The following is a 115343-nucleotide window of genomic DNA, read 5'->3' on the forward strand; positions in this document are numbered from 1 at the left end:
TTTTTCTAATGTGTCAGCGACAGCTATGCGGTCAAGAATGTGCTTGATGTAGGCTTGTGGATCGAGGTGATTTGCTTTGGCGGTTTCTATCAGTGAGTAACAAGCGGCGCTGGCTTCTGCGCCTTTACGAGTGTCGGCAAACAACCAGTTTTTACGGCCAATGGCGAAGGGTCGGATGGCATTTTCGGCCAAGGCGTTACTGATCTTAAGGTCGCCGCGCTCACAATAGCCCACCAAGTATTAATGGATTGGTTTGCACAACAGCCTATATTGGTTTTATTCAACCCAAAAAAGATGCTATTAATTTTGAACAACCAAATCTAAATAATGCACTAACCACAGATAAGCAAGAAATTAGGGCAATATTTTACAAGCCTGCTTTCTGGTTGTTAATGGTTGCACTAACGGCTTACGCTGGTGTCTTTACCGCTTTCACCTTTCACATGTATCCACTAATGCTTGAAAGTGACTTATCTACCAATAATGTGGTTTGGGCCATAGCAACCATAGGATCAGCTCAAGTAGCGGGTCGAATTTTAATCAGCCTCTTGGGTTCAGGAGTGTCTATGCACCGCATAGGAAGCTTAGTGGTTGCCGTATTTACCTTGGTATTTATTGTGTTAGCACTAGAGCCTAAAAGCATGTGGGTTATCGCGATGGTATGTATAGTTTATGGTGCAAGTAATGGCATTTTTACTATTGTACGAGGCTTGGTGGTACCAGAAATGCTTAGTCGCCGTGCCTATGGTGCAATTAATGGTTTATTAATCTTTCCTGTATTAAACCAAGCCAGCTTTTCATGCAGTGCCACCACTTCGCCGACAATAATAATCGCTGGTGCGGGTAATTGTGCAGTCGCTTGTTTAGCGACTATGTTATCTAAAGTGCCGGTTAAAACCCTTTGTTGGGGTGTGCTGCCTTGTGAAACCAAAGCGATAGGCGTACTGGCAGGTTTGCCCTTTTCTACTAGGCCAGCGACCAGAAGTTCTAAGGTGTGTAGCCCCATGTAAAACACCAAGGTTTGGTTAGGCGCTATCATTTCAGCAAAGTTTAAATCGCTGGTACGGTTTTTTAATTGTCCAGTAATAAGCTTGACCGATTGGGCATAATCTCGGTGCGTTAAGGGAATACCCGCATAGGCAGAACAGGCATTGGCGGCGGTAATTCCAGGAACGACTTGAAAAGGTACGCCAGCGGCTTTAAGTTCTTCTAGCTCTTCACCACCCCGACCGAACACAAAAGGATCACCGCCTTTTAAGCGCACCACTCGCTGCCCTGCTAAAGCTTTTTCAACTAATAAGCGGTTAATATCGGGCTGAGGCACGGCATGGTTATCACGCTTTTTACCGACATAAATCAGCTCGGCATCTCGGCGGCATAAATCTAACACTTCAGCCGACACCAGCCGATCGTAAAGCACCACATCGGCCTGCTGCATTAAGCGTAAAGCTTTAAAGGTTAATAGTTCTGGGTCGCCTGGCCCAGCGCCTACTAAATACACTTCGCCTACGGGCTGACTAGTATCACTGTTTTCCAACTGTTGCTGTAATAGCTTTTCTGCTTCTGGCATTTGGCCGTTAAAAACCCTTTCAGCAACGCTGCCTTGAAAAGCCGTTTCCCAAAATTTGCGCCTTTGGTTGATATCGCTAAAACGTGCTTTTACAGCATCACGAAAACGCGCCGCTAGCTGGCCTAAATCGCTGTAACGGGTGGGAATAATACTTTCTAACTTAGCTCTTAATAAACGTGCTAAAACCGGTGCTTTACCGCTGGAAGAAATACCAATCACTACGGGTGAACGGTCAACGATGGCAGGCACAATAAAGCTGCACAAAGCAGGGTTATCCACCACGTTAACGGGTAAATTTCTTGCTACACAATCAGCATGAACTTGCTGGTTAACAGCTTCATCATCGGTAGCCGCCACCACCAATACCACACCCTCCAGCTGGTCTTTATAGTAATCATTTGCTACTAACTTGCCTTGGCTAGCAGCTAATAATTCTTCTAGCTCTGGGTGCAATTCATGGCTTACCAGCTGTAACCTGGCGCCAGCTCTAATTAACAGCCGTGCTTTACGCAAGCCAACTTCGCCGCCACCAATCAATAATACTGGGCGGTTTTTTAAGTTAAAAAATAAGGGTAGGTATTCCATAGCTAGCTTTTTGCCGCCTGTAATTCTACAGCCGAATGCAAACCGCATTCACGGGTTTCAGGGTTTTCCCACCACCAGCGACCTGAACGTGGATCAGCATTGGGCTGAACAGCACGGGTGCAAGGCGCACAGCCAATGCTGGGGTAGTTGTTATCGTGCAGACTGTTGTAGGGCAGTTTTAATGCCTGAATAACCGCCCAAACTTCGGCTTCGCTCCAATCAAATAAAGGGCTAAGTTTTTGCAAGCCATTGCCAGCATCCCACTGGCTGTAATCTAGGGCTTCACGGGTTACCGACTGCTCTCGCCTTAAACCCGTAATCCAAGCCGTCTTACCTTTTAACGCACGGCGCAAAGGTTCTAATTTACGCACTTGGCAGCAGCTTTTACGCAGTTCTTGCGAGCGGTAAAAAGCATTCACGCCTTGTTCTGTTACCCAACCTTGCAACTGCACTGCTTCTGGGTAAAAAACTTTAATGTCTAACTGCGGCCATTTTTGCTGAACTTGGGCTAACAAGGTTAAGGTTTCTTCTGGCAAGCGCCCAGTATCCAACACAAACTGCTGAATAGCTGGCTGATTATCGGTGGTTAAATAATTACCAATTAAGCCAGTGAGCAAAGCATCTTCCGCTCCCAAGCTGTTAGCAAAAGTTAAGCCTTCACCATAGTCAGCAAGGGCTGTTTTTAAGCGTTCCAGCGTAGTCGCTAGCTTTTTTTCTAACTCAGGCGTTAAAGGTTGGCTAGGCTGTTCTTTTGGTGAAGTTAAAAAGTCTTCAAGCGATGCCATCTTCAGCCTCCAGTTTTTCTTTTTGCTGCTGAAGACTGGGCTGCTGATAGCTCACGCCTACTTCACTAAAAGCAGCTAAATCTTCTGCTTTAAAGCGCTCTTCTGGAATAACAAAAGCATCAAAACCACAGCTTTCTAAATGCGCTAAGCGGTCACGCGCCACTTCCCCCACCGCTCTTAATTCACCTTTAAAACCGGCACGGCGTAACAAGCGTGCTTGGCTAAAACCCCGACCATCACGAAAAACCAAAAACTCTATCGCAATTAAAGCTAGCTTATCTAAGTAAGGCAGCAATAATTCATGGTCTTGTTCCGTGGTTAAAGAAGCACCAAGTTTTTTAGCTTCACTTAATTGAAGCAAAGTTTTTGGTGCAACTTCGGCTAGCTTTTCTGCGGGTAAAACTAAGGCTTGGTTGTTTGCAGCTGTAACCTGTTCTGGCTGAAAATCTTCTGCGTCAATAAACTGCCAAGCATCTTCATTTTGAATTTGACGATTAATAATTAATGGCATTTTTTTCACTCCTAAAGCCTAATGATAAACAGCTTCTTTAAAGGGTTGAATACCCAGCCTATCCACCGCTTGAATAAAGCTTTCATCGGCTTGGCGCAGATCAAGGTAGGTTGCCAAAATAGTTTTAAGCGTGTCAGCAACAGCATCTGCTGGCACAGCTCTACCTAACACCTTACCTAAGCGGGCTTGTTCTGTAGCTGAGCCACCCAAAGTAATTTGGTACCAGTCTTCGCCTTTTTTATCGACCCCTAAAATACCAATATGACCAATATGGTGATGGGCGCAGGCATTAATACAGCCGGAGATATTCAGCTGAATATCACCTAAATCATAGAGGTAATCTAAATCATCAAAAGCTTGGTTAATCTGCTCATTAATATTCAGCGTTTTAGCATTCGCCAGCGCACAAAAGTCCCAGCCGGGGCAAACAATGCTATCGGTCAGGGTATTAATATTGGCTCTGGCTAAATTGGCAGCCACTAAGCCCTGCCAAACTGCTAATAAATCTTTTTCCTGCACATCGGTGAGTACTAGGTTTTGATCTTGCGTGGCACGAATTTCATTAAAACTATAGGCTTCGGCTAGGTCGGCTACCGCTTCCATTTGCTGATCGGTAATATCGCCAGGCGCACCCAATAAAGGTTTAAGCGAAATATGCACAATGCGATAACCCACCACTTTATGGGCTTGGGTATTGCGTTCATACCAAACTTTAAAGTCAGGGTGTTCAGCAAAAGCCGCTGCTAAATCTGCCGCCGTTTGCTTGGCTTGGGCAGGATTTTGTTCAACATAGGTAAAAGGCTTAAAATGGGTTTCAACTTGGCTAATTTTTTCAGGCGTTAAACGCAGCTCACCGCCTTTAAGGTGCTGCCATTCTTCTTCAACCAAATTCCGAAACTCATCAATGCCTAAAGCCGCCACTAAAATTTTAATCCGTGCTTTGTACTTATTATCACGGCGACCTTTTAGGTTATAAATACGCAGAATGGCTTCTAAATAAGAAAACAATTCATCTGCTTCTAGGTAGTCACGCACCACCTTACCAATAATCGGCGTACGACCTAAACCACCGCCCACCAAGACTTTAAAGCCCACTTCGCCAGCAGCGTTTTTTACCAGCTCTAAACCAATATCATGCACACGGCTAGCAGCCCTATCATTAGGACCGCCACTAACCGCAATTTTAAATTTACGGGGAAGGTAAGCAAATTCAGGATGCAAAGTTGACCACTGACGAATCAGTTCACACCAAGGGCGTGGGTCAGCCACTTCATCATCGGTAACACCTGCTAAAGGGTCAGTCGTGGTATTACGAATGCAGTTGCCAGAAGTTTGAATAGCGTGCATTTGCACCTTAGCCAGTTCCGCCAAAATATCCGGCACATCTTCTAACTTAGGCCAGTTAAATTGTATGTTGGTGCGGGTGGTAAAGTGACCATAACCTTTATCCCAAGTGCGGGCGATATACGCCAAAGCACGCAACTGGGGCGCAGAAAAAGTACCATAAGGAATCGCCACACGCAGCATAGGCGCTTGGCGTTGGATATAAAGACCGTTCATCAAACGCAGTGCCAAAAACTCTTCTTCAGGCAATTCACCGGCTAAATAACGGCGCGTCTGATCACGAAACTGCTCTACCCGCTCATCAACCAACTGCTGGTCAACCTGATTGTAGCTATACATCGCTTTCTCACACCTCAACAATTTTATTCATTAAGAACTTATTGCAAGCTAGAGTAGCGAGAATTTCTTATAACTTAAAATACTGAATAGTTGTTTGCTTATAACTTAACTAAGCTAGTAGTTTATTTAAGTTAACTTCTAGATCTTCTATTGGAAAGGGTCGGCCATAGAGGTAACCCTGATAAAAATTACAGCCATAATGTTGTAAAATTTGCTGCTGCTCCCATGTTTCAACTCCCTCAGCAATAACTTCCAACTCTAAAGCTTGGCCCATAGCAATAACAGTTTGCACTATGGCGGCGTCATTTTTATCAAAGGTAATATCACGAGTAAACGATTGATCGATTTTAAGTTGGTCTAAGGGAAGGCGCTTAAGATACTGTAAAGAAGAATAGCCCGTACCAAAGTCATCAATGGAAAAACGTATACCTAGCTGACGCAATTCCTCCATTTTTAAGATAGTGCTTTCAACTTCGTCTAACACCATGCTTTCTGTTAGCTCTAGCTTTAATAACTTAGGATTTGCTTGGGTTCTTTGCAAAGCATTTTTTACCTGCTCAACAAAGTCAGCTTGGCGAAATTGCCGCACGCTGACATTAACCGCCATGCTGAATTCAGGGTAAGTTGTTTTCCAAGCCTGCAGCTGATCACAAGCTGTTTCTAATACCCATTGACCTATTGATAAAATCAAATCTGAAGACTCAGCTAAGGGAATAAACTCTCCTGGAGAAACCATTCCGCGCTCTGGATGCTTCCAGCGTAATAAAACCTCTACACCTAAAGGTTGTTCATTGGCATTCATTTGTAACTGATAATAAAGCTGAAATTCTTGATTGTTTAATGCTTTGCGTAGATCGTTTTCTAACTGAAGTTTTTCTTGTTGCAAAGCTTGCACTTGGGCATCGTAATAACGCAGTAAACCACGTCCTGCTTTTTTGGCACGATACATGGCTGCTTCAGCTTCTTTAAGGGGTTCGTTTACGTTTTCTAAGCTGCTATCAAAAAAAGTAACCCCCATACTTGCGGTAAGAAAAAAAGTTTGTTCATCCTTTAATATAAATTCAACAAAGCTATTTTTAATTGCTTCACTTAGCTGCTGAACTTTTCTGGCTGCTTCATTTGTACTGCTCATACCTAGCAACAAAATAGCAAAAGCATTACTACCAATACGGCCAACAGTGTCGGCATCGGTGACTAAATTAGTTAAATGCGCACTGGTAGCTAGTAAAACTTGATCACCCACTTCGTAGCTTCTTACTTCATTAATCACTTTAAAATCATCAATATCTAAAACTATAAGGGCTGCTTGCTGCTCATTCCGCTTGCATTCCCCTAAGGCTTGGTGAATCCGCTCATTCACCAACCGACGATTAGGAAGCTGAGTTAATGCATCATAAAATGCCAGCTGAAATGCTTCTTCTTCCGCCACGCGCTGACGTTCAAGGGAGTGACGAAAATCTAACAACTTAGCTGCAATTCGCTTCATCTCACCACGGCCTGATTGCTGCAGGGCTTCTATACGCGGCAAAGGAGTACGGCTTGTTTGGCTACGAGACAAAAGGGCAAGCCCTTCAGCAATATCAATTAACCCACAGCTAGCACGGTAGGATAAAAATTGAGAAAAACCAAAGAGCAATATCAAGGCGGTAAAGCTAAATAAAAACAAACGATTTACCAATTGACCAAAGGTGTTTGCCTGCTCTTTATTGCGAAGTTTGGTTTGTTCAGCCAGTAAAAATTCAACCTTGCTAATGAATATTGAAAAATCCAGGTAGTGACGCTGAGCTTTTTGTAAAAAGGTATTGGCAACCTGAGGATCAACTGCCAGTACATCGGTGGACATAATGACAAAGCGTTTATATTCAGAGAAAGCGTTTTGTAAGCCCTTAGCACTGCCATGATTAGCATCAAGCACCAGTTGCGAGGCTGAAAGCTCATCAATAGCCTTGGCAGCACTGGCTAAATCATTAACAATACCGCTGTGCATACGGTAAAGCTGAAGTTCGCTGAGCTCTCCTGCCAAAGCACCATCTAAGGCTAAATTCATACGTTTTTGAATATTGCCCAGCTTGCGCGAAAACTCAGCCGCATTAGAAATAATACTAAGGTTTTGCTGCTGCTCTTGGGCTGCTTGGTCGTGCTGCTGTTCTAGCCTTTCTAGACTGGTATAAACCAAAGCAACAGCTGCTATAACAACCATTATTAGTGGCAGTAATAGCAAAAATTTAAAACTTTTCAGTGCTTTCATTCAAAATTCAGCTCTTTTAATAACTTAGGCCAATGACTAGGCTCGATACTGGCAAAGTAAGAAAAGCCTTGATCACCTAAGGGTTTAAAAAAAACGAGGGTGTTTTCAGGTGGTAGATAATCCATTAGTTCAGCAATATTGGGGCCATGAGCAACAACAACGCGGTTGTAACCTGGGTCTGCAACGGGTTTTGAAATCCATTCCAAGGTTCGCACTACAGCCGGTTGTTTCTCTAAATCTGGCATTGCCGCGGTGTAACGCAAATCTACATCTACTTCAATAGGCTCACCAAAGACTCGAAATGCACTTTCTTGCGCACGAAAAAAAGGGCTACTTATTACAACTTTGTAAGGTAGCTTTAGCTTAGTAACGTGTTTACCCACTTGGTCTAATAACTTTATTCCAGCGTCTGATAAAGGGCGCTGACTTTCAACATCGTCTAAATCAATAGGAATTAAGTCAGGAAAACGTGCATCCGTAAGCCCATGACGCATATAAATGACATAGCCGCCTTGTTTAAGCTGCTGAATGTGCTCTGCTGTTGCGGGAATCACCTGGAATGTTGAAGGAGCTGGAATACTTAAGTCTTCAGCTAGTAACCAAGGCGAAAAGCTTAAGATAATAAATAAAAACACTTTAAATCGAGTCATATTAGCCACTCCATAGACATTTTTTTTATTGAGCAGATTCACTATACCACTTGGCTTAGCAAGGTGTAATAGAGTGATTTGTCTATAATTCTGTTATTCTTATACCACTCTTAACAGCTTAGAAATATAAATTTACAAAGGTCAAAGCCTATGGCTTCTTCTTTACCTAAGCCCAAAGTTTTAACTAATCCTTTAATTAGGCGTATGGTTTTTATTTTTGGCTGGGTTAGTTTTGTTATGGGGGTTGTGGGTATTTTTTTACCCTTGCTGCCTACTACACCTTTCATACTTTTAGCGGCGGCTTGTTTTGCTCGTAGTTCACCTAAGTTTTATAGCTGGATAACGAGTCACCCGCGTTTTGGGCCTTCTATAGCCAATTATTTAGCAGGCAAAGGCTTACCACTTAAGGCCAAATTAATGGCCGTAACTCTATTGTGGATAAGTGTAGGAGTGACTTTGGTAATTGTTAGCCTTTTATGGGCCAAGCTAGCCATGCTTATTACAGCCCTAGCAGTGAGTGCTTATATATTACGTTTACCTACACTAGAGCTAGAAAAATCATAATTTAAAACTCTAAAAGTGGCCTGATAAAATCCAAACACCCACGCCTATCAGGGTAAAACCACCAAAAACTTCAGCCCTATTACCCAGCAAAGAACTCACCGCACCGCCGATCATAACGCCTAGCGTCACCATCAGTGTTGTGGCTAAACCTATTAAACCTGCCGCTATCCAAATATTCACCTTAATAAATGCCAAGCCGACTCCCACTGCCATTGCATCAATACTGGTGCCTAAAGCAGTTAAAGAAACTTTAAGAAAAGAGTGTTTAGCAGGCTTTTCTGCTACTTCTGAACTGGGTTTTACCCCTTCATAAATCATGTGTAAACCCAAAGCTACTAATAAAAAGAAGGCAATCCAATGTGCCCAAGCCTGTACATAAACTGCTGCTGATTTGCCCATTAACCAGCCAATTAAAGGTGTGATTGCTTCAATACTGCCAAAAATCAGCCCCATTCTTAGGGCTTCTGAAAATTGAGGTTTTTTTAGACTGGCACCTTTACCAATAGCAGCGGCAAAGGCATCTGTGGACATGGCAAAAGCCAAGAGAAGAAGTGCAATAGGGTTCATGCTAAAAACTCCGGTCGGGCAGGTTGAGTCCACGATCTATCCACACGCCCGACTAAAGGCATGAATAGATCAATGGTCTCGCCAACCGAGTGGTGTCCGTACCATGGCGTAAGGCCAGGTATGTTGATACGAACGCTTCTAAACAAAAGAAGCAGGCTACTCCCCAAAGAGGCCGCTACTTTAGCAATAGCTTAGAGCGACTACAAGTTTACCTTAAATGCGCCAATCCTTTATCACTTAACACCCCACCACTCTTATTCTTTAAAAGCATTAGAGAATACCTATTTATTCTTTTTAGTTGGACTCAGCAAGCGGCATACTCTCCTGCATTCTTCTTTTAAACTTTGTTAACAGGAATAAAAAATGCCTGCGCTTGCCGAATCACGGCTTACTCATTTACAGCAGCTAGAAGCTGAAAGCATTCACATTATTCGTGAAGTGGCGGCTAGTTTTGCCAACCCAGTGATGATGTATTCCATAGGGAAAGACTCGTCCGTTATGTTGCACCTAGCTCGTAAAGCTTTTTACCCTGGCACACCACCCTTCCCTTTGCTGCATATTGATACCACTTGGAAGTTTCAGGAGATGATTCGCTTTCGTGACCAAGCGGCTAAAGATGCGGGTATGGAATTGTTGGTACATACCAACCAGGAAGGCGTGGATATGGACATTAACCCAGCTATTCACGGTTCGGCTTTGCATACCGATTTAATGAAAACAGCTGGCTTAAAACAAGCCTTAGACAAGTATGGTTTTGATGCGGCTTTTGGTGGTGCTAGGCGTGATGAAGAAAAATCGCGTGCTAAAGAAAGAGTCTTTTCGTTTCGGGATAAAAACCACCGTTGGGACCCTAAAAACCAACGGCCAGAGCTGTGGAACCTTTACAACACCGAAGTAAAAAAAGGTGAAAGCATTCGTGTTTTCCCTCTTTCTAACTGGACAGAATTAGATATTTGGCAGTACATCTGGCTGGAAAAAATTCCGCTAGTGCCGCTGTATTTTTCTGCGCTGCGCCCTGTGGTTAAGCGGGATGGCGCTTGGATAATGGTTGACGATAAACGCCTACCCTTAGCAGAGGGCGAAGAACCACAACTTAAACAAGTACGCTTTAGAACTTTGGGTTGTTACCCACTAACAGGGGCGATTGAATCCACCGCTGCTACCCTGCCAGAAATTATTCAAGAAATGCTCTTAACCAGTACGTCTGAACGCCAGGGACGCATGATTGATAAAGATGCGCGTGGTTCGATGGAACAGAAAAAAATGGAGGGTTATTTCTAATGACTGCCAGTTATATTCAAGAACAAGGCGATTTAATTAGCGCCGACATTGAAGGTTATTTGTTACAGCAAGAAAATAAACAGCTCTTGCGTTTGCTAACCTGCGGCAATGTTGATGATGGTAAATCGACCCTGATTGGGCGCTTGCTTCACGACAGTAAAATGATTTATGAAGACCAGCTAGAAGCCATTCAAAAAGACAGTAAAACCCAAGGTACTACGGGTGATACGGTGGATTTAGCCTTATTGGTGGATGGCTTGCAGGCTGAGCGTGAACAAGGCATCACTATAGATGTTGCCTACCGTTATTTTTCAACCGCCAAGCGTAAATTTATAATTGCCGACACGCCAGGTCACGAACAATACACCCGTAATATGGTGACGGGCGCTTCTAATTCCGATGTTGCCTTGGTGTTGATCGATGCACGTAAAGGCATGCAGGTACAGACCTTTCGCCACAGTTTTTTAGTGTCACTTTTGGGGCTAAACCACTTAATAGTAGTAGTGAACAAGATGGATTTGGTCGATTTTAGCCAAGCAAGATTTAATCAAATTCGTGAAGATTACCTAGCCTTTGCCCAATCTTTAACAGCCAGCACGCAACTAAAATTGCCTGAGCTGCATTTTATTCCCTTGTCGGCTTTGCAAGGTGACAATGTGGTCAATGCCAGCCCCTCTTTAGCTTGGTATCAGGGTTTGCCTTTAATGGCGCTATTAGAAAGCCTTGATGTACAACCGCCTATTGCAGCACAAATGCTGCGTTTTCCCGTGCAATATGTGAACCGTCCTAACCTTAATTTTCGGGGTTATTGCGGTACATTAGCCGCCGGTAAGCTTAGCGTTGGTGATGCCATTAAAGCCTTGCCATCGGGCGCAACCAGTCGGGTTAAATCGCTAATAACCGCCAATAAAACGCTAACCGCTGAAAATGAACTGCAACACGCCTACCCGCAAATGGCGATTACCGTTACTTTAGAAGATGAAATTGATATTTCGCGTGGTGATATTTTAGTCGCTGCGGATGATACTTCGGTTGTAACTGACAGAATTAGCGCAGAAATAGTGTGGATGGCAGAACAGCCTTCAATACAGGGCAAAACCTATCGGCTTAAAACCGCCAGTCGCTTGGTGAATGCGCGGATGGTTGCCATTCACTACACCACGCAAGTAAACACCTTAGAACGCCAACCCGCAGCAGAACTTAAACTGAATGAAATTGCCCGTGTTGAATTGCAGTTAGAGCAACCCATTTTAGCTGATGATTATTTAACTAATCGCACTACCGGCAGTTTTATTCTGATTGACCGGCATGAACAAGGCACAGTCGCCGCCGGTATGATTCAAGCCAGTCATCAGGAAGCGCCGTCAGAAACAGCAAAAACAATAGAACTCACCCCTGTTACTTCCAGTGAAAGAGCCGCAAGGTTAGGGCAAATTCCTGCAAAAATAACACTGCAAGGTGGAAGTAAAGCCCAGCGCCAGCAATTAGCTGTTCAGCTAGAACGCTTAGTGTTTAACGCCGGACGTTTAAGCCTAGTAATCGATGAAGACGAACTAGCAGACGGATTGGCAGCAGAACAAGCTCAGTTAGAAGCTTGGCTACTGACTAAAGGTTTGTTGCTGATTACATCACAGGCAAGCCAACAGCAAAATTCATTTGATAACAAAACAATGAGTGCCGTAATTCAAAGCACCGAACTTAGTAAACCAAATCAAGACCAAGAGATTGCCCTACTGGAAAATGAAAACACACCAGCAGAGCAATTATTGGCAAAACTAAGGGAGTTAAAAATTATTTAAACCAACACATCCACGTAATAGCCTTCTACGCCATCGACTTCCTCATGCGTTAAACCATGCACATCGGTTTCAAAGCCGGGGAAGCGTTGGTTAAAGTCCCGCACAAACTTTAAGTAGCCAACAATGGTGGCATTAAAGCGTTCGCCGGGGATCAGTAATGGAATACCTGGAGGATAAGGCGTTACCAGCATGGCGGTTATACGCCCTTCTAATTCATCAATCGGGCAGCGCTCCACTTGGCGGTGCGCCATTTTTGCCCAAGCATCGGCAGGTAACATGGCGGGTTCAATTTTGGATAAATACATATCGGTAGTAATGCGTGCCAGATTATATTCCTTATAAACCGCATGAATGGCATTACATAAATCACGTAAACCTGTACGCTCATACCTTGGGAAGCGCTTAGCAAATTCTGGCATAACACGCCATAAAGGTTGGTTACGATCATAATCATCTTTAAACTGCTGCAACTCCGTTACCATAGAGTTCCAACGGCCTTTGGTAATGCCGATGGTAAACATAATAAAGAAGGAATAGAGCCCTGTTTTTTCAATAATAATGCCGTGTTCCGCTAAGTATTTACTAACAATAGAAGCCGGAATGCCTTGCTCATCAAAATTACCATCAACGTCTAATCCAGGGGTAATAATGGTCGCTTTAATGGGGTCGAGCATATTAAAGCCGGTTTCTATCTCACCAAAGCCATGCCAAGTATCACCTGAATGAATCACCCAAGTATCACGCTCACCAATGCCTTCTTCTTCAGTAAGCTTGTCTGGGCCCCAAACTTTAAACCACCAATCATCATCACCAAACTCATCATCAACCTTACGCATCGCACGACGAAAGTTAATGGCTTCAAGAATGGATTCTTCTACCAAAGCATGACCACCCGGTTCTTCCATCATCGCAGCAGCAACGTCACAAGAGGCAATAATGGCGTATTGCGGGCTAGTTGAAGAGTGCATTAGGTAGGATTCATTAAAACGGTAGCGGTCTAACTTACGGTTTTTACTGTCTTGCACCAAAATTTGTGAAGCCTGTGACAGGCCCGCTAGTAGCTTATGCGTAGATTGCGTTGAAAACACTAGCGTTTCTTCTGACCGTTCACGCTCACCACCACCAATAGCGTGCATATCTTTATAGAATTCGTGGAAAGCCGCATGAGGCAACCAAGCTTCATCAAAGTGCAAGGTATCAATGGTATTACCTAAAATTTGCTTAATTTCTTCCACGTTATACACAATACCGTCATAAGTTGACTGGGTAATGGTTAAAATACGTGGCTTTTTATTCACTGCATTACGCGCAAAAGGGTTGTCGGCAATTTTTTGCTGAATGGTTTCAGGCAAAAATTCACTTTTAGGAATCGGGCCAATAATGCCATAGTGGTTACGGGTCGGCATTAAAAAGACGGGAATTGCGCCCGTCATAATAATCGAGTGCAAAATCGACTTATGGCAGTTACGGTCAACCACAACTATATCGCCGGGGGCAACGGTGGAATGCCAAACTACTTTATTAGAAGTTGATGTACCGTTAGTTACGAAGAACAAATGATCGGCACCAAAAATACGCGCCGCATTTTGTTCACTAGCCGCCACTGGGCCAGTATGATCTAACAGCTGACCTAGCTCATCGACCGAATTACACACATCGGCACGTAGCATATTCTCACCAAAAAATTGGTGGAACATTTGCCCTACAGGGCTTTTTAAGAAGGCAACGCCGCCTGAATGACCGGGGCAGTGCCAAGAATAGGAAGAATCGCTGGCGTAATCCATTAAGGCAGAAAAAAACGGCGGTGCTAAAGCATCTAAATATTTTTTAGCTTCACGAATAATATGGCGAGCAACAAACTCGGGTGTATCTTCAAACATATGAATAAAGCCGTGCAACTCACGCAAAATAGCATTAGGAATGTGGCGTGATGTACGCGTTTCACCATAAAGGAAGATAGGAATATCACTGTTACGTTTCCGCACTTCTGTTATAAAACTGCTGATTACTTCTAAAGCTCGGTTAGCACCTTCTTCTGTGCCTTCACCTATTTCTTCATCGTCTAAAGAAACAATAAAACAAGATGCACGGCTAGCTTGTTGGGCAAAAGCAGTTAAATCGCCATAGCTGGTGTAGCCTACAACTTCCATACCTTCTTTGCCAATGGCTTCAGCAAGGTCACGAATACCAGAACCAGAGATATTTTCAGAACGAAAATCTTCATCAACAACAACAACAGGAAAGCGAAATTTCATCAGTTTTTGACCCACCACAAGTGAATAAAATACAAAGGAGTCTAGCTTACCCCTAATTTCAGGTAAAGAAATAGCCTGTGACCTTAAAAAGCCAAAAACAAGCTTGTAGTATTACTACTTAATGCTTTATACTTTCGTATAGTTAGCAAGTGCAGCATTTGGAGAAAGTTATGATTATGTTAGATGCAAAACAGTTAGAAAACCTTTTGGTTAGCAAACAACACTTAGAACAGCGTTTAGCGCTTAGTATGTCGGCTCGACCAGAAACGTGGCATTACATCTATAATAATAATCCAACACTGGCTTTTACGCTTGCTCAAAACCCTAATTTACCACAAGAACTTGCGGATGAATTGGCAGGTCATCCAGATCCACGGGTCAGGTTAATGGTTGCGCGTCACGGTCAGCCAAGCTTTTATGCATTAAAGCAGCTGAGTGAAGATAGCGAAGCCGCCATTAGACTGGCTATTGCCAAACGCCAAGATTTAGATGGACAACTGCAAGACTGTTTATATGAAGACAGTGATGCAGGTGTGCAATTAGCCGCTTACCTTTATCAGCAACCGCAGCAACACTTTGCCAAAGCCAGCGGCTGGTAAAACAGCGTAAACGGTAAAAACTTTAACGAACTCAACGTCGATTGATTAGGTGCGACTTTTTGCACCGAAGGGTAGCTTCTTAGCTACCCTTTTTTTATGCTTTTTTTATATTTTATGATTTTATTAATGGATTAGTCTGTCAATACTTAATAAAACTAAAAGCCAGTAAGACTTGTGGTAAGCCTAGGTACAGCCTGCTATTCTGCGATCCATTATTTCATTAATAGGCTTTAAAAATGACCAGCACTTCAACAGCAGCAACCTTTATTCTAGGCAAAGATGCGCCACTTGAAAGCACCATTGCACGCCTTGAAGCTCAATTAAAAAAACTGGGCTTTAATGTAGCGCCAAAATCTTGGTTAAACCCCGTACCACACGTTTGGTCGGTTCATTTACAAGACCTCGATTGCCCACAATTATTTACCAATGGTAAAGGTGCAACTAAAGAAGCGGCACTGGCTTCGGCTTTAGGTGAGTTCTTTGAGCGTTTAAGCTGCAACTACTTCTGGGCAGATTTTTGGCTAGGTCCTAAAATTGCTCAGGGTGAGTTTGTCCACTACCCGCAAGAACGCTGGTTTGCTGCTGATACTGAAAAACTTCCTACAGATTTATTAGATGAACACTGCCTCGCTATTTATCAGCGTGAAGAAGCCCTAGAGCCTGCACGTATGGTAGATATTAATTCAGGCGCTATTAACCGTGGTATTTGTGCGCTGCCCTTTGTACGCCAAAGCGATCAAAATACCGTATGGTTTCCAATTAACCTTGTGGGCAATTTATTTGTTTCTAATGGTATGGCAGCCGGTAACAATGCTTATGAAGCTTACACTCAAGCTTTATCTGAAATTTTTGAACGTGCCATTAAAACCCGTATTCTTACCGAAGGTATGTGCCCTCCGCTTATTCCTAAAGAGGTTCTAGCCCGTTACCCTAAAGTAGTTACCGCGATAGAAGCCTTAGAAGCAGCCGGCTTTCATGTGCAAGCCAGAGATGCTTCTATGGGCGGACGCTTCCCAGTCATCAACGTTACCCTGCTTAATCCTAACGATGGCGGTTGTTTTGCTTCTTTTGGTGCTCACCCTTTATTTGAAGTGGCGCTTGAACGCACCGTTACTGAATTACTACAAGGCCGTGCCTTAGACCAGCTCGATGTATTCCCTGAACCCACCTTAGACTTGTATCAGGTAAGCGAGCCACACAACCTAGAAACTCACTTTACCGATTCCAGCGGTTTGGTGGGCTGGCATTTAATTGGCGACCGTTTTGACTTCCCCTTCACCGACTGGAATTTCCCTGGTACCAGTGAAGAGCAGTTTGAAGCGCTACTAGGTCAGTTACACGATGAAGGCCGCGAAGTTTATATTATGGATTACCAGCATCTTGGTGTAGATGTTTGCCGTATTCTAGTGCCAGGTTTTTCAGAAATTTACCCAGCCGATGACTTATTGTGGGATAACAACAACCAAGGTATTGAACTGCGCGATGCGCTTTTAGAATTGCCTGAACTGGATAGACCCGACCTAGATGAAGTTGCCGAACTCATTAACGAATCCGGCTTTAGTCAGCAGCACCCAGTAGCAGCTTTAATTGGTTTAGTCCCTGGTGGTTCAACCTTCTGGAAAGAACTCCGTGTGGGCGAATTACGTGCCATGCTTTGCTTAGCTTTGGGCGAACAAGAAGAAGCGTTAGACTTAATCGAAGGCCTACTTTTATTTGGTCACTTACATGAAAACCGCACAGCTCACTATCGCTGCATAAAAGCCTTATTAGAAATCACCTTAGCTGGCCATTTAATTGACCAATACCGCACCGCACTTAACCTTTATTTTGGTGCTGAACAAGTTGAAGCCGGTGAGCGTTTAATTAATGGTGAAGATACCTTCCAAGGTTTTGCACCTGCACCCGGGTTAGACGGACTAGAAGCCCACGAAAAGCTAATTGAAGCCTATTTAAAAGTACAAAAAGCTAAAAAAGAGCATTTATCTGAAGCTTAACTAAGAGCCTTAACCATGAATTCAACACACCAAGACTTGTTAACTAGCCACTATGCGGATGAACACCTAACCACCCGTTTAAGAGAAGCGATTATTGCCGAAGGCTTAGACCCAGAAAAACTAACCCTAGACGATATAGCGGCAATAGATCAGCTGCACGTTGGCGGCCGGCGCTCTAGTCGGCAGCTAGCCGAACAAGCTGGCTTTTTACCGGGTCAAAAGGTGTTGGATTTAGGTTGCGGAACAGGTGGCAGTAGCCGCCTGTTGGTCGATGAGCACGGCTTGCAAGTAATTGGTGTAGACATTACCCAACCTTTTGTCGATGTTGCCCAGTGGTTAACCCAAGCCACCGGCTTAACCGCTCGTACCCAGTTTGTATGCGGCGATGCTCAAAACCTACCTTTAGAAGATGCAAGCTTTGATGCCGTTTGGAGCCAACACACTCTAATGAACTTGCCTGATCTAGCCAAAGGCTTGGCAGAGGCTAATCGGGTACTGAAACCTAATGGCAGCTTACTGTTACATGAAGTTTTACAGGGCGACAACTTAGAACCTTTAGCCTTTCCGGTGCCTTGGGCCGATAACGCCAGCACCAGCCATTTACAAAGCCTTAGCCAGCTAGAAGAACAACTCACCGCAGCCGGTTTTGTGAAGATTAAGCAGCAAGAAGTCACTGAACAGGCGTTAAACTGGCGACAAAAACACACCGACAAAGAAGCCAGAGGCCAAACTGGCATTTTAACGCCTCAACTTATTTTTGGACCCCGCTTTTTACACATGGGTAAAAACCTTATGGCGAATTTAGCCGCTGGTAAAGTACGTTTAATAGAAGGAATTTGGCAGAAGGCTAGCAAATAATTTTTTGCTGGCCTATATTGCTGCTGCTAGTTTAAAATTCAGCTCATTTAATTAAAACTAGTCTTGTTAAAATATTGTTACATAGGGATATTGTGAAGCTTAACCGCAATCTGAATACTTGGCTGTTGTTACTTGCGCTAGCCGTTATGGTTAGCCGAGTGCTTACGCCTTTTTCAGTGCCGCCAATAGTGGTTCACGACAACGGTTTTATTGAAGTTTGCTCTACGCAAGGTGGCTTTGAAAGAATTCTACTGGATGCCGAGGGAAATCAGGTTGAATCTAAACAGCCGCTTTCCCATTGTCCACAGTGTGCTGCTGGTACTGTAATCGGTCTGCCAGAACGCCCCTTTATTGTTGAGCAACACCTAACCGTCCACCAACCCTCTTTAAGCACTATTACCCTGCTTACTCACTCCCCTTATACCGCTTTACCCCCACCGACTCGCGCTCCGCCCTTAGCTTAGTTTTTAGCCAGCTAACTTTTACTTTTTTATCGACTTAACGCAGAGCCTACTTTTGCACTGCAAACTTGTCACTTTTTTAAATGAGATAAACAACATGATTCGTCATTTAGTATTTGCTTGCCTGATTTTTATGGCAGGGCAAGCTTACGCGCATGATTTTCGTTTAGCCGATCTGCGCTTGGTACACCCTTTTGCTACACCAACACCACCGACAGCACAGGTTGGTATTGCCTATGTTGATATTTCCAACCAAGGCAACACAGCGGCTCGCTTAATCAGTGCGCGTTCACATATTGCAGAAGTTGTAGAGCTGCACACCATGACGATGAATGAAGGTGTGATGAAAATGCGCCAAGTACAACAGATTGAAATTGCCGCGAATGACACCTTAAAAATGCGCTCGGGTGGTGGTTATCACTTAATGCTGATCGGTCTGAAACAGCCATTAAAAGCCGGTGAACAATTTCCGCTTTGGCTAACGTTCGAGAAGCAAGGTGAAATTCGTATAGACGTTTGGGTCGAAACAGCCCAAGACGGTGGTGCCGCTGCTGATGCACATCACCATCATTAATTCATTTGTACTGATAAAAACTTTTTGTACTTAATAAAAATTCAAGGATTCTACAATGAAAAACTTCAAATCAATGGCTTCTTTTTCACTGACTTTATTGGCATCCGCTGTCTTTTTGACAGGTTGCTTAGACTCCAGCAGCGACTCAAATGCTGACACAGAGACCCGTAACTTAGACCTAAGTTTTTTAGCCGTTAATTCAACCAGTGGAAATGCCGATATCAGTGCCGATGTATGCGGCGCTAATTTCAGCAAAGTCGGTACTGCTGCGGTTAATTTAACCGTTGCTGATATGGCATTTTACCTTCATGACCTACAGCTAGTAACCAAAGATGGGCAAACGGTGCCAGTGGCGTTAAACACTACGCAATGGCAAGAAGAAGGCGTTGCACTGGTTGACTTCCAAAATAAAGATAATCGCTGTACTGGTAATGCCAAACCTACCAACACCCAAGTATTAGGTGAATTTGAACATAGCGAAGGAACCGCCTATGACTCAGTGCGCTTTACCGTTGGTTTACCTTCGACGTTAAACCACGCTTTACCACGTCCTACAACGGGTATTTTGGCACGAACAGACTTGCAATGGGGTTGGGCTTCAGGCTACAAGTTTTTGCGAATGGATACTTACCCAGCAGGCGGTATTGCAAATCACAATGGCACAACAGCCAATGCTTGGGCAGTGCACCTAGGTTCGACAAGTTGCAATACTGAAAAAGATGCGGCGGGTAACTGGGTAACGGGTACAACCAAGTGTGACAACCCCTACCTAATGCAAGTTGAGCTAAACGGTTTTGATATTGATCGTCCTGATATTTGGGTTGATTTGGCTGCAATACTTGCGGGTTCAGATATGACTCAAAATACAGGCGGCGCTGTTGGCTGTATGTCTTTTGATGGCTCGCCTGAATGTGGCCCTATTTTTTCTCGCTTAGGTTTAGCCTATAACGGAATTGAAGGGCATCAAGCTGAAGCGCAGCAATTGTTTCGTTTAGCGGAATAAATTAGCTCAAGGAGTCACCGATGTTTAGTAGTTTATCGAGACGCCTTGCCCTGCTGGCCGTAATGGCCAGCTTGGGATTGGTAGGATGCCTAGATTCAAGCGAGACAAAGATAGACGACCAAGGCACTAGCAATAGCCAATTTAACTGGGTATTACCCGCTTATGTACCTAGGCCTGTCGAGCCTGACTTTAACCCCATGACCGAAGATAAGTTTCAGCTAGGTCGCCACTTATTTTATGATGAACGTCTTTCTGCTGGTGGTAATATCAGTTGTGCTAGCTGTCACCATCAAGATAAAGCTTTTGCCGATGGGCGCGTGGTGCCGATAGGTACGCATGGTGAAAGCCATCGTCGTAACGCACAGGCTTTAGTTAATCCAGCTTGGTTTGCCACTTTAAACTGGGGAAACCCTGTTACGGATACTTTGGAGCGGCAAATAGAAGGTCCTTTGTTTGGCGATGATCCACATGAGCATGGGATTAATGATACAAATCGTGAAGCAATCCTTGCCGATCTACTGGCTGATCCTACCTACACTGCATTATTTTCCGCCGCTTTTCCTAATGAATCAGCTGAGTGGAATTACAACCATATTATTTTTGCTTTAGCCAGTTTTACACGCGGTATGGTTTCTTATTCTTCGCCCTACGATACTTATTTAGCAGAGAATAACATTCAAGCCATTTCCGTCTCAGCAAGGCGCGGTATGGATTTATTCAATAGTGAACGCTTGGAATGCTTCCATTGTCATGGCGGTTATAACTTTAGTAATTCAGTCATGGATAGGTCTCGTAATTTTCCAGAGCGAAACTTTCATAATACCGGCTTGTATAACTTGGCTGGCTCGGGTAACTACCCTGTCGGGAATACCGGCATCCATGATTTGACTGGCGATATCCGACACATGGGGCAGTTTCGCACCCCAACATTGCGTAATATTGCCTTAACCGCACCTTATTCCCACGATGGTAGCCATGCCACGTTAAAAGAAATAATTGCAACCTATGCTGCCGGCGGCAGACATATCACTTCAGGCGTTTATGTTGGCGACGGGCGACTTAACCCTAATAAAGACGGGTTTATTGCTGGCTTTAGTTTAAATGCCCAAGAAGAAAAAGACTTAATTGCTTTTCTGTGCAGCCTCACCGATGAAGCTTTTACCACCAATCCACGCTTGAGTAACCCCTGGCCTGATGAAAATGGTAATCCTCGTCCTGCACCCATTAATCCAGGAGTTCCCAAACAATGCCTGCAATAAAAAACAATCCAAAACTTTGGCTTTGGTTGCTAACCACTGCATTGCTATTAACCACATCAACCCATTTACTAGCCCATGCTCAACCCACCACTTTAGGGTTAAGTGCAGATTTAAGCCTTGCCGCTAGCTGGCGTAGCGATAACCAGCAATCCAATCAAGCCATTGCTGATGAAGAGGTTTGGCAAATACCAGGCGTTCTTATGGGTGGGCATGCTAGTAACTATGAAAAACACACCAGCCTAGATGAGCTTTCACTCGCTATGCATTATCTAACCGATAAGAATAGTTATGCTAGCCTTAAAATTGGTAGCCACGGCGGTACTGAAATCAGTTTAGAAAATGCGCTCTTTGGCCAAGCATTCAACGTCTCAAATCAGCCAGCTCGCATTGAAGCAGGCTTGATGACTGCTTTCTTTTCGCCCAGTAATCACGAGCATCCATCAACCACGCTGTTTAGTTTGCCTAGTCTTGGCTATACCGCATTATTGGGCGGTCACGTTCAAGATACCGGCATTCGTGCCGCTTTTGGTCAAGAAGCGCGAGGGTTTAGTTTAGGTATAGAAGCCAACAAGGGCAGCAGTTACCCTGCCAGTAATAGCGGTGGTCTTTATACCGCTTATTTACGCCATGCTTACCAAGGGTTTTATTTAGATTGGCAACTGCAAGGCTGGTATCTGGACGCTGAGGCAAAAAACCGTAAGGATGACCGCAGTGCTGGCGGCCACAGCCATAGTGTTAGCACTAATGCGACTGGATTTACGGGTTCTTATAAGGGTGATACTCAAGCAGCAGGCTTATTTAGTGAACTGCAATGGAACTTAGGACACCGCAAAGCGCTAAAACTTCGCAGCGAATACTTGCAGGTTAATGCCGAAGGTTTAGTAGAAGATGAATCGGGCAATCGACAGCTTAACTTAGACGGCGAATACCAAAGCTTGTCACTAGAACCCAGCCTGCTGCTAGGGTTGCATACCTTTGGCTTACGTTATGAACGCCTCTCGCTAAAAAACACCTTAACCGGTGCAGCAGCCAGCCAACTGGGTGCAGAAGCTAATTTAATTAACGATGGGCACGAGCCACAGCGCTTTAGTGCTGCATGGAAATGGCAATACACACCTAATTTAGCTTTACGGCTTGAATGGGTAAACGATCAGACCTTATCTGACCATCAGCCCAAAATAGTCACCCTAGGTGCTACTTGGAAGCAAGCCATTACATTAAATAACTAACAAGCCACTTCACGTTAAAGGCGAAAAAACCGTTACCATCGACCTGAGCCTTTTGCTTGAAAATTCCCCTGGTTATCCCTGCGCCAGCCTAGCATTTGCAGTGCTGGTTGCAGTTTAGCTTGCTCTTCTAATTGAGCTTGGGCGGTAAAATTCCAGCGGTGGGTTTTGGCTTTGGCTTGCCCTTCAAGGTTTATTTGATGCTCACCGGCTTGCTCAGCAGTTAATTTCCAGTCTAATGTTTGGCTGTCTGGGCAGCTGGGTTGTAGAAAAATCTGCCCTAAACTTAGCGGCATGGGTTGTAAAACGGCTAAATCGCCTTGCCAACTGCCGGTTAAAGCATGGCAGTTTAAGTTTTCTCTTTGCAGTTTTGCTTGTAAATTAAGCTCACCGGCTAATTCACCTTTTAAAGCCCAAGGAAAACCATTACTTTTTAATAAGGCTAAATCACCGGCTTTTAAATTAGCAGTTAAACTATCCCAAGGTAATAAACTGGCTTGCAAGCGCCAAGGTTGCTCTTCATCACTACCGACTTGTAAATAAATAACTGGGTTGGCAAGAGTTAACCGCCACATAGAAAGATCCCAGCTAACATCTTCTAGGCTAATAAAGGGCAAGTCTAAACGCTGGGCGCTGCCTTTCGATAAGTTGCCCTGAACATTTTGCCAAGTAACCTGTTGGGTACTTTGTGCAACCTGCTGCCCAAACAACCCTTGCTGCGCTTGAAATAACAACCATTCCACCGGCGTTTTAGCAATAAAAGTCACCAAAAATACCCAGCTAAATAGCAACAGCAAGAGTATCCCCAACAACAGTCGGCCTAGTTTATTCATTAAAAAACCACCATTATAAAGGGCGCAACACTAGGGTTAGTTGCAGCGGTTTGCCTTGCATAGTTAAGGTTTGCCAATGCCAACCTTTAGCTGCTGCGGTGTTTAAAAACTTTTCAACCATGGCTGGGTTAGCTGCTTTTGCAGTTATTCGCCACAAATCAACTTTTTGTTCTAAATCAACGGCTTGCACTAGTTCAACATCACGCAACCCCGCACTGGCTGCCAAACCTAACCATTGGCGTTCATCTAAAAAAACCACAGTTACTAGACGAGTCGTTAAAGCTTCTAACCGCTGTAAATCTTGCGTTTGTTGCTGTTGATTTATTGCATTGGTTTCACGCCAAGCTTGCACAGGTTGCCACACGGCTAAATATAGCAACATTAAAATCACTAAGGGCGCGGCAATTTTTAATAACCTTTGTTCGCTGGCTTCTAAGCCTGACCAACGCTGACCTAGCCAAGAACTAGCCATCATAATTTTAGCTCCCAAGTTGCCTGCTCATCAGCAAAGCGCCAACGTCCATCGAGGGTTTTTAAGGCCGTTTGATCGGCTGGTTTTATGCCAACCAACTCAGCTTTTATACCTTGCTCATCTAACTGCATGGCTGCCACTTGAATGTGCTGTTTGCTTTGCAGTTGGCTTAATAAATTTTGCCAAGCGTCTATTCGCTGCTGCTGATAATTTAAATGGTTAGTATAATTATCTAAACGTCTGTTTAGGTGTTCTAGCTGCTGCTTAATATCTGCTTTATTGGTTTCACTAGCTGGCTTAGCTAACCAAGTAAACGTTTGCTGACTCATTAAAACCACTACTAATAGCAACCAAGGTGTAGCCAGAAACCACTGTTTAGGGGTTAGCTGTAATGCTTGCTGCAAGTTTTTAGCAAGTAGATTTTTAATGGGCAACTTGTTTAACCAAGATTCAGGCCAAAGATTAACCTTGGCAGGAATACCCGTCGCTAACCAAGGTACTAAAGCTTGTTGGGGTAAATCTTTAACATTCATTTTTTGAGCATTAGCCGCTAATAAAGGTGCAGCTTGCTCTGCATTAAGCCAAGCTAAAGGCAATTTCAAAACGCTCTGCTGTTCTGTCTGCCATAACCAAGCTTGCTGTTCATCGACTAATAATAATGGTGCTGGCTGTTGCCATAACTCTGCTAAACATAAAGCCTCTGGAATCCAACGCGCCACGCGAATGTTATTATCGGCTAAACGCTGCTGCCATTTTGTTGCTAACTGGCTTGCTAAAGTGGCTAACTTGACTTGGCGGCCGGTTTTTTCTAGCACCAACACCAACACATCTTCAATGGACTGGCAAATTTGATCTTCTAATAATAAAGCAGCTTCAGTCACTTTTACGCCCAGTGGTAGCGTCACTTCATCTAAACGTATGGCAGCAGCATCTAACAACACTAAAGCAGGTGAGGTTTTACTGAAACTAGCCGCTTGTTCAACAGCTAAGTGAGTAGCCGGTGCATTAGGCTCCAACCACCAGTATTCATCTTGTGATGAATCAACAGCTAAACGAATCACCAAAAGCGGCTGCTTTAACTTCATTAATTCATACCTTCTTCAATTACACTAGCTGCTTGCACCCGCCCATCCACTGGCCCTAAGCGTCTGGCATAAACTTGGGTTTTGGCATCGGGGGCTAGGTAAATATCCGCTTCAAATACTAGCGTTACATCGTTCAACAACATACTAATCGTCACCTGATAAAAGTCGCTAACAAACATTAAATGACCACCCACGCGTTGCTTCCAAGCATCATTATTAGGCAGGTTAGTTTCACCCAAGTCTTCCCAGAAGTCGTCGAGGTTTTTATAGCCAACAGCGGGGCGACTAGTCCACCAGTTTTTAAGGCTGGTTAGCTGTACCTGCCCTTCAAATAGGCTCCATAATAGAACTAAATCTTGCTCAGCCAAGGTATTGATATTTAGCCTTAAACGCTTGTCTGGCAACACACAAATGCCTTCAGGTAATTGTCGAAAACGCTGACGATTTTCTGGCATTAACCCGTTTACTTCCGACACATCGGCAAAGGGTTGGTTGGCAGCAATGCTAGGTGGGTTGGCTAATAAATATTGGCCGGTTTCTGCACCTTGGGGTAAAGCTTCGTTGTCGGTATCTAGCCTGTCACGGGCTAGGTCTAAAAACGGGTTAATGTCTAAATCAGCAGGCCAGTAATTATTTTGTTGCAACTGATTAAGGTACAAGCGCCAAGGCAGTAACGCTGTTAACTGGGCGCTGGTTTCTTGGCTATTAACACTGGCGAGGTGATTTAAGTTAAAACAAGTGCGTAGGTCTTTTACTTGCAACCTTAACGCGCCTTCATCCACAGGATAAGTCACCGGCTCACCACGAATGGTTGACCACCAACGGGGTTGTTCACGAATCCGACCATCGGTTAAAACCTGCCGTGCTAGGGTTTCAGCACCCAACAAATAGCCCCAGCCTTGCTGCTGTAAATAACGCCCTTCTATGCGTTCTAAATCTTGCCGACTTGCACCCTGCATTTGCGTTAAAGCAACGGTCACGACCACTAAAATTAGCAGCACCATTATCAGCGCCACGCCTTTTTGTTTAATCCTCTTCACTGACTGCATCACCAGCACCTTTATTTGTTGCCGCAGCTTGGGGCGTAATAAACATAAGTTCTGGCAATAAAATCAAGCGCTGATAGTCTTCGTCCTGCCATGTAATGCTTAAACGCAAACCTTTAGGAAAAGAACCGGCCAAGGTATTTTGCCAAGCGCCATCTCGGTAAAAAGCCCAATTTAAAGCCGTTACTTTTTCTAATTCGTCAACCACTGTCCAAACTTGCTTATCAGCAGCATCTAACAAACCAGAAGAAGCGAGTAGTAGCGTTTTTTGTTCTTTATTCCAACTTAATCGCCATAAACGCAGGCGCGAAGCGTAATCTTGCAGCGGTAATACCCACTGGCCTGCGGCAACCCAATACAATTCTTGGTTATTATTTTGCAAGGTTAACGGACTAGGATTAACCGCTTGTCCACGTTCATGGGCTTGCCGAATCACTAATTGACTCAGTTGCCGATCGGTACGGGTTAAAAAATCAACCAACTGTTCAGGGCCTTTGGATCTTACTTCGCTTAACTGCTGCCGCGCATCTAATACTTGGCTAACCAGTAAAGCTAAAGCGGCTGATAAAGCCGCCATAATTGCCAAAGCAACCAGCACTTCTAACAGGGTAAAGCCGGTTTGTTTACAGGCAACTTGTTTACCAGCTTGCGAGTGTTTCATTGATTACCCACAAAACCCGACACTTGGGTCAGCAGCGTTTTACGTTGCGCTTCAGCATAAATTTGAATATCTAAACGGCGCATGGTCGGTAGGGGGGTGGCTTGAATAACCACACGCCAAAAGCATGGCATCGCGCCAGCCGCCGCTTCGCCTTCACGCTGCCCAACGTCTGGCCACTCTTTAGTTAGCATCCATTCCACTAATAAATTATCCGCACACAATTGGGATAAAGCTCTTTCTTCACTGGCTTGACGAATACTCGCAGCATTGCCCACCACCTGTACCGCCACTGCAGCCATCATAGCTAAAATAAACAAAGCCACTAACACTTCCACCAGCGTTAAGCCTTGCTGCTGTTTGTTAGCAGCTAATTTTTTTCGATGCAGCTTATTCATCGGCCAAGTCCACCCATTCAAACTTGCCAGCGTGTACACGAATGCTGCGTTTAGCTTCGCCTAGTTGCAGGGTTAAACTTAAAGCCGTGACTTCACCCGCAGGAAAAAACACTAAAGACGGTGCTAGTTGGTTACTAAATTTTTTATTCAGTTCTTTAACACCCTTTTGCAAACCTGCTAGCTTTACTTGAGCAGGCCAGTTACGCGCTTGTAAACCTCGGCTAGCATAGGCTTGCCATAAACCCCATTCATCACGCAACACAAAACGGTAGCCTTGCTCGGTTACTTGCCAACCCACCAAGCGGTGTCGGTTTAACGCTAAATCCCGTGCATAAGAAAAGTCTTCTAATAACTGGCGTGCTTGTTCATCCAGCAAATCTTGTTCACTGCGTTGCATAGTAACCACCGCTATTGAAGTGGTAATGCCAATAATAAACAGCACCACCAGCACCTCTAATAGGGTAAAGCCTCTTGATTTAAAGGCTTGAGGTGACTTATAAATCCCAGTTACCAATGTCTGCATTTAAGTCTTCGCCACCAATACGCCCATCGGCACCAAAAGAGAAAATATCAATCCGACTTTTTTCACCGGGTGAACGGTACTGGTAAGCATTGCCCCAAGGATCGCTGGGCAAACGGCGAATATAACCATCCCCACGGTAATTTTTAGGTTCAGGCGCAACACTGGGTTTTTTCACCAATGCATCTAAACCCTGCCCAGTAGTTGGGTAGGTAAAGTTATCGAGGCGGTACATTTCTAAGGCTTGTTCTAGGCTAGAAATATCTGCCCGTGCTTTTTGCACCATTGCCTTGTCTTGGTTATCCAGCACGTTAGGTGCAACAATGGCGACCAACAAACCAATAATCACCAAAACCACCATAACTTCTAACAAGGTAAAACCTTTTTGCTTTCTAGCTGCTGGTTTTTTAGCTGCTTTATTACTATCTAGTTGCATCGTTAATTTCCTTTATTTCTAAATCTTCAAAACATCGTTTAACTGCATAATCGGCAATAAAATAGCCAGAACGATGGTTAATACTACGCCACCCATCACTAAAATCATTATCGGTTCAAACAGCGCCAGCACCATGTCTACTTTTTGTTGAAATTCATTGTCTTGCAAGTCAGCAACACGCACTAACATTTGGTCTAGCTCACCGCTGGCTTCACCGCTGGCCACCATATAAGTCATCATCGGCGGAAAATGCCCACTTAATTCTAACGCACGGTTTAAGCTGATTCCTTCACGCACTTGGTCGATTAAGCCATCAACCACCTGCTGTAAAAAATCATTATTTAGGGTGTTTCTTGCCACCTGCAACGCATCTAATAAAGGAATACCACTGGCGGTTAAAATGGCGACCGTTCTGGCTAAACGTGCGGTATTTAACGCTTTAATCAACCGTCCCAACAGGGGTAATTTTAACTGTTGACCATGCCATTTTAAACGTATCGCAGGCTTGGTTAAGAAAAAGCGCACCGCTAAAACTGCCAACACCAAAACCACACCGGCCACAATGCCCCAATCACGAATCGCATCACTTAACCAAATTAATCCGCGCGTCACTGCAGGCAAGGTTTGTCCGGCGTGGTCAAACTGGCTAACAATACGCGGCACGACAAAACTCATTAAAGCAATGACAATTGCCAGCGAAACAAAGCTTAGCATTACCGGATAAACCAACGCCATTTGTGCTTTCTGGCGCTGTTTTTGGCTGGTTTCTAAATAATCTGCCAAACGTATTAAAACTTGATCTAACCGCCCTGCTTTTTCACCGGCGGCTACCAAGGCGCAATACAAGTTATCAAAGGTTTTTGGCCAGTGTTTTAGCGTTGCTGCAAGGTTATGCCCTTCTCTAACCTTGCTACGCACGCCTTGAATTAAACTACGCTGTTTTTGTGTTTCGGCTTGCTTGGCAAGGGTTTCTAAAGCGGTTTCTAAGGGTAAACCCGCCGCAACCAAGGTGGCTAGTTGGCGTGTGAAAAGCGTTTTCTGATCGTGGCTTAACAAACCAGCCGTATTCTTTTTAGGCTGGCTAACACCTTTAATTTCACTGTTTTTTTCAGCAGCAACGGCTTGTACTTTACGCGGAAACAGCGCTTCTTCACGCAATAACTGGCGAGCATGGCGCTCTGAATCGGCTTCAATTACGCCTTTAATGACACCGCCTTGTTTGTCTAATGCGTGGTATTTAAAACTGGCCATTGATTAAAAAACCTCCTAGCTCCGCGTCACTCGCAGCACGTCTTCTACGGAAGTTTCACCCCGCGCAATACGCTCTACACCAGCGGCTAGCAAATCGGGCCATTCACTAAATACTTCAGCGGCCATATCAGCTTCAGCGGCTTCGCGGTGAATTTTATCGGCAAGGCTAGGCGTAATCGGCACAAACTCATATAAACCCACTCGACCTTGATAACCTGTGTGTTGGCAAGCCTTGCAACCCACCGGCTCAAAAACTTCAGTTAAATGAATAGCACTGGCACCTAAATCACTTTTTTCTAAATCACTAATCGGGCGATTAACCGCACAAGCTTTGCATAAACGCCTAACTAACCGCTGCGCCATCACCCCTTTTAAACTGGAAGCCAATAAAAAAGGCTCAATGCCCATATCACGCAAGCGGGTAATTGCACCCAAGGCAGAATTGGTATGCAGCGTTGATAATACTAGGTGGCCAGTTAAACTGGCCTGCACCGCAATCGAAGCCGTTTCTACATCACGAATTTCACCGATCATCACTACATCAGGGTCTTGGCGAAGTATGGCTCTTAATCCCTTAGCAAAAGTCATATCGGCTTTGGTATTAACGGCGGTTTGCCCTATACCGGCTATAGCGTATTCCACTGGGTCTTCTACGGTTAAAATATTGCGGCTGGCATCATTAAGCTGGGTAAGGCTGGCATAAAGGGTGGTCGTTTTACCCGAACCCGTTGGGCCAGTTATAAGCAAAATGCCATTGGGTTGCTGTAATAATTCCCGAAAACGTGCTGCTACTTTTTCTGGCATACCTAGCTCGGTAATGCCCAACAAAGCGGCGGTTTTATCCAATAAGCGCATGACGACTCTTTCGCCATAAATCGCTGGCAGGGTAGAAACACGAATATCCACTTCTCGCCCAGCGGCACGAACGGTAATACGCCCATCTTGAGGGTGGCGTTTTTCAGCAATATCTAAACGCGCCATCACTTTAATACGAGAAACCAACATAGGCGCGAGTTTACGCGGCGGTTTTAAAACTTCTAACAACACCCCATCAACCCGAAAACGCACCACTAGCTGTTGTTCAAATGTCTCAATGTGAATATCAGACGCATGGAGTTTTAACGCTTCAGCAAACAAACCATTGATTAAACGAATAATCGGTGCTTCGCCTTCGCTTTCTAACAGATCCTCAATGGCTGGCAGCTCTTCAATTAAGCTGTCTAAATTAACTTGGTCAGAAATGCCTTCGATTAATTCAGAGGTACTGGCACGTCCGGCATCGTAGGCTTGGGCTAAACGCGCATCAAAAGTAGCAGCATCTAACCATTCTAATTGGGCGGGTTCACCTTGCACGCGCATCACTTCATGCAGTGCTTTATTTAATTCAGATAAATCAGCCGATTTTTTAGCAATCAGCCGGTATTGCGCTGTTTTTGAAGGTTGCCCCGTGGTTAAAGGCTCAACCAAAACACCGCAGCGACGGGCAAAACGGTAAGGCAGTAATTCAATTTCAACTGCCATTAGTTTGACTGCCTTGCTTTTATAGCAGCACGTTGCTCTCGACGTGATGGAAACAATGCATTTAATGATATATTTTGGCTGGTAGGCGATGCATCCCAAGATGCCATACGGGATTCGTTACCACTTTCCAACAAATGCGCGGCTCGCATATAACGGTATTTTTCAGAACTGAGTTTTGCCAACGAATCGCGATCATGCATAATTTGCGGCTTGATAAACACCATTAAATTACGCTTTTCAAGGCTAATGCTGGTAGAACGAAATAAAGCACCAATAAAAGGAATATCACCTAACAAGGGTACTTTACGCACCGTTTCTGTTTCGTCTTCACGAATTAAACCACCCAACACTATTATGTCGTTATTATCCGCCATTACCGTGGTTTTAATTTCACGTTTATTAGTGATGATATCGCTGGCTGTAATGGCTTTTTCTATATTAGAAACCTCTTGCAAAATTTCTAATCTAACCGAATTACCATCGTTAATTTGTGGGGTGATTTGTAGGCGTACACCCACTTCTTTACGCTGAATGGTGGTAAAAGGATTGGTATTATTATCGCCCGCTGTAGAGCCAGTGATAAACGGCACTTCTTGCCCTACCAAAATAGACGCTTCGGCATTATCGAGGGTTAAAATGCTGGGCGTAGAAAGGATATTAAAGTTGGTATTGCTTTGCAGTGCATTTAATAACACGCCAAAACTGATGCCCGAGCTGCTTAAACGCCCAACCCCCGCAGTAATGCCTTGTAAACCCGCTAACGCACCTAAAGCGCCTTCTGTACCGCCTGTTGCCGCACCCCCTGCAATCGACCCTAACCCCTTATTGCCAGTGAGGTTGCTTGATACCAAAGGAATAGAACCTGAGTTTTGATCGACCATTAACCACTGCACACCCATGTCTTTGGCTTGGGTATCGGATATCTCTACAATAATAGCTTCCACCAAAACTTGAGCACGGCGAATATCTAGCTGATCGACCAACAAGCGCATTTCACGCAGCTGGTCTGGGTTTCCTGCCACCACTAGCGCATTGGTGGATTCATGGGCTTGAATAACCACTTTACGGCTAGCGCCACCTTCCTTGCTGGTGGGTTTAGCATCAGCTGACTCAGCAACCATGGCTTGCAATAAAGTCGCCATTTCTGCGGCTTTGGCATGGCGCAAATAAAAAACTTGGGTAGTAGCCGAACGCTCAACGGGTTGGTCTAACTCGGTGACTAAACGCTGAATTTCTTTGCGGGTGGCTTTATCTGCCTTAACTAGCAGAATATTTAAACGGCTATCCGACATGATTTGCGGCGGCTGACCACCGCGTCCTTCACGCCTTAGTAGCTGGGTTAACAGCTGTTCCATTTCTGCTGCTGCTGCGTGTTTCAAACTGATAATAGAGAGATTTTCGCTGCTAACTTGGTCAATGCGCTGCACCAAATTCGCTAAGCGTTCTAGGTTGGTCCCCCAATCGGTTAAAATCAGTAGGTTAGTGGGCGCATAGTGCGTAATAACGCCAATACGCCTATCCATTAAAGGGGTGAGAATATTCACCAGCTGGGCGGCATCGGAATTTTGTAACGATAAAACACGTGTTGCCAGAAGATCTTTACCGTTAGAATTTGGCTGCTCATTCCCTTCTACAGGAATGGCTTCTAAACGTGCGGTTTGTTCAGGCACAATTTTTTGTGTGCCATCATTTAATGCCACAGCCGCAAAACCATTCACCCTAAGCTGCGATAAAAACACTTCATAAACTTCATTGGCAGTTAGCTTTTGCTGGCTGCGAATACTCACCTTGCCACGCACCCGTGGGTCAACTAAAAAAGTAGTCGCAGTAATTCGCCCGACACTGTCGATAAACTCGCTTAATTCAACATCTTGCAGGTTAACGCTAAAGCGTTCGTCATTGTTGCTTTCCAAAGCTAATGCTTGTAAAGGCAAAGCGAGCAGCAGCCATAAACCCATTAAAAACAACGAAAACAACCCATTTTTTAGTGTTAGCAGCTTCACTCACTACTCCATTTCTATACGAATTCTTAAACGCTCATCACCACGCATTAGGTCGATATCCAAACCTTCTGCTGTGGCTAAACGTGAATGTAAGTCCATCATTGCTGAAGTATCACTAACCAAATCACCATCGACAGCAACTAATAAATCACCGGCTTGTAAACCAAAGTGTTTAAAAAGCTCTGGCTTACTACCTGGCTGCAATACAAAACCTTGCAACTGGCCTTCTTTAGAAGAAGGCGAAATACTAATGTAGCTCATTAACTGCAAAGGGTCTTGCACCAAAGATTGACGAAATTCAGGGCCAAAGGTTTCTTCTAAAACGCGGCTACCCACCCGCTGTTCAGTGACTTGGCTGGGCAATTCATTGCTTTTTGCACTAGCAGGTTTGTTTAGTTTTTCTTCTAGTGGCTGGTCTAACTTAGCAGTTTTATCTAAGTCTAAAAGCACTTGCTCTAACTGGCCATTACGGTCAAACACCAAAGCATCTTGTTTTATTTTAACCAGCAAAATGCCTGTTTCTAATTCATCGCCAACCGAAAGCGTTAGGTCTTTATTGCGGTAACTCAGCATAACGACAGAACGCTCGGCTTGGTTAGAAAATAAAATACCCTGCACCTTAACGGCTAAACGACTTACTTGAATAGGCTCGTTGGTTTCCACCTTTTGCGTTGCTTTTTGTTCGCCAACTAACCAGTGTTTTTCTAATCCATTCAACCTAATGGCTTGGCTGCTTGTTTGGTTTGCTGGAGCATTTTTCTCTGCCACAGGCAAAGGATAGCGCCATAACAAAAATGACCAAACCAAACTAGCCAAGGCCATAGCTAAAAGTAACCAACCTAGCCAAAAGCCTAGCTTTTTTATTAATGCTAACGTCACAAAAGCGCCTCAGGATGCCAACCCGGATGACCGTCTACAAAGGCTAAACTGGGTTTTTCTATTTCAGGTAACTGCCAATTTTCTGGGCGTTGTCTTAGCCAGTTTTCCATCAGCTGCCACAAAGCCACCCCTTCACCTTGATAATGCGTTGACCAACCCGCCACTTTTACTTGCTCACTGGTGGAAGCAACCGGCCAGTTTAATTCAGAAACTCTTTGACCGGCTAAAGCTTGGTAACGCAATACAAAATGACTGCCAGTTAAACGGGGTAAATCCTCGCTGGTATGTAAAAACCAATCATTACTTAATAGCTGGTCTGCGCCCACTTCTAAACGTGATTGCAGTTCACTGCGATTGGCCGGCACATTAAATAAGGTGGCAGGGTAGCCAGCGGTTAAGCTAAGGAGATGGTCACGAGTAATCACTGCGCCAGGCGGCAAAGCCACACCATGACGCAAACCTGGCGCTAGGGTTAATTCTGCACCGGTCGATTTTAATGCTTCAGCAATAATTTGATCCCAACTGCCAGCCAATACATCACGCCGATACAACCAATCTGGCGCAGTGGCTAGGGGTTGGTCTAGCCAACTAGCATAGGCCGCACGTAACTGGGTAATTTGTTGGCTAACCGCAGATGAAGCAGGCTCGGCATCGCTAAATAAGGCGTGGTATTGCAGATTAAAATGCCAGTCATTGCCTTTAGCCGTTAAGTGCAATTCAACAAAACCCTGCCCTTGGCTACCCGCAAAACACACTGGAATGGCATTTTGATTAGTTTGCACCCTAACTAACTGTGGCCATAAATCTTGCCCACGAGAGGATAATATAAGGTCAACACCCTGTAACTGCGTAGACAACCACAAGTTAGGATTAGTACCTGCATCACTTAATAAGAGCACCAAACTAGCTGACTTAGCCGCCAAGTTAACTTGCTCTTGCAAACCTTTTAACCAAGTTTGCTCATCAAAACCTTGCGGAAATTGCTGCCAAGGATTAACACAACCCACCACCGCAATACGCACACCTGACTTAGTAAAATAACTAATCGGTTGTTCGGCAGTTAGCACAGGGCGTTTAAAATCTTTATATAACTGTTCTACCGTTTCAGGCCACAAAGCAGCTTCTTCACTGGCCACACGCACCTCTGCACCTAACCAATGGCTAGATAAAGGCCCGTAACGTCCTTGGGTTAAAGTAGCTAAACCACTGGCATTCCAGCACTGGCCGCTTTCTAAGGTAAGGCTTGCTTCTGCACCAAAAGCCTTACGCTTTTCAGCCAAAGCTTCGGCCAAAACAGCATAACCGCCCATTTGCTTAAAGGGTTGAACGCTAAACCTTGCCCCTTTGGCGGTTAACCAACTCGCCGCTAGGGAATTACTTTTAATGCCTAAACTCGCTAAACGTGTTTGCTCGGTAATGTAAGGTGCTTGCCCTAATAAAGACATAGGCCCTAAATGATTAGCCGCCGGATGCACATAAACAGGTTGCCACTGGGCATGGGTATCGGCATAAAAAAGTAGCTGTAATTCAGCCTGAGCCGGTGGTTTACGCCTAAGTGTATTCTTTATTCCTGTCGCGCAGCCAGACAAACTGCCAGCCGCTAAACCTGCAGCTGAAGCAGCCAAAAATTGCCGACGTGAAAAATTGAGCATTAAGTCATCCCCAAATAGAAATCATTCCCATAAAGCACAGTTTAACGGAAAAGCTTAGGTAAAAGAAACCGCTCAAAAGCTTTTCTAACCAATAGATATAAACTCTAGATTTTATTTATCGGCTCTAGTCCAACTACCATCCCAATCTTTAGCTGGCGGTTCTTTTTCTAATATTTGAATACGTTCTAAATAAAGGGTGTACTGGTAAATGTTTGGGTTGTCTTCTTGGAGCTGAGAAAATATTTTTTTGGATTGAACAAAATCTTGTGTGCGAAAGGCTAGGAGTGCTTTATCTAATGCCTGTAACTCTTCATTAAGTTCAGACGTTGCTTCATCTTTTAGACAAAGAGGCTGATAAACCTTTACAGGATAATCTTTACCTTTAACTTTAACTAGATCGAGTTCACGCCATAAAAAATAGTCTAACGCCAATTCACGTGTACGCTCACCAACCAATAAACTAACACCATAATATTTAGTTGAGCTTTCTAAGCGTGAAGCCAAGTTTACTGCATCACCTAACACTGTGTAGGCACGTCGATATTTCGATCCCATGTCACCTACATTCATTAAACCTGAGTTAATACCAATACCTACACTAATAGCTGGCAAACCTTCGGAAACAAAAGTGTCACTAATTTCATCTGTTGCCTTTAACATTTGCATAGCCGCTTGAATGGAATGCAAGGCATGGTCTGGATCATTAACGGGCGCACCCCAAAAAGCCATAACCAAGTCACCTATGTATTTATCAATGGTGCCACGATGATCAAAAATAACACCTGTTATTGGTGTAAAATAACGATTTAATAATACTTTCAATTCATCCGCCGCTAAAGATTCCGATAGCGTTGTAAAGCCTCGAATATCGGAAAAAAGCACGCTCAGTTCACGCGATTCTCCAGCAAAACTAAAGTTACCCGGGTGCCGACTCATTTCTTCTACCAATTGCGGTGGAACATACTGACCAAACATATCGGCTAATCGATGGCGAGTCATTGACTCGTAAAAGAAGCCCCAAACAAAGTTAAAAACGGTCAGTAAAAAAACTAACAGTAATGGCCCTGCTAGGGCTAAAACTATACCCTCTGCAACCCAAAGCCAGCTTGTTATACTAATAATTGCAACACTTACACCAAAGCTAATAAGTACTTGTAGTAGGGGTGCAAGCCAAGGCAAGGATAAAGCAAGTGTTAAACCTGCTAACAACGCAATGACTAAATTAGCGCCTGGCGCCCAAGAAGGTTGTTGTAAAAATTGCTTATCTAGCATGGCAGCTAAAAGGTTAGCGTGTACTTCAACACCCGGATAAACCGAAGCAACGGGTGTAGCACGTAAATCAAATAAACCGGGGGCACTGGTGCCAACGAGCACTAGCGCACCTTGTAAAAGCTCGGTATCAGCTTCACCTGCTAAAAGTTGCCAAGCTGGAATATAAGGAAAGGTTTCTGCGGGGCCTCGAAAAGGTATTAATAGCTGACCACTGCTATCGGTCGGTAGGGCTAAGTGTTGGTCTAGGTAAATTTTCTCTAGGTGTTGCTTACCGGCTATGGTAGAGGTTTTTAGTTGAATAGCTTCTAAAAACATAAACTGGCGTAGCATTTCTAAAGAAAGCGATGCATAAAGCTGATTATCATAACGCGCCAGCATAGGCGCACGTCTTACCACGCCGTCAGCATCGGGTGCTAGGCTAAAAAAACCACCCCCTCTGGCAGTTTTTGTTAATTCAGCTAGGGGGGCAGCATAGCCTGTCATTTTAGGTATAACTAATTGGCTGACTAGGTTTTCAGGTTGGTTATTTAGTTGCAAAGGCTCAGGTAGCAGACCACTGGTTAAGTCATACTGATAATGAAATAGGTACCCTAGCACTACTTCTGATTCTGCTAGCTGGTTTGCAAAAATCTGGTCGCGGTCATAATTTATTTGTAATTGGCTTAGTTGTTGATACAGCCCAGATTGCTGATTTAGCCCTGCCAATACCTCTTCTGCTGGGTTACGTTCTGCCTCACCAAACAGAATATCAAAGCCTATTACGGCTGCACCTGATTCATTTAGCCTTCCTACCAGATCAGCAATTTTTGCCCTAGACCAAGGCCAGCGTCCTTCATGCTGTAAAGAAGCTTCGTCGATATCAATAATAACAATAGGGACCGCTGCCTTAGCTTCATCGGGAAGGTGCAGACGCATTCGCTGATCATAAATAAGCAATTCTAAACGCTGATAAATACCACTAACAACGGGTAACGAACCAGACGAGACGACAACTAATAAAGCAACTAATAAAAGACCACCAAAAGTGGCTAAAATACGTGATAAAAAAGGACTCATAATAATCTTTTTTTAATCATTGCTTAACAAACTCTTAACGTTAAATTTTCAATTATCCATATTATTAATATAACAAAACTTGCACCACCTGCTGCAACGATCAACCACTGCACCCAACCAAGGTTTAAGTTAATACTAAAGCTTTTTTTAGACGCACCAATTTCTTTTTTATCCGTACGCAACAATCCCTCTTTTTCCATCTCAATTTGGGTTGCTGCTTCAACCAAAAGCTTTACGTCGGGTGCAGCACGCTCCATTAAAAATTCAGCGGCGGCCTTCCAATTAGGGTTTCTTTTACCTGTGCGGAGTGTACGCAGCGCAGAGCCTGAAGAAGTAAAAGTCGGTGTATAGCTATCTATATCATTGGCGCTCATGGCTTAACTCTTAATAATTATTGATCTTGTCAGCAAACTAGCTATTACTGGTTTTAGCAACAGGAATTAATAATGCCACGCAACAACCTTTACTTGGCTGGGTATTAATGGTTAAACCGGCGTTTAATTCGACGGCTCTATAATGTAAATTACTTAAACCACGCCCCGTAAAACCATCCTGCTGATCATCAAAACCACAACCGTTATCAGTCACTTGGATTTTTAAACAGTTAGGTGCTTTCATTTTAGCGACCAAACTAATCTTGCTTGCCTTAGCGTGCTTAATGGTGTTCACCAGTGTTTCCTGTACGATTCGCTGCAAGTTTAACGCATCTTGCGGTGTCATAGCTGGAAAATTAGGCAAATCATCAACTTTCCAAGTTAATTCTAAGCCCGCTTGCTGAATACGGCGTTCTAAACGGTAACGCAGTTGACCTAATAACGTTGCCACATCCCCATCAAAGGCTTGCATAGAGTCCATCATAATGCGTAAATCTTCAAGGGCTAACTGTAGATAATTAGCCACCTCATCAATGCTGGCTTGTTCGTTACGGGTAGCATAAAGCGCCGTGGTTAACTGAGCGCCTAAACCATCATGCATTTCTCTTAATAAACGGTTACGCTCTTTTTCTGTTGCTTCACGAGCTTTAATAAACTGTAGCTGAACATGGGCTTGGTGACGGCTTTTTTCATAAAAATACACTAAAATTGCTAGGGCGATAAAAGCAATAGAAATGTTATAAATAGAAACTAACTCGTAGGGCGCTGGCTGCCACACACCCAAATTAACAACAAGCATTACAAAAACAGGTAAAAACAACATTGCTACAGCAAGTGTGCCGCGCTTAGTGCCGTTAAGAAAATAAGCAAAGGGTGGAAAGGTTGCTAGCCAAAAAAGACTGTATTCATAATGTTTGGTTAAATATAAAAAAACTAGTAAAGCTAATCCAACAATAAATGTGGTTATAAAACTACTTCTTTCTACATCACGACTCGTACGAAAGTAAATCAAGGCAGTTGAAGAACAAATAAATGCTAGCAAATCAACCATTGCTACTTCAAAGTCATTGAATACTAGTAAATTCAGTAGCGTAAAAAGACCAAAAACGCCCATCGCTGCTAAGAGCATGACATTAATTAAAAAAGCTCTACGGTAATCACGACCTTCTGGACGAAATGCACCGCCACAACTGGTTAAATTTCGCCATAGCAGAATACCATTTTGTAAAAAAGAAGGTTTATTCATTACTAATCTAATGCTCGCATATCTAATAAACCTTGCCGAGTCGCTGCAAATACCGCTTCATTTTTGGTTTTAACCGACAGTTTACGGTAAAGGTTTTTAATGTGCGAGTTCACAGTATGACTGGATACGTTTAAGTCTTCTGCCACTTCACGGTAGGTATAACCCCGCGCTAATAATTTTAATAATTGCATTTCACGGCGCGTTAAAGAAGCCGCTTCACTAGAGTCATCTAAATTATTGCCTAAGTTCTTTTTAGAATAAGCTTCTGTGGCCTGCATCCGTTTTAAAAGGTGTCGCGCAATCATGGGGCTCATGGGGCTACCACCATCACACAACTGAATAATGTGTTCAGCCAAACTTAAATCATCGGTATCTTTTAAAATATAGCCGCTTGCACCCGCTTCAATGGCTTGCACTACATGACCTTCATCACCAAACATACTAACCACCATAATTTCAGTCGTTGGTTGTTTTTGATTTACCTCCTTAATAATCTCCATACCTGAACCATCGGGCAAACCTAAATCAACCAGCAATACCCGCGGACTGCTACTTAAAGCTAAGGCTTTACCGCTACGCACACAGCCTGCTTCTCCCAACCAAAACAGGTCAGGGTGTTTTTCTATAGACGCTTTAAAACGTTGGCGAACAGCAGGGTCATCGTCCACTAAAGCCACACTGATTTTTTCTCTAGTCATCGTATTACTCTTTATTAAATCCATTTATTCAATTTTGTACCTATTTGAGAATGAATAACATCCCTTAGTCTAGTGAGATAACTCAACAACTTAGATTACTTTAGCCTAAGAAAAACACTCAAAAGATTAGCATGAAGCACTGGCAATACAGCCGTTACTGAACTTTGGCGCAATTCGGCCAGTGTTTCTACAACCAAAGCCACTTTTGCAGGCTCATTACGCTGGCCTTGCAAGCCATTTAAAGGCATATCAGGGCTGTCGGTTTCTAATAAAAAAGCAGTTAAAGGCAGCTTCTGTGCAATTTGGCGTAGTTTATTGGCTCTTGGATAGGTAATCCCGCCCCCTAAACCTAACTTAAAACCTAACGCAACCAATTGTTCGGCTTGTTGCTGACTGCCAGAAAAAGCGTGTAATAAACCACCTTGCGGCAATTGAAAGCGTCTCAAGCGTTGAATAACCTGATCCATTGCTTGGCGAACATGAATCACTGCCGGCAAGTCTAATTCTTTAGCCAGTGTTAGCTGAGCATCAAAAAACTGCCATTGTTTAGCTTCTTGAGCTTTTAATTCTGGGCTGTGTAAATCAATACCGATTTCACCTAGGGCAATAATTTTAGGTGAAGTGAGTAGTAGTTCTTTAAGCTGAATTAAATCTTCTGGCTGATGCTGGTCGATAAAAAGCGGATGCAAACCTAAGCAGGCGTAAAGCTGAGGGCTGGATAAGCTAGCGCTTTCTACAAGGTTTAATAATCTTGGCCAAGTGGCTGCGGTAGTTGCCGCTAAAATAACAATAGTTACACCAGCCAACGTTGCCCGCTGCAACACTTCTTCTCGGTCAGTATCGAAGACCGGAAAATCTAAGTGGCAGTGGGCATCGTAGAGCATTCTCTTTACCTTAAAACCTCTTAATCATGCAGATCGCGCATTATCATGGCGTATTTTAGATTATCACCATCGAGCATTTCACCCGGTAGCTGGCAGCGCACAAAGTGGCCAGTGCCTGGAGCAACACTCATGGCTTTACCGTTTTTGCTATTTTCTAACGCATCCAGTTTAAAACGACGGTTGCCAGCAGGAGTCATCAACTCCAACGTATCGCCCACTTCAAACTTGTTTTTAACTTCAATGTCTATCCAACCGTTGTCTTTGGCTTCTAACACTTCGCCCACAAACTGCTGGTGTACACCCACCGAATTACCCGTTTCGTAGTTTTGGTATTCATCGTGCACGTGGCGGCGGTAAAAGCCTTCGGTATAACCACGGTTAGCTAGGTTTTCTAGCGCGTCCATTAAATCCATATCAAAGGGCTTGCCTGCTACGGCATCGTCTATGGCACGACGGTAAACTTGGGCGGTACGGGCAACGTAATAATGGCTTTTGGTGCGGCCTTCAATTTTTAAAGAATCAATGCCCATCTCTGCTAAGCGGTTGACGTGTTGCACCGCACGTAAATCACGCGAGTTCATTATATAAGTGCCATGCTCATCTTCAAAAATAGGCATAAACTCGCCAGGGCGTTTAGCTTCTTCTATTAAAGCAGAAAGCACTTCTTGGCCTTCAGTTCCACCAGCAGTTTTACTACTTTCAGCTTTTTGCCCGGGCGTCCAAATACCTTCAGGGCTTGCTTGCGCTAAGGGAATTAAATCACCCGAATCATCGGTGGTTGTTTCGTGGGTTTTGTAATTCCAACGGCAAGCATTGGTGCAAGAACCTTGGTTGGGGTCGCGGTGATTAAAATAACCCGACAATAAACAACGACCAGAATAAGCAATACACAAAGCACCGTGTACAAAGGTTTCTAATTCTATGGTGGGGCATTCTTGACGAATTTCAGCAATTTCATCGAGCGATAATTCACGCGATAAAATGATGCGCTGCACGCCTAGCTTTTCCCAAAAACGTACCGCTGCATAGTTAACGACGTTGGCTTGAACCGACAAGTGAATCACTTGATCGGGCCATTTTTCACGCACCATCATAATTAAGCCAGGATCAGACATAATTAAAGCATCTGGCTTCATTTCAATAACAGGTTGCATATCCTTCATGTAGCTGCGTATTTTGCTATTATGCGGCGCGATATTACTGGCAACAAAAAATAGCTTATTGCGTTGGTGGGCGTATTCTATGCCTTTGCCTAAGCCCTCTAAATTGAAGTCGTTATTACGCACACGCAAACTGTAGCGGGGTTGACCGGCATAAACTGCATCAGCACCGTAAGCGATGGCGTACTGCATATTGCGAAAAGTTCCCGCAGGGGATAGAAGTTCTGGAGATTTCATAAGAAGGCTATACCTGACCATTAAACTAGGATTAATGTTAGAATTTTAACACAGGCTGAAAGTAAATAAACACATGATCCCTTTGAAAAACTTAGATGCTTACTTAAATACCAGCGATAGCAGCAGCCACGCTTGCCGCTCCGGTTGCGCTGCCTGCTGCATTGCACCGTCTATAAGCTCAACAACGGCTGCCATGCCAAAAGGCAAACCGGCGGGTGTTGCTTGCGTGCATTTAAATGCACAGCTTTTGTGTAAGTTATTTGCTACAACCAAGCGCCCAAAAGTGTGCAGCGACTTTGGTTTTGACTTGGACGTTTGTGGCAAAAACCGCGAACAAGCTTTAAAAAACTTGAATTGGCTAGAAGAGCAAACCGCTAGCTAGTAACTTGCCTTTAGCTTATCTACAATCAACGCCAACAATACAATAACTAGGAGACGGCACTATGCACCAAGCCTTTATCATTGCTTCAGGCGGTATTCAGGATGGCGTGGGTAGCCTAGAAGCACTCAATTTAGCACGTGAACAAGTCACTGAAGCGGGTCTTAAACTAGAGCGCCTAGTGATTGATCCTTTAAGTACTGGCTGGGGTACGCCGGTTGCCAAAAATCATTTTCGTTCGGGTTGCGGCCCTTTAGAAGCCCTAGCTTATGCACAAACGCAATTGCGTGAAGGTGCTTTTGAAGCTGTTTTAATTGAAGGCACTGATGCAGTTAAAACGGGCTACGCTAAAAAAGAGCGCCTGCCACTAATGGAAATTTATGGCAAAGACTACCCTATTACTCAAGCCTATACCGACCTAGCCAAGCAATTTTGCCATGAACAAGGCATGACTTTCGATCAGTTTCGTGAACTAAGGGATGCCGTGTTTGAAAACTACCAATGCAGCGCACCTGACCAAGCGGTCAACCCTGCTTGGTTAGCCGATCAAACCGAACTATTTCGTGGTGTTGATTGCGCCAACCCTTATGCCGATTACAGCGGCGGTTTACTGCTAACCCGTGACGATTTACTGAGCAGTTTTGATTTACATCAACCAGCCATTGAAGTGGCAGGCGTAGGCATTGGCTATGCACAAGGCGATGGCATTGATTACCTAGAAGAATTGGCAACTTATTGGCATTTAGAAAAAGCCCTTTATTATGCCAATTTAGAAGCCGGCTTAAACTTTGCTGATAAATTTAATCAAGGCAAAGCGCTTTTAGAAGCTTACACCTGCTATCCTGTGGTGCCTTTAGCTTTACTGTTGCACGGTAAATTTGTGAATAGCTGGCAAGCACTGCCTGCTTGGTTGCAACAACACAGCTTAACGTTAAAAGGTGGTATGAACCTTAACCGCGCACCGTGGAACTTACCGGCTTTACGTGCCTTAATTGAAATGACGCAAGCGCTGCACAATAGTGAAAAGGCGTTGGGCGGCGTACAAGGCAATGGTGGGCTTGGCTATAAACAGGGTTTTGCCATTCTAAGACGGAACGCTTAATCTAAGCGCTGGTCATACAACAAGCAATTAACTTAAACAATCTTGCAGGAGAAAAACTATGCGTTACGACGCTCCGATTAGCCATTCAGCTTCCAATGCCATTAGTGTTGCAGCACAAAAAGTGCTACGCAACACCTATATGCTCTTGGGCATGACCTTAGCCTTTAGTGCGCTAACCGCTTATTTTTCTTTAGTTTCTGGTTTACGCCTTAATATTATTGTGTTTATTGTTGGCGTTTACGGCTTAATGTTCTTAACCAATAAACTAGCCGACTCTGCTTGGGGCTTACTCAGCGTATTTGCTTTTACGGGTTTTATGGGGTTATCACTAGGCCCTATTCTTGCTATGTACCTAGGCGCTGGCATGGGCGATGTAGTTGTTTCCGCACTTTCTATGACCGCTTTTGTGTTTTTTGGCTTGTCTGCTTTTGCACTCATCACCAAAAAAGATTTTGATTTTATGGGCAAGTTCTTAATGGTCGGTGGTTTAGTCTTAATGGCTGGCGTTATTGCTAACTTGTTTCTTGGTTTAACTGGCCTACACCTAGCCATTAGTGCAGGTTTTGTAATTTTCTCATCAGCCATGATTTTGTTCCAAACAGGGCAGATAGTAAACGGCGGCGAAACTAACTACATTCGTGCAACCGTTACCTTATTTGTTTCTATCTATAACTTGTTCCTAAGCCTGCTGTCGTTGCTAGGTATGGGCAGTAATGACTAGTGGTTTAAAACCAGACTAAAATGACAGATAAGACGTTTACTCTAAATATCTGTGGGGCACCTTACGCCAGTTCGGCGCCCCTTTCTGCTTTGCGTTTTGCTAAAGCCGCTTTAGCAGCTGGGCATACCATTCAGCGGGTATTTTTTTATCAAGAAGGCGTAATGCTAGCCAATGCTTTAAGCTGCCCACCGCAAGATGAAATTAACCTCACCAAAGCATGGCAAACTTTAGCAACAGCACATCAGTTAGAGCTAACCATTTGCGTTGCAGCAGCATTAAAACGGGGCATTGTGGATGCTAAAGAAGCGGCACGTTTTGGCTTAGCCCATCACAACTTGGCTGAAGGCTTTGTATTAACCGGCTTAGGTCAGTTAGTCGATGGCATGGCAAACGCCGATAGAACAGTGACATTTAGCTGATGAATGATTCGCTTAATACCGCTAAAAAAACTGCGGCTAACGAAACCAATTTCGACTTATTAGTAGTTTTCACCCAACCGCCTTTAACCGCTAGCTTTCCTAAAGAAGCTTTAGACCTTGCCTTAGTCAGCAGCACGTTTGAACAGCGCACTGGATTGGTTTTTTTAGGCGCAGGGGTTTTGCAGCTACATACCATGCAACAGCCCGATCTTCTAAATTTAAAAGGTACGCAAGCGATGCTAAAAGCCTTGGCGCTGTATGATATTGACCAAGTATTTGTAGAACAGCAGGCACTACTAGATTACAACTTAACCGCAGCAGAATTACTATTACCCGTTCAAATTTGTAATAGTGAACAGCTACAACAACACCTAGCAACTAGCCGTAACCTATTAACTTTTTAACACTTATTAAATAGCAAAATTATGGCAACGCTCCATCAACTAAACGCACCCCACAAACTCGCTAACTGCTTAAAGTTATTAGCTGCTACCGACTGTTTGCTATTAATTGAATCAGCGGTAGTATTGGCCGTTAATACTACTTTTTTGCAGCAGTTACCTAGCAGCGTTAAGGTTTTAGCCCTGAGTAGCGATTTACAAGCACGCGGGTTATTAGCCGCTTGCCCAACAACCATTAAAGTCATTAGCGATACACAATGGGTTGTTGCCACCTTGGAGGCAGACCGTGTTTGTAGCTGGTAAAATGGCAAAGGAAATAGCACTGCCTGCGTTAGACCCTGAAGGCTTTTTAGTCGATTTAAACCACTGGACACCCGCAGTGGCTAAACTGCTGGCAGCACAAGATGCAATACAGCTAACGTCTGAACATTTAGACATTATTTTATTATTACGTGATTTCTACCAAACCTACCAATTATCACCCGCTATGCGACCTTTAACTAACTACCTACGCCAACATTTAGCGGCTGAAAAAACCAGCAGTATTTATTTAATGCAGCTGTTTGGACAAAGTCCTGCCAAAGCAATGGCACGTTATGCAGGATTACCCAAGCCAGATAACTGTTTATAATGGCTTTAAATTGCTTATAGGCAGTGCAATAAAATACAATGGGGTCATTATTTTGCAAACTTTAAGGAAAATAGGAAGCTATCCATGTCCGACAATAAGCGAATACACAACCTTAACGTTGTTTCGCAAGAAGTGTTAATTACACCCGACCGTTTAAAAGAAAAAGTACCTTTAACTGCCAGTGCAGAACAAACGGTTTATGAAGGTCGCCAAGTTATTCAAAATATTTTAGACCGTGAAGATCCTCGCTTATTTGTGGTAATTGGGCCTTGCTCGATTCACGATGTCGATGCAGCCCTAGACTATGCTAAGCGCCTTAAAGCACTGTCTGAGAAGGTGGGTGATGCGCTGTATTTAGTGATGCGGGTGTACTTTGAAAAGCCACGTACTACGGTAGGTTGGAAAGGTTTGATTAATGATCCACACATGGATGACACCTTCCAAATTGAAGAAGGCTTGCATATTGGTCGTAAGCTTTTGGTTGATTTATCTGAACTTGGCCTGCCTTTGGCCACTGAAGCACTCGACCCTATTTCACCTCAGTATATGCAAGATTGTATTGCTTGGAGCGCCATAGGTGCGCGTACCACCGAATCACAAACGCATCGCGAAATGTCCAGTGGTTTGTCTTGCCCCGTTGGCTTTAAAAATGGTACCGACGGCGGCTTAGAAGTAGCGATTAATGCCCTTAAATCTATGGCACACTCACATAACTTTTTAGGCATTAATACCCAAGGTCAAGTCGCTATTATTCGCACCAAGGGTAATAAATACGGTCACGCTGTATTGCGCGGCGGTAATGGTAAGCCCAACTATGATTCAGTCAGTGTTAAGTTGTGCGAAAAAGATTTAGCTAAAGCCGGTCTTGCCAACAACATTATGATTGATTGCAGCCATGCCAACTCGAATAAAGATGCCAGTCTGCAAACACTAGTATTAGAAAATGTGACCCACCAAATTTTAGACGGCAACCAATCCATCCTAGGCTTGATGGTTGAATCTAATATTGGCTTTGGTAATCAGTCCATTCCAGCCGATAAAAGCCAGTTAAAATACGGCGTATCAGTTACCGATGCTTGCATTGATTGGGAAACTACTGAAAAATCGATGTTTGAAATGGCTGACAAGTTGCGCCCTATTTTGGAAGAGCGCCGCTTAAAAGCTAAGCAAGCTTAATTAAAACGTATTAATCAAAAAAAGTTAACAAAAAAGGTCGGGCACTTAAAGTGATCCGACCTTTTTATTAACAACTTATCTAGCACTCACTAAAGTGATTATTCACCAGCCACTTCAGGCTTAGCACTCGTATCCTCAAACAAAGGCTTATCTTCTGCTTGAGGTTTATCAATGTTCAGCATTTTTTCGCGGAAGGCTTCAAGTTTTTCGAATACAAGTTTTTGTGTTGTTTCAACAGTCTCTTTTACACCGCCTTCAAAAGCATTAAAACCTTTTAGGATATCAACGGCTTCACCCATACCTTTTTTTAAGGCTGGCGTAATTAAATTCATATACTTATCAACCACTTCTTCATTACTTAAACTGGCATTTTTTTCTTTAAATGTTTCAAAATAACTGGTTGCACCAGTAATAATACGATCCGATGTTTTTTCAGATGACCAGTAATCTTCTTGGCCTTTAATGCCCGACGTTTTATCAACCAGTTTTTGTAAGCTAAAACTGTCATCACCCAATTCCTTTTTTAGGATGTCTTCAATTGCAATGGTTGTTTCTTGAGCAAGAATACGCATCGCATTACTATCAGCTTTAGTATTCTTACCAAACATAGTATCTAACAAGCTTTTCTTATTCGCTAACGCAGTGGCTTCAGCCTGCTTAGTAAATTCAACTTTCTCTTCTTCAGTAAACTTAGTTTTAACATCAGTAGGCTTAGCTTCGACTTCAGCAGGCTTAGTATCGCCAATTGCTGAATTTTTATTATTAGACGTTTTAGGCGCAAGATTAGATGAAGCATTCGATAAAGAAATGTTTTGAGTCGACATAAATATAAACCCCTTAAAAAGTTTTAAAAACTTTAACTGCTTAAATCAAGTATCGGCACAAGGCAGTAAAACTTTAAATTAACCACCACTAACCGTTTCGCAGCCTTTAATAACAACACCCTCGCCATCACCCGTATCTTTAGCATTAGCGCACGTCCAAACACCGTCTGAAGTACGCGAAAGCGTAATGGCGTTTTTGGCTAAACTCGACGCAGGTGCAGTACCACCTAAAGTAATACCGCTATTAATAAAAGTATCGCCTAAACTTGTTTCTAAATTAGCATCACTCGTGCCACTAAAAATTTCGGCATCAATCACCGTTTGAAAAATTCGTACGGCAGCATAATCAGCCATAACTTGCGCCTTATCAATGTAGCTTTGATATTGAGGCACGGCTACTGCTGACAAAATACCAATAATGGCAATAACTACCAATAATTCAATTAACGTAAATCCTTGTTGTATCGTTTTCATTTTTGCATCTCCCTAAGATTAATCTAAGCTAAATACACCACCTGCTAACGCTTAACATTTAGTTCTTAACATAAGGATTTGTTGCCATGCCTAATTTACCTAACATTTCTAATTTACCTAATCCTACGGCTTTAAATGCCTTGGCTAGGCGATTAGTCAATGAAGGCTTACTAAATGAACAGCAAGCATTGGTTGCCCAGTCTGAAGCCCAGCAAAAAAACCAACTGTTTATTCATTATTTAAGTACTACCAAGCAGATCAACGGTGATTTACTCGCTTTTTTAGTAGCCGAAGAGTTTGGTTTGCCTTATTTAGATTTAGACACTTTTAACACGCGCTACCTACCAAAAAAAGTAGTTGACGAACAAGTGTTACGCAAGCATCAAGCACTGCCTTTATTGCTTAAAAACAACATTCTTAACTTAGCACTGGCAACACCAACCAACCTTGCAGCGCTGGATGAGATTCAATTTCAAACCGGATTAATAATTCATCCCATCATCGTTGCTAAAAACAAATTGCTTAAAATGCTAGAAACTTCGTTAGAAGCTGATACCAGTACGTTGGATGATTTAGAAAGTATTGAGCTAGAAGCGCAGCAATTGGATAGCGATTTCGTTAATAATGACGAGGACTTTGCTATAGGCGGAAAGCAAGATGATGCACCGATTATTAAGTTTGTTAACAAAATAATGCTCGATGCGGTGCAACGAGGCGCTTCTGATATTCACTTTGAGCCATTTGAACACAGCTACCGCATTCGTAGCCGTATTGATGGCATTTTACATGAAATCACACGCCCACCCTTGTCATTACATAGCAAATTAGCCGCACGCATTAAAGTAATGGCGCGACTTAACATTGCTGAACGTCGCCTACCACAAGATGGCAGTATTAAATTAAAACTGTCTATAACGCGCAGCTTAGATTTTCGTGTCAATACTTTGCCCACCTTATGGGGCGAAAAAATCGTATTACGCATTTTAGATGGCAATGCCGCCAAACTGGGCATAGAACAACTAGGCTTTGAACCTGAACAACAGCGCCTTTATGAAGCAGCTCTTGCTAATCCACACGGTTTAATTCTAGTCACTGGCCCAACTGGGAGCGGTAAAACTGTCAGTTTGTACACTGGCTTAAATATTTTAAATACACCGCAGCGCAATATAGCCAGTGTTGAAGACCCCATTGAAATCAATATGGAAGGCATTAACCAAGTCAATGTAAACCCTAAAGTAGGCCTAGATTTTGCTGCTGCTTTACGGGCTTTTTTACGCCAAGATCCCGACGTACTAATGGTGGGTGAAATACGTGACTTAGAAACCGCTGAAATTGCGATTAAGGCAGCACAAACCGGCCATTTAGTGCTATCAACGCTGCATACCAATTCTGCAGCGGCCACCATTAATCGCCTATTTAATATGGGTATTCCTGCTTATAACCTAGCCACGTCTTTACAATTAATTATTGCTCAACGCCTTGCTAGAAAACTTTGTAGAAAATGCAAAATAACCTGCGACACACCGCAATCAGCGTTACTTAAACTGGGGTTTAGCGAACAACAATTAATCAAAAATACCCGCTATAAGGCGCTGGGCTGTGACCAATGCACAGCGGGTTATCAAGGCCGTTTAGGTATTTATGAGGTGGTTAAAATCACGCCTGAATTGGCTGATTTAATGCTGCAAGGCGCTGATCCAAGGGCGATAGAAACTAAAGCACAGCAGCAAGGTTTTTTTGATTTACGCGCGGCTGGACGTAACAAAGTATTAGCCGGTCTAACCAGTGTTGATGAATTAATCCGTGTAACCATGAACTAATGAAAATAAAGAACAAAGGACTGACTAAAATGACTAAAAAACCGCATAAAACTCATGTATTTAACTTAACCTTGGGCAATAAAATTGTTACCCGCGATATAGCGATCTTTTCACGCCAACTCGCCACCATGATTAAAGCGGGTGTACCAATGGTACAAGCTTTTTCAATAGCCATTGAAGGGCAAACTAAACCCAGTATGCGCTCTTTATTAATGCATTTACGTGACCAAATTACAGCCGGTATGCCAGTCGCTCAAGCGCTGCGTAAACACCCTAAAGTATTTGATGCACTGTTTTGTAGCTTAGTTGAAGCGGGTGAAAATTCTGGCACACTAGACACCATGTTAGAACGCGTTGCACTTTATAAAGAACGCATGGAATCGTTAAAAAACAAAATTAAAAAAGCCCTGTATTACCCTGTTTTTGTGCTACTCATTGGCTTGGGTGTTTCGGCTTTACTGCTGATTAAGGTCGTTCCAGAATTTGAAAAAATGTTTGCTGGTTTTGGTGCCGATTTACCTGCTTTTACCCAGCTAGTCGTCAATATGTCGCGCTTTATGCAGGCATGGGGGCATCTAGTATTAGGCGGCATGATGGCTTTAATTTATAGTATTTCAATGCTAAAAAGGCGCTACCCTAGCGTTAACTTACGCTTAAACCGCTGGGCGCTGCGCTTACCGATTATGGGTCAACTGCTGCATAAATCCTCGGTAGCACGTTTTGCACGCACACTGGCAACGTCTTTTATGGCAGGTGTCACTTTAGTGGATGCTTTAGAAGCAGCAGGCAAATCAACCGGCAATGTTATTTATAATCGCCATGTACAACAAATACGCAAAGACGTTTCTATCGGTCAACCATTAAATTTTGCTATGCGTAATGGACAACTATTTCCAACTATGGTTAACCAAATGGTGGCTATTGGTGAAGAATCTGGCGCATTAGACACGATGCTATCTAAAGTGGCTGATTTTTATGAAGAAGAAGTGAATAATTTGGTGGAAAGCATGACCAGTCTATTAGAACCCTTGGTGATTGTGTTACTAGGAATCATTGTTGGCGGTTTGGTAATTGCCATGTACCTACCCATTTTTCAAATGGGTAGTATTTTATGAACCTAGATTCTATAAAGCAAAGCTTGAGCTTGTGGCCGACCGAGCTTTGGTTGCTGTTTATAACTCTGCTGGGCTTGGTGCTGGCAAGTTTTATTAACGTGGTTATTTACCGTTTACCCTTAATTTTACGCCGTGAATGGGGCGAAACAAATTTGCCAGAAATCTCACTTAGCTGGCCTTCGTCCCACTGCCCTAAGTGTAAAACCCCTTTAAGCTGGAGACACAACTTGCCTTTAGTTAGTTGGTTAATTCAGCAAGGCTGCTGTGTTAAGTGCAAACAGAAAATCTCGCTGCAATACCCACTGGTGGAACTGGCCGGTGGTAGTTTGGCTTTATTAATTGCTTGGCGCTTTGGCGCTAATTTAAGCAGTTTAGTTTATTTAGGTTTTGCTTTAAGCCTTTTAGCCTTAGCAGTGATAGACGCACAAACCCAATTATTACCCGATAAAATTACCCTTCCCTTAGTTTGGGCGGGACTAACTTGGCATTGGGTCTTTTCTTCTAGCCAAATGTTTGACCAAGCCTTTTTAGGCGCTTTGTTGGGTTATTTATCCTTATGGAGTTTGTTCTGGGTCTTTAAGCTATTAACTGGGCGTGAAGGCATGGGTTATGGCGATTTTAAACTGCTTGCCGCTATCGGTGCTTGGTTAGGCGCACCCGCTTTAGTACCCGTAGTTATGCTGGCTTCTATATCAGGTTTGTTAGTGGCGTTAGTTTTAAAGCTAAATGCTAAATGGCAAGGGCAGGCTTTACCCTTTGGCCCGCATCTAGTGATTGGCTGTTTAGTGTTGTTAATTGGTGGGCAAGAGTTAGCAGGCTGGTTAGGTTTGGGTGCTTGGTTAGAAATTACTAGCTGGGCGTTTTAGGTTAATTTTTGGCTTGGTCATCTAACTGCCTTAAATAACGCATTTTCTCTGCAATTTTTATTTCTAGCCCTCTTTCTACAGGCTGATAAAAGCTGCTGTCTTCTAGCTGCTGGGGCAAATAAACTTCACCAGCGGCATAGCCTTGCGGTTCATCGTGCGCATAACGGTACTCTTGACCATAGCCCAAGTCAGACATTAAATTAGTGGGTGCATTTCTTAGGTGTAAAGGCACTTCATAACTAGGCGTGCTTTTAACAGTTTTCATAGCGGCATTATAAGCCTTGTAAACGGCATTCGACTTGGGCGCTACCGCCAAATAAACCAGCGCATGGGCGATGGCTAATTCACCTTCTGGACTGCCTAAACGGGTTTGCACATCCCATGCATTTAAAGCCAATTGCACGCCTCTTGGGTCAGCATTGCCGATATCTTCACTGGCCATGCGAACCACACGGCGGGCGATATAGAGTGGGTCGCAACCGCCATCGAGCATACGGCAAAACCAATAAAGCGTCGCATCGGGTGATGAACCCCTAACCGATTTATGCAAGGCTGAAATTTGGTCGTAAAACTGCTCACCACCTTTATCAAAACGTCTCAGACTTTCTTGTACTACTTCGGCAACCGTAGCAGCGCTTATTACGCCTTCTTTGGCTAAGTCAGCGGCTATTTCTAAAAAATTCAGTGCTCGACGTGCATCCCCATCGGCAGCAGCGGCCAACAGCTGTAGGCTGTCTTCAGTAACGCTTAGCTGTTGTGCCCCTAGCCCATACTCAGAATCAGTTAGTGCCTTGCTTAACAAGCCTTCTAGCACTTCTGCAGAAATGGGCTTTAACACATAAACTCTGGCACGGGATAAAAGCGCTGAATTTAATTCAAACGAAGGGTTTTCAGTGGTAGCGCCTATAAAGATGAACGTACCGTCTTCTATAAAAGGTAAAAATGCATCTTGCTGCGACTTATTAAAGCGGTGTACTTCATCCACAAAAAGCAGTGTGGGCTTATTGCTAAAACGGCGTTTTTCTTGTGCTTCGTTTACTGCTTCTCGAATTTCTTTTACACCGCTCATGACTGCTGAAAGGCTAGTAAAACTTAAGCCAGCCAGTTCCGCCAACAAGCGAGCTAAGGTAGTTTTGCCAACCCCAGGTGGCCCCCATAAAATCATCGAATGCAACTGACCGGCTTCTAAGGCTTGGCGTAGTGATTTGTCTTTGCCTAACAGGTGCTCTTGACCTAGGTAGTCATCAAGTTTACGTGGGCGCATTCTTGCAGCTAGCGGTTGCCAAGCAAGATTAGGCTTATCTGCAAACAAATCGTCTAGCATGACTATTCCTGAATCACATCCACATGAGGCGGTACTTCAAATTCAAATATTTGGTTATCAAGCGGCTGGTTAAACTGCGTAATGGTTAAATCAACACGGGTTTTTTGACCTAGGCTATCGGTTAGCTGTAGGGCGCTAATACGTCCTTCGACAAAGTCTAAGCTAAGCTCTTCAAACAGGCTGTCTTGCTGTAGGGGTATTAAATCAAACACCACTCGCTTTCCTGTTTCAGTTGCATTAATAGAAAAATGCTTGGTTAAATCACTCGCTTCACCCGACAAAATAATGGCTGGGCTTTGAGTTGAACGTTCATCTAGGGTTTGAATGGTGACTTGCTCTAAATCAGGATCATAAACCCATAAAGTTGTGCCATTAGAAACTAAAACCTGTGGGAAGGGTTGTTCGGTGCTCCAATAAAAACGCCCTGGTTTTGCTAAGCGCATAGAGCCTTGTGCCTCTTGCAGGCGTTGCCCACGCGCATCAATCGTTAGCTGTTTAAAATGGCCTTCCAGCGTTTGCATTGCTTGTAGATAGCCTTGTAATTTTTCAGCAGCATCGGACTTTTCAGCAAAAAGATGCCCACTTAACATCATTAACAGCAGCAGCATTAACGCTAGACTTATTTTTTTAAACATTTTTTGAAGCATAAGAAAGCCCTTTTAGTGACTGGATGGTTTAGACGACAAAAAACTTAGCAATTGACGTTGCCCATTAGATTGAAGTGGCGAAATTAAACCTTTTTTTTCCATACGGTCAATTAAGCCAGCGGCTGTGTCGTAATCTAACTCAAAATGCCTTTGTAAAACAGAAACAGAAGCCCGACGGCTTTCAAAAATAAATGCCAAAGCAGCGGCATACAACTGATCCTCTGTTTGCTTGTTACTGATAAAGTCAACAGGTGAATAGTTGTCAGTTAATTCAGTGGTATTAGTTAAACTCGATTCTACTGGTGTTATTTCAGGCGGGTTAGATAAACTAAAATGCACCCAATAATCAGTTATTTTTTTTGATTGCTGTATTAAAAAGTAACCTACCTCATCCATTATTGTTAACCAAGACCAGCCGCTAATTAAAGACAGTCCTAATAAAACATGACCGAAAAAAAATAAAGCTACACCCAAAGGGCTAAATAAAGGTCTAACTAAAGCGGCTAAACTTTCACCCAAAATACCCCCCGCACCATAAGGAAGTTCTGGTGCAAAAGAATGACCAGAGGAAAGAGCGGTTGTGCCAACCATTAACAACACAAAACCTAAGCAACGAATGGAAGGAATAAAAGGATTCCAATTAGCTTTTTGCCAAGGCTTATAAAAAATTTGTACCGCAAGGTAAATAAGTATGATAACGAACAACCAAGCAGCAACACCTGCCAAGGAGAAAAGAAAATCAGCTAACCAAGAGCCCGCTAATCCCATTAGATTATTGGCAATCGGCAGACTTACACCATTCCAACCCGAATCAGCTGAATGAAAGCTAAACAGCACCAGCAACAGCAGTAAAGCCACCAAAAGTAACAATAGAACACTGACTTCGTGCAGCGCTTTTATTAATTTAATGAAAAGCTGGGGCATGATTAAAAAAACCTACGGCTTGTTGCTAAGTGAGATAAAGTCTTATGATCGTATTTTTCTTAATGGATTTTTTATTATATAACAACTAATAGGTAGCAGGATCATTCATGCTTGAAATTTGGCAACTTGATAAAACACTTTGGTTTCCTTCGCCTAACTTAGCCTTAAAAGAACCTAATGGACTACTGGCTTTTGGCGGTGACTTGTCACCTGAACGTCTATTACTGGCTTATGAGCAGGGAATTTTCCCTTGGTTTAATGAAGACGAACCACCCCTTTGGTGGTCACCTGCACCACGCATGGTACTTTATCCAACCGACATTAAAATAAGTCGCAGTTTAAATAAACGCTTAAAACGTGAAGAATTCCAAATAAGTTTTGATACCTGCTTTGCACAAGTCATTAACCAGTGTGCTATTTCACGCCAAGCCACAACAGGTACTTGGATTAGCGCCGACATTCAAACAGCCTACAACCAATTACACCAACAAGGCTACGCCCATTCGGTGGAAGTTTGGCAAGATAAACAGCTTGTTGGCGGACTGTATGGTTTAGCTTTGGGTGGTATTTTTTTTGGTGAATCCATGTTTAGTAAAGTAAGCGATGCCTCTAAAATCGCTTTAGTAAAGTTAAGCCAACATTTACAGCAGCAGGGTTTTAGCTTGATTGACTGCCAAGTTTATAGCGATCATTTAGCCAGCCTAGGCGCTGCACAAATTAGCCGTGAACTTTTTTTACACACTTTGGCTGAAGCAACCGCTGCTAACATTTATTTTTAAGGTCAACGTTTAAAGGGGTATTGGCAAATGAGCACACTTAACTCGCAAGCCGTTGCACTGCGGTTTTACCAGACGCAGCCTCATGCTTGCAGTTATTTGGATAACCAAGAAGCCGTTACGCTATTTTTAGATCCAGATCAAAAAGTAACGGCAGAAATTTATGATGTGCTAACACAGGCCGGTTTTCGGCGCAGCGGTCAGCATCTGTATCGTCCTCAATGCAACGCCTGTGATGCCTGTAAATCGGTTAGAGTTAAGGTGGCTGATTTTCAGCCTTCACGCCAACAACGTAGGACTTTTAAACGCAATCAAGATTTAAGTTCGACAGTAGTGTCTACGGATTTTAACGAAGAACACTATCAACTTTATGAACGTTATTTAAACAGCCGCCATGCCGATGGAGATATGCACCCAGCCACTAAAGAGCAGTTCTGTAGTTTCTTACTGGTGGATCAAAGTGGGTCTAACTTAGTTGAGTTTCGTGATGCTAGTGGTAAATTAGTGGCGGTTGCGGCCATTGATAAACTACAAGATGGCTTATCAGCCATTTATACTTTTTTTGATCCGCAAGAAAAAAACCGCAGCTTGGGTGTTTTTGCTATACTCTGGCAGCTAAAGCAAGCAGCTGAAATGCAATTACCCTATCTTTATCTAGGTTATTGGATTAAAGCTTGTCGAAAAATGAACTATAAGCAAGACTATCAGCCACTAGAAATACGTCATCAACAAATGTGGCAGCCCTTCAACGAAAACTAAATTAGTTACTATTATTCCACTTATCCGCTTTGTTTTTGCTCTTTTTGAAAAAATGAGGCAAAATGCACGCGGTTTTTTCAAATAAATAGAGGTTTATGCCGAATGGCAAAAGAAGATCATATTGAAATGGAAGGTGTTATTATCGACACTTTACCTAATACCATGTTCCGTGTAGAACTAGAAAACGGTCACGTTTTGACTGCCCACATTTCTGGCAAGATGCGTAAAAATTACATCCGTATTCTTACTGGCGATAAGGTTAAAGTTGAGCTATCACCTTACGACCTGACTAAAGGCCGTATTACTTACCGCGCTCGCTAATTTTTACTAACCGGCTCAAAAGCCGGTTTAAAAATAAGCAACAAGTCCGTTAGTAAATAAGCTTTTACTTAACAAGCAATTCCTTTTGCTGTTAAGTACATTAGACGCTTAAACAGCGTCTTTTTCTGTTGTTTCAATATTTGATTCTTCAGCAATCGCGGCTTCAAACGTCAACTGTAAGCCTTTTTTGTTAGCGGTAATATAAACCGTACCGCCTTGGTGCGATAACTCACCAAACAAAATCGCCTCAGCCATTGGCTTTTTAATCTGCTCTTGAATTAAACGCGCCATAGGTCTAGCGCCCATTGCTTCGTCATAACCTTCTTCTGCTAGCCAAGTACGCGCTTTTTTATCAACGTCTAGCACCACACGCTTATCGTCCAGCTGTGCTTGTAGCTCGACCAAAAACTTATCCACAACATTTTTAATCACTTCAATATCTAGTGACTTGAACTGAATAATCGTGTCTAAGCGGTTACGAAATTCTGGTGTAAACAACTTGCGAATGGCTTCCATACCATCGGTGGCATGGTCTTGGTTTTGGAAGCCAATCGAGCGGCGACTGGTAATTTCTGCACCAGCATTCGTCGTCATCACCAAAATCACATTACGAAAATCGGCTTTACGTCCGTTATTGTCGGTTAACGAGCCATGATCCATAACCTGTAACAGCAGATTAAAGACTTCTGGGTGCGCTTTTTCAATTTCATCCAGCAACAACACGCAATGTGGATTCTTAGTAATTGCCTCGGTTAACAAGCCACCCTGATCAAAACCAACATAACCTGGCGGCGCACCAATTAAGCGCGAAACCGTGTGCCTTTCCATGTATTCCGACATATCAAAACGTACTAGCTCGATTCCTAAAGTTCGCGCTAACTGCTTAGTCACTTCGGTTTTACCCACACCGGTAGGCCCTGCAAACAAGAAGCTACCAATGGGTTTTTCAGGTGATTTTAAACCTGCACGCGACAATTTAATGGCATTGGCTAAAGCGTCTATACTTTCATCTTGCCCAAACACCAGCATTTTTAAATCGCGTTCAACATTACGCAGCACTTCTTTATCGTTGCTAGAAACGGTTTTAGGCGGAATACGGGCAATTTTAGCAACGATGGCTTCAATTTCAGGTACACCAATGACTTTAACGCGTTTATCTTCTGGCAATAACTGCTGATAAGCACCCGCTTCATCAACCACATCAATGGCTTTATCAGGTAAAAAGCGATCATTAATGTAGCGCTCGGCTAAGCGTGCGGCTGTTTCTAGCGCGTGATCGTCATAGCGCAGTTTATGGTGATCTTCAAAACGGCTTTTCAAACCTTTTAAAATGGCAATGGTGTCCTCAACACTGGGTTCAAGCACATCAATTTTTTGGAAGCGACGTGCCAAAGCACGGTCTTTTTCAAAAATCCCACGAAATTCTTGGAAGGTCGTTGAACCAATGCAGCGTAGATCACCATTCGAGAGCATGGGTTTAAGCAGGTTAGAAGCATCCATCACCCCACCAGAAGCAGCGCCAGCACCAATAATGGTATGAATTTCATCAATAAATAAAATGGAACGAGGCTCTTTTTTCAACTCATTCAACAAAGCTTTTAAGCGCTTTTCAAAATCACCACGGTATTTAGTACCGGCCAACAAAGCACCTAAATCCAGTGAATAAACAATGGCATCAGCAATCACATCAGGCACTTCACCATCGACAATACGCTTGGCTAAACCTTCAGCAACAGCGGTTTTACCCACACCCGCTTCACCGACCAATAATGGGTTATTTTTGCGCCGTCTGGCTAAAACCTGCACCACCCGCTCAATTTCATATTCACGGCCAATCAGCGGATCAATTTTTCCAGCTTCAGCTTGAGCATTTAAGTTAGTCGCAAAACTGTGCAGCGGATGATTACTATTCATCGCCTCGGCTTCTGCTGACTCTTGACCAAAGCTACTTTCTAAAGTGCTTGAGTCATCTTCAACTTTAGAAACACCGTGGGAAATAAAGTTAACAACATCAACCCTAGCAATGTCTTGCTGCTTTAGAAAATAAACGGCTTGGCTTTCTTGCTCACTAAAAATAGCAACCAATACGTTAGCCCCCATTACTTCACTTTTACCTGATGACTGAACATGAAAAACGGCCCGTTGCAGCACGCGCTGAAAACCCAACGTTGGCTGAGTTTCTCGCTCTATAGTGTCATCAGGAATCACAGGTGTAGTGGCATCAATAAAATTATGCAATTCTTTACGTAGATCACCTAAATCAACACCGCACGCTTTTAATACCTCTGCCGCTGAACTGTTGTCTAATAAAGACAACAATAAATGTTCTACGGTCATAAATTCATGGCGCTGTCGCCTTGCTAGGGTGAACGCCTCATTCAGTGTCTGTTCAAGATCTTTGCTCAGCATGCGCCTACCCTCACTTACCTGACTAGAAATCCGTTATAACCTATTTCCGTTACAACCTGCTTTAGTTACCAGCTTCTTTAGTTACAACCTAATTATTAATAATACTTTATCCTGCTACCTCAACATTGCACATTAATGGATGTTCGTTTTCACGTGCACAATCCATCACTAATGCTGCTTTTGTTTCTGCTATGTCTCGGGTAAATATACCGCAAACGGCTTTACCTTTTAGGTGTACATCCATCATGATTTGCTCTGCTTTCTCAGTATCCATATAAAAGAAAACCATCAGCACTTCTACTACAAATTCCATTGGCGTAAAGTCATCATTAAGCATAACAACTGTATACTTGGGCGGTTGTTTAAGCTTAGGTTTTGCTGTTGCTGTTGCTAAATCGCCAGCCAATGCACCGTCTTGCCCATCATCATTCAAAATCTAACCCTCTTGCTTAATCCCCTAACTAAACTTGCTAACTAAATGCGCTTTTTATTAGAAATAGGGGTTATTGAGTAAAATCACAAGCTATCTAGGCAAATAAACTGCTTAGCATGACCAGTTGCTGCTACTACTTGTCTCGCCTAAAGGCTAAAATACAGCCATTAAAATACTGTAGTTAAACCTTTTACACTTGCATCGAGACCTTAATGAGTGACCTCTATCTGTTTTACAAACCTTGGCAGGTACTATCGCAGTTTACTGACGATAAAGGCCGTAATACCTTGGCTGACTTTATCAAAACCGAAAACATTTATCCTGCTGGGCGCTTAGATTATGACTCAGAAGGTCTTTTGCTGCTAACGGATGATGGCGAATTACAAGCGCGTATTACGCACCCTGAATTTAAACTCCCTAAAACCTACTGGGTACAAGTAGAAGGGCAAATTACTGAAGAAGCCTTAAAAGCATTAAGTGATGGTGTCGAATTAAACGATGGTAAAACGCGTCCAGCACGAGCAAGGTTAATGAAAGAACCTAAGCTATTACCGCGTGCAGAACCTGTTAATCCACGCGTTGGTTTAGGAACAAGCTGGGTCGAAATCACGCTATTAGAAGGCCGTAATCGCCAAGTACGCCGCATGACTGCTCATGTTGGCTTTCCAACCTTGCGCCTAGTACGCTGGTCGATTGGTAATTGGACATTAGAGCATATGCGCCCGACCCAAATTAAAAAAACCCAAGTTCATCTACCCACCAAACAACACAAAGTAGTGTTAAAGCCTCGTAAAAAAGGTGTAAAAAAGGAACACTAATGGAACGCTGGACACCACATTGCACCGTTGCAACACTGGTACATCAGGCGGGTAAATTTTTGTTGGTCGAAGAATACGATAAGCTTTCTGCCACCAAAACGCCTGTGCTTAATCAACCGGCTGGCCACCTTGAAGTGAATGAAAGCCTTATTGAAGCAGCGGTGCGCGAAACGCTTGAAGAAACCGGCTGGCTAGTTGAAATTGAAGCTTATCTGGGCTTATACATTAACCTTGCGCCCAATGGCGTGACTTACCATCGCCACTGTTTTATTGCCCGACCGATTAACGCTTTGCCCGATGCAACCTTAGATGACGGCATTATTACAGCCCATTGGTTAACGTTACAAGAACTGGATGCAGCCGAAGCCGCTGGGCGTTTTCGCAGCCCAATGGTAAGGCCTTGCATTGATGACTTTTTGGCAGGTAACGCTTACCCCTTAGCGTTAATTCAAGACTTCCGCTAGCCTAGCTTAGCAATTCACTTAAAAAAGACTGCGCTTGTCATGTATAATCATTTCCCACGATTATTTATTACAGCGGAGTCTTTAGTGGCATCTATTCGGGTTATTGTTGGTATGTCGGGTGGCGTTGATTCTTCAGTTTCAGCCCTGTTGCTATTGCAGCAAGGGTATCAGGTAGAAGGCCTGTTTATGAAAAATTGGGAAGAAGATGACAACACTGAGTATTGCACCGCTAAAGAAGATTATGCCGATGCTCAAGCCGTTTGTGACAAGCTGGGCATTCAACTACACGCCGCTAATTTTGCTGCTGAATATTGGGATAATGTTTTCGAGCACTTTCTAGCCGAATATAAAGCAGGTCGCACGCCTAATCCTGATATTTTATGTAACCGCGAAATTAAATTTAAAGCCTTTTTAGATTATGCCCGTGTATTGGGCGCGGATTATATTGCTACGGGGCATTATGTAAGGCGTGGTGAAGATAAACAGGGCAAAACACAATTATTACGCGGTTTAGATAACAATAAAGATCAAAGTTATTTCTTACACGCCGTTGGGCATAAAGAATTAGGCTTAACGCTATTTCCAGTTGGCGAACTAGAAAAACCTGAAGTGCGCCGCTTGGCCGAAGAACATGATTTAATTACCGCCAAAAAGAAAGATTCTACCGGTATTTGTTTTATTGGTGAACGTCGCTTTACCGACTTTTTAAAACAATACTTGCCTGCCCAACCCGGTGATTTAATCACTGATAAAGGTGAATTAATTGGGCAACACGCAGGCTTAATGTATTACACCCTAGGTCAGCGCCAAGGTTTAGGCATAGGTGGCGTTAAAGGTTATCCAGAAGCGCCTTGGTTTGTGGCGGCTAAAAACTTAACGAATAATAAATTAACCGTTGTGCAAGGTGAAGATCATCCACTTCTGTTTACGGATGGGCTTATTTGTTCGTTACCCGATTGGGTAGCCGGTGAGCCACCAGCGTCTGATTTTAAATGCACAGGTAAAGTGCGTTACCGCCAAGCTGACCAAGATTGCCAAGTAAAAGTTTTAGTGGACGGGCGCTGCCAAGTGGTTTTCGATAAGCCACAACGTGCCGTAACCCCAGGGCAGTCGATGGTTTTTTACTTGGGCGATGTTTGTTTAGGTGGTGGCGTGATTGAGTCTACATTTTTAAATGAGTCTTTGTATGAATAACTTAGATTACAGTCAACGCCAAACACTAGCCTTAGCAGGTGTTTTTCAAGCCGCCCACTTGGTGCATGACTTGGCAACGCGCGGTATGCTTGACCAGCACAATTTTGAAACTAGCATTGCGTCTATTTTAGTGACTGATCCTGAAACCACTGCCGATATTTATGGTGGTGATTTTTTTAACCTCCGCACTGGCGCAACAACACTGCGTAAAGTCTTACTAAAAGACGCTAGCGTTAATGCTAGCGTGCTGCGCTATGCGATGGGTATTTTAGTCTTAAATACCAAATTAGCTAAAAATCCTGCCATGTTAACCGCCATAGGGCAGCGCTTAGCGGCGGTTAAATTACAAGCCATGCACTTTAATGCAACGCATGAAAATGTATTAGCGGCTTTAGCCAGCATTTACCAAGATACACTTAGCACACTTTCATTTCGGATACAGGTACAAGGTAATCCCACTATTTTGCAGCAATCCGGTAATGCCGATAAAATTCGTGCTTTACTGCTCGCAGGTATACGTTCAGCCATGCTTTGGTCACAATCGGGTGGTAAGCGTTGGAAGTTGTTATTTTCGCGTAAAAAAGTGCTGCAAGACTTAGACTCACTCGGTTTTTAATCCTCACAACACCTTTTTCTTTTACCTTTACTTTAATTTTTGGAAATTATTATGTCGCTTGAACAACTTTCTACACTCTCTTCACTGACCGCACTTTCACCCGTTGATGGACGCTATGGTAGTAGAACAGCCCCTTTGCGTGAACATTTTTCTGAATTTGGTTTAATTCGTGCGCGTGTTGAAGTGGAAGTGCGCTGGTTGCAACGCTTAGCTGAACACGCAGAAATTAAAGAAGTACCCGCGTTTTCTGCACAAGCGAATCAATTACTAAATGACTTGGTCGCAAACTTTTCTGTTGCCGATGCAAAAGCCGTTAAAACGCACGAACGCGTGACTAACCACGATGTAAAAGCCGTGGAATACTTTATTAAAGACCGCATTGAGGTGTTGCCAGAATTAGCAGCCGTCAGTGAATTTGTACACTTTGCTTGCACCAGTGAAGACATTAATAACCTGTCGCACGGTTTAATGCTAAAAGGTGGTTTAAACAAAGTTTTATTGCCAGAAATGCAGCAGGTGGCCGATGCGATTCGTAACTTGGCTCATAAAAATGCGGAAGTGCCTTTGTTGTCGCGCACCCACGGTCAAACCGCCAGCCCCAGCACGGTTGGTAAAGAAATGGCTAACGTGGTCTACCGTTTAGAGCGCCAAATTAAGCAGGTAAAAGCGGTTGAACTACTAGGTAAAATTAATGGTGCAGTGGGCAATTACAACGCGCATTTAAGCGCTTACCCAACATTGGATTGGCAAGCCAATGCACAAGTTTTTGTTGAAAACTTAGGGTTAGTTTGGAATCCCTACACCACGCAAATTGAACCCCATGACTACATTGCCGAACTATTTGATGCCATTGCGCGTTTTAATACCATTTTGATCGACTTTGACCGCGATATTTGGGGTTATATTTCTTTGGGTTATTTCAAGCAAAAAACCGTCGAAGGCGAAATTGGTTCTTCGACCATGCCGCACAAGGTTAACCCTATCGACTTTGAAAATTCAGAAGGTAACTTGGGTCTTGCTAACGCAATTTTTAACCACCTAGCCGTTAAGTTGCCGATTTCTCGTTGGCAGCGTGATTTAACCGATTCCACCGTGCTTAGAAATTTAGGTGTAGGTATGGGGCACAGCCAAATTGCTTACCAAGCCAGTTTAAAAGGTATTTCTAAGCTAGAAACCAATCCTGAGCGTTTAGCGGCTGACTTAAATGCTGCATGGGAAGTATTAGCTGAACCCATTCAAACTGTGATGCGTCGCTACCAAATTGAGAAACCTTATGAAAAGCTAAAAGAATTAACGCGCGGCAAAACCATTACCCAACAAGGCATGGTTGCATTCATTGATAGCTTAGACATTCCTGAACAAGCCAAGCAAGAACTTAAAGCGCTGACACCGGCTAACTACATAGGCAATGCCATTGCCCAAGCAAAGGCCATTTAAGAATGACTGCGTCCATCACTTTGCCTGTTTCAATTTTAGGTTCCATTAGCCGTGAAGAATTTTTGCGTGACTATTGGCAGAAAAAACCACTATTAATTCGTCAAGCTTTGCCTGATTTCACACCGCCTTTAGATGTTGATGAGCTGGCCGGATTAGCGCTAGAAGAAGGCGTGGAATCACGAGTGGTTATGGCGCAAGGACCAGAAAGCCCTTGGCAATTATTTAATGGCCCGTTTAAAGAAAGTTTTTTACAAACATTGCCTGAAAAGAACTGGTCGCTGCTGGTACAAGCAGTTGACCACCTGCTTCCTGAAGTAGGCGAGCTATTAAAAGCCTTTGACTTTCTTCCCAGTTGGCGTGTTGACGACCTAATGATTAGCTATGCGCCTGAAGGTGGCAGCGTTGGGCCACATTTTGATTATTATGATGTTTTTCTACTACAAGCATCAGGAAAAAGACGCTGGCAGCTAGGGCAATATTGCGATGAATCCAGCCCTTTAAGAACCGATACTCAATTAAAAATCCTGACCGAATTTGAAGCCAATACTGAGCAAGACTGGGTATTAGAAGCCGGTGATTTACTTTATTTACCGCCACAACTCGCGCATTGGGGCACTTCGCTAAGTGAAGATTGCACCACTTGGTCAGTGGGTTTTCGCGCATTAAGCGCTGAAGAAATCTTGTGTGGTGTAGCTGATTTCATTGGTGAAACGCTTGCCGATGACCTGCGCTATACCGATGCGGATATAAAATTACCTGAACACCTTGCAGCTATAGATGATGCAGCGATGGATCGAGTAAAAAGCTTACTAAACAAAGTTATGGATAATCCAGCAGCGTTAAGTGAATGGTTTGGTCGCGCAATGACTCAAACCAAATACCCAGACCAGCTGTTTGCTCAAGAAGACCCTTGGACAACAGCAACGCTGCATGAGTTAATGAACGAAGACGAACCATTATTGGTTATTGCTGAAGGTAGCCGTTTGGCTTTTCGAGTCGCTAACGAAGGCAACTGGTTATTTGCTGACGGTGAAGCTTTAAAGTTTTCAGCTGAATTAAAAGACTGGGTAGCCGATTTAAGTGCCAAGGTTAACCTAGATGCAACATTTATTAAGCAAACATTAAACCTGCCCGAAGCCAGCGAACTATTGGTTAAATTAATTAATCAAGGCAGCGTGTATTTAATTGAAGAAGATGACAACAACTTGTTGCACTAGGTTGTTGTATCTAAGCTATAAATGGCTAATTGTTGTTACTTGCTAGTGTAGTCAAATTACAACCAAACACCCCCGACTAATGATGCCTTGCGCTTAATACTTAGGCTAAGGCATCATTCGCTCCATTGAAACACCGTTGAAAATTAAAACATCGCTAAAACTTACTTTACTCATTTGAAGGATTGATTATGTCAACTTATCAAAACGAAATTAAGGCAATTGCTGCACTTAAAGAAAAAGCTGGAAGTGGCTGGAGCGCAATTAACCCTGAATCGGCTGCACGTATGCGTATTCAAAACCGTTTCCAAACCGGTTTAGACATTGCTAAATACACGGCAGCAATTATGCGTAAAGATATGGCTGAATACGATGCTGACTCATCTGTTTATACTCAGTCTTTAGGTTGCTGGCACGGTTTTATCGGTCAACAAAAATTGATCGCTATTAAAAAACATTTAAAAACTACAAATAAGCGCTACCTCTACCTTTCAGGTTGGATGGTTGCTGCACTGCGTTCTGAGTTTGGTCCTTTACCTGACCAATCCATGCACGAAAAAACCTCAGTTGCTTCATTAATTGAAGAGCTATACACCTTTTTACGCCAAGCTGATACGCGTGAACTAGACTTGCTATTCACTGCATTAGACAAAGCACGTAAAGTAGGCGATGCTGCTGAAGAAAAATCTTTGCTAGATCAGATTGAAAACTTTGAAACCCACGTAGTACCTATCATTGCGGATATAGACGCAGGTTTTGGTAATGAAGAAGCCACTTACCTAATGGCTAAGCAGATGATTGAAGCCGGTGCTGCTGCTATTCAGATTGAAAACCAAGTTTCTGATGAAAAACAGTGTGGTCACCAAGACGGTAAAGTAACCGTTCCTCACGCTGACTTTTTAGCTAAAATCAATGCGGTACGTTATGCCTTCCTAGAGCTAGGCGTTGATGACGGTGTTATCGTGGCGCGTACTGACTCTTTAGGTGCAGGCTTAACTAAGCAGATCGCTGTTACTAACCAACCAGGCGATTTAGGCGACCAATACAACAGCTTCCTTGATGGTACTTTCATCAAAGATGCTAGCGAAATTGAAAACGGTGACGTGGTTGTTAAATCTGACGGTAAACTATTAAAGCCTGCACGTTTAGCCAGCGGCTTGTTCCAGTTCCGTCCTAACACCGGCATTCAGCGTGTAGTGTTGGACTGTATTACTTCACTACAAAACGGTGCTGACCTACTGTGGATCGAAACTGAAAAGCCACACGTTGGTCAAATTGCTGAAATGGTTAACGAAATTCGTAAGGTTGTTCCAGATGCCAAATTGGTTTACAATAACAGCCCATCGTTCAACTGGACACTAAACTTCCGTCAGCAAGTATTCGATACTTGGACAGAAGAAGGTAAAGACGTTTCTGCTTACGACCGTGACCGCCTAATGAGCGCTGATTACGATGGTACGCCCTTATGTGACGAAGCCGATGCACGCATCCAAAGCTTCCAGAAAGATGCAGCGCGTGAAGCAGGCATCTTCCACCACTTAATCACGCTACCGACTTACCACACAGCTGCGCTATCAACTGACAACCTAGCTAAAGGCTACTTTGGTGAACAAGGTATGCTGGCTTACGTTGAAGGTGTTCAGCGTAAAGAGATTCGTCAAGGTATTGCGTGTGTACGTCACCAAAACATGGCAGGTTCTGATATCGGCGATAGCCATAAAGAATACTTCTCTGGCGATGCTGCACTAAAAGCTAGCGGTGAAGATAACACCATGAGCCAGTTTGATAACGTTTAATCGACTGCTTCAATAGTTAAATTAAAGCCACCCTCTTTTGAAGGTGGCTTTTTTATTACCCAGTCTATTTTGTTTTGAATAAATTTATTTTGAACAAAAAAACCCTGAAAATTCAGGGTTTTTAAATCTAGCATCACTCTATCTAAGCAACCAAACGTATTATTCGCGCTCTTCAGTTACCCAGCCTTCAACCACATCAGAACCAAATTCAGCTTTCCACTCTTTTAGTTCTTTGTGATTACCACCACGCGTTTCGATAGTTTCTTGAGTATTAGGATTAACATAAACTTTAAGTTTACGAGTGCGACGATTACCACGACCCGATTTAACTGCTGCTACTGCAGATTGATTTAAACCAAAAATTGTAGCTAAGTCATTAACACTACGCTGATGCTTATCTAAAAGAACTTGTACTTCTTCTTTAAAACTTAGTTCTTTTTTTAGCTCAGGGTTTTCTTCCATACGGCTCATTTCTTCTGTGAGCTTACGCAGCATTTCTTCTTTTTCACGGTAACTTGCTAAAATAGACATTATTTACTCCAATTAAAGTTTCAACAGGCGATGTAAATTTTATACATAATCTAAGTTTTGGCAAGTGTATTGTTGTACAAAAGGTTTAATTAAACTAAATTCAAACTAAATCACATACAATTAAGTAGTTTTACACGCATCAAACTACCTAACAAACTACCTAAAAAGGTAAACAAGTGAAAAAAAGTCTATTTAATAATAAGCAACAACAACTAATTATTGGCTTAACCGGCGGTATTGGTTCAGGTAAAACAGCCGCCAGTAATCTTTTTTTGAAGCAAGGTGTTAATGTAGTTGATACTGATGTACTTGCTCGCCAAGCTTTACAAGTGGGCTCACCACTATTAATTGAAGTGTTTAATCATTTAGGTCAGCAGCTTAAACTTACTGACGGTAGTTTAGATAGAGCTGCATTAAGGGCTGTTATTTTTAATGATCCCAGTGCTAAAACTTGGCTAGAAAATCTTATTCATCCTTGGGTTAAAAAAGAAACACTTAAAGCCTTGGCTGAAGCTAACAGCCCTTATATTATTTTATCTTCACCCTTATTAATTGAAAGCGGTCAACTGGCTTTGATTGATCGCTTGTTAGTCGTTGATGTGCCTGAAGCAACTCAGGTTGAACGTACTTGTATAAGGGATGGTAATGCTACAGATTTAGTTAAAAAAATCATACAGCAGCAAATTAATCGCCAAGAACGCTTATCTTTGGCTGATGATATTATTGATAACTCAGGTAGCTTAAATGAATTAGAACAACAGGTAGACGCTTTACATAAACAATACCTAATACTTGCTTTAGCCAAAAATGACTTTAACAAAAAAAACCATACATTCCAATCCAATCCAATTGAAGCGTAATAAAAATGAAAGCGACTGTGACACGTATTTTCCCATGCCCCACTTGCAACAAACCCAGCATCCTAACTCAAGAGAATGCTTTTCGTCCTTTTTGTAGCGAACGCTGCAAACTGATTGATTTAGGTTACTGGGCTGCTGAAAACCATAAGATAGCAGGCGATGAAGTAAGACTTAATCCAGAAGATCAAGACCAATATTGAGTAATACCGGCTAAGCCTTGTCCACCCAAGCCAAAGACGCGATCACGCTGCTTTAAATCCATGCCACCTAAAGCATAAACAGGCAAACGGCTAGCATCAGTTAAGGCATTAAAGTCACACCAACCCAAGCACTTAGCAGCAGGATGAGAAGGCGTAGCAAGTACCGGCGAAAGGGTTATAAAGTCAGCATGAATGTTTTCTGCTTGAGTAATTGAAGCAACATCATGGCAAGAAGCCGCTAACCACTTATCCACCGGCACTGGACGCTGATCGTACTTAGCTAAACGCGCAGCAGTTAAGTGAATACCATCAGCGTCCACGTGTTTAAGCATCGTAGGATCGGCATTTAGCATTAAACGTGCGCCCGCTTTGTGGCAAGGCGCTAAAAATGCCTGAGCAAGGCTGCGGTAAGCGTCTGCATCCAAATGATGGGCGCGTAGCTGTACGAGCTTAATACCACGCTCTAAAGCACGGTTTAAACGCGCCAAAGCATCATCAGTATCGGTAAATTCACCTGTAATTAAGTAATCTTCTGGCAACTGCACGGCTTTAATAATTGACTGATTAGCCGCCGGAAAAGTGTAGTTAACAAGATCATCAACAGCCACCCAGCGAATAGGCTGTCCTTCCTTACCCCAAGCTTCACCAGTAAACACCAACACCTTCCAAACATCCAGTAAGACTGTTTTACCCGGATAGTTATGCTTAATACGAATTAAAGGTCTGGCTTTGATAACTTCAATGCCTAGTTCTTCGCGGATTTCACGTCTAAGGGCTTGAAAACCTGTTTCGTAAGGCGTTAATTTTCCACCAGGTAATTCCCATAATCCACCTTGGTCAATACCGGCAGGACGACGAGCAATTAATAGCTGCCCTTTTTCATTGAATATAGCCGCAGCGGCGACCAATGTGGGTTGTGGCATAGTTTAATCGTCCTTAACTGCGATAATCGGCATTAATAGAAACGTAGTCATGAGAAAAATCGCAAGTCCAAACGGTTTCTTTTACTTGTCCACGACCTAACTGAATACGCAAGGTAATTTCTTCTTTGTTCATTACTGCAGCACCAGCTGCTTCGGTATAACTTGCTGCACGTCCACCTTGTTCAACCAGCAACACATCACCTAAATAGACCGTCACACCGCCAACATCTAAATCGTCTAAACCCGGTGCACGACCTACCGCAGCTAAAATACGCCCCCAGTTAGCATCGCTGGCATAAAGTGCTGTTTTAACGAGTGGCGAATGAGCAACTGTAAAAGCAGCTTCTAAAGCTTCTTTAGTACTAGCCGCTTGCTCAACATGAATCGTCACAAACTTAGTCGCACCTTCACCATCACGTACAATGCTTAATGCTAGTTGTTGCATAACACTAATTAAACACTCACGAAAGCTTGCTACAGCAGCGGTATCATCAACGCTAACCATTGCCGCTTGCGCCGTGGCAACCAACATACAACTATCATTAGTCGAGGTATCACCATCAATAGTGATGCGATTAAAACTTAAATCGGTGGCTTCTTTTAAAAGCTGCTTTAACAAAGGCTGGGCAATCGCTGCATCGGTTGCAATAAAACCTAACATGGTCGCCATATTTGGCTTAATCATGCCAGCACCCTTGGCAATACCGCTAATAACCACGGATTTACCGTTAATTATGCAGCTTGCTGTGGCACCTTTAGGTAAAGTATCGGTAGTCATAATGCCAGTTGCAGCATCAGTCCAATGCGCTTCGTCTAAGTTTTTTAGCGCAGCAGGCAACGCAGCCAGCAAGCACTGCATGGGTAAAGGTTCGCCAATCACACCCGTTGAAAAAGGCAATACGGCTTGTTCACTCACTTGGGTTAATTCAGCCAAAGCAGCACAGGTTTTTTTAGCATCAGCCAAACCTAAAACACCCGTACCTGCATTGGCATTACCCGTGTTAATCAACAGGTAGCGCGGTGCAGCGGCTTGTAAATGCTCACGCGCAACCTGAACAGGCGCAGCACAAAAAGCATTCAAGGTAAATACACCAGCGGTGGTGCTACCTTCAGCCAATTCAAAAACAACCAAATCTTTACGACCGACTTTTTTAATGCCTGCACTGGCTGTGCCAATACGCAAACCTTTAATTAGGTTAAATTCTGGCAACACCAACTGTCCTACTGCCATGTTTACTTCTCCTCCCACTTAGGGACAAGTTTTTAATTTTAATTTAGTTTTTTATAGCGCTTAATTCAGCTTGCCGTGGCATTGCTTATATTTTTTACCTGATCCGCAAGGGCAAATATCATTACGCCCCACTTTAGGAAAATCACGCTTAAAAGGTTGAGTGCTGTCCATATCTGCTGGTGGTATTGACGGCTCGCTAACTGGCATTTCATGCCGTGTCGTTTGACGTTGCATTAAGGCTTCAGCTTCAGCACGGCGTTGATTTTCAATGGCTTCCACTTCTTCAGGGCTGCGAATTTTTACATGGCTTAAAATACGCACGACATCGCTACGAACATTCGATAAAAAGTGTTCAAACAGCGTAAAAGCTTCACGTTTATATTCTTGCTTAGGATTTTTTTGCGCGTAACCACGTAGGTGAATACCTTGACGCAACTGATCCATGCTTTGTAAATGTTCTTTCCAGCGCGTATCCAGCACTTGCAGCATAATTTGCTGTTCGAACTTTCTTAATAATTCTGCACCAGCAATGTCTTCTTTTTCTTTATACGTTGTCTTCAGTGTTGTTTGCAGTTTTTGACGCAAGCTTTCTTCATGCAAACTTTTATCTTCGTCCAACCATTGCTGCACTGCTGCTGGCAAGTTAAATTCAGTCGCTAAATAGTTTTCTAGCTCGGTAACACGCCATTGCTCAGGCATAGATTGAGGTGGAATAAACTGCGAAATAGCGCTATCTAAAACATCTTCACGCATTTCTTCCACTTCTTCAGCAATGTCCGTTGCTTCAAGAATTTCACGGCGCTGGTTATAAATAACGCTACGCTGGTCGTTATTCACATCGTCGTATTCTAATAGCTGCTTACGAATGTCGAAGTTACGGCCTTCTACTTTACGTTGTGCTTTTTCAACGGCATTAGTGACCATCTTATGTTCAATGGCTTCACCACGCTTCATACCTAGCATCGTCATCATGCTTTTAACACGGTCTGAAGCAAAGATACGCATTAGGCTATCTTCAAGTGACAAGAAAAAGCGCGTTGTACCTAGATCACCCTGACGACCCGAACGGCCACGTAACTGGTTGTCGATACGCCGTGATTCGTGGCGTTCGGTACCAATAACGTGCAAACCACCCGAAGCTAATACAGCATCGTGGCGCTCTTGCCAAGCCGCTTTAAGCGTTTCTAATTGGGCAGCCGTGGGGTTGTCTAGCTTTTCAGCTTCGACTTCCCAATTACCACCCAGTTTAATATCTGTACCACGACCAGCCATGTTAGTCGCTAAAGTAACCGCGCCAGGACGACCCGCTTGAGCAATAATTTCAGCTTCACTTTCATGCTGTTTTGCATTCAAAACTTTGTGAGTAATGCCCGCTTTTTTAAGCAAGCCACTCACATACTCTGACGTTTCGATAGAAGCCGTACCGACTAAGACTGGCTGACCTTTTTCTACCGTGTATTGCACATCTTTAATAATGGCCTCAAATTTTTCTTCAGCACTCATAAAAACTAAATCGTTTAAATCTTTACGTTGCACTGCGCGATTAGTGGGAATAACCACCACGTTCAGCCCATAAATATGATTAAATTCATAAGCTTCAGTGTCCGCTGTACCTGTCATGCCAGAAAGCTTGGCATAAAGACGGAAATAGTTTTGAAAGGTTGTAGAAGCCAAAGTTTGGCTTTCTGCTTGAATATTTAAGCCTTCTTTAGCTTCTATTGCTTGGTGCAAACCTTCGCCCCAACGACGACCCGGCATGGTACGACCCGTATGTTCGTCAACAATAACCACCAAGCCTTCACTCACAATGTAATCAACGTCTTTATTGAACATATGATGAGCACGTAATGCTGACTGAATATGGTGTAAAAGATTTAAATTAGCAGAAGAGTAAAGGCTAGCACCTTCTTTTAGAACACCTTCTTTAGCTAATAAATCTTCAACGATTTGATGGCCTTGTTCCGTTAATTCTAAACTGCGTTGTTTTTCATCAATAATAAAATCGCCAAGATCGGTTGCTTCATCCCAAGGGGTTAAAGCCGGCACTAGACGATTAATTAAACGGTACATGGCTGAACTGTCTTCAGCAGCGCCTGAAATAATTAAAGGGGTTCGTGCTTCATCAATAAGGATCGAGTCAACTTCATCAATAACCGCATAGTTAAGCTCACGCTGCACACGTTCTTCTAATGAGAAGGCCATATTGTCGCGCAGGTAATCAAAGCCAAACTCGTTATTAGTACCGTAAGTAATGTCCGCTTGATAAGCTGCACGTTTTTCTTCTTGATTTTGACCTGAATAAATAACGCCAATAGATAAACCTAAAAACTTATAAAGCTTACCCATCCATTCAGCATCACGACGCGCGAGATAATCGTTAACGGTAACAACGTGAACACCTTTACCCGCTAAAGCATTGAGGTAAACAGCCAGCGTTGCGACCAATGTTTTACCTTCACCCGTACGCATTTCAGCAATTTGTCCTTCATGTAACACCATGCCGCCAATCATTTGCACATCAAAATGGCGCATATCCATTGCACGAATACTACCTTCACGCACTAGCGCAAAACTTTCTGGCAACAGTTTATCAAGGGGTTCGCCATTCGCGGCACGTGCTTTTAAAGCTTGAGTACGCAATGCAAAATCAGCATCGGCTAATGATTTTAACTCAGGTTCTAACGCATTAATTTGTTGAACAACTTTACGGATACGTTTAAGTTCACGTTCGTTTTTACTACCAAAAATTTTCTTTAACAAGGGGGTAATCATCGACTGTCCTTACCCGTGGTTAGGCTGATGGATTTTGACCGAACAACATACCACGTTTTAATTAAAAAGTGTTTATAGAGCACGCGTACAAAAATTATTTATTAAGTGAATAGCTTAATTTCTAACTACATTAAAAACAACAAAACCCGCCGTAGCGGGTTTTGTTTAAGGTGGCTAATTAAGGTGCAGAACGCGATACGTAACGCAATGGATCAACTGCACGACCATTAAGTAAGACTTCATAGTGTACGTGCGGCCCAGTACAGCGTCCTGTACAACCCATTAAACCTACTGCATCACCACGCTGCACTAGATCACCTTTATTAACAACAAAATCATTTAAATGCGCATAACGCGTGATGTAACCATCGCCATGATCAATTTCTACTAGATTACCATAACCGCTACGTGGCGAAGAGTGCATAACCACACCTGCACCTGTTGCTAATACATTAGAATTTTCTTTACCTGCAAAATCAATGCCTCCATGCCAAGAAGTACGACCTGTAAAGGGGTCACTACGGCGACCAAAACTTGATGACATCCAGCCTTTTTCAATGGGACGACCCGCAATATAGACCTGGTCGGCCAAACTACGTTTAGTCAATAACGAATGGATCAGCTCTAACTGCTGTTGGCGTTGTTCAATTTTATTGGTCAATGAATCTAATGCGTCCATCAACTCTGTATCGGTATAACCTGAGCTTTCTTCGTAAAGATATTCAGGGCCGCCCATTGGGGGCGCTTCGTCAAAATCAAATTCATCACTTAAATTAGCCACTGAAGTTAAACGCTTACCCAATGCATCTAAGCGCATTAAACGTGCCTGTAATTCACCAATTTTAGGTGTTAAAGCATCAATTCGCTCTAATGATTGACGTTTAACTTGCTCTACTTCAGCACGTTGTATCTCAAGTTCTTGGTTCCACATCAAATTAGCTTGGTTTTTCATTTCCCGTTCATTCATATCAACCCACCAATAAACTAATGAACCACCTATAGCAGCAGGAATTGAAAACGCTACTGCAAACACTAAAACGAACAAGCCTGAAGATAAGTTTATTGAACGGCTTGAACTGTGTTTACTACTGCAAAAAATCAAATTCATTGGTTGTTTCCCATTTGCGCCACTTGGTGTTTTGATCGTTTTTGATTAGGCTTTAGTACTTTAAGTTTAATGGAGGCTAGGGTGAGTATAAAGCCTAGAGCGGGCAGAACAAAATCCTTAACGACCCTAATTAACAAAGATACTTCAATTTTAGGGAAAGTATTAAATAAGGCTACTTATCTGAAACAGATTGAAACAAGATTACACGACTATTTACCCGAAGAGCTTCAAGGGTTATTTAGAGTCGCTAATTACGAACATCAAAAACTTATTTTATTAACCGCTAGCGCTAGTAATTTAACCCGAATGCGCTTTTTTCAAGCACAAATCCTATATAAACTACAGCAATACCTACCTGATTTAAAAAGCTTTGAGATAAAAATCAGACCTGAACCCCCTCATGTTAAAAAAGTCATTACCAAGCTGAATATTTCTGCTGCTAGCCAAAATAAATTAAAAAGGTTAGCAGAAGATGTAACTGACCCTCGCCTTAAAGCCGTATTAATTCGCTTAGGCAATAAAGCTAACGATTAAAATCAGTGATTCAAAAACAAAAAAAGCCGACCAATAGTCGACTTTTTTATTTTATCTATCTAAAACTTTAGTGATTAAGCTTCAGACAAAGCAGAAGTATAGGAAATAGGTGAACGTGCTTTTTCACCTTCAAAAGTCACTATTTCCCAAGCATCAGGATTGCTAATTAATTCGCGCAATAGTTTATTGTTTAAACCATGACCTGATTTATGACCTTTAAACTCACCGATTAAGCTTTTACCAAGCAAGTAAAGATCACCAATAGCATCCAGTACTTTATGCTTAACAAACTCATCTTCGTAGCGTAAACCGTCTTCATTCAAAATACGGTAGTCATCAACAACAATGGCATTTTCCATACTGCCACCTAAAGCTAAGTTGCGTGAACGCAAGTACTCTATGTCACGCATAAAGCCAAAAGTACGGGCGCGACTCACTTCACGAACAAATGAAGTCGTTGAAAAATCAATCGTCGCATTTTGTTTTTGATCACGAAAAACAGGGTGGTCAAAGTCAATACTAAACCCTACTCGAAAACCTTCGTAGGGTTCAAAGCTAGCAGTTTTATCATCTTCTGCTACGGCAATTTTTTTCTTAATACGAATAAACTGCTTAGGCGCATCTTGCTCTTGAATACCAGCCGATTGAATTAAAAATACAAAAGGACCCGCACTACCATCCATAATAGGTACTTCAGGCGCACTGACTTCAACGTATAAGTTATCAATACCCAAACCCGCCAATGCTGACAGTAAGTGCTCTACTGTACTAACCTTAGCATCACCTTCATTCAACGTAGTTGACAAGGTTGTCTCATGAACATTTTCGGCGCAGGCATGAATTTCTGCGACAGGATCTAAATCAACACGGCGAAAAACAATACCCGTATCAACAGGTGCTGGGCGAAGTGTTAGATAAACTTTTTCACCGGAGTGAAGACCAACACCTGTTGCCCGAATGGTATTTCTTAAAGTGCACTGTTTAATCATTGCCTTCACTCTGCCCCAACTGGGCTTATCACCTTGTAAAAATGCCTAGCAACCTTTTGTCTACAGCGCTAGCTAATATATTTAATCTTAGCAAGCGCTTACTTAATCGGCTTGCTTACGTAAAAACGCAGGAATGTCCAAATAACTCATGTCTGTATCGCTTTTACTACTGACTCTTGATTTGGGTTGTTGACGTATTTCTTGACTTTGAGAGTCAACACCACCCATATCTGCCAAAGTAGGACGCACTGGACGTACTGGTTTTTGAGGCTGGACTTTAGCTGCTGGTGCAGGCACCGCTGCTGCCTCAATTTTTTTAGCTTGCGCCAAACCCGTTGCAACAATGGTTACACGCAACTCTTCTTCTAAACTATTATCAAGTGACGTACCAACAATAACCGTCGCATCATTAGAAGCGAACTCAGTAATAACATTCATAACGTCTTGGAATTCATGCAAGCCCATGTCGGAGTTGGCAATGACGTTCACCAAAATACCCCGTGCGCCTTTCAAATCAACATCTTCTAACAATGGAGAACAAACTGCCTGCTCAGCAGCTTCACGCCCACGCTGATCGCCCTTAGCGGAACCTGCACCCATCATTGCCATACCCATTTCAGACATAACAGTACGTACGTCAGCAAAGTCTAGGTTAATCACACCAGGATTAGTAATCAGCTCGGCAATACCTTGAACAGCGCCTAGCAATACATCGTTAGCAGCAGCAAACGCATCTAATAAAGTGGTATTCTTACCCATCACAGATAAAAGGCGTTCGTTAGGAATCGTAATCAATGAATCAACGTGCTGAACTAGGTTGGCGATACCTTCTTCAGCGATCATCATTCTTTTACGTTGTTCAAAAGGAAAAGGTTTAGTAACAACAGCAACTGAAAGTATACCTAATTCTTTAGCAATTTCTGCCACCACTGGTGCAGCACCGGTACCTGTACCACCACCCATACCGGCAGTAATAAACAGCATATCAGCACCTTGCAACACTTCTTCAATTAACTTGCGATCCTCTAATGCTGCTTGCCGTCCGATTTCAGGGTTAGCACCAGCACCTAGCCCTTTGGTAATTTCACCACCAAGCTGTATGACTGTTTTAGCCGCAACGTTTTTCAGTGCTTGTGCGTCAGTGTTGGCACAAATGAATTCAACGCCTTCAATTTTTGCAGCAACCATGTGGTTTACTGCATTACCACCACCACCACCGATACCAATAACTTTGATAACTGGTGATGCTGTAGGTGAACTGTCTACTAATTCAAACGCCATTTATTATTCTCCCGAACCCAACTTTATGACCAGCTAAGGGTACAGAAGATGCCTGTATAACCCTTGATTAATAATGATTTCCCATCAGATTAGCTTAAATCAACACAAATAAACTAAGCGTTAAAAGTGGCAAGCTACCTAACGAAAAAAGCCAAAAAATGTTTTATAGCACAATAATACCAAAATAATGCATATATTTAAAACTGACTTTTAAACCAACGCTTAAATTTTACCGTTAAACCATCAGCATCGGCTTCTGCTCTTAAACTATCTTTACGGTAGCTGACTTCAGGTAAATTCTCTGATTCAGTTCGTAATAACGCATAGTGCAGTAATCCAACGCCAGTAGCATGAATTGGATTATTAACAACATCATCTAACCCAACCACAAACTGTGGACTAGCCAAACGAACTGGCGCATGAAAAATCTCTTCAGCCAACTCAACCGCACCTTCCATTTTAGAAGTACCACCGGTTAAAACAATGCCAGCAGGAATCAACTCTTCAAAACCACTGCGGCGCAATTCAGCCTGAATTAACGTAAATAGCTCATCGTAACGCGGCTCGACTACTTCAGCCAAAGCTTGACGTGATAAATCACGTGGCTCTCGATCGCCCACGCTGGGCACTTTAAGCATCTCATCAGGACCTGCCAACTGGGTTAAAGCACAAGCATATTTAATTTTAATGCTTTCGGCATGAACCGTTGGTGTTCTTAACGCCATAGCAATGTCATTGGTGACTTGATCGCCAGCAATCGGAATCACTGCAGTATGACGTATCGCGCCTTCGGTAAAAATAGCAATATCAGTTGTGCCGCCACCAATATCAACAATGCACACACCCAGCTCTTTTTCGTCTTCAGTTAATACTGAATAACTTGATGCTAACTGCTCTAAAATAATATCTTCAACTTCTAAACCACAAAGACGCACGCATTTTTCTATATTTTGCACGGCATTAACCGCACAAGTAACTAGATGCACTTTAGCTTCAAGACGAACCCCTGACATCCCCATCGGTTCACGGATACCCTCTTGATTATCTATAGCGTACTCTTGTGGCAAGATATGAATAATTTTTTGATCGGCAGGAATTGGCACAGCTCTAGCGGCATCAATAACCCTTTCTAAGTCAGCTTCACCAACCTCACGGTCACGAATCGCCACAATACCGTCAGAATTCATACTATGAACATGGCTACCTGCAATACCAACATAAACAGAATGAATTTCACAACCAGCCATTAGTTCAGCTTCTTCAACTGCACGGCGAATGGACTGGACTGTTGATTCGATATTAATAACAACGCCTTTTTTTAGACCGCGTGAAGGATGCGAGCCTAAACCTATAATTTCTAACTTACCTTCAGGAGTACGCTGACCAACAATTGCAACAACTTTAGATGTGCCAATATCTAGGCCAACAACTAGGTTACCGCGACGTGACTGCAAAGCCATAAGAAAGACCTACTCCTTAACTATTGATTAGTAAGCTTTTGCCAAGCAACAGACAAACCATTGGGGTAGCGTAGGTCAACACTGGATAATTTTTCAGCGTCTGCTGCTAACCAATATTGCCAAGCCCATAAAAAACGATTAATTCGAACCGCTATATTATCACGTCCAAGCAATACTCGAATATTAGTATTAAACTCCAACTGCCACGAACCACGCTGCTCATGGTGCAATTCAGTCAATTGTAATTCTAAATGTTGTGACAAAGTATCAAGATCGTGCCAAAACTTAATCGCTTCAGCAAGTGTATCCTTTTTCACATAAATATGCCGCCCTAATTCTTGTGTATATTTGAAGCCAGGATTGAAGCCTACACCCTGCTCATCAATTAAATACCCGTCATTCCAATGCGCCCAAGGGATACGTTCAACCAACTCTAAATGGATTTTATCTGGCCATTGCCGACGCACAGTAACGTTATACAACCAAGGATCTTGTTCTAAACTAACTTTAATACTTTTTAAATCCACCAACCAAAAAGCATCATTTAACCAAGGTAAAACACGGGCTTGTAACTGTTCTAAATCGACATACTGCACTTCACCATAAATAGCCACCTGACCCACCGGTCTAGCTAAAACCCAATTTAACCAACAACCCACTAAAAATAATAATAAAAATAAAGGCGCGAACACCTTAATCCAAAAAACTGGTCTAGCCACAAAAAACCTTTAGATTAGCCGTTGCTAGAATATTCACCACTAGCTGATCGAAGCTTAATCCTGCAAAAGCAGCCGCTTGCGGCACCAAACTATGGTCGGTCATACCTGGGCTAGTATTTACTTCTAATAACCAAGGTTGTCTGGCTTCATCCACCATAATGTCAACTCTACCCCAGCTTTCACACCCGACTGCACGGTAAGCATCGAGTGCTAACTGTTGAATGGCTTGCTCTTCTTGATTCGATAAACCACAAGGTAATAAGTATTGCGTATCAGTGGCCGTATACTTAGCATTAAAATCATAAAAATCGTGGCTAGTTTTTAAACCAATGACCGGCAAAGCTTTGCCATCAACAATGCTCACGGTAAATTCTGAGCCACTGATAAAGCGCTCTGCCAAAATACGTGAATCATACTCGCTGGCTTTAACATAAGCCTGAGCCAACTGCTTGGCAGAAGTAATTTTGCTCATACCAATACTCGAGCCTTCATGAGCAGGCTTAACCATCAATGGCAAACCCAACTTAGCCACTAGCTGCTCAGCATTAGTATCAGCATTCAACAAGCTAGACACAGGCGTTGGCAAACCTAAACCTTGCCAAACCTGTTTGCATTTAAACTTATCCATACCTAACGCAGAAGCCATCACGTCACTACCGGTATAAGGAATACGCAGCCACTCTAAAACACCTTGGATACTGCCATCTTCACCACCACGGCCATGCAAAGCAATAAAAGCACGGTCAAATTTTTCAGCCGTTAGCTGAGCAACGGCTTGTTTGGTTAAATCCAATCCAAAAGCATTCACACCTGAACGCAACAAGGCAGCTAAAACGGCATTACCGCTGCGTAAAGACACGTCACGTTCAGCAGAACAACCGCCCATTAATACTGCAACACGTCCAAACTTATGTATTGCTTCTTTACTCAGGCTCATGGACACCCTCTAATTTTTCTTAACTGTGACAAATTCAAGCTTACTCATAGCAAGGCGTTGAGCAACGCCACCTACATCACCTGCACCTTGAGTCAACAACAAGTCGCCAGGGCGTAATACACCAGCCAATAAACTTTCTAGCTCGCTGTTGTTATCAAGAAATAAAGGATCTAGCTTGCCGCGCTGACGAATTGAACCACTTAAACTGCGACCATCAGCACCGGGAATTGCTGACTCACCTGCCGCAAAAACATCCAACAGCACTAGCACATCAACACTAGACAACACCTTAACAAAATCTTCGTACAAATCACGGGTGCGCGAAAAACGGTGGGGCTGATAAATCATCACCAAACGGCGCTTAGGCCAACCTTCACGCACCGCGTTAATCACCGCGTCCACTTCACGGGGGTGATGACCATAATCATCCACTAGCATCACTTCACCATCACCAACCGGAAAATCACCCATTAGCTGAAAACGTCGCCCAACCCCTTGAAAACCTGACAAGCCACTAACAATGAATTGATCGTCAATGCCTTCATCCGTAGCAACAGCAATCGCAGCTAAGGCATTGAGCACATTGTGGCGACCGGGGATTTTTAAGCTAATATCTAGCGGTAGGTTTTTATTAGGACGCAGCACTGTAAAGCTAATTTCACGACCCACTTGTTTAAAATTAGTCGCACGGTAATCGGCTTCTTCATTAAAACCATAGGTTAAAATTGGACGACTAATTTTAGGCATTAATTCAGTAACAATTTCATCATCGGTGCAAATCACAGCCAAACCATAAAAAGGCAGATTATGTAAAAATTCTAAGAAGGTCTGTTTCAGTTTTTCAAAATCACCACCATAGGTCGACATATGGTCAGCATCAATGTTGGTAACAATAGAAACCACTGGCTGTAAGTGCAAAAAAGACGCATCGGATTCATCCGCTTCAGCAACTAGGTAGCGTGATTCACCTAAACGTGCATTAGTACCGGCTTGCGTTAATCGACCACCAATCACAAACGTTGGATCTTGCCCTGCCTCAGCCAAAATAGAAGCAATTAAACTGGTAGTGGTGGTTTTACCGTGCGTACCAGCAACAGCGATACCATGACGAAAGCGCATTAATTCAGCCAACATTTCGGCACGGCGCACAACAGGAATGCGTGCATCTAATGCAGCTTTAATTTCGGGATTACTTTCGTTAATCGCACTAGAAACCACAACAACGTCTGCACCAGCAATATTTTCAGCCAAATGACCAATGCAAATTTTAGTGCCTAAACTGGCTAAACGCTCGACAACAGTGCCTGACTTTAAATCTGAACCACTGATTTTATAGCCTTCGGTTAGCAATACTTCAGCGATACCACACATACCAGCACCGCCAATGCCAACAAAGTGAATATGCCGAATACGGCGCATAGTAGGTGCTCGATAAGCAAGCTCGTTCATTGAATATCCTTCAAAATTATCTTCAGCATTTGTTGACCAGCATGGTTAGATGCTAGCTGGAAAGCCTTGTCTGCCATCGTTGCTAGGTAGCGACGATCAGCTAAGTTACCACTTAATAATTCTGCTAACGAAGTGGCATTAAATTGGGTTTGTGGCAAAAGTAGTGCCGCGCCAGCATCTGCTAGAAAACGCGCATTATGCGTCTGATGGTCATCAACCGCAAAAGGAAAAGGCACTAATATTGAAGCAACACCAACCACAGCCAACTCAGCCAAGGTTAAAGCGCCTGCGCGACAAACAACCAGATCTGCCCAGCTTAAAGCGGCAGCCATATCTTCAATAAAATCAGTAACCGTAATTTTTTCATGTAACTCAGGTATTTTTTCATAAAGTGGTGCATACAGCGCTTGCGTTGTTTCAAACTGCTTTTTACCCGTTTGGTGACGCATAAGGGGTAATTGATCGTTAGGTAACAAATTAAGCGTAGCTGGCAAGGTCGTGTTTAATACCTGCGCGCCTAAACTGCCACCAATAATAAGAATACGCAGCGGCCCAGTGCGTTCGGCATAACGCTGTGTGGGTGGCGGTAAATTTAATAAAGTTTCACGCACGGGATTACCCACACACTCAACTTTAGGGTGATCTGCAAACGCTTGTGGAAAAGCAGTAAAAACCCGTTTAGCTAAATAAGATAAACTTTTATTGGTCATCCCCGGCAAAGCATTTTGTTCATGTATATACAAAGGAATACGCAGCAGCCAAGCGGCCAAACCACCCGGGCCGCTGGCAAAACCACCAAAACCAATCACCCGACAAGGCTTAACTTGGCGTAAAATTTTAATTGCCTGCCACACGCTTGCCAATAACTTAAAAGGGGCAAATAACAACGTTCTTTTACCTTTACCACGCAAGCCAGAAATGCTTAATTCATAAAAAGGAATACCCGCAGCAGGCACGTTTTGTGCTTCCATGCTGTTGCTGCTACCCAACCAAACTACGCTTTCACCTTGCGCTTGCAACAGCTTAGCCATTGCCAAAGCAGGAAAAATATGACCACCCGTGCCACCGGCCATTAATAATGTGGGTTTAGACACGGAATGACTCATAGCGCTTACTCCTGAAATGCCTGTTTACGGCGTTCGTAATCGGCACGAAAAATTAAGCCCAGCATTATACCACTGGCAATTAAGCTGCTACCGCCGTAGCTAATCAGCGGCAAGGTTAAACCTTTGGTTGGTAACAGCCCAGTATTTACACCTAAATTAACCAACACTTGGGTTGTAAAAATAACCCCCAAACCATAGCAAAGGTAGGCTGAAAAAAAATGCCCAATCACTTCACACTTCCGACCAATTAAAAAGATACGACTAATTAACACAACAAAAAGCGCAATCGTCAGTAGACCACCAATTAATCCCAATTCTTCAGCAAGGATTGAGAAAATAAAGTCAGTGTGCGCCTCAGGCAAATAAAAGAGCTTTTGTACGCTATTACCCAAGCCTAAACCCGCCCAATGCCCTCGCCCAAAAGCAATTAACGCCTGTGTTAACTGATAACCTGAATTAAATTGATGCGACCAAGGGTCGGTAAAACTGGTTAAGCGTTCAACGCGATAAGGCTCCATAATGGCAATGAATGCTAAGCCAACGACAGCCGTTAATAACACGAATAAAAAGTGTTTTAATTGCACTCCAGCTAAAAAAACCATACCCATAATAGCAGTCATAGCCACCACTAAACTGCCATAATCCGGCTGAAAAATAAGCAAACTGCCATAGACCAACACCAGCAATAAAGGCTTAATAAAACCAGTAAACGTATTACGAACCTGTTGTATATGGCGAGTTAAATAGCTAGCCATATAAATAACCAAACAAATTTTAGCCACTTCAGACGTTTGTAAGTTAAAAAAACCAAAACTAATCCAACGCGTACTGCCATTGATTTCACGGCCAATTAACAAGACAAGGCTTAATAATAAAAAAGCGAACAACAAAAACAACGGGCCTTGTTTTTGAATCAAGGCCAGCGGCACTTGGCTGACTAAAAATACAATAAACAAACTTAATACAGCAAAAATACCCTGCCGTATTGCATAGTGTTGCGGGTTATTGGAAAGGAACTCTGCAACAGCGACAGAAGCTGAACTCACCATTAGCCAGCCTAAAGCTAACAAAAATAGGCTGCTAAAAAGTAGCCATCCATCTAAGTAGCGTGTTGAACTTAGGTGCAAAGTACGCCCTTGCACCTTTAAATTAGAAAAAGATGGCAAGTATTGGCTTAGCTGGGCAAGTCGATTACGCACTGAGCAAACACCTCACCGCGGTGTTCAAAGCCGCTAAATTGATCAAAACTGGCACAAGCTGGCGATAATAAAACTTGTTCACCACTAACAGCCTGAGCTGCTAGCCAAGCAACCGCTTCGGGTAAACTGGCTAAAGTGTGTTGTTTTAAGTTATCGGGTAAGTATTCAGCAATTAAAGACGCATCACGGCCAATCAAAGCAACACCGGCTATATTTTTAGTTAAAGCCATTTTAATGGGCGAAAAATCTTGGCCTTTACCTTCACCGCCTAAAATCAACCAAATGGGCGCATCAGGCTTAGCCAAACCTTTAACCGCAGCTAACATCGCACCCACATTAGTGGCTTTAGAGTCATTATAAAAAACCACACCCTTACGACTTGCCACAAATTCACAACGGTGCGCCAAAGGCTTAAATGCAACAATTGCAGCACGCATTGCTTCTATAGAAAAGCCAACTGCAAAGCCTAACGCAAAAGCAGCTAATGCATTACTTAAACCATGATTACCTACCAAAGGCACTTCATTAGCCGCCATTAACGGCTTATCACCCTTCATTAGCCAACGCTCATCGCCTAAATAGATTAAGCCTAACTCATCAGCATGGCTGGGTGCATTCAAGCCAAAACTTAGCCGCGTCGCCTTTAGGCCATGAATTGGAAAAGTTTGTGGATCTTCACGGTTAAATATTACCGCTGCACAATGATGATAAATCCGCTGTTTAGCAAAAACATAATCAGCAAAATTGGCATAACGGTCAAGGTGATCTTCACTCACATTTAACACCACAGCGGCTTTTGCATTTAAAGACTGAGTGGTTTCTAACTGAAAAGAAGACAGCTCTAATACATAAATGTCCTGCTGACCTTGAGCCAGTAAGTCAAGCACAGGCAGACCAATATTACCGCCGACCCCCACTTTTAAACCGGCAGCTTTAGCCATTTCGCCCAGTAAAGTCGTCACAGTACTTTTAGCATTAGAGCCCGTAATCGCAATCACCGGCTGTTGAACGGCACGGCAAAATAACTCGACATCCCCAATAATTGTAACACCCTGCTGACGGGCGGCTTCTATCGCTGAATCGGCAACACTAACCCCTGGACTAACGATTAAACAGCTAACCGAACAAGTTAACTCAGCATCTAAAGGCCCTAACCAAATGGACACATCAGGCCACTGCTGCCGGAACGTTTCTAAACCCGGTGGATTAACCCGTGTGTCAGCAATGGAAAAAGATTTGCCCTGCATTGATAAATAATTAGCCACTGAAAGGCCTGTTTGACCCAATCCAATAATTAAATAATCTTCCTTGTTTAAATAAGCTGAACTCATAACAATCCTTTTATCGTAATTTAAGTGTCGACAAACCAATCAAGACTAACACCACAGTTATAATCCAAAAGCGCACAATAACACGCGGTTCAGGCCAACCTTTTAATTCAAAATGATGGTGCAAAGGTGCCATAAGAAATACCCTTTTACCGGTCATTTTAAACGAAGCTACTTGAATAATGACAGACAAGGTTTCCATCACAAACACCCCACCCATAATAAACAACACAATTTCTTGGCGTACAATCACTGCTACCGTACCTAGCGCAGCACCCAAGGCTAAAGCGCCTACATCGCCCATAAAGACTTGAGCAGGGTAGGTGTTAAACCATAAAAAACCTAAACCAGCACCAATAATGGCAGTACAAAAAACCACTAATTCACCTGAACCGGGTATAAAAGGGATTAATAAGTAGTTAGCAAAATTAACATTACCACTGACATAAGCAAAAATACCCAAAGCACCCGCCACCATAACGGTCGGTAAAATAGCTAAGCCATCTAAACCATCGGTTAAATTAACAGCATTACTTGAACCAACAATCACAAAATAAGTAAGGAGTATAAAAAACACGCCCAGTTCCAATGCAACACCTTTAAAAAAAGGAAAAATCAACTGAGTCTCAGCAGGAACAACCGCCGTGTGAAACAAGGCATAAGCGACTAAAAAACCGACTAAAGATTGCCAAAAATACTTCCAGCGAGCAGGTAAACCACGGGGGTTCTTTTCGACAACTTTACGCCAATCATCTACCCAACCAATCGCACCAAAACTAAGCGTTACAATTAATACTAACCACACAAAACGGTTGCTTAAATCAGACCACAGCAAAGTGCTTAGCGCGATGGATAATAAAATCAGCGCACCACCCATTGTTGGCGTGCCTGCTTTAGAAAGGTGTGATTGCGGGCCATCACTACGAATCGCTTGACCTATTTGCTTTTCTGTTAAACGCCGTATCATCCAAGGTCCAAACAGCAACGAAAAAGTCAGTGAAGTAAGTACACCTAAAATACCGCGCAAACTTAGGTAATTAAACACTTCAAACATGGCATGAAATTGTGACAAGTACTGGGTGAGCCAAAGTAACATTGGTTATTTCATCTTAGTAGTTAAATGGGATTTAAAGTTTGGTGCTTCTTATTTACTTATTTAATGGCACTAATAAATCAACCAGCTTATCCATAGCAGCTGTACGTGAACCTTTCACTAACAAACAGGTATCCACATTAAGTTCTGGCTTTAGTAATTCAGCCAAAGCTTCATGGCTAACGGCTACTTTACCACCTTCACCAAATGCTTTAGCCGCTAAACTTGCCTTACCCTGCAAAGCAAATAACCCGTCCAATCCTTTTTGTCGCGCATACGCACCTAACTCGATGTGAATGTTATCAGTTGCTTCGCCTAACTCGGCCAAGCTTCCTAAAGCCAATAATTTCTTACTCGCTGGTAAAGCAGCCAATAAATCAATCGCTGATTTAACTGCATCAGGACTGGCATTGTAACTATCATCAAGCACGAGAGCACCACCCCAAGCGTTGATTCTCTGTAAACGCCTTGCTACCGGCTGTAAAGTTTCTAAAGCCTGAGCTTGCGTGGCTAAAGGCACACCTAAATGCCCTGCTGCTGCGATTGCTGCTAGTGCATTGGCAATATTGTGCTTACCCGGCAGCGGTAAACGTATTGCCTCTTCACCCCAAGGCGTAACCACCGTAAAACGGGCATTGCCCAATTTATCGAGTTGTACTTTCTTGGCTACAACATCGGCTTGCTGAAAACCAAAGCTGATTACTTGACCCGTAGCTTGCTGTTTTGCTTGTTGCAACCAAAAATCATAAAAAGCATCATCGGCATTTAAGACTAGGCAACCACCTAATTTAATGTGTGCCAGCACTTCAGCTTTAGCAGTCGCAATGGCTTGCATACTGCCAAACTCACCCAAGTGCGCCCCTGTTACATTAGTAATAATCGCCATGTCAGGTTGAGCAATACGCGCCAAATAATCAATTTCTTGTAAATGATTAGCACCTAACTCAACCACCGCAGCAGCATGAGTCGGCTGTAAGCCTAACAAGGTTAAAGGTACGCCTAACGCATTATTCAAATTACCACGCGTCGCCAAAATTTGCCCATAATGTGCCATCAATATGGCGGCTAGCATTTCTTTAACACTGGTTTTGCCGCTATTGCCTGTCACTGCAATTAAAGGCGCTGTAAAAAGTTGACGATTATAACTGGCTAAATCAGCTAAAGCTGTAATAACTGAGGTGACTTTAATTTGCGGTAAACGGCTTGGCTGCCAACGCTCAACCAAAGCAGCACTGGCGTAATTATTTTGGGCCTGGTCTAAAAAGTCATGCCCATCAACCCTTTGCCCTACCAAAGCAGCGAACAAAGTACCGGCATCAACTTGACGTGCATCAAGCGTAACACGCTGCACTAGCACGCTAGTTTGACCTTGAACTGTCCCCCCCACACAAGTGGCTAGCTGTTGCAAAGTTAAAGGGTGCATCATCGCTTTTTACTCATTAAGGCCTGTTGCGCCTGCTCAAGATCATTAAAGTGTAAACGCTGACCTGCTATTTCTTGATACGTTTCATGGCCTTTACCGGCAATTAATACCCAGTCGCCTGCTACGGCTTGGGTAATCGCCATTTGAATGGCTTGTTGTCGATCAGCAACCTCCAAAGCATCAGCACCAGCGCCCACTAAAATGGCTTGGCGTATGCTTGCTGAATCTTCATAACGTGGATTATCATCCGTTATCAGCACTTTATCTGCAAGCCGCTGCGCCACTTCACCCATCAAAAAACGCTTACCCGTATCACGATTACCGCCACAACCAAACACACACCAAAGTTTGCCTTGGCAATGTTTTCGCAAGGCTAATAAGGCCTGCTCTAAAGCATCGGGCGTATGAGCATAATCAACCACTACTTGGAGTAAAGCAGCCGATTGAGGAACAGCCGAAGGGTTTAAAAAAATTCGCTGCATTCGTCCCGGTACGGCTTGTAACTGATTCAATACAGCTAAAACTTGTGGCATAGCAACACCCTCGGCTAATAAAGCAGCCATAACCGCTAAAGCATTGGCCAAATTAAACGCACCTAACAAGGGTAACGTTAAATGGTAATTTTTTTGCTGATGCAGCGGTTGTTGATAAACCAGTTCGGCTTGAATGCCATCCAACGTATAAGTAGCTTGCACAACATTTAAACAAGTAATCCAATTAAATAAAACTTGCTCTTTTGTAGCCGGTTTAAGGCTATAACCAAAACATTGTTTAGGTTGATGGGTTGAGTTTTGTAAATTTATTAGCCACTGCTGGCCCACTGGATCATCTAAATTAATCACCGCCGTTTCTAGTTCAGGGCGTAAAAATAATTGTTGCTTGGCGCTGGCATAAGCTTCAAGGCTGCCGTGATAATCTAAATGATCGCGGCTTAAATTAGTATAAATAGCACTGGTCATTAACAAGCCATCTAAACGTCCCTGATGCAACGCATGAGAAGAAGCTTCAAGGGTTACTTGTTCAATGCCTTGCGCTGCCCAATCTGCATAAAGTTGATGCAATTCAAAAATATCTGGCGTGGTGTGCGTAGCGGCTTGTAATTGATGTAACTCACCATTACCCAGCGTGCCAACTAAGGCGCTGCGTTTACCTAATAACTGCCAAGCTTGGCATAAATAATGCGCAACTGAAGATTTACCGTTAGTACCTGTCACTGCTTGAGTACGTATTTTTGATAAGGGCGCTTGAGTATTCAAAGCTAACAAGGCACCTAGATGGGCACGTAACTGCGGTAGTTTTAATAACCAGCCAGAAGCGTGCTGCTCCAAAGCTAAATCACCGTCTGTCACTGCCAACAATGCACCTCGCTGCCACGCTTGTTCCACAAAAGCTAAACCCTGTTGCTGAGTACCAACTAAAGCAAAAAAAACATCTCCCATTTCAACTAAACGGCTGTCATGCACCAAACGTGTAAACGTACGAGTCGATAAGGGCTGATTAGCCAAAATAGCCGTCAATTTTGGCCATAAAACAGCCCAGTCGTTTAACTGCTTGGCTTTTGTTAACCTTAAAAGACTCATGGTATTTTTTACCCCTTACTCCATTTGTTCAAGGTTATCCGGTGGTACATCCAATATTCTTAACGCATGACCAACAACACGCCCAAACACCGGAGCAGCCACCTGACCACCAAAATACTCTTGCCCTTTAGGGCTATCAATAATTACGACAGCGACTAAACGTGGGTCGCTGGCAGGTGCTATACCTGCAAAAGTGGCGATATAATCACCTGACTCATAACCGTCTGTTTTACCTAGTTTATGAACCGTGCCTGTTTTACCTGCCACACGATACCCCTTAATAGCAGCACGTGTACCCGTACCACCAGGCTGCACAACTTTTTCCATCATTTCTAAAACGGCTGCCACCACTTCAGGGTCAAATACCTGATGGGTTACTGGATCATTTACTTTTAATAAAGATAACGGATGCAAGCGGCCATGATCGGCTAAAACCATATAAGCTTGAGCTAGCTGACCTAAAGTCATCGACAAACCATAACCATAAGACAAGGTAGCGCGTGAAGTGCGAGTAATGCCAAAACCACCGGGCAAAACGCCTGAAGCTTCACCAGGAAAACCCGTACCCGTTGAACGCCCAAAACCTAATTCACCGTAATAATCAATGAGTTGGTTTTCAGGCAGCGCTAAAGTCATTCGTGCTACGCCTACGTTGCTGGAATGCACAAGAATGCCTTCAGGGGTTATTTCACCGTAATTACGCGCATCACGTATTATTCTATTACCTAATTTCATTCTACCCGGCGCAGTATCAATTAATTGATCGGCTTTAAATAAACCTGATTGCAGCGCTATCGCAATACTTAATGGTTTAATCACTGAACCCGGTTCAAAGACATCGACTAATGCTCGGTTACGCAATTTGGAAAGGTCTAAAAAATTACGATTATTAGGATTAAATGCAGGCTGATTAACCATTGCTAAGACTTCACCGCTGCGAGCATCCAACAAAATAATACTACCCGACACGGCTTGATGCTGGTCAACCACCGCTTTTAATTCACGGTAAGCCAAATACTGCAAACGCATATCTAAACTCAGCGTTAAAGTTTGACCTGGATGCGGCGGTTGTAGCACGGCAAGGTTACGCACAGTACGGCCTTTTAAGTCTTTTAAGACGCGTTTACGACCAGGCGTAGCTTTTAACCAATGCTCCCAAGACAGTTCTAAACCTTCTTGGCCTTGTTCGTCAACATTCGTAAAACCCACCAAGTGCGCCGCTACTTCACCCGCTGGGTAATAACGTTTGTATTCATCTTGGGCGTAAACACCAGAGATTTTTAGCGCCATCACTGCTTCTGCTACATCCGGCATAACTTGACGCTTTAAATACATAAACTCGTGGTTAGCGTAGCGATTTAAACGCGCAAAAAAATCACTGGGGGTTTCATCTAGTGCTTTAGCTAGGGCATTAAGCAATGGGCCATCTTGCGGTAATTGACTAGGATTAGCCCAAAGGGTGGTAATAGGCGAGCTAATCGCCAAGGGTTCACCATGACGATCAGTAATCATGCCACGGTTGGCTGGAATGGGTTCAACGCGCAACGTTCGCACATCACCTTGGCGTTTAAGAAACTCTCTTTCAAATAAGTGCAAATGCACCAAGCGACCTACTAACAGCAGCAACAGCGGTATAATAACCAAAGCAACAAAACGTAAACGCCAAGGTGAAACAACCAAGCTATTCATGGCTGAGTCACACGTTTAATTTGCAAGTCTTTACCTTCTGGCAGGTGCAAATCTAATGCTTGACGCGCTAATTGCTCTAGGCGAGCAGACGAAACAAATGCACTTTCTTCTAACAATAAACGCCCCCATTCAACTTGCAAGGCATCCCTTTCGCCTTCTAAGGTTTGCAAACGGACGTGTTGACTTCTGGATTGATGGGTCACTTGAATAAGCCAATGAGCACTGACTAGCAAACAAATAATCAGCAATAACAAGGGCCAATAAAGCCTAAGTAAGGGCAAGGCTAATTTAAAAAGTTGGTAGTATTTATTGAGTGCTGTAAAAAGCATAGCGCCTCACCTAGTCAACCTTATTAAGCTTTTCCGCTACTCGCATAACCGCACTGCGTGAACGTGGATTACGTTCGACTTCAACTGCTGAAGGCTTAACGGCTTTGCTCTTTAATTTTAAGGTGATGTTTAATTCATCTTGACGAAAAGGCATATCATGCGGCAAATGGGCATCGCCACGCGCAGCATCACGCATAAAACGTTTGACAATGCGGTCTTCTAAGGAATGGAAACTGATAACCACCAAACGACCACCTGGCAATAACAAATCCATCGCTTGATCGAGCATATCTTTTAAATCATCTAATTCACGGTTAATGTGAATACGGATAGCTTGAAAAGCACGAGTAGCAGGGTGTTTGTGCTTTTCCCAACTAGGGTTAGCCGCTTTAACAATTTCAGCTAGCTGACTGGTGCGGGTAATGGGTTCTTCTTGCCGCGCTTTAACTAAGGCTCTTGCCATGCGGCGTGAATGACGCTCTTCACCTAGGTGGTACAGCACATCGCTGATTTCTTCTTCTTTAGCTTTAGCTAGCCATTCTGCAGCACTTAGGCCACGGCTAGTGTCCATACGCATATCTAATGGGCCGTCATTCATAAAACTAAAGCCACGACTAGCATCGTCTAACTGCGGCGAAGATACGCCCAAATCCAGCAAAATACCATCAACACCTGCCCAACCCTGTTGTTGCAAAAAACTGGCTAATTCAATAAAAGAACCATGACAAATAGCAAAGCGTGAATCTTGATTTTTTAGCAGTGCGGCGGTTTCTAAAGCACGCGGGTCTTTATCAATACCCAACAAGCGTCCTTCGGTCGTTAACTGCTGTAAAATTTGGCGACTGTGACCACCACGACCAAAGGTACCGTCCACGTAATAACCGTCAGGTCGAGTCACTAAAGCAGCAACGGCTTCTTCTAAAAGTACAGTTAGATGTACATCGGGTGCAGCCGCTGGCGTATTTGTGGGCATAATCAACTCAAGAATAAACAAAAATAAGGGCGGAAGCCGGCCTGTAAGCCGGGTTTTGTCGTGAACAGTCATTCCTCTAGGCCTTGAATCACTCCAAGGCTCAAGCGACCTACCCGAATCCAGCGCGGGCCACGCCTAATGGATTCCTATTTGGTCTTGCTCCAGGTGGGGTTTACCCTGCCACGGCGTGTTACCACCCGCGCGGTGCGCTCTTACCGCACCTTTTCACCCTTACCTGTGAAGCCTTCCTAAAAAGGCAACCATCGGCGGTCTATTCTCTGCGGCACTTTCCGTAGGCTTGCGCCTCCCAGGCGTTACCTGGCACCTTGCCCTGTGGAGCCCGGACTTTCCTCCCCCACCGTAAACAGTGGCGGCGACTGTCCAGCCGACTTCCGCTGCGAAAGGATATAGACAAACGGTCTTCTACTCAAGCTTTGCTATCAAATCCACTGTCTAACATCCACTGATATAAATCTTTCTTTTTTACGCCAGTCATACGTGCCACCAAAGCACTGGCCTTGGACGGTGGCATCGCATCTTTTAATTCTTGCAGCCAACGACACGCTTCAACCCAAGCCACATCGGGTGCTTGACCGGTAAAACCTTCAACCAACAGCACAAACTCACCTTTTTGTTGATTGGGATCAGCCGTTACTTTTGCTAATAACTCAGTCAAACTGGTGGTTAAATAAGTTTCGAAATGTTTGGTTATTTCTCTAGCCAAACAAGCTTGGCGTTCACCACCTAGCGTATTAATCATGCTTTGCAAGCTAGCTAAAATCCGGTGCGGTGATTCATAAAAAATCAAAGTGCCCTGTTGCTGCGCCAAATTTTGTAAGGCTTGAGTACGGGCTTGTTCTTTGGCTGGTAAAAATCCAGCAAAAAAGAAACGGTCAGTTGGCAAACCAGACACACTTAAAGCAGCAATTAAGGCGCTAACACCTGGCACCGGCAAAACATCAAAACCGGCTTTACGCACACTGGCTACCAAGGTATAGCCTGGGTCAGAAATTAACGGTGTACCCGCATCAGAAATAAGCGCTATCGACTTACCCCGACCTAACAAGGTTATAATCTGTTCAGCGCGTGAGTTTTCATTGTGGTCATGCAAAGAAATCAGGCGATTTTTAATTTGATAATGGTCTAATAAACGGCCGCTGTGACGGGTGTCTTCCGCTGCAATTAAATCTACCTGCTGTAGAATAAGCAGCGCTCTGGCAGTTATATCGTCAAGATTACCAATGGGCGTAGCAACAACATACAAGGTGGCATTTTTTTTGCTATGCTCTGCTGCATTATTTGCTGCATCAATGGATGAAGAATTCGTTAGTTCTATAGTTGGCTCAATTACTGGGGTTTTACAAGTCATGAAAGGATCAACCAGAGTGACATTAAAATTATCAGCCTATCCGCCTCACTTCAGGCAGTCAGGCTTCTATCGGCTAGGTGTATTATGTTTACTGCTGCTAATGCTGGTTGGTTGTTCAGGTAAAACAAAAGAAACACCAATTCAACAAATAGTCATTAACGAACGGTCGGTTAATGCTAACCCTGAAATTGAAACTCAGCTAGCAAGACTTGAAACAGCGATTAGGTTAACACAGCAGCAAAGGTATCAAGAAAGCTTAGACTTACTGCAAACGCTGCAAACGTCTTTACTGCCGATTAATCACCACTGGCAAGCATTACAAGTTGCCGCCATTAGCAGCCTTGCTTTAGATGATGGCTGGCTAGCTTTGCGCCTGATTGATCGCTTTATCCAACAACTGCCTAATTTAAATCAGCAACAGCAATACTTATTCTTTGGCTATAAAGCCGACGCGTTTATGTTGACTGGATTTTATAGCAACGCTTTACAGCAGCGTCATAATCAAGCCTTAATTACCCAGGATAAAAATCAGCAGCAAGTCGCTTATCAAGCTTTATGGCTTAATTTACTAAAAATGAATGGCGAAACACTGCGCGATTTACAAGAAAAAGAAAATCAGCCTTTATTGCTAGGCTGGCTTGAATTAGCGTTGGTTAGGCAAATGATAACCGAACAACCTGAGCTATTTATAAGCCGCTTAAAAGCTTGGCACAAGACTTGGCCATACCACCCAGCACAAACCTTTATGCCGGAGGAAATAGAGCTTTTAACTAAGCTTAGTCAACAACAAGTACAGCACTTGGGCGTTTTTTTACCCGAAGGTGGCGCTATGGCAGATTCCGCCAATGCCTTACGTGATGCGCTCATTGCTCGACAGCTAGATGCGCTTAACAAAGGTTATCCGGCCCCTAAAATCACTTTTTATAATGCGGAAAGTGCGCTACTTGATGACCTTTATAATCAAGCTAAAAAAGATGGCGTAGAAGTCGTCATTGGCCCGCTGGCTAAAGCACAAGTAGATCTGTTAGAAAGGCGTTCCAATTTGCCTTTACCCACGCTAGCACTTAACTATGGCAATGATGAAAAGTTTCGTAATAAAAGCCTGTACCAATTTGGCTTATCGGCTGAAAATGAAGCCGAACAAATTGCGCTTAAAGCTTGGCAAAATGGTTTTCGTCGCGCCTTAGTATTAACACCTGAAAGTAATTGGGGCACACGCATAGAACAAAGCTTTATAGATACTTGGCAAAAACTAGGCGGTGAAATTACGCATTCACGCCAATATGGTAAAACGCTAACCTTAGATAAATCACTTAGAGAACTATTAGAGGTGCAGCTGAGCGAACAAAGGCATCGACGCATTATTAACTTATTAGGTAAACGTCCACATTTTTCACCTAGACCCAGAGAAGATAGCGACTTCTTATTTATTCATGCAACATCCGCTGATGCACGACAAATAAAACCGGCGCTAAGCTTTTTAAGGGCTTCAAACTTACCCGTATTAGCCACTTCTTCGGTTTACAGCGGTGCCAGTGATCCTAGCCGTGATAAAGACATGGATGGTATTATTTTTTGTGACATCCCTTGGTATTTAGAAGAAGGTAACACGCTTGAACAAACCGTTAGGCAAGCTTGGCCCGATAAAATGGTCAACTATGGCAGGCTTTATGCGATGGGCGCTGATGCTTATTTGCTTGCACAGCGCTTACCTTTATTGAATGCTTTGCCTGAAATTCGTATCGACGGTGCGACTGGGCGTTTAAGCCAAACCAATCGGCGCATTAAACGCGAGTTACAATGGGCACAGTTTAATAAAGGCAAAGTGGAGTCTTTAACAGCAGATGCGTTCGACAAGCAACAGCTAGTCGACCAAATAACCTCGGACTAGCAGCCATGATAGCAAAACCTGCTGCAACACCCATTAAAGCACCAACCGATAAACAACGCATTGGACAAGCAGCTGAAGATGCCGCTGCAGTGTTATTACAGCAGCAGGGCTTGCAACTGATTGAACGCAACTTTAGCTGTAAAATGGGTGAGATTGATCTTATTTTACAAGACTCAGCACAACTGGTTTTTGTTGAAGTGCGCTTTAGAAAAAACCAGCTATTTGGTGGCGCTGCCGCTAGCGTTAATTTAGCCAAACAAAAAAAACTACAAAAAACAGCGTATTTTTATATGAACCGTTGGCAACAACTACCGGCTTGCCGTTTTGATGTGCTGGCGATGACTTTTGATAGCAACCAGCAGATTATCTGTGAAAATTGGATTAAAAATGCATTCTGATTATTTTCAGCACTTTATTAACTGGGAGTTAATATGAGTTTTAACGATAGAATTTTGCAACACTTCCACACCAGCATAGACACCAAAGTACAAGCCAGTGAAGTTTTACCTAAACCAATAGAACAGGCTAGCCGTATGATGGTAGAAGCCATGTTAAATGACGGTAAAGTGCTTAGTTGTGGTAATGGCGGTTCAGCAGGTGATGCACAACATTTTTCTTCAGAAATGCTTAACCGTTTTGAACGTGAAAGACCCGGTTTGCCCGCGATGGCACTGACGACTGATACATCAACACTAACCTCGATTGCCAATGACTACAGTTATAATGAAATTTTTTCTAAGCAAATTAGAGCGTTAGGTCAGCCAGGCGATATATTGTTAGCAATTTCAACCAGTGGCAATTCAGCCAACGTAGTACAGGCAATACAAGCAGCACATGAACGTGATATGCGCGTTGTGGCTTTAACGGGTAAGGACGGCGGGGACATGGCAGCACTTTTAAGTGCTAATGATTGTGAAATCAGAGTGCCATCAACAGTCACAGCACGCATCCAAGAGGTTCATCTATTAGTCATTCATTGTTTATGTGACTTAATTGATGAACAACTCTTTGGCGGCCACTAACCAACAGTGAGCATTACTTTATTACTTTAAGGTGAGTAATTTTTTTACTGGCCATCTTATCAACAGTTTTAGTGTCTAAAGCCGAGGTATCCTTAGCTTTAGGCATTTTAACCAATGCATCGGCTTCAACAGCTAAGCTAGGCTCTTGGCCAAACACCATGCCTTGGCTGTTTTCACGCGCATAAATAGCAACCACAGCACTAACAGGCACAAGAATCTGCCTAGAAGCACCACCAAAGCGAGCACTAAAAGTAACCTCTTCATCACCCATCAGCAAGTTGCGACAAGCATCGGGCGATATATTCAAGACTAGCTGCCCATTTTCGATATGAGACGAAGGTACTTCAACACCAGGCATATTAGTGTTAATAACAATGTGCGGTGTTAAGTTATTATCTAGTAACCATTCATAAATGGCTCTCAATAAATAAGGACGGCTAGAAGCAGACATGAGGACTCCTTATTAACGCATTTCGCGTTCGACTTCAGAAAGGCTATCGATAAAACCATCTCGACTGAAGCAACGCTCCATATATTCCAATAAAGGCTTAACTTGTTTTTCTGGTAACTCTATACCTAAGTGCTTTAAACGCCACAAAATAGGTAATACACAACAGTCAACCAAACTAAACTCATCACTCATAAAAAAAGGACGGTCAGTAAAAATAGGTGCAACACCAATAATACTTTCCCGTAATTCTTTACGCGCTTTGTCAGCTTTTTTACCTGTAGGCTCGTGAGTTAGCAACTCAACTAAGGGGCTCCACTCTTTTTCTATGCGATAAACCCACAAGCGACTTTGTGCACGCGCAACAGGATAAACCGGCAATAAAGGTGGGTGAGGAAATCGCTCATCCAGATATTCCATCATCACTTTAGACTCATAAAGTACTAAGTCACGATCAAGCAAAGTTGGAAGGCTGTTATAGGGATTAAGATCCGCTAGTTCTTCTGGCTTATTATTAGGATTGATCTCTAATAAATCAACAGTAACGCCTTTTTCAGCTAGAACGATACGTACACGATGGCTGTAGTGATCTTCACTATCCGAAAAAAAGGTCATGGAAGAACGCTTGGTAGCAACGCTCATTAATAAATCCTCGTTATACATTCAGCCAACTACTATAACGCTTATAGGCCTGAAATAGCAAAAGGCGCACAGCTAGCCGCACGCCTTTTGCCTACTTTTACATCATTTTACACACATTAATCATAATAAATGGATCAATGTTTGATATCACGCCAGTATTCTTTCTTCAATAAGTAAGCAAAGAAGAAGAAGATAGCAATGAAAATCAATACTTTAGGTGCTATAGCATTAGCTTGATACTTGCTTGGTTCAGCGACATAGACCATAAAGTTAGTTAGGTCATAAACTGCCTTATCGAACTCAGCAGGTGAAAGGCTGCCCGGTGTAACTTCTTTAAAGCAATCACGCGGGTTAGCTATCTTGCCTTTTAAAGGGTCGATCGTTTCAGCACTAATGGCATTAGGGTCACAAGCTAAGCGGTTAACGCCTTGCAAATCGGCTAATACATGAGGCATACCCACGTCAGGAAACGCGGTATTATTGACACCCCAAGGCTTTTCACTGTCTAAGTAAAAACCACGTAAGAAAGTGTAAATGTACTCAGGACTTTTTAAACGCGCCATCAAGCTTAAATCGGGTGGTGGCGTACCAAACCAAACCGTTGAATTGGCTTTAGTCATAGAGATACGCATTTGATCGTTATAAGCAGTCTGTGGGTTTAAAATTAAATTTTGCTCTATCACATCTTGAGGAATGCCTAAATCTTCCGCCGTACGTGCAAAACGCTGGTATTCAGCTGAGTGGCAACCCATGCAATAGTTAACAAATAAACGCGCACCATTGTGTAGGGACTCAAAATTATACAGGTCTGGAGTTATTGCATCCAGTTTTGCTGTAGGGCCTGCAGCCATTGAAAGGGCAGGCACCAGCGCAAATAAAACTGCTAGTAGTTGCTTTTTCATTAACCTGTCACTCTGTCTGGAACTGGTTTACATTTTTCAATTCTGGTGTAAAAAGGCATCAGAATGAAAACCAAGAAGTAAATTGCAGTACAAATTTGAGCAAGTAAAGTGTAAAGCGGTGTTGAAGGCAATACACCTAACACACCCAAAACCACAAAACTAATACAGAAAAGTACTAAAGCCACTTTACTCATCCAACCTTTGTAACGAATAGAGCGAACCGGACTACGATCTAACCACGGCAATACAAATAAAATTGCAATGGCCGCACCCATAAAGAGTACACCTAAAAATTTAGCATCTAAACCAAAGATCGAGAAGGTAATCGCACGCAAAATTGCATAGAAAGGTGTGAAATACCAAACAGGTGCAATGTGATTAGGTGTTTTTAGCGGGTTAGCAGGTTCAAAGTTAGGCGCTTCAATAAAGTAACCACCCATTTCTGGGAAGTAAAACACAATCAAAACAAACACAAACAAGAATACTGCAACACCAACAATGTCTTTCACAGTGTAATAAGGATGGAAAGGAATACCGTCTAAAGGTACGCCGTTTTTATCCAAGTCTTTTTTAATTTCTACGCCATCTGGGTTGTTAGAACCCACTTCGTGCAGTGCAAGAATGTGTAGTACAACCAATGCAATGATAACGATAGGCAATGCAGCAACGTGTAGCGCAAAGAAGCGGTTTAGCGTAATACCAGAAATCAGGTAATCACCACGAATCCACTGAGCTAAATCACCACCAATAACAGGAATGGCACCAAACAAAGAGATAATAACCTGAGCACCCCAGTAAGACATTTGTCCCCAAGGTAGTAGGTAGCCCATAAAGGCTTCAGCCATCAATGCTAGGTAAATCGCCATACCAAAAATCCAAATTAATTCACGAGGTTTTTGGTAAGAACCGTACATCATACCGCGCAACATATGCAGGTAAACGACGATAAAGAAAGCAGAAGCACCCGTTGAGTGCATATAACGAATAAGCCAACCCATTTCAACATCACGCATGATGTATTCCATGGAAGCAAACGCACCTTCAGCAGAAGGGTTGTAGCTCATGGTTAGCCAAATGCCGGTTAAAATTTGGTTAACCAGCGCTAACAAAGCTAGCGAACCAAAGAAATACCAGAAGTTAAAGTTTTTAGGCGCATAGTATTTGCTTAGGTGATCTTCCCACATAGCAGTAGCGGGGAAACGATCATCAATCCAACCCATAAGGCCTGGATTACCTTTGTTACGGTGACCAGCCATTATGCATTCTCCTCATCAACACCAATAACGATTGAATAATCATCAATGTAACTGTGGGGGGGGACTTCAAGGTTTGTTGGTGCTGGTTGGCTACGCAAAACACGACCAGACAAGTCAAAGCGTGAACCGTGGCAAGGACAAAAGAAACCACCCAACCAATCAGCACCTAAATCTGCAGGTGCAACTTCAGGACGGAAGGTAGGTGAACAACCTAAGTGCGTACAAATACCAATAACTATAGCAAACTCAGGCTTAATTGAACGCCCACGGTTTTTAGCATAGCTTGGCTGTTGACTCGTAACATCCGAGTTAGGATCCGCTAAACGACTTTCAACTGTTTCTAAATTTTTCAACATTTCAGGGGTACGACGGATAATCCAGACGGGTTTACCACGCCACTCAACCGTCATTTGCTGCCCAGCTTCTAATTTTGAAATATCAGCCCGAGACGGTGCACCTGCTGCACGCGCCTTAGCACTGGGATTCCACGAGGCAACGAAAGGTACTACAACCCCGACTGCGCCCACCGCCCCGACGACGGATGTCGCAGCAACGAGGAAGCGTCGCCGCCCCTTGTTTACGCCATCATTACTCATTTAAGGTTCTCCCCATCGACAAAACTTCATCCAAGTGATAAACGACACCTGAACCATTTTTTAAATATGGTTAATCTTAAAAAAAAGCGCTCACTAACACAAGAAAGGAAACCTTATAAACACTAGTGATTTAGTGGTAGAACTTTTTTTAAAATACTTAATAAAATTTTTATTATTACAAAAAAAAACGCCCAACCTACAGCGGCCAGGCGTTTCTTTGGTTGGCCGTAGCCAAAACTCCGAGTCTTAACGCTTGGAGTATTGCGGACGCTTACGCGCTTTACGCAGACCGACCTTCTTACGTTCAACCATACGCGCATCACGGGTTACATAACCAGCAGTACGTAAAGCGGCACGTAAAGATTCATCATAATCCATTAGCGCACGGGTAATACCGTGGCGAATTGCCCCAGCCTGACCGCTTGAACCACCACCAGCAACCGTGATAAACAAATCAAACTTAGTAACATTGTCAGTTAGCTCAAGTGGTTGCAAAACAATCATTTGTGCCGTTTCACGACAAAAATAGTCTTGCAGGCTAGAACCATTGATAGAAATTTTACCACTGCCTGGCGTTAAGAAAACACGAGCAGTAGAGGTTTTGCGACGGCCGGTGCCGTAGTTTTGATTAGCAGACATGACGACCTTCCGTTAAATGTTCAGAGCTTGTGGTTGCTGAGCAGCGTGCGGATGTTCCGCGCCGGCGTAAACTTTTAGCTTAGCAAACATAGCACGACCTAAAGGACCTTTAGGTAACATACCTTTTACAGCACCTTCAATAACACGCTCAGGCGCATGAGCAATCAGTTTTTCAAAGGACATTTCTTTAATGCCGCCAGGGAAACCTGTGTGACGGTAGTAAATTTTACCCTTAGCTTTGTTGCCTGTTACACGTACTTTTTCAGCGTTAACGATAACTAGGTAGTCACCAGTATCAACGTGAGGTGTGTATTCAGGTTTGTGCTTACCGCGTAGGCGACGTGCTAGCTCAGTGGCTAGACGACCTAGCGTTTTATCCGTGGCGTCTACCACGAACCAATCGCGTTTAACGCTTTCTGGCTTTGCAGAAACAGTAGTCTTCATTATTACTCTCTACCTTAAAGTAGCTACCTTAGTAGGATCTTCACGACTTGACGTGTCCTTAACACTTCAGATCGCACTGATCATTACCTATTTTTATTAGTTACTAACAAAAGCTGCTTAGTAACGTGTTGCCTTAGATTTAACAACCTTCTAAGGAGCGCGGATTTTATACTATTTCCAACCCTTCGTCTAGGGTTTATGCTCTCTGGCTAAATACTCATGCGATTGCATTTCTAGCAAACGGCTTTTAGTTCGAGCAATTTCAAAAGCTAAGTTACCACCCGTGTAAATATCATCAATAGCTTTCTCAGCAGAAATAATCACTTTCACATTTCGGTCATAAAACTCATCAATCAAATTGATAAAGCGTCGGGTTTGATCATCCTTTTCCACACCTAACTGCGGTACATCCGACAAAAGCACCGTATGGAATATTTTTGATAATTCAATGTAGTCATATTGACTACGTGGGCCATCACAAAGCGCATCAAAATCAAACCAAGCCACACCATCGTGTAAACGCAGCGCCGTTATTTGGCGATTATTAATATTAACAGGCACATTGCACCGACCTTCTACCATTACCATGGATTCAAAACTACGGTTTAAACTTAGTGTTGCTTCAGAATCTAAAGGAAAGTGATAAATTTCTGCTTGAGTTAGGCTACGCAAACGGTAATCCACACCGCTATCAACATTCACAACGTCAGTAAATTGTTTAAGTAAATCAATCGCCGGTAAAAAACGCGAGCGCTGCAAACCATTTAAGTAAAGGTCATCAGGCACAATATTAGAGGTTGTAACTAACACAACACCCTCGTTAAACAAAGCGTCCATTAAATTACCCAAAATCATCGCATCGGTAATGTCTTTAACAAAAAACTCATCAAGACAAAGTACACGAATTTCTGTCGCCAACTGTTTAGCCACTAATTTTAGTGGATTTGCTTGGCCATCGTATTTCCTAAGGTCAGCGTGAACACGCTGCATAAAACGGTGAAAGTGATTACGCATTTTTTGCTCAAACGGCAAGCAATCATAAAAAGTATCGACTAAATAAGTTTTACCACGCCCCACACCACCCCAAAAATACAAGCCTTTAATAATGGGTTGATTAGCCTTCTTTTTAACTAAGCGTGATAAAAAACCTTTACTTGGCACTTGCTCGATATTGACTAAATCATCGTGTAAGCGTTGCAGGTGTTCAACAGCCTGCTTTTGGGCTGGATCAGATTTAAAGTCATCCCGTTTAAGGTCTTGCAGATAACGCTCCATAGGAGTCATGAATTTTTATCCTTATCATTCTAGTCAAGTGGTTAATTATAAAATTTGCCGATTATACGCCTGCAACAAGCCCTAACCAAAGCCCGTAAAAGCAATTAACCTTATTAAGCTAGCTTGCAAGGCTTGACCTTCACTGACATCTGACCGATATAATGCTTAAATTAAAACGCTAGGGCGGTGCTTACTCGCCTCTTATTTAAGGAGCTACACATGAGTTTTGCTGATATCCAATGGATTTATATCCTTACATCCTTTCTTGTTGGCGGAGTCATTGGGGCTTTGCTTTATCGCTTAATGCATACAGGCGGCACACAAAGCACTAAAATCCGCCATCAGTTAACCCAGCGCGAACAAGAGCTAAGCCAAGTTCGTGAAAATCTTAACGACCATTTTTCAAGAACGGCCATCAACCTTTCTTCACTGACTAAACAACTGCAAAGTATGGAAGAACAATTAACATCAGACGCAAGCCTTTTGTGTAGTGATGAAAGTCTTATTAAGCGTTTAGCAACTCAATCGACCGATCAATCGCAACTTGCTAACCAAGAACTGGACAGCCAGAAAATTAATAGCCATCAACCACCTAAAGACTATGCCTCAAACAAAGGCAGAGGCACGCTTGCTGAAACCTTTCAGCAAAACAGTTTTGAACCACCTAGAGACTATGCAGCCGATAAAACTGGCGGCACTTTAGCAGAAGATTTTGGCTTAAAGCCTGAAGTGTTTGATCCAACAAAAAAATAGATTGCAACCTTACATTAAAAAAGCAAAGTGGAAAAAAACTAAAGAAGCCTCTCCATTATTCGACTCAAACAAGTTAGATTCAGAGGCTTTTTTATTTCAAAATACAACTTAAACCGGATTATGTAGGTCAATAAACTGGCATTCTACCGACCATTGCCTAGCAATCCATTCACCCAAAGCCTTTACACCATAGCGTTCAGTGGCATGATGACCCGCTGCAAAATAATCAATGCCCAATTCTTGTGCCGCATGAAGCGTTTGCTCGCTTACTTCACCACTAATAAAAGCATCCACACCCAATTCAGCCGCACGATAAATCCCACCTTCAGCCGAACCTGTACACCAAGCCAAGGTTTTAATCGGACGCTGATGACCGGCTAGGTGTAACGGTGACTGTCCTAATTTAGCGGCTAAATCTTTAGCCAAGGCAGCAGCCATTAAAGGCTGGGCTAATTCGCCAACCAAACCAAGCAGCCAACTGGGGGAATCCATAATACCCGTTATTTGCCAACCCATCACTTGGGCCAACTGCTGATTATTACCCAACACTGGGTGGGCATCTAATGGCAGGTGATAAGCAATCAAACTGATATTATGGCGCATCAATGCTGCCACTCGCTTGCCTTTTATACCCGTTAATGGCGCTGCTTCACCTTTCCAAAAGTAGCCATGATGCACTAATAAAGCATCGGCTTTGCAGGCAATGGCTTGGTCGATTAAGGCTTGTGATGCTGTAACGCCAGTCACAATTTTATTAATGTTGCGACTGGCTTCTACCTGCAAACCATTCGGGCAATAATCTTTAAAATTGTCTACCTTTAAATGTGCATCTAATGCAGCAACCAGTTCTAATAATTCAATGGTCATATTGGCTCCAAAATATAAGTAATAATTAGCGATTTAAACGCTAAGTTAATTCAGTAAACACCTAGGCTCTAGTGTAAAATCCATCCACTTTAGCCTTACCGGAGTTATATTAAGCCATGCGATTCTTAAAGCCCCAATTGATTTGGCCACTGGTTAGCGGCCTACTATTTGCTGCTTTATTACTAAAAACCTTTCCTAGCCTAACCGGTCAACCCACATCCAGCCCAGCTTTGGCCGAAATTCATGCTGGCGAGCCTTTATTAGTAGCACGGCAAGAAGGGCCCGTGTCTTATGCTTCTGCTGTTCGTATGGCAGCACCGGCTGTGGTGAATATTTACACAACAACCCTGATAGAACAACCAACTAACCCTTTTATGAACGACCCATTTTTTCGACATTTTTTTGGGCAAGAAAACCAAACCAGTCAAAAACGTATGCAGTCTAGTTTAGGCTCTGGCGTACTGGTTAACAGCGAAGGCTACATTCTTACCAATCATCACGTTGTACACAATGCCGATGAAATTAGAGTGGCGCTGCGTGATGGACGAGAAACGTTTGCACGCATTATTGGCAGCGACCCTGAATCAGACTTAGCCGTATTAAAAATTGAACTTGATAACCTGCCAATGATTTCATTGGCCTCGTCCGATACCTTAGAAGTGGGCGATGTAGTTTTAGCAATCGGCAATCCATTTGGCGTTGGGCAAACCGTTACGCAAGGCATTGTTAGTGCTTTGGGGCGAAACAGCCTTGGCTTAAATACTTACGAAGACTTTATTCAAACCGATGCAGCCATTAACCCGGGTAATTCGGGCGGTGCGCTAGTCAACCCTTACGGTCAACTGCTAGGCATTAACACGGCTATTTTTACTCGCTCAGGTGGTTCGCAAGGCATAGGATTTGCTATTCCATCGAATCTAGCTAAACAAATTATGTTGGATTTAATTAACGAAGGTTTTGTAGTACGCGGCTGGATGGGCATTGAAGTGCAAGAAATCACTGCAATTTTAGCTCAATCATTGCAGTTAAATACCACGCAAGGTGTTTTGGTGGCCGGTTTATTACGCCAAGGCCCTGCGGATAAAGCAGGTTTGCAGCCAGGCGATGTCATCACAAAAATCAACCAATACAACGTAAATGGAGCACGCGCCACCATTAACTACATTGCAGGACTCAAGCCAAACAGTAAAATTGAACTGGCTATCATTCGAGCAGGACAACAAAAAACCTTAACAGCAGTCATAGGCCAGCGTCCTGCCAGCCCTAAAAACTAACGATTAGTCTTGCTAAACATTAGTCTTGAATGCGGTAACGTGCTGAACGCGCATGGGCAGTCAAAGACTCACCGTCAGCCAACTCGCCTGCAATGTGCCCTAAAATGCTAGCACCTTCAGGCGAACAGTAAATCAGCGACGAACGTTTTTGGAAATCATACACGCCCAAAGGCGAAGAAAAACGCGCTGTACCTGAAGTTGGCAAAACGTGATTCGGGCCAGCACAATAATCGCCCACAGCTTCAGCGGTATAACGCCCCATAAAGATAGCGCCAGCATGACGCACTTTAGGTAGCCAAGCATCAGGATCAGCAACCGATAACTCCAAGTGTTCAGGCGCAATGCGATTAATCAACTCAATGGCTTGAGCTTCATTTGCCACTTGAATTAACGCACCACGGTTTTCTAACGATGTTTTGATAATCGCAGCGCGTTCCATTGTTGGCAGCAGCTTACGCATACTTTGCTCAACGTCATCTAACCAAGCAGCATCCCAGCTAATTAAAATGGATTGGGCATCTTCATCGTGTTCAGCCTGAGAAAACAAATCCATCGCTATCCAATCGGGATTGGTTTGACCATCACACACCACCAAAATTTCAGATGGGCCAGCAATCATGTCTATACCAACCTTACCAAATACGGCACGCTTGGCGGTTGCGACATAAACATTGCCAGGCCCTACAATTTTGTCTACCGGCGGTACAGTTTCAGTACCATAAGCCAAAGCAGCAACGGCTTGTGCGCCACCCAAAGTAAATACTTTCGTGGCACCCGCCAAATAAGCTGCGCCTAATACCAGTGGATTAAGCTCACCTTTAGGCATTGGCGCGACCATAATAATTTCTTTAACGCCAGCAACCTTAGCAGGCAATACATTCATCAAGACAGAAGAAGGGTAAGCCGCTTTACCACCGGGCACATAAACGCCAACGCGATCTAACGGTACAACCTGCTGACCTAAGCGTGTGCCATCGCTTTCAGTGTAACTCCAAGATGGCTGTTTTTGGTGTTCGTGATAAGCCGTAACACGTTTAGCTGCAACTTCTAATGCTTCGCGGCGTTGTGTGGGCAAACTTTCAAATGCGCTTTTTAATTGCTGCTGTGAAATTTCTAACTGCATAAAGCTAGTCGCTGGATGTTGGTCAAGCTGTTGGGTATAAGCCAACACAGCCGCATCACCTTGCTGGCGAACCGCGCTAATAATGTCATCAACCTGTTGCTGAATTTGTGGACTAGAAACACCTTCCCAAGCCAGCAGCTGGTCTAAAGTGGCAGTAAAATCTGCACGCGTTGCATCTAGCCTTCTTACCGTAAGATTTGAGTTCATATTTAATTCCAAGCAGCCAGTGAATAAATTAAATAGCAGCAGCTGAGCGTTGTTCAACCGCTAAGCGCAAACGATCAAGCAAGGGTTGAATTTGCTGGTATTTCATTTTCATTGAAGCGCGATTCACCACCAAACGCGATGAAATATCCGCAATAAACTCACGTGCTTCTAAGCCATTAGCAACCAGCGTTTTACCCGTATCAACAATATCGACGATTTCATCGGCCAAACCCATAATGGGGGCTAATTCCATACCGCCATACAACTTAATTAAATCGACTTGAATACCTTGTTCAGCATACCAACGCTTGGCCGTTTTAATAAATTTTGTTGCCACGCGGCGGCGACCTTCTGGCTGTACTGAACCTTTAACCGCAGCCGTCATCAACTTACAAACCGCAATTTTTAAATCTAAAGGTTCATACATACCGTTGCCACCATGCTCCATCAGCACATCTTTACCTGACACGCCTAAATCTGCAGCACCTAGCTCAACGTAAGTGGGTACGTCGGTAGCACGAATGACTAATAAACGTACACCGGCTAAATTGGTATCAAAAATCAGCTTACGGCTTTTGCTAATATCTTCAGCCGGTACAATACCTGCTGCGGCTAAAAGTGGCAGGGTATCATCTAGAATTCGCCCTTTCGATAGGGCTAGCGTTAGACTGTGTGGCATTATTTCTCTCGTTAGTATTAAGCAGCAATGCGCTTTATTTTTGCGCCCAGCAACATCAGTTTTTCTTCAATGCACTCATAACCACGGTCAATGTGATAAATACGATCAACCAAAGTATCGCCTTGGGCGACTAATGCAGCAATGACTAAACTAGCCGAAGCACGTAAATCCGTTGCCATCACCGGCGCACCGGTTAACTTTTCAACACCACGAATAATCGCAGTATTACCTTCCACTTGAATGTCTGCACCCATGCGTAAAATTTCTTGCACGTGCATAAAGCGATTTTCAAAAATGGTTTCTATCACCGTACCAATGCCTTCTGCAGTGGCATTTAAAGCCATGAATTGCGCCTGCATATCGGTTGGAAAAGCAGGATAAGGTGCGGTTCTAATGCTGACCGATTTAGGGCGTTTGCCCTGCATATCTAACTCTATCCAGTCATCGCCTGAAGTAATAATACCACCGGCTTCTTTTAGCTTAGCCAGCACCGCATCCAAAATATCAGGGCGCGTGTGTTTAACGCGAACGCGACCGCGTGTTGCTGCAGCAGCCACTAAAAAAGTACCCGTTTCAATGCGATCTGCCACCACGTTAAAATGACAGCCACTTAATGCTTTTACACCGTCAATAATAATCGTATTAGTGCCTTCACCAGTAATTTTAGCGCCCATAGCATTTAAAAAATCAGCCAAATCAACCACTTCAGGTTCACGCGCTGCGTTTTCTAAAACAGTACGACCTTCTGCCAATACCGCTGCCATCATTAGGTTTTCAGTACCTGTCACGGTCACGGTATCAAAAATAATGTGTGCGCCTTGCAAACGGCCATTAACTTTACCGCGAATGTAGCCTTCTTCAACGCGTATCTCTGCACCCATTTGCTTTAAGCCATTTAGGTGTAAGTTCACCGGACGGCTACCAATCGCACAACCGCCGGGTAAAGAAACTTCCGCTTCACCAAAACGCGTCATTAACGGGCCTAAAACTAAAATAGAAGCCCGCATAGTCTTGACTAAATCATAAGGTGCAATGCAGTTATCAACGTAGCTAGCATCTAATTCAAGTGACATTTTTTCATCAACTACCGCTTGTACACCCATGCCACCCAACAACTCAATCATTGTCGTAATATCATGTAAATGCGGTAAATTACCAATAGAAACTGGCCCATTAACCAGCAAACTAGCAGCTAAAATAGGCAATGCAGAATTTTTGGCGCCGGAAATCCACACTTCGCCATCAAGGGGGTAGCCCCCAGTAATTAGTAGTTTATCCATACTTATAATAATGCCTTAGAGAACCTGCAAATCTTTAACTTTTACCCATTGTTCTGGGGTGTAGGTTTTTAATGCCATCGCATGAAGCTGATCGCTAGCAAACTCTTCGCTTAATGCAGAAAAAACCAGCTGCTGTTTTTTAACCGGACTAGGCAAGGTTGCAAACACTTCACCGATAGCAATTACTTCAAAATGCCGCCCATCATCACCCTTAACGATAAATTCACACGCTGGAATACGGCTTTCTAATAGTTCCTTCAAGGCTGGGGCTTGCATAATGACTCCTCATTAAAAAACGGCTTATAAAAATAACAAAATAGTATTAATTAATTAACAGTTGGCATAATAACTGAAAAGGCTGCTCTTGGGCACCTTAGCCAAAGTGTTTCGTGTTAAACACCCAAGGTAATAAATTTTGTAAATGACTTAATTCAGCTACTTTTTGTAACTGTATTGAGGGGTTTAGCAACTGAAGCTCTAAACCTAAAGCTAAACAATGGCGCTGCCAAGCCAAACACACCAACAACAGTGCTGAGCCACCACTGGCTTGTTGAATATCGACCTGCTGCACTTGAACGTTATTGGCCAGTGGCAAAGCATCAACCAAACAAACGGCCAAGGCTTCCGCTGTTACAAATGTAACCTGTCCAACTAAAAGCCAACAACCCGACTCTAGTTTTTTTAGTTCAGCGCTCATAATGACTACTCACTGATTAACCTCACGCTCTTCTAGCTCATCTAACGCTTGCTCAGGCGACCAATTAGCAATAACCCTATCAAAGTCACGGTTATTGTCACGCATCGCTCGGTCAAACTGGCTATTAAACGTTAACCCCAAATTAATGCCATTAACAATCAGATTAATTACCTTCCATTCGTTATTATGCAAACGCAGCGTGAAAGTAACTGGGTAGCGCTTACCATCTGTCGCCACTACGTCTAAAACTACGTTATCTTGGTCTACAAAACGCGTTTCACCGCTTTGAGTCTGTAAATCAAAGGCATGGTAATCAAAATTTATTAACCCCTGACCAAAAGTTTTCACCAAAGTATCTTTAAATATTACGGCAAAACGACTGCGCTGTTCAGGTGTAGCCGCACGAAAATAACGCCCACCCATCACCCTTGCGCTCATATAGCGAAAATCAACATAAGGCTGCATCGCTTCATCTAAGTTGCTATACAGTAGCTGCGGGTCTGATTCGTAAACGCCTTTATTAGCTTTAAAAACGGCGGCAAGCTCTGCAACGCCTTGCTCAACCACCTGCCAAGAAGTTTGCTTGGGTTCAGCGTGTGCTTGGTCAACAGACCCAAAAAACCCGCTAGTTATCAATAAAATCACACCAAAAAATCTAAACAATGTCATCATGCTATTTAATCTTTATTTAGTTGAATTAGAAATAAACTGGTTAATTAACTGCTCTAAAATCAGTGCCGATTGCGTATCTTTTAAGCTATCACCCTGTGCTAAATAAGTCATATCAATACCTGGCGTTAAGCTAACGTAATTATCGCCCAACAAGCCTGCAGTTTGAATCGCTGCGGCTGTGTCAGTGCTTAATTTGCCCAGCAGTTTTTCATTTAGCTGCAAAGTTACGCAAGCTTCAAACCATTGATAATTCAAGTTAATCTCACCTACACGACCCACCGTAACGCCCGCCAATGTAACTTTTGATCTCGCTTTAAGACCACCAATATCACCAAAACACGCCTGCACTTCAAAACGGCCTTGTTCAGCGTTTTGCCCCAGCCCGCTAACTTTAAAAGCCAAAAATAATAAGGCTGCAAAACCTAGCAACATAAAACCACCTACAAAAACATCTACCCAGCGTTGATTACGCATACCTAATCCTATCCAGTTAAAAATCACCAAACATTAGTGCGGTTAACACAAAATCCAACCCCAAGACAGCCAAAGAAGAATAAACCACCGTTCGTGTGGTCGCGCGGCTAATGCCTTCAGAGGTAGGGACTAGATCATACCCCTGAAATACCGCAATCCAAGTCACAACCACAGCAAAGACTAAGCTTTTAATAACACCATTTAATACGTCTTCACGAAACGCAACCGACGACTGCATATTGCTCCAAAAAGCACCATTATCAACACCCAGCCAATCCACGCCAACCAACCAGCCGCCCCAAATTCCGACACTGGTAAAAATAATGGTTAGCAGCGGCAGCGCTACAAATCCAGCCAATAATCTAGGTGCAACAATGCGGCGCAGCGGATCAACACCAATCATTTCTAAGCTGGCTAATTGCTCAGTGGCTTTCATTAAACCGATTTCAGCGGTTAATGCCGAGCCTGCTCGCCCAGCAAATAACAAAGCAGCCACCACCGGCGCTAATTCACGCACTAAACTTAACGCTACCATTTGCCCTAATGCTTGCTCTGCACCAAAATCCACTAAAATGGTATAGCCCTGCAAACCCAAAACCATGCCGATAAACACACCCGATACTAAAATAATAATCAACGACAATACGCCGATTGAATACACTTGATGCCGCCATAAACTAAACGCTTCATGCGTGCGCGGTAAACCTGCTAAAGATTGAAATAAGAACACACCCGACCGCCCTAATGCAGCAGTTAATGTGATGCCTTGGCGACCTAAACCAGCAAGCCAATCAAGCATGATTAATACCTTTTTTAGCAAATAAATCATCGGCAAAATTAGCAGCAGGATAATTAAACGCAACAGGGCCATCGGGCAAACCACCCATAAACTGCTGCACGTTTTCTTGGGTAGAAGCCGCTAACTCAGCAGGCGTGCCTTCGGCAATCACTGTTCCACCCGCTAAAATATAGGCATAATCAGCAATCGACAGGGTTTCTTTTAAGTCATGTGAAACAATCACCGACGTTAAACCCAGCGCCTGATTTAAGCGTTTTACCAACTGCACCAACACACCCATCGAAATCGGATCTTGCCCTGCAAAAGGTTCATCATACATTAACAATTCAGGGTCTAACGCAATGGCTCTGGCCAGTGCTACGCGCCGCGCCATACCGCCAGAAAGTTGCGCTGGCATTAAATCACGCGCACCACGCAAACCAACGGCTTCTAACTTAATTAACACTAAATCTTGAATCATGCTTTCTGGCAAAGGCGTATTAACCCTTAAAGGAAACGCCACATTGTCGTAAACCGACATATCCGTAAATAAAGCGCCCGATTGAAACAACACACCCATACGGCTACGCAACTTAAATAATGCTTTACGACCTAGCGTGGGTACTTCTTGCCCAAATACTTGTATCGAACCACTTTTTGGCTGCAACTGCCCACCCAGAAGATGTAGCAGCGTGGTTTTACCCGTACCACTTGGCCCCAACAACGCCGTTATTTTGCCTTGGCGTAATTTTAAATTAACCCCCGAAAAAACAACCTTGTCACCCCGATTAAAATAGAGGTCACTTACAGCAACCAAATCAGCTTGCATCAAACGCTCCCAATAATAGAGGTCATAAAAGTCATCGCCACCACAAAGGTAGAAGTCAGGTTGAAAAAAGCTATAATGCCAAAAATAGCAATCAATCAACACCTGTAAGCAACATTCACCACCTTCTTTATGGATACTTAGCCATTGATAACCACGACCAATTACCTTGCTTCTGCTCGGCATACATTGCAACTAGAGATAGAAGCGCTGCAAGAAGTGTTAGCCCAACTCGACCAAGATTTTGCTGCAGCCTGTGAGCTAATTTTAAATTGTCAAGGGCGCGTGATTGTTACCGGCATGGGGAAATCTGGTCACATTGGCCATAAAATTGCTGCCACACTTGCCAGCACCGGCACGCCGTCTTTTTTTATGCATCCAGGTGAAGCTAGCCACGGCGATTTAGGCATGGTGACTCGTAGCGATTTGGTATTGGCCTTGTCCAATTCAGGCGAAACCCACGAAGTCACCTCACTGCTACCGCTACTAAAACGCCTTGGCATTGCCATTATTGGCTTAACAGGTGCGCCCAGCTCTACGCTAGCTCAAGAAGCCAATGTTCACTTAAATGCTGCCATTAGCCGTGAAGCTTGCCCGTTAAATTTAGCACCCACGTCTAGCACTACCGCTGCACTGGCTTTAGGTGATGCGCTAGCCATCGCGCTGCTGCAAGCCAGAGGTTTTGGGCCTGATGATTTTGCGCTTTCACACCCCGGTGGGAGTTTAGGCCGTAAGTTGCTGCTAAGGGTCAGCGATATTATGCACAGCGGTGCAGCACTGCCAGCCGTTTTAAACAGCGCCAGTCTACGTGAAGCCCTGTTAGAAATGACCCAAAAAGGCTTAGGGTTTACCTGCATTGTTAACGAACAACACAAATTATTGGGCGTTTATACCGATGGTGATTTACGCCGTACTCTTGACCAAGACCGCGACTTACGTGACCTTAAAGTTTCTGATGTTATGACGCAAGGCAGCAAACACATTCAAGCTGATTTGCTGGCTGCTGAAGCGGTACTATTAATGGAAGAAAATAAAATCAGCGCCCTACCCGTACTTGATGCTAATCAAACCGTTGTTGGCGCACTGAATATGCATGACTTGCTAAAAGCGGGCGTTATCTAAAGTATTATCTAAAGCCGGTAATCTGCTATAGTTTATCGCCTATCATTGATTGCTTACCTAGTAATTAGTTATTAATTAATAGCCATTTTTTACATAAAAACGAGCGAGTCACTATGGATATTGCAGCAACTTTACTAGAAAAACTTCGCCCCATTCGCTTAATGGTGCTGGATGTTGATGGCGTAATGACCGACGGCAGTTTATTTTTTCATGCGATGGGTGGTGAAGAAAGTAAAGCCTTTAATACCCAAGACGGGCAAGGCATAAAATTGCTACAAGCCAGCGGTGTAAAAGTAGCGATTATTACCGGACGCACGTCTAATGTCGTTACTCACCGCGCCGAATCGCTCGGCATAAAATACCTGTTACAAGGCCGTGAAGACAAAATCACCGCCCTTAGCGAAATCGTTAATGAACTGGGATTAGACTGGTCACAAGTAGGTTATTGCGGTGATGATTTACCCGATTTAGCGGCCATTCGCAAAGCCGGTTTTGGTGCTAGTGTTGCCAACGCACCAGACTACATCCAGCAATACAGCGACTACACCACCCAACGCACAGGCGGTCATGGCGCTGTTAGAGAAGTAACTGACCTAATTATGCAGGCACAAGGCACTTGGCAAGCGTGTATTGATCACTACCTTTATAGCCTAAGAACCAATTAACAGGCAAATGAAAGAGTTTCCTGTGTTACGTAAATTAGGTACGCTGGCCGTACTAATAAGTTTGGGGGCGCTGCTGGTTTTATTACAAGAGATCAACCTATCAGCGCCACACACTCAATTACCTGAACAGTACGGCGAACCTGACTATTATGTAGAAAATGCCAGCCTCAGTCGTTTTGGTGCCCAAGGTCAACGCTTACAAACCCTTGATGCTGTACAAGTCACCCATTACCCAGAAAAAGACTTAGCACTGTTTGAAACCCCTTTACTGCATCACTACACCCAGCAAGGGCAAATATGGCGAGTAGTCGCCAAGCGTGCAAAATACTTAGGCGAAGATGAAATTTACCTAGAAGACAAGGTGGTGATTACGCCCATTAATCCTAATTCCGTTTACCTACCCGAATTTTTAACCCAGCGTCTGTGGATCAACAGCGCAAACAATACCGCCCAAACACCAGATCCCGTAAGCTTTATTAGCCCAAACGGTAAAACGACCGGTCAAGGGCTAGACA

General features: G+C 43.3%; 116 protein-coding genes, 1 other RNA gene, 1 pseudogene and 1 riboswitch (1 of these 119 running past the window's edge). Of the genes and pseudogenes, 43 read left to right on the forward strand and 75 right to left on the reverse strand.

The annotated features are described in order from the left end of the window. From VJY63_RS05535 to VJY63_RS05565, 7 genes and pseudogenes are all read right to left on the reverse strand, one after another. Positions 1 to 240: pseudogene (locus tag VJY63_RS05535) on the reverse strand (IS66 family transposase); the annotation flags it as partial. A 502-nt stretch (positions 241 to 742) separates the two neighbouring features. Then, the gene (gene cysG, locus VJY63_RS05540; protein ID WP_324049303.1) at positions 743 to 2155 is read right to left on the reverse strand and encodes a siroheme synthase CysG; all 1413 of its coding nucleotides are present in this window, start codon (positions 2153 to 2155) and stop codon (positions 743 to 745) included. A gap of 2 nt (positions 2156 to 2157) precedes the next feature. Next, positions 2158 to 2940 carry a phosphoadenylyl-sulfate reductase gene (locus VJY63_RS05545; protein ID WP_324048848.1) on the reverse strand — a complete coding sequence of 261 codons (783 nt, stop codon included), beginning with the start codon at positions 2938 to 2940 and terminating at the stop codon, positions 2158 to 2160. Next, positions 2927 to 3451 carry a DUF934 domain-containing protein gene (locus tag VJY63_RS05550; RefSeq protein WP_324048850.1) on the reverse strand — a complete coding sequence of 175 codons (525 nt, stop codon included), beginning with the start codon at positions 3449 to 3451 and terminating at the stop codon, positions 2927 to 2929. Before VJY63_RS05550 ends, VJY63_RS05545 begins: the two co-directional genes overlap by 14 nt. A gap of 18 nt (positions 3452 to 3469) precedes the next feature. After that, positions 3470 to 5134, reverse strand: coding sequence for a nitrite/sulfite reductase (locus VJY63_RS05555; RefSeq protein WP_324048852.1), 1665 nt, complete (start codon positions 5132 to 5134; stop codon positions 3470 to 3472). Between the two features lie 109 nt (positions 5135 to 5243). Beyond that, entirely contained in the window at positions 5244 to 7382 is a 2139-nt protein-coding gene (locus VJY63_RS05560; protein ID WP_324048854.1) for a bifunctional diguanylate cyclase/phosphodiesterase, read from the reverse strand. Beyond that, positions 7379 to 8032, reverse strand: coding sequence for a hypothetical protein (locus VJY63_RS05565; protein ID WP_324048856.1), 654 nt, complete (start codon positions 8030 to 8032; stop codon positions 7379 to 7381). The genes VJY63_RS05560 and VJY63_RS05565 overlap by 4 nt, the downstream gene beginning before the upstream one ends. Positions 8033 to 8182: 150 nt before the next feature. On the opposite strand from VJY63_RS05565, the gene VJY63_RS05570 reads away from it, so the two are divergent. Further along, positions 8183 to 8596: a YbaN family protein gene (locus tag VJY63_RS05570; protein ID WP_324048858.1), complete on the forward strand. Its 414-nt coding sequence runs from the start codon at positions 8183 to 8185 to the stop codon at positions 8594 to 8596. Between the two features lie 9 nt (positions 8597 to 8605). On the opposite strand, the gene VJY63_RS05575 is transcribed toward VJY63_RS05570, so the two are convergent. After that, on the reverse strand, positions 8606 to 9163 hold the full coding sequence (locus VJY63_RS05575; protein ID WP_324048859.1) for a manganese efflux pump MntP family protein: 558 nt from the start codon (positions 9161 to 9163) through the stop codon (positions 8606 to 8608). A 7-nt stretch (positions 9164 to 9170) separates the two neighbouring features. Beyond that, positions 9171 to 9335: riboswitch (yybP-ykoY riboswitch) on the reverse strand. Positions 9336 to 9526: 191 nt separating this feature from the next. Here VJY63_RS05575 and cysD point away from each other — a divergent pair. Beyond that, entirely contained in the window at positions 9527 to 10444 is a 918-nt protein-coding gene (cysD, locus tag VJY63_RS05580; protein WP_324048861.1) for a sulfate adenylyltransferase subunit CysD, read from the forward strand. Further along, entirely contained in the window at positions 10444 to 12243 is a 1800-nt protein-coding gene (gene cysN, locus VJY63_RS05585) for a sulfate adenylyltransferase subunit CysN (RefSeq protein WP_324048863.1), read from the forward strand. Before cysD ends, cysN begins: the two co-directional genes overlap by 1 nt. Here cysN and VJY63_RS05590 read toward each other — a convergent pair. Continuing rightward, positions 12240 to 14498, reverse strand: a complete 2259-nt coding sequence (locus VJY63_RS05590) for an arginine/lysine/ornithine decarboxylase (RefSeq protein WP_324048865.1) — start codon at positions 14496 to 14498, stop codon at positions 12240 to 12242. The genes cysN and VJY63_RS05590 overlap by 4 nt on opposite strands. 170 nt (positions 14499 to 14668) lie before the next feature. On the opposite strand from VJY63_RS05590, the gene VJY63_RS05595 reads away from it, so the two are divergent. The 8 genes from VJY63_RS05595 (at position 14669) to VJY63_RS05630 (ending at position 22475) form a co-directional block, all read left to right on the forward strand. Further along, positions 14669 to 15097, forward strand: coding sequence for a hypothetical protein (locus VJY63_RS05595; RefSeq protein ID WP_324048867.1), 429 nt, complete (start codon positions 14669 to 14671; stop codon positions 15095 to 15097). 236 nt (positions 15098 to 15333) lie between these two features. Continuing rightward, positions 15334 to 17091: a 30S ribosomal protein S12 methylthiotransferase accessory factor YcaO gene (ycaO, locus tag VJY63_RS05600; RefSeq protein WP_324048869.1), complete on the forward strand. Its 1758-nt coding sequence runs from the start codon at positions 15334 to 15336 to the stop codon at positions 17089 to 17091. Positions 17092 to 17106: 15 nt separating this feature from the next. Next, on the forward strand, positions 17107 to 17949 hold the full coding sequence (locus VJY63_RS05605) for a class I SAM-dependent methyltransferase (protein WP_324048871.1): 843 nt from the start codon (positions 17107 to 17109) through the stop codon (positions 17947 to 17949). A 92-nt stretch (positions 17950 to 18041) separates the two neighbouring features. Beyond that, entirely contained in the window at positions 18042 to 18413 is a 372-nt protein-coding gene (locus VJY63_RS05610; RefSeq protein ID WP_324048872.1) for a hypothetical protein, read from the forward strand. 94 nt (positions 18414 to 18507) lie between these two features. After that, positions 18508 to 18984, forward strand: coding sequence for a copper chaperone PCu(A)C (locus VJY63_RS05615; protein ID WP_324048874.1), 477 nt, complete (start codon positions 18508 to 18510; stop codon positions 18982 to 18984). Positions 18985 to 19039: 55 nt separating this feature from the next. Next, entirely contained in the window at positions 19040 to 19987 is a 948-nt protein-coding gene (locus VJY63_RS05620; protein ID WP_324048876.1) for an MbnP family copper-binding protein, read from the forward strand. A gap of 20 nt (positions 19988 to 20007) precedes the next feature. After that, entirely contained in the window at positions 20008 to 21246 is a 1239-nt protein-coding gene (locus tag VJY63_RS05625) for an MbnH family di-heme enzyme (protein ID WP_324048878.1), read from the forward strand. Continuing rightward, positions 21234 to 22475: a hypothetical protein gene (locus VJY63_RS05630; RefSeq protein WP_324048880.1), complete on the forward strand. Its 1242-nt coding sequence runs from the start codon at positions 21234 to 21236 to the stop codon at positions 22473 to 22475. Before VJY63_RS05625 ends, VJY63_RS05630 begins: the two co-directional genes overlap by 13 nt. Before the next feature lie 32 nt (positions 22476 to 22507). Here the strand turns inward: VJY63_RS05630 and gspN are convergent, their stop codons facing one another. From gspN to yegQ, 19 genes are all read right to left on the reverse strand, one after another. Continuing rightward, positions 22508 to 23305 carry a type II secretion system protein N gene (gene gspN, locus VJY63_RS05635; RefSeq protein WP_324048881.1) on the reverse strand — a complete coding sequence of 266 codons (798 nt, stop codon included), beginning with the start codon at positions 23303 to 23305 and terminating at the stop codon, positions 22508 to 22510. 13 nt (positions 23306 to 23318) lie between these two features. Then, complete coding sequence (gene gspM / locus VJY63_RS05640; RefSeq protein WP_324048883.1) at positions 23319 to 23780, reverse strand: type II secretion system protein GspM; 462 nt, start codon at positions 23778 to 23780, stop codon at positions 23319 to 23321. After that, complete coding sequence (locus VJY63_RS05645; protein WP_324048884.1) at positions 23777 to 24862, reverse strand: hypothetical protein; 1086 nt, start codon at positions 24860 to 24862, stop codon at positions 23777 to 23779. The genes gspM and VJY63_RS05645 overlap by 4 nt, the downstream gene beginning before the upstream one ends. Beyond that, entirely contained in the window at positions 24862 to 25911 is a 1050-nt protein-coding gene (gene gspK / locus VJY63_RS05650) for a type II secretion system minor pseudopilin GspK (RefSeq protein ID WP_324048886.1), read from the reverse strand. Before gspK ends, VJY63_RS05645 begins: the two co-directional genes overlap by 1 nt. Then, on the reverse strand, positions 25889 to 26569 hold the full coding sequence (gene gspJ / locus VJY63_RS05655) for a type II secretion system minor pseudopilin GspJ (RefSeq protein ID WP_324048888.1): 681 nt from the start codon (positions 26567 to 26569) through the stop codon (positions 25889 to 25891). Before gspJ ends, gspK begins: the two co-directional genes overlap by 23 nt. Beyond that, complete coding sequence (gspI, locus tag VJY63_RS05660; RefSeq protein ID WP_324048890.1) at positions 26566 to 26964, reverse strand: type II secretion system minor pseudopilin GspI; 399 nt, start codon at positions 26962 to 26964, stop codon at positions 26566 to 26568. The genes gspJ and gspI overlap by 4 nt, the downstream gene beginning before the upstream one ends. Next, entirely contained in the window at positions 26957 to 27487 is a 531-nt protein-coding gene (gspH, locus tag VJY63_RS05665; protein ID WP_324048892.1) for a type II secretion system minor pseudopilin GspH, read from the reverse strand. The genes gspI and gspH overlap by 8 nt, the downstream gene beginning before the upstream one ends. After that, the gene (gene gspG, locus VJY63_RS05670) at positions 27459 to 27920 is read right to left on the reverse strand and encodes a type II secretion system major pseudopilin GspG (protein WP_324048894.1); all 462 of its coding nucleotides are present in this window, start codon (positions 27918 to 27920) and stop codon (positions 27459 to 27461) included. The genes gspH and gspG overlap by 29 nt, the downstream gene beginning before the upstream one ends. Positions 27921 to 27938: 18 nt before the next feature. Further along, a complete protein-coding gene (gene gspF, locus VJY63_RS05675) occupies positions 27939 to 29171 on the reverse strand; it encodes a type II secretion system inner membrane protein GspF (RefSeq protein ID WP_324048896.1) in 1233 nt (410 codons plus the stop codon). 15 nt (positions 29172 to 29186) lie between these two features. Next, positions 29187 to 30692 (reverse strand): type II secretion system ATPase GspE, encoded by a 1506-nt coding sequence (gene gspE, locus VJY63_RS05680; protein ID WP_324048897.1) that lies wholly within the window; start codon positions 30690 to 30692, stop codon positions 29187 to 29189. Next, complete coding sequence (gspD, locus tag VJY63_RS05685) at positions 30692 to 32695, reverse strand: type II secretion system secretin GspD (protein ID WP_324048899.1); 2004 nt, start codon at positions 32693 to 32695, stop codon at positions 30692 to 30694. The genes gspE and gspD overlap by 1 nt, the downstream gene beginning before the upstream one ends. Positions 32696 to 32698: 3 nt before the next feature. Continuing rightward, positions 32699 to 33574: a type II secretion system protein GspC gene (gene gspC / locus VJY63_RS05690; protein ID WP_324048901.1), complete on the reverse strand. Its 876-nt coding sequence runs from the start codon at positions 33572 to 33574 to the stop codon at positions 32699 to 32701. Continuing rightward, positions 33571 to 35226, reverse strand: coding sequence for a hypothetical protein (locus tag VJY63_RS05695; protein WP_324048903.1), 1656 nt, complete (start codon positions 35224 to 35226; stop codon positions 33571 to 33573). Before VJY63_RS05695 ends, gspC begins: the two co-directional genes overlap by 4 nt. 111 nt (positions 35227 to 35337) lie before the next feature. Continuing rightward, entirely contained in the window at positions 35338 to 37554 is a 2217-nt protein-coding gene (locus VJY63_RS05700) for an adenylate/guanylate cyclase domain-containing protein (protein WP_324048904.1), read from the reverse strand. A 23-nt stretch (positions 37555 to 37577) separates the two neighbouring features. Next, the gene (locus tag VJY63_RS05705; RefSeq protein WP_324048906.1) at positions 37578 to 37928 is read right to left on the reverse strand and encodes a hypothetical protein; all 351 of its coding nucleotides are present in this window, start codon (positions 37926 to 37928) and stop codon (positions 37578 to 37580) included. 37 nt (positions 37929 to 37965) lie between these two features. Then, on the reverse strand, positions 37966 to 39174 hold the full coding sequence (locus VJY63_RS05710) for a sensor histidine kinase (RefSeq protein ID WP_324048907.1): 1209 nt from the start codon (positions 39172 to 39174) through the stop codon (positions 37966 to 37968). Between the two features lie 2 nt (positions 39175 to 39176). Then, the gene (locus VJY63_RS05715; RefSeq protein WP_324048909.1) at positions 39177 to 39872 is read right to left on the reverse strand and encodes a response regulator transcription factor; all 696 of its coding nucleotides are present in this window, start codon (positions 39870 to 39872) and stop codon (positions 39177 to 39179) included. Positions 39873 to 39967: 95 nt separating this feature from the next. Further along, the gene (locus VJY63_RS05720; protein ID WP_324048911.1) at positions 39968 to 40756 is read right to left on the reverse strand and encodes a TatD family hydrolase; all 789 of its coding nucleotides are present in this window, start codon (positions 40754 to 40756) and stop codon (positions 39968 to 39970) included. Between the two features lie 20 nt (positions 40757 to 40776). Further along, complete coding sequence (gene yegQ / locus VJY63_RS05725) at positions 40777 to 42153, reverse strand: tRNA 5-hydroxyuridine modification protein YegQ (RefSeq protein ID WP_324048913.1); 1377 nt, start codon at positions 42151 to 42153, stop codon at positions 40777 to 40779. A gap of 73 nt (positions 42154 to 42226) precedes the next feature. Here yegQ and VJY63_RS05730 point away from each other — a divergent pair, with 73 nt between their 5' ends. The 8 genes from VJY63_RS05730 to VJY63_RS05765 all read left to right on the forward strand — a co-directional run bounded on the left by VJY63_RS05730 (position 42227) and on the right by VJY63_RS05765 (position 46982). Beyond that, positions 42227 to 42535 (forward strand): YkgJ family cysteine cluster protein, encoded by a 309-nt coding sequence (locus VJY63_RS05730; RefSeq protein ID WP_324048915.1) that lies wholly within the window; start codon positions 42227 to 42229, stop codon positions 42533 to 42535. Between the two features lie 61 nt (positions 42536 to 42596). Beyond that, positions 42597 to 43634, forward strand: coding sequence for a hypothetical protein (locus VJY63_RS05735; RefSeq protein ID WP_324048917.1), 1038 nt, complete (start codon positions 42597 to 42599; stop codon positions 43632 to 43634). Positions 43635 to 43692: 58 nt separating this feature from the next. After that, positions 43693 to 44355: a Bax inhibitor-1/YccA family protein gene (locus VJY63_RS05740; protein ID WP_324048919.1), complete on the forward strand. Its 663-nt coding sequence runs from the start codon at positions 43693 to 43695 to the stop codon at positions 44353 to 44355. A gap of 20 nt (positions 44356 to 44375) precedes the next feature. After that, complete coding sequence (tusD, locus tag VJY63_RS05745; protein WP_324048920.1) at positions 44376 to 44774, forward strand: sulfurtransferase complex subunit TusD; 399 nt, start codon at positions 44376 to 44378, stop codon at positions 44772 to 44774. Further along, the gene (tusC, locus tag VJY63_RS05750; RefSeq protein WP_324048922.1) at positions 44774 to 45178 is read left to right on the forward strand and encodes a sulfurtransferase complex subunit TusC; all 405 of its coding nucleotides are present in this window, start codon (positions 44774 to 44776) and stop codon (positions 45176 to 45178) included. Before tusD ends, tusC begins: the two co-directional genes overlap by 1 nt. Before the next feature lie 21 nt (positions 45179 to 45199). Beyond that, the gene (gene tusB / locus VJY63_RS05755; RefSeq protein WP_324048924.1) at positions 45200 to 45478 is read left to right on the forward strand and encodes a sulfurtransferase complex subunit TusB; all 279 of its coding nucleotides are present in this window, start codon (positions 45200 to 45202) and stop codon (positions 45476 to 45478) included. Position 45479: 1 nt separating this feature from the next. Beyond that, positions 45480 to 45806, forward strand: coding sequence for a TusE/DsrC/DsvC family sulfur relay protein (locus VJY63_RS05760; RefSeq protein WP_324048926.1), 327 nt, complete (start codon positions 45480 to 45482; stop codon positions 45804 to 45806). A gap of 84 nt (positions 45807 to 45890) precedes the next feature. Further along, positions 45891 to 46982 (forward strand): 3-deoxy-7-phosphoheptulonate synthase, encoded by a 1092-nt coding sequence (locus tag VJY63_RS05765; protein ID WP_324048928.1) that lies wholly within the window; start codon positions 45891 to 45893, stop codon positions 46980 to 46982. A 98-nt stretch (positions 46983 to 47080) separates the two neighbouring features. Here VJY63_RS05765 and VJY63_RS05770 read toward each other — a convergent pair whose 3' ends face one another. Together VJY63_RS05770 and VJY63_RS05775 are read right to left on the reverse strand one after the other, a co-directional pair. Continuing rightward, a complete protein-coding gene (locus tag VJY63_RS05770) occupies positions 47081 to 47806 on the reverse strand; it encodes a DUF5610 domain-containing protein (protein WP_324048930.1) in 726 nt (241 codons plus the stop codon). Positions 47807 to 47884: 78 nt separating this feature from the next. Beyond that, positions 47885 to 48280 (reverse strand): prepilin-type N-terminal cleavage/methylation domain-containing protein, encoded by a 396-nt coding sequence (locus VJY63_RS05775; protein WP_324048932.1) that lies wholly within the window; start codon positions 48278 to 48280, stop codon positions 47885 to 47887. 86 nt (positions 48281 to 48366) lie between these two features. Between VJY63_RS05775 and pilB the strand changes: the two genes are divergently transcribed. From pilB to VJY63_RS05790, 3 genes are read left to right on the forward strand one after another with little or no spacing between them, the layout of a single operon-like run. After that, on the forward strand, positions 48367 to 50100 hold the full coding sequence (gene pilB / locus VJY63_RS05780) for a type IV-A pilus assembly ATPase PilB (protein ID WP_324048934.1): 1734 nt from the start codon (positions 48367 to 48369) through the stop codon (positions 50098 to 50100). A 29-nt stretch (positions 50101 to 50129) separates the two neighbouring features. Then, entirely contained in the window at positions 50130 to 51215 is a 1086-nt protein-coding gene (locus VJY63_RS05785) for a type II secretion system F family protein (protein WP_324048936.1), read from the forward strand. Continuing rightward, positions 51212 to 52081, forward strand: coding sequence for an A24 family peptidase (locus VJY63_RS05790; RefSeq protein WP_324048938.1), 870 nt, complete (start codon positions 51212 to 51214; stop codon positions 52079 to 52081). Before VJY63_RS05785 ends, VJY63_RS05790 begins: the two co-directional genes overlap by 4 nt. Before the next feature lies 1 nt (position 52082). Here the strand turns inward: VJY63_RS05790 and VJY63_RS05795 are convergent, their stop codons facing one another. From VJY63_RS05795 to VJY63_RS05805, 3 genes are read right to left on the reverse strand one after another with little or no spacing between them, the layout of a single operon-like run. Next, positions 52083 to 53405: a replication-associated recombination protein A gene (locus VJY63_RS05795; protein WP_324048940.1), complete on the reverse strand. Its 1323-nt coding sequence runs from the start codon at positions 53403 to 53405 to the stop codon at positions 52083 to 52085. A gap of 2 nt (positions 53406 to 53407) precedes the next feature. Beyond that, the gene (gene lolA / locus VJY63_RS05800) at positions 53408 to 54052 is read right to left on the reverse strand and encodes an outer membrane lipoprotein chaperone LolA (protein WP_324048942.1); all 645 of its coding nucleotides are present in this window, start codon (positions 54050 to 54052) and stop codon (positions 53408 to 53410) included. 12 nt (positions 54053 to 54064) lie between these two features. After that, a complete protein-coding gene (locus tag VJY63_RS05805; RefSeq protein WP_324048944.1) occupies positions 54065 to 54976 on the reverse strand; it encodes a DNA translocase FtsK 4TM domain-containing protein in 912 nt (303 codons plus the stop codon). A gap of 107 nt (positions 54977 to 55083) precedes the next feature. On the opposite strand from VJY63_RS05805, the gene aat reads away from it, so the two are divergent. From aat to infA, 3 genes are all read left to right on the forward strand, one after another. Next, positions 55084 to 55755: a leucyl/phenylalanyl-tRNA--protein transferase gene (aat, locus tag VJY63_RS05810; protein ID WP_324048946.1), complete on the forward strand. Its 672-nt coding sequence runs from the start codon at positions 55084 to 55086 to the stop codon at positions 55753 to 55755. Positions 55756 to 55782: 27 nt separating this feature from the next. Continuing rightward, positions 55783 to 56511 (forward strand): arginyltransferase, encoded by a 729-nt coding sequence (locus VJY63_RS05815; protein ID WP_324048948.1) that lies wholly within the window; start codon positions 55783 to 55785, stop codon positions 56509 to 56511. 102 nt (positions 56512 to 56613) lie between these two features. Continuing rightward, positions 56614 to 56832, forward strand: a complete 219-nt coding sequence (gene infA / locus VJY63_RS05820) for a translation initiation factor IF-1 (protein WP_027849523.1) — start codon at positions 56614 to 56616, stop codon at positions 56830 to 56832. A 108-nt stretch (positions 56833 to 56940) separates the two neighbouring features. Here the strand turns inward: infA and clpA are convergent, their stop codons facing one another. Together clpA and clpS are read right to left on the reverse strand one after the other, a co-directional pair. Next, positions 56941 to 59241: an ATP-dependent Clp protease ATP-binding subunit ClpA gene (gene clpA, locus VJY63_RS05825; protein WP_324048950.1), complete on the reverse strand. Its 2301-nt coding sequence runs from the start codon at positions 59239 to 59241 to the stop codon at positions 56941 to 56943. A 106-nt stretch (positions 59242 to 59347) separates the two neighbouring features. Next, entirely contained in the window at positions 59348 to 59674 is a 327-nt protein-coding gene (clpS, locus tag VJY63_RS05830; RefSeq protein WP_324048952.1) for an ATP-dependent Clp protease adapter ClpS, read from the reverse strand. A gap of 212 nt (positions 59675 to 59886) precedes the next feature. Here clpS and VJY63_RS05835 point away from each other — a divergent pair, with 212 nt between their 5' ends. The 7 genes from VJY63_RS05835 (at position 59887) to VJY63_RS05865 (ending at position 67213) form a co-directional block, all read left to right on the forward strand. Then, positions 59887 to 60492 (forward strand): pseudouridine synthase, encoded by a 606-nt coding sequence (locus tag VJY63_RS05835; RefSeq protein ID WP_324048954.1) that lies wholly within the window; start codon positions 59887 to 59889, stop codon positions 60490 to 60492. Next, positions 60492 to 60956: an NUDIX hydrolase gene (locus VJY63_RS05840; RefSeq protein WP_324048956.1), complete on the forward strand. Its 465-nt coding sequence runs from the start codon at positions 60492 to 60494 to the stop codon at positions 60954 to 60956. The genes VJY63_RS05835 and VJY63_RS05840 overlap by 1 nt, the downstream gene beginning before the upstream one ends. A 39-nt stretch (positions 60957 to 60995) precedes the next feature. Continuing rightward, complete coding sequence (mnmA, locus tag VJY63_RS05845) at positions 60996 to 62150, forward strand: tRNA 2-thiouridine(34) synthase MnmA (RefSeq protein WP_324048958.1); 1155 nt, start codon at positions 60996 to 60998, stop codon at positions 62148 to 62150. Then, entirely contained in the window at positions 62143 to 62766 is a 624-nt protein-coding gene (hflD, locus tag VJY63_RS05850) for a high frequency lysogenization protein HflD (RefSeq protein WP_324048960.1), read from the forward strand. Before mnmA ends, hflD begins: the two co-directional genes overlap by 8 nt. Before the next feature lie 51 nt (positions 62767 to 62817). Next, positions 62818 to 64203 carry an adenylosuccinate lyase gene (purB, locus tag VJY63_RS05855; RefSeq protein ID WP_324048962.1) on the forward strand — a complete coding sequence of 462 codons (1386 nt, stop codon included), beginning with the start codon at positions 62818 to 62820 and terminating at the stop codon, positions 64201 to 64203. 2 nt (positions 64204 to 64205) lie between these two features. Further along, positions 64206 to 65420 (forward strand): cupin domain-containing protein, encoded by a 1215-nt coding sequence (locus VJY63_RS05860; RefSeq protein ID WP_324048963.1) that lies wholly within the window; start codon positions 64206 to 64208, stop codon positions 65418 to 65420. 188 nt (positions 65421 to 65608) lie between these two features. Beyond that, positions 65609 to 67213, forward strand: coding sequence for an isocitrate lyase (locus VJY63_RS05865; protein ID WP_324048965.1), 1605 nt, complete (start codon positions 65609 to 65611; stop codon positions 67211 to 67213). Positions 67214 to 67372: 159 nt separating this feature from the next. Here VJY63_RS05865 and VJY63_RS05870 read toward each other — a convergent pair whose 3' ends face one another. Beyond that, positions 67373 to 67744, reverse strand: a complete 372-nt coding sequence (locus VJY63_RS05870; protein ID WP_324048967.1) for a histone-like nucleoid-structuring protein, MvaT/MvaU family — start codon at positions 67742 to 67744, stop codon at positions 67373 to 67375. Positions 67745 to 67920: 176 nt separating this feature from the next. Here VJY63_RS05870 and coaE point away from each other — a divergent pair, with 176 nt between their 5' ends. Together coaE and VJY63_RS05880 are read left to right on the forward strand one after the other, a co-directional pair. Beyond that, positions 67921 to 68604, forward strand: coding sequence for a dephospho-CoA kinase (gene coaE, locus VJY63_RS05875; RefSeq protein WP_324048969.1), 684 nt, complete (start codon positions 67921 to 67923; stop codon positions 68602 to 68604). Between the two features lie 5 nt (positions 68605 to 68609). Then, a complete protein-coding gene (locus VJY63_RS05880) occupies positions 68610 to 68804 on the forward strand; it encodes a DNA gyrase inhibitor YacG (protein WP_349254592.1) in 195 nt (64 codons plus the stop codon). On the opposite strand, the gene VJY63_RS05885 is transcribed toward VJY63_RS05880, so the two are convergent. From VJY63_RS05885 to VJY63_RS05900, 4 genes are all read right to left on the reverse strand, one after another. Next, positions 68789 to 69727: a Nudix family hydrolase gene (locus VJY63_RS05885; RefSeq protein ID WP_324048971.1), complete on the reverse strand. Its 939-nt coding sequence runs from the start codon at positions 69725 to 69727 to the stop codon at positions 68789 to 68791. The genes VJY63_RS05880 and VJY63_RS05885 overlap by 16 nt on opposite strands. 13 nt (positions 69728 to 69740) lie before the next feature. Further along, positions 69741 to 70958 carry a bifunctional glutamate N-acetyltransferase/amino-acid acetyltransferase ArgJ gene (argJ, locus tag VJY63_RS05890; protein ID WP_324048973.1) on the reverse strand — a complete coding sequence of 406 codons (1218 nt, stop codon included), beginning with the start codon at positions 70956 to 70958 and terminating at the stop codon, positions 69741 to 69743. A gap of 60 nt (positions 70959 to 71018) precedes the next feature. Further along, the gene (gene secA, locus VJY63_RS05895; RefSeq protein WP_324048975.1) at positions 71019 to 73730 is read right to left on the reverse strand and encodes a preprotein translocase subunit SecA; all 2712 of its coding nucleotides are present in this window, start codon (positions 73728 to 73730) and stop codon (positions 71019 to 71021) included. Between the two features lie 178 nt (positions 73731 to 73908). Next, positions 73909 to 74838: a M23 family metallopeptidase gene (locus VJY63_RS05900; protein ID WP_324048977.1), complete on the reverse strand. Its 930-nt coding sequence runs from the start codon at positions 74836 to 74838 to the stop codon at positions 73909 to 73911. A gap of 81 nt (positions 74839 to 74919) precedes the next feature. On the opposite strand from VJY63_RS05900, the gene VJY63_RS05905 reads away from it, so the two are divergent. Then, positions 74920 to 75372: a DUF721 domain-containing protein gene (locus VJY63_RS05905; protein WP_324048979.1), complete on the forward strand. Its 453-nt coding sequence runs from the start codon at positions 74920 to 74922 to the stop codon at positions 75370 to 75372. Between the two features lie 74 nt (positions 75373 to 75446). On the opposite strand, the gene lpxC is transcribed toward VJY63_RS05905, so the two are convergent. The 17 genes from lpxC to rsmI all read right to left on the reverse strand — a co-directional run bounded on the left by lpxC (position 75447) and on the right by rsmI (position 94296). Next, complete coding sequence (gene lpxC / locus VJY63_RS05910; RefSeq protein WP_324048982.1) at positions 75447 to 76361, reverse strand: UDP-3-O-acyl-N-acetylglucosamine deacetylase; 915 nt, start codon at positions 76359 to 76361, stop codon at positions 75447 to 75449. A gap of 102 nt (positions 76362 to 76463) precedes the next feature. Next, positions 76464 to 77642, reverse strand: a complete 1179-nt coding sequence (gene ftsZ / locus VJY63_RS05915) for a cell division protein FtsZ (protein ID WP_324048984.1) — start codon at positions 77640 to 77642, stop codon at positions 76464 to 76466. 197 nt (positions 77643 to 77839) lie between these two features. After that, positions 77840 to 79102, reverse strand: coding sequence for a cell division protein FtsA (gene ftsA / locus VJY63_RS05920; RefSeq protein ID WP_324048986.1), 1263 nt, complete (start codon positions 79100 to 79102; stop codon positions 77840 to 77842). Positions 79103 to 79122: 20 nt separating this feature from the next. Continuing rightward, a complete protein-coding gene (locus tag VJY63_RS05925; protein ID WP_324048988.1) occupies positions 79123 to 79821 on the reverse strand; it encodes a cell division protein FtsQ/DivIB in 699 nt (232 codons plus the stop codon). Continuing rightward, positions 79814 to 80758 carry a D-alanine--D-alanine ligase gene (locus VJY63_RS05930; RefSeq protein ID WP_324048990.1) on the reverse strand — a complete coding sequence of 315 codons (945 nt, stop codon included), beginning with the start codon at positions 80756 to 80758 and terminating at the stop codon, positions 79814 to 79816. The genes VJY63_RS05925 and VJY63_RS05930 overlap by 8 nt, the downstream gene beginning before the upstream one ends. A 9-nt stretch (positions 80759 to 80767) precedes the next feature. After that, complete coding sequence (gene murC, locus VJY63_RS05935; protein WP_324048992.1) at positions 80768 to 82207, reverse strand: UDP-N-acetylmuramate--L-alanine ligase; 1440 nt, start codon at positions 82205 to 82207, stop codon at positions 80768 to 80770. Continuing rightward, entirely contained in the window at positions 82204 to 83313 is a 1110-nt protein-coding gene (murG, locus tag VJY63_RS05940; protein ID WP_324048994.1) for an undecaprenyldiphospho-muramoylpentapeptide beta-N-acetylglucosaminyltransferase, read from the reverse strand. The genes murC and murG overlap by 4 nt, the downstream gene beginning before the upstream one ends. Before the next feature lie 5 nt (positions 83314 to 83318). Beyond that, on the reverse strand, positions 83319 to 84512 hold the full coding sequence (gene ftsW / locus VJY63_RS05945; RefSeq protein ID WP_324048996.1) for a putative lipid II flippase FtsW: 1194 nt from the start codon (positions 84510 to 84512) through the stop codon (positions 83319 to 83321). Then, positions 84488 to 85843 (reverse strand): UDP-N-acetylmuramoyl-L-alanine--D-glutamate ligase, encoded by a 1356-nt coding sequence (murD, locus tag VJY63_RS05950; protein ID WP_324048998.1) that lies wholly within the window; start codon positions 85841 to 85843, stop codon positions 84488 to 84490. The genes ftsW and murD overlap by 25 nt, the downstream gene beginning before the upstream one ends. 10 nt (positions 85844 to 85853) lie before the next feature. After that, complete coding sequence (mraY, locus tag VJY63_RS05955; RefSeq protein WP_324049000.1) at positions 85854 to 86936, reverse strand: phospho-N-acetylmuramoyl-pentapeptide-transferase; 1083 nt, start codon at positions 86934 to 86936, stop codon at positions 85854 to 85856. Positions 86937 to 86988: 52 nt separating this feature from the next. Continuing rightward, the gene (locus VJY63_RS05960) at positions 86989 to 88359 is read right to left on the reverse strand and encodes a UDP-N-acetylmuramoyl-tripeptide--D-alanyl-D-alanine ligase (protein WP_324049002.1); all 1371 of its coding nucleotides are present in this window, start codon (positions 88357 to 88359) and stop codon (positions 86989 to 86991) included. Beyond that, positions 88356 to 89936: a UDP-N-acetylmuramoyl-L-alanyl-D-glutamate--2,6-diaminopimelate ligase gene (locus VJY63_RS05965; protein ID WP_324049004.1), complete on the reverse strand. Its 1581-nt coding sequence runs from the start codon at positions 89934 to 89936 to the stop codon at positions 88356 to 88358. The genes VJY63_RS05960 and VJY63_RS05965 overlap by 4 nt, the downstream gene beginning before the upstream one ends. A gap of 15 nt (positions 89937 to 89951) precedes the next feature. Continuing rightward, the gene (locus VJY63_RS05970) at positions 89952 to 91625 is read right to left on the reverse strand and encodes a peptidoglycan D,D-transpeptidase FtsI family protein (protein WP_324049006.1); all 1674 of its coding nucleotides are present in this window, start codon (positions 91623 to 91625) and stop codon (positions 89952 to 89954) included. Then, the gene (ftsL, locus tag VJY63_RS05975) at positions 91622 to 91954 is read right to left on the reverse strand and encodes a cell division protein FtsL (protein WP_324049008.1); all 333 of its coding nucleotides are present in this window, start codon (positions 91952 to 91954) and stop codon (positions 91622 to 91624) included. The genes VJY63_RS05970 and ftsL overlap by 4 nt, the downstream gene beginning before the upstream one ends. 10 nt (positions 91955 to 91964) lie before the next feature. Continuing rightward, the gene (gene rsmH, locus VJY63_RS05980; RefSeq protein ID WP_324049010.1) at positions 91965 to 92927 is read right to left on the reverse strand and encodes a 16S rRNA (cytosine(1402)-N(4))-methyltransferase RsmH; all 963 of its coding nucleotides are present in this window, start codon (positions 92925 to 92927) and stop codon (positions 91965 to 91967) included. Between the two features lie 28 nt (positions 92928 to 92955). Beyond that, positions 92956 to 93320: RNase P RNA component class A (gene rnpB / locus VJY63_RS05985), an RNA gene on the reverse strand. Between the two features lie 34 nt (positions 93321 to 93354). Beyond that, positions 93355 to 94296, reverse strand: a complete 942-nt coding sequence (gene rsmI, locus VJY63_RS05990; RefSeq protein WP_324049012.1) for a 16S rRNA (cytidine(1402)-2'-O)-methyltransferase — start codon at positions 94294 to 94296, stop codon at positions 93355 to 93357. Between the two features lie 16 nt (positions 94297 to 94312). Here rsmI and VJY63_RS05995 point away from each other — a divergent pair, with 16 nt between their 5' ends. Genes VJY63_RS05995 through VJY63_RS06005 form a run of 3 tightly spaced genes read left to right on the forward strand, consistent with a single transcriptional unit; the run spans position 94313 to position 97209 of the window. After that, on the forward strand, positions 94313 to 96187 hold the full coding sequence (locus VJY63_RS05995; protein ID WP_324049014.1) for a penicillin-binding protein activator: 1875 nt from the start codon (positions 94313 to 94315) through the stop codon (positions 96185 to 96187). Positions 96188 to 96192: 5 nt separating this feature from the next. Then, a complete protein-coding gene (locus VJY63_RS06000) occupies positions 96193 to 96585 on the forward strand; it encodes a YraN family protein (protein WP_324049017.1) in 393 nt (130 codons plus the stop codon). Positions 96586 to 96618: 33 nt separating this feature from the next. After that, positions 96619 to 97209, forward strand: a complete 591-nt coding sequence (locus VJY63_RS06005) for a phosphoheptose isomerase (protein ID WP_324049019.1) — start codon at positions 96619 to 96621, stop codon at positions 97207 to 97209. 13 nt (positions 97210 to 97222) lie between these two features. Here the strand turns inward: VJY63_RS06005 and VJY63_RS06010 are convergent, their stop codons facing one another. The 8 genes from VJY63_RS06010 to zapE all read right to left on the reverse strand — a co-directional run bounded on the left by VJY63_RS06010 (position 97223) and on the right by zapE (position 103420). Further along, positions 97223 to 97660, reverse strand: coding sequence for a ClpXP protease specificity-enhancing factor (locus VJY63_RS06010; protein ID WP_324049022.1), 438 nt, complete (start codon positions 97658 to 97660; stop codon positions 97223 to 97225). A gap of 12 nt (positions 97661 to 97672) precedes the next feature. Further along, on the reverse strand, positions 97673 to 98299 hold the full coding sequence (locus tag VJY63_RS06015; protein ID WP_324049024.1) for a glutathione S-transferase N-terminal domain-containing protein: 627 nt from the start codon (positions 98297 to 98299) through the stop codon (positions 97673 to 97675). Between the two features lie 134 nt (positions 98300 to 98433). Then, the gene (locus tag VJY63_RS06020) at positions 98434 to 99201 is read right to left on the reverse strand and encodes a cytochrome c1 (RefSeq protein WP_324049026.1); all 768 of its coding nucleotides are present in this window, start codon (positions 99199 to 99201) and stop codon (positions 98434 to 98436) included. Continuing rightward, the gene (locus VJY63_RS06025) at positions 99201 to 100457 is read right to left on the reverse strand and encodes a cytochrome bc complex cytochrome b subunit (protein WP_324049028.1); all 1257 of its coding nucleotides are present in this window, start codon (positions 100455 to 100457) and stop codon (positions 99201 to 99203) included. The genes VJY63_RS06020 and VJY63_RS06025 overlap by 1 nt, the downstream gene beginning before the upstream one ends. Further along, on the reverse strand, positions 100457 to 101053 hold the full coding sequence (petA, locus tag VJY63_RS06030; protein WP_324049032.1) for a ubiquinol-cytochrome c reductase iron-sulfur subunit: 597 nt from the start codon (positions 101051 to 101053) through the stop codon (positions 100457 to 100459). Before petA ends, VJY63_RS06025 begins: the two co-directional genes overlap by 1 nt. 246 nt (positions 101054 to 101299) lie before the next feature. After that, positions 101300 to 101692, reverse strand: a complete 393-nt coding sequence (gene rpsI, locus VJY63_RS06035) for a 30S ribosomal protein S9 (RefSeq protein WP_324049034.1) — start codon at positions 101690 to 101692, stop codon at positions 101300 to 101302. A 12-nt stretch (positions 101693 to 101704) separates the two neighbouring features. Then, the gene (rplM, locus tag VJY63_RS06040) at positions 101705 to 102136 is read right to left on the reverse strand and encodes a 50S ribosomal protein L13 (protein ID WP_324049036.1); all 432 of its coding nucleotides are present in this window, start codon (positions 102134 to 102136) and stop codon (positions 101705 to 101707) included. 189 nt (positions 102137 to 102325) lie between these two features. After that, positions 102326 to 103420 (reverse strand): cell division protein ZapE, encoded by a 1095-nt coding sequence (gene zapE, locus VJY63_RS06045; RefSeq protein ID WP_324049038.1) that lies wholly within the window; start codon positions 103418 to 103420, stop codon positions 102326 to 102328. Positions 103421 to 103630: 210 nt separating this feature from the next. Between zapE and VJY63_RS06050 the strand changes: the two genes are divergently transcribed. Further along, positions 103631 to 104164 carry a YhcB family protein gene (locus VJY63_RS06050; protein ID WP_324049041.1) on the forward strand — a complete coding sequence of 178 codons (534 nt, stop codon included), beginning with the start codon at positions 103631 to 103633 and terminating at the stop codon, positions 104162 to 104164. Between the two features lie 108 nt (positions 104165 to 104272). Here the strand turns inward: VJY63_RS06050 and VJY63_RS06055 are convergent, their stop codons facing one another. Next, on the reverse strand, positions 104273 to 105031 hold the full coding sequence (locus tag VJY63_RS06055; protein WP_324049042.1) for a Nif3-like dinuclear metal center hexameric protein: 759 nt from the start codon (positions 105029 to 105031) through the stop codon (positions 104273 to 104275). 116 nt (positions 105032 to 105147) lie between these two features. On the opposite strand from VJY63_RS06055, the gene VJY63_RS06060 reads away from it, so the two are divergent. Next, positions 105148 to 106305, forward strand: a complete 1158-nt coding sequence (locus VJY63_RS06060) for a Do family serine endopeptidase (protein WP_324049044.1) — start codon at positions 105148 to 105150, stop codon at positions 106303 to 106305. 19 nt (positions 106306 to 106324) lie between these two features. Here VJY63_RS06060 and hisD read toward each other — a convergent pair whose 3' ends face one another. The 9 genes from hisD to VJY63_RS06105 form a co-directional block, all read right to left on the reverse strand. Continuing rightward, a complete protein-coding gene (gene hisD / locus VJY63_RS06065; RefSeq protein ID WP_324049046.1) occupies positions 106325 to 107635 on the reverse strand; it encodes a histidinol dehydrogenase in 1311 nt (436 codons plus the stop codon). Between the two features lie 28 nt (positions 107636 to 107663). Next, complete coding sequence (gene hisG, locus VJY63_RS06070) at positions 107664 to 108314, reverse strand: ATP phosphoribosyltransferase (RefSeq protein ID WP_324049048.1); 651 nt, start codon at positions 108312 to 108314, stop codon at positions 107664 to 107666. Between the two features lie 17 nt (positions 108315 to 108331). Further along, positions 108332 to 109594, reverse strand: coding sequence for a UDP-N-acetylglucosamine 1-carboxyvinyltransferase (murA, locus tag VJY63_RS06075; RefSeq protein WP_324049049.1), 1263 nt, complete (start codon positions 109592 to 109594; stop codon positions 108332 to 108334). Positions 109595 to 109609: 15 nt separating this feature from the next. Then, positions 109610 to 109870, reverse strand: coding sequence for a BolA family protein (locus tag VJY63_RS06080; RefSeq protein ID WP_324049051.1), 261 nt, complete (start codon positions 109868 to 109870; stop codon positions 109610 to 109612). Positions 109871 to 109967: 97 nt separating this feature from the next. Further along, positions 109968 to 110291 carry a hypothetical protein gene (locus tag VJY63_RS06085; RefSeq protein ID WP_324049052.1) on the reverse strand — a complete coding sequence of 108 codons (324 nt, stop codon included), beginning with the start codon at positions 110289 to 110291 and terminating at the stop codon, positions 109968 to 109970. 9 nt (positions 110292 to 110300) lie between these two features. Next, positions 110301 to 110963 carry an ABC transporter substrate-binding protein gene (locus VJY63_RS06090; RefSeq protein WP_324049054.1) on the reverse strand — a complete coding sequence of 221 codons (663 nt, stop codon included), beginning with the start codon at positions 110961 to 110963 and terminating at the stop codon, positions 110301 to 110303. A gap of 12 nt (positions 110964 to 110975) precedes the next feature. Next, positions 110976 to 111437 carry an outer membrane lipid asymmetry maintenance protein MlaD gene (gene mlaD, locus VJY63_RS06095; protein WP_324049056.1) on the reverse strand — a complete coding sequence of 154 codons (462 nt, stop codon included), beginning with the start codon at positions 111435 to 111437 and terminating at the stop codon, positions 110976 to 110978. 16 nt (positions 111438 to 111453) lie between these two features. Continuing rightward, the gene (gene mlaE / locus VJY63_RS06100) at positions 111454 to 112236 is read right to left on the reverse strand and encodes a lipid asymmetry maintenance ABC transporter permease subunit MlaE (RefSeq protein WP_324049058.1); all 783 of its coding nucleotides are present in this window, start codon (positions 112234 to 112236) and stop codon (positions 111454 to 111456) included. Next, positions 112229 to 113044 carry an ABC transporter ATP-binding protein gene (locus VJY63_RS06105; RefSeq protein ID WP_324049306.1) on the reverse strand — a complete coding sequence of 272 codons (816 nt, stop codon included), beginning with the start codon at positions 113042 to 113044 and terminating at the stop codon, positions 112229 to 112231. The genes mlaE and VJY63_RS06105 overlap by 8 nt, the downstream gene beginning before the upstream one ends. A 147-nt stretch (positions 113045 to 113191) precedes the next feature. On the opposite strand from VJY63_RS06105, the gene VJY63_RS06110 reads away from it, so the two are divergent. From VJY63_RS06110 to lptC, 3 genes are all read left to right on the forward strand, one after another. Next, positions 113192 to 114163, forward strand: coding sequence for a KpsF/GutQ family sugar-phosphate isomerase (locus tag VJY63_RS06110; RefSeq protein ID WP_324049308.1), 972 nt, complete (start codon positions 113192 to 113194; stop codon positions 114161 to 114163). A gap of 113 nt (positions 114164 to 114276) precedes the next feature. Beyond that, positions 114277 to 114828: a KdsC family phosphatase gene (locus tag VJY63_RS06115; protein ID WP_324049060.1), complete on the forward strand. Its 552-nt coding sequence runs from the start codon at positions 114277 to 114279 to the stop codon at positions 114826 to 114828. 22 nt (positions 114829 to 114850) lie between these two features. Next, on the forward strand, positions 114851 to 115343 hold the 5' portion of the coding sequence (lptC, locus tag VJY63_RS06120) for an LPS export ABC transporter periplasmic protein LptC (RefSeq protein WP_324049062.1). 95 nt of this gene lie beyond the right edge of the window; the window shows 493 of its 588 coding nt (coding positions 1–493); its start codon is at positions 114851 to 114853; its stop codon lies off the right edge, out of view.

This window comes from Marinospirillum sp. (assembly GCF_035271045.1).
Classification (GTDB): domain Bacteria; phylum Pseudomonadota; class Gammaproteobacteria; order Pseudomonadales; family Halomonadaceae; genus Marinospirillum.

Excerpts from the sequence above, each read along its gene's own strand:
- cysG (WP_324049303.1), bottom strand. The coding sequence starts at position 2,155 with ATGGAATACCTACCCTTATTTTTTAACTTAAAAAACCGCCCAGTATTA.
- VJY63_RS05545 (WP_324048848.1), bottom strand. The coding sequence starts at position 2,940 with ATGGCATCGCTTGAAGACTTTTTAACTTCACCAAAAGAACAGCCTAGC.
- VJY63_RS05550 (WP_324048850.1), bottom strand. The coding sequence starts at position 3,451 with ATGCCATTAATTATTAATCGTCAAATTCAAAATGAAGATGCTTGGCAG.
- VJY63_RS05555 (WP_324048852.1), bottom strand. The coding sequence starts at position 5,134 with ATGTATAGCTACAATCAGGTTGACCAGCAGTTGGTTGATGAGCGGGTA.
- VJY63_RS05560 (WP_324048854.1), bottom strand. The coding sequence starts at position 7,382 with ATGAAAGCACTGAAAAGTTTTAAATTTTTGCTATTACTGCCACTAATA.
- VJY63_RS05565 (WP_324048856.1), bottom strand. The coding sequence starts at position 8,032 with ATGACTCGATTTAAAGTGTTTTTATTTATTATCTTAAGCTTTTCGCCT.
- VJY63_RS05570 (WP_324048858.1), top strand. The coding sequence starts at position 8,183 with ATGGCTTCTTCTTTACCTAAGCCCAAAGTTTTAACTAATCCTTTAATT.
- VJY63_RS05575 (WP_324048859.1), bottom strand. The coding sequence starts at position 9,163 with ATGAACCCTATTGCACTTCTTCTCTTGGCTTTTGCCATGTCCACAGAT.
- cysD (WP_324048861.1), top strand. The coding sequence starts at position 9,527 with ATGCCTGCGCTTGCCGAATCACGGCTTACTCATTTACAGCAGCTAGAA.
- cysN (WP_324048863.1), top strand. The coding sequence starts at position 10,444 with ATGACTGCCAGTTATATTCAAGAACAAGGCGATTTAATTAGCGCCGAC.
- VJY63_RS05590 (WP_324048865.1), bottom strand. The coding sequence starts at position 14,498 with ATGAAATTTCGCTTTCCTGTTGTTGTTGTTGATGAAGATTTTCGTTCT.
- VJY63_RS05595 (WP_324048867.1), top strand. The coding sequence starts at position 14,669 with ATGATTATGTTAGATGCAAAACAGTTAGAAAACCTTTTGGTTAGCAAA.
- ycaO (WP_324048869.1), top strand. The coding sequence starts at position 15,334 with ATGACCAGCACTTCAACAGCAGCAACCTTTATTCTAGGCAAAGATGCG.
- VJY63_RS05605 (WP_324048871.1), top strand. The coding sequence starts at position 17,107 with ATGAATTCAACACACCAAGACTTGTTAACTAGCCACTATGCGGATGAA.
- VJY63_RS05615 (WP_324048874.1), top strand. The coding sequence starts at position 18,508 with ATGATTCGTCATTTAGTATTTGCTTGCCTGATTTTTATGGCAGGGCAA.
- VJY63_RS05620 (WP_324048876.1), top strand. The coding sequence starts at position 19,040 with ATGAAAAACTTCAAATCAATGGCTTCTTTTTCACTGACTTTATTGGCA.
- VJY63_RS05625 (WP_324048878.1), top strand. The coding sequence starts at position 20,008 with ATGTTTAGTAGTTTATCGAGACGCCTTGCCCTGCTGGCCGTAATGGCC.
- VJY63_RS05630 (WP_324048880.1), top strand. The coding sequence starts at position 21,234 with ATGCCTGCAATAAAAAACAATCCAAAACTTTGGCTTTGGTTGCTAACC.
- gspN (WP_324048881.1), bottom strand. The coding sequence starts at position 23,305 with ATGAATAAACTAGGCCGACTGTTGTTGGGGATACTCTTGCTGTTGCTA.
- gspM (WP_324048883.1), bottom strand. The coding sequence starts at position 23,780 with ATGATGGCTAGTTCTTGGCTAGGTCAGCGTTGGTCAGGCTTAGAAGCC.
- VJY63_RS05645 (WP_324048884.1), bottom strand. The coding sequence starts at position 24,862 with ATGAAGTTAAAGCAGCCGCTTTTGGTGATTCGTTTAGCTGTTGATTCA.
- gspK (WP_324048886.1), bottom strand. The coding sequence starts at position 25,911 with ATGCAGTCAGTGAAGAGGATTAAACAAAAAGGCGTGGCGCTGATAATG.
- gspJ (WP_324048888.1), bottom strand. The coding sequence starts at position 26,569 with ATGAAACACTCGCAAGCTGGTAAACAAGTTGCCTGTAAACAAACCGGC.
- gspI (WP_324048890.1), bottom strand. The coding sequence starts at position 26,964 with ATGAATAAGCTGCATCGAAAAAAATTAGCTGCTAACAAACAGCAGCAA.
- gspH (WP_324048892.1), bottom strand. The coding sequence starts at position 27,487 with ATGCAGACATTGGTAACTGGGATTTATAAGTCACCTCAAGCCTTTAAA.
- gspG (WP_324048894.1), bottom strand. The coding sequence starts at position 27,920 with ATGCAACTAGATAGTAATAAAGCAGCTAAAAAACCAGCAGCTAGAAAG.
- gspF (WP_324048896.1), bottom strand. The coding sequence starts at position 29,171 with ATGGCCAGTTTTAAATACCACGCATTAGACAAACAAGGCGGTGTCATT.
- gspE (WP_324048897.1), bottom strand. The coding sequence starts at position 30,692 with ATGGCAGTTGAAATTGAATTACTGCCTTACCGTTTTGCCCGTCGCTGC.
- VJY63_RS05695 (WP_324048903.1), bottom strand. The coding sequence starts at position 35,226 with ATGCTCAATTTTTCACGTCGGCAATTTTTGGCTGCTTCAGCTGCAGGT.
- VJY63_RS05700 (WP_324048904.1), bottom strand. The coding sequence starts at position 37,554 with ATGAGTCCTTTTTTATCACGTATTTTAGCCACTTTTGGTGGTCTTTTA.
- VJY63_RS05705 (WP_324048906.1), bottom strand. The coding sequence starts at position 37,928 with ATGAGCGCCAATGATATAGATAGCTATACACCGACTTTTACTTCTTCA.
- VJY63_RS05710 (WP_324048907.1), bottom strand. The coding sequence starts at position 39,174 with ATGAATAAACCTTCTTTTTTACAAAATGGTATTCTGCTATGGCGAAAT.
- VJY63_RS05715 (WP_324048909.1), bottom strand. The coding sequence starts at position 39,872 with ATGACTAGAGAAAAAATCAGTGTGGCTTTAGTGGACGATGACCCTGCT.
- VJY63_RS05720 (WP_324048911.1), bottom strand. The coding sequence starts at position 40,756 with ATGCTCTACGATGCCCACTGCCACTTAGATTTTCCGGTCTTCGATACT.
- yegQ (WP_324048913.1), bottom strand. The coding sequence starts at position 42,153 with ATGAAATCTCCAGAACTTCTATCCCCTGCGGGAACTTTTCGCAATATG.
- VJY63_RS05730 (WP_324048915.1), top strand. The coding sequence starts at position 42,227 with ATGATCCCTTTGAAAAACTTAGATGCTTACTTAAATACCAGCGATAGC.
- VJY63_RS05735 (WP_324048917.1), top strand. The coding sequence starts at position 42,597 with ATGCACCAAGCCTTTATCATTGCTTCAGGCGGTATTCAGGATGGCGTG.
- VJY63_RS05740 (WP_324048919.1), top strand. The coding sequence starts at position 43,693 with ATGCGTTACGACGCTCCGATTAGCCATTCAGCTTCCAATGCCATTAGT.
- tusD (WP_324048920.1), top strand. The coding sequence starts at position 44,376 with ATGACAGATAAGACGTTTACTCTAAATATCTGTGGGGCACCTTACGCC.
- tusC (WP_324048922.1), top strand. The coding sequence starts at position 44,774 with ATGAATGATTCGCTTAATACCGCTAAAAAAACTGCGGCTAACGAAACC.
- tusB (WP_324048924.1), top strand. The coding sequence starts at position 45,200 with ATGGCAACGCTCCATCAACTAAACGCACCCCACAAACTCGCTAACTGC.
- VJY63_RS05760 (WP_324048926.1), top strand. The coding sequence starts at position 45,480 with ATGGCAAAGGAAATAGCACTGCCTGCGTTAGACCCTGAAGGCTTTTTA.
- VJY63_RS05765 (WP_324048928.1), top strand. The coding sequence starts at position 45,891 with ATGTCCGACAATAAGCGAATACACAACCTTAACGTTGTTTCGCAAGAA.
- VJY63_RS05770 (WP_324048930.1), bottom strand. The coding sequence starts at position 47,806 with ATGTCGACTCAAAACATTTCTTTATCGAATGCTTCATCTAATCTTGCG.
- VJY63_RS05775 (WP_324048932.1), bottom strand. The coding sequence starts at position 48,280 with ATGAAAACGATACAACAAGGATTTACGTTAATTGAATTATTGGTAGTT.
- pilB (WP_324048934.1), top strand. The coding sequence starts at position 48,367 with ATGCCTAATTTACCTAACATTTCTAATTTACCTAATCCTACGGCTTTA.
- VJY63_RS05785 (WP_324048936.1), top strand. The coding sequence starts at position 50,130 with ATGACTAAAAAACCGCATAAAACTCATGTATTTAACTTAACCTTGGGC.
- VJY63_RS05790 (WP_324048938.1), top strand. The coding sequence starts at position 51,212 with ATGAACCTAGATTCTATAAAGCAAAGCTTGAGCTTGTGGCCGACCGAG.
- VJY63_RS05795 (WP_324048940.1), bottom strand. The coding sequence starts at position 53,405 with ATGCTAGACGATTTGTTTGCAGATAAGCCTAATCTTGCTTGGCAACCG.
- lolA (WP_324048942.1), bottom strand. The coding sequence starts at position 54,052 with ATGCTTCAAAAAATGTTTAAAAAAATAAGTCTAGCGTTAATGCTGCTG.
- VJY63_RS05805 (WP_324048944.1), bottom strand. The coding sequence starts at position 54,976 with ATGCCCCAGCTTTTCATTAAATTAATAAAAGCGCTGCACGAAGTCAGT.
- aat (WP_324048946.1), top strand. The coding sequence starts at position 55,084 with ATGCTTGAAATTTGGCAACTTGATAAAACACTTTGGTTTCCTTCGCCT.
- VJY63_RS05815 (WP_324048948.1), top strand. The coding sequence starts at position 55,783 with ATGAGCACACTTAACTCGCAAGCCGTTGCACTGCGGTTTTACCAGACG.
- infA (WP_027849523.1), top strand. The coding sequence starts at position 56,614 with ATGGCAAAAGAAGATCATATTGAAATGGAAGGTGTTATTATCGACACT.
- clpA (WP_324048950.1), bottom strand. The coding sequence starts at position 59,241 with ATGCTGAGCAAAGATCTTGAACAGACACTGAATGAGGCGTTCACCCTA.
- VJY63_RS05835 (WP_324048954.1), top strand. The coding sequence starts at position 59,887 with ATGAGTGACCTCTATCTGTTTTACAAACCTTGGCAGGTACTATCGCAG.
- VJY63_RS05840 (WP_324048956.1), top strand. The coding sequence starts at position 60,492 with ATGGAACGCTGGACACCACATTGCACCGTTGCAACACTGGTACATCAG.
- mnmA (WP_324048958.1), top strand. The coding sequence starts at position 60,996 with ATGTATAATCATTTCCCACGATTATTTATTACAGCGGAGTCTTTAGTG.
- hflD (WP_324048960.1), top strand. The coding sequence starts at position 62,143 with ATGAATAACTTAGATTACAGTCAACGCCAAACACTAGCCTTAGCAGGT.
- purB (WP_324048962.1), top strand. The coding sequence starts at position 62,818 with ATGTCGCTTGAACAACTTTCTACACTCTCTTCACTGACCGCACTTTCA.
- VJY63_RS05860 (WP_324048963.1), top strand. The coding sequence starts at position 64,206 with ATGACTGCGTCCATCACTTTGCCTGTTTCAATTTTAGGTTCCATTAGC.
- VJY63_RS05865 (WP_324048965.1), top strand. The coding sequence starts at position 65,609 with ATGTCAACTTATCAAAACGAAATTAAGGCAATTGCTGCACTTAAAGAA.
- VJY63_RS05870 (WP_324048967.1), bottom strand. The coding sequence starts at position 67,744 with ATGTCTATTTTAGCAAGTTACCGTGAAAAAGAAGAAATGCTGCGTAAG.
- VJY63_RS05880 (WP_349254592.1), top strand. The coding sequence starts at position 68,610 with ATGAAAGCGACTGTGACACGTATTTTCCCATGCCCCACTTGCAACAAA.
- VJY63_RS05885 (WP_324048971.1), bottom strand. The coding sequence starts at position 69,727 with ATGCCACAACCCACATTGGTCGCCGCTGCGGCTATATTCAATGAAAAA.
- argJ (WP_324048973.1), bottom strand. The coding sequence starts at position 70,958 with ATGGCAGTAGGACAGTTGGTGTTGCCAGAATTTAACCTAATTAAAGGT.
- secA (WP_324048975.1), bottom strand. The coding sequence starts at position 73,730 with ATGATTACCCCCTTGTTAAAGAAAATTTTTGGTAGTAAAAACGAACGT.
- VJY63_RS05900 (WP_324048977.1), bottom strand. The coding sequence starts at position 74,838 with ATGAATTTGATTTTTTGCAGTAGTAAACACAGTTCAAGCCGTTCAATA.
- lpxC (WP_324048982.1), bottom strand. The coding sequence starts at position 76,361 with ATGATTAAACAGTGCACTTTAAGAAATACCATTCGGGCAACAGGTGTT.
- ftsZ (WP_324048984.1), bottom strand. The coding sequence starts at position 77,642 with ATGGCGTTTGAATTAGTAGACAGTTCACCTACAGCATCACCAGTTATC.
- ftsA (WP_324048986.1), bottom strand. The coding sequence starts at position 79,102 with ATGGCTTTGCAGTCACGTCGCGGTAACCTAGTTGTTGGCCTAGATATT.
- VJY63_RS05930 (WP_324048990.1), bottom strand. The coding sequence starts at position 80,758 with ATGAGCCTGAGTAAAGAAGCAATACATAAGTTTGGACGTGTTGCAGTA.
- murC (WP_324048992.1), bottom strand. The coding sequence starts at position 82,207 with ATGAACGAGCTTGCTTATCGAGCACCTACTATGCGCCGTATTCGGCAT.
- murG (WP_324048994.1), bottom strand. The coding sequence starts at position 83,313 with ATGAGTCATTCCGTGTCTAAACCCACATTATTAATGGCCGGTGGCACG.
- murD (WP_324048998.1), bottom strand. The coding sequence starts at position 85,843 with ATGAGTTCAGCTTATTTAAACAAGGAAGATTATTTAATTATTGGATTG.
- mraY (WP_324049000.1), bottom strand. The coding sequence starts at position 86,936 with ATGTTACTTTGGCTCACCCAGTACTTGTCACAATTTCATGCCATGTTT.
- VJY63_RS05960 (WP_324049002.1), bottom strand. The coding sequence starts at position 88,359 with ATGATGCACCCTTTAACTTTGCAACAGCTAGCCACTTGTGTGGGGGGG.
- VJY63_RS05965 (WP_324049004.1), bottom strand. The coding sequence starts at position 89,936 with ATGAGTCTTTTAAGGTTAACAAAAGCCAAGCAGTTAAACGACTGGGCT.
- VJY63_RS05970 (WP_324049006.1), bottom strand. The coding sequence starts at position 91,625 with ATGAATAGCTTGGTTGTTTCACCTTGGCGTTTACGTTTTGTTGCTTTG.
- ftsL (WP_324049008.1), bottom strand. The coding sequence starts at position 91,954 with ATGCTTTTTACAGCACTCAATAAATACTACCAACTTTTTAAATTAGCC.
- rsmH (WP_324049010.1), bottom strand. The coding sequence starts at position 92,927 with ATGCCCACAAATACGCCAGCGGCTGCACCCGATGTACATCTAACTGTA.
- rsmI (WP_324049012.1), bottom strand. The coding sequence starts at position 94,296 with ATGACTTGTAAAACCCCAGTAATTGAGCCAACTATAGAACTAACGAAT.
- VJY63_RS06000 (WP_324049017.1), top strand. The coding sequence starts at position 96,193 with ATGATAGCAAAACCTGCTGCAACACCCATTAAAGCACCAACCGATAAA.
- VJY63_RS06005 (WP_324049019.1), top strand. The coding sequence starts at position 96,619 with ATGAGTTTTAACGATAGAATTTTGCAACACTTCCACACCAGCATAGAC.
- VJY63_RS06010 (WP_324049022.1), bottom strand. The coding sequence starts at position 97,660 with ATGTCTGCTTCTAGCCGTCCTTATTTATTGAGAGCCATTTATGAATGG.
- VJY63_RS06015 (WP_324049024.1), bottom strand. The coding sequence starts at position 98,299 with ATGAGCGTTGCTACCAAGCGTTCTTCCATGACCTTTTTTTCGGATAGT.
- VJY63_RS06020 (WP_324049026.1), bottom strand. The coding sequence starts at position 99,201 with ATGAAAAAGCAACTACTAGCAGTTTTATTTGCGCTGGTGCCTGCCCTT.
- VJY63_RS06025 (WP_324049028.1), bottom strand. The coding sequence starts at position 100,457 with ATGGCTGGTCACCGTAACAAAGGTAATCCAGGCCTTATGGGTTGGATT.
- petA (WP_324049032.1), bottom strand. The coding sequence starts at position 101,053 with ATGAGTAATGATGGCGTAAACAAGGGGCGGCGACGCTTCCTCGTTGCT.
- rpsI (WP_324049034.1), bottom strand. The coding sequence starts at position 101,692 with ATGTCTGCTAATCAAAACTACGGCACCGGCCGTCGCAAAACCTCTACT.
- rplM (WP_324049036.1), bottom strand. The coding sequence starts at position 102,136 with ATGAAGACTACTGTTTCTGCAAAGCCAGAAAGCGTTAAACGCGATTGG.
- zapE (WP_324049038.1), bottom strand. The coding sequence starts at position 103,420 with ATGACTCCTATGGAGCGTTATCTGCAAGACCTTAAACGGGATGACTTT.
- VJY63_RS06050 (WP_324049041.1), top strand. The coding sequence starts at position 103,631 with ATGAGTTTTGCTGATATCCAATGGATTTATATCCTTACATCCTTTCTT.
- VJY63_RS06055 (WP_324049042.1), bottom strand. The coding sequence starts at position 105,031 with ATGACCATTGAATTATTAGAACTGGTTGCTGCATTAGATGCACATTTA.
- VJY63_RS06060 (WP_324049044.1), top strand. The coding sequence starts at position 105,148 with ATGCGATTCTTAAAGCCCCAATTGATTTGGCCACTGGTTAGCGGCCTA.
- hisD (WP_324049046.1), bottom strand. The coding sequence starts at position 107,635 with ATGAACTCAAATCTTACGGTAAGAAGGCTAGATGCAACGCGTGCAGAT.
- hisG (WP_324049048.1), bottom strand. The coding sequence starts at position 108,314 with ATGCCACACAGTCTAACGCTAGCCCTATCGAAAGGGCGAATTCTAGAT.
- murA (WP_324049049.1), bottom strand. The coding sequence starts at position 109,594 with ATGGATAAACTACTAATTACTGGGGGCTACCCCCTTGATGGCGAAGTG.
- VJY63_RS06080 (WP_324049051.1), bottom strand. The coding sequence starts at position 109,870 with ATGCAAGCCCCAGCCTTGAAGGAACTATTAGAAAGCCGTATTCCAGCG.
- VJY63_RS06085 (WP_324049052.1), bottom strand. The coding sequence starts at position 110,291 with ATGAGCGCTGAACTAAAAAAACTAGAGTCGGGTTGTTGGCTTTTAGTT.
- VJY63_RS06090 (WP_324049054.1), bottom strand. The coding sequence starts at position 110,963 with ATGATGACATTGTTTAGATTTTTTGGTGTGATTTTATTGATAACTAGC.
- mlaD (WP_324049056.1), bottom strand. The coding sequence starts at position 111,437 with ATGCGTAATCAACGCTGGGTAGATGTTTTTGTAGGTGGTTTTATGTTG.
- mlaE (WP_324049058.1), bottom strand. The coding sequence starts at position 112,236 with ATGCTTGATTGGCTTGCTGGTTTAGGTCGCCAAGGCATCACATTAACT.
- VJY63_RS06105 (WP_324049306.1), bottom strand. The coding sequence starts at position 113,044 with ATGCAAGCTGATTTGGTTGCTGTAAGTGACCTCTATTTTAATCGGGGT.
- VJY63_RS06115 (WP_324049060.1), top strand. The coding sequence starts at position 114,277 with ATGGATATTGCAGCAACTTTACTAGAAAAACTTCGCCCCATTCGCTTA.